79 protein-coding genes and 1 riboswitch (1 of these 80 only partly in view) are annotated in these 83796 nt (G+C 72.4%); of the genes, 53 read left to right on the top strand and 26 right to left on the bottom strand.

Annotated features, from left to right (window positions below):
- Positions 1-202: 202 nt before the first annotated feature.
- The 10 genes from ACFUJY_RS29085 to ACFUJY_RS29040 all read left to right on the top strand — a co-directional run bounded on the left by ACFUJY_RS29085 (position 203) and on the right by ACFUJY_RS29040 (position 10156).
- Positions 203-811: a CDP-alcohol phosphatidyltransferase family protein gene (locus ACFUJY_RS29085; protein ID WP_018105069.1), complete on the top strand. Its 609-nt coding sequence runs from the start codon at positions 203-205 to the stop codon at positions 809-811.
- 112 nt (positions 812-923) lie between these two features.
- Positions 924-3419, top strand: a complete 2496-nt coding sequence (locus ACFUJY_RS29080; protein WP_164403794.1) for a mannose-1-phosphate guanyltransferase — start codon at positions 924-926, stop codon at positions 3417-3419.
- A gap of 105 nt (positions 3420-3524) precedes the next feature.
- Positions 3525-4427 carry a DUF881 domain-containing protein gene (locus tag ACFUJY_RS29075; RefSeq protein ID WP_383305131.1) on the top strand — a complete coding sequence of 301 codons (903 nt, stop codon included), beginning with the start codon at positions 3525-3527 and terminating at the stop codon, positions 4425-4427.
- Positions 4424-4756, top strand: a complete 333-nt coding sequence (locus ACFUJY_RS29070) for a small basic family protein (protein WP_003970459.1) — start codon at positions 4424-4426, stop codon at positions 4754-4756. Before ACFUJY_RS29075 ends, ACFUJY_RS29070 begins: the two co-directional genes overlap by 4 nt.
- A gap of 5 nt (positions 4757-4761) precedes the next feature.
- On the top strand, positions 4762-5550 hold the full coding sequence (locus ACFUJY_RS29065; RefSeq protein ID WP_383305129.1) for a DUF881 domain-containing protein: 789 nt from the start codon (positions 4762-4764) through the stop codon (positions 5548-5550).
- A gap of 190 nt (positions 5551-5740) precedes the next feature.
- On the top strand, positions 5741-6496 hold the full coding sequence (locus ACFUJY_RS29060; RefSeq protein WP_383305127.1) for an FHA domain-containing protein: 756 nt from the start codon (positions 5741-5743) through the stop codon (positions 6494-6496).
- 42 nt (positions 6497-6538) lie between these two features.
- Positions 6539-7279 carry a MerR family transcriptional regulator gene (locus ACFUJY_RS29055; protein WP_383305125.1) on the top strand — a complete coding sequence of 247 codons (741 nt, stop codon included), beginning with the start codon at positions 6539-6541 and terminating at the stop codon, positions 7277-7279.
- 53 nt (positions 7280-7332) lie between these two features.
- Complete coding sequence (locus tag ACFUJY_RS29050) at positions 7333-7809, top strand: bifunctional nuclease family protein (protein ID WP_026171779.1); 477 nt, start codon at positions 7333-7335, stop codon at positions 7807-7809.
- Positions 7810-8075: 266 nt separating this feature from the next.
- Positions 8076-8594, top strand: coding sequence for a MerR family transcriptional regulator (locus ACFUJY_RS29045; RefSeq protein WP_239223793.1), 519 nt, complete (start codon positions 8076-8078; stop codon positions 8592-8594).
- Between the two features lie 92 nt (positions 8595-8686).
- Positions 8687-10156 carry a DNA polymerase IV gene (locus ACFUJY_RS29040; RefSeq protein ID WP_383305123.1) on the top strand — a complete coding sequence of 490 codons (1470 nt, stop codon included), beginning with the start codon at positions 8687-8689 and terminating at the stop codon, positions 10154-10156.
- Here the strand turns inward: ACFUJY_RS29040 and ACFUJY_RS29035 are convergent.
- Positions 10081-10449 (bottom strand): PRC-barrel domain-containing protein, encoded by a 369-nt coding sequence (locus ACFUJY_RS29035; RefSeq protein WP_164401929.1) that lies wholly within the window; start codon positions 10447-10449, stop codon positions 10081-10083. The genes ACFUJY_RS29040 and ACFUJY_RS29035 overlap by 76 nt on opposite strands.
- A 116-nt stretch (positions 10450-10565) precedes the next feature.
- A riboswitch (glycine riboswitch) is annotated at positions 10566-10663 on the top strand.
- A gap of 193 nt (positions 10664-10856) precedes the next feature.
- On the opposite strand from ACFUJY_RS29035, the gene gcvP reads away from it, so the two are divergent.
- Positions 10857-13742, top strand: a complete 2886-nt coding sequence (gene gcvP / locus ACFUJY_RS29030) for an aminomethyl-transferring glycine dehydrogenase (RefSeq protein WP_383305121.1) — start codon at positions 10857-10859, stop codon at positions 13740-13742.
- An 86-nt stretch (positions 13743-13828) separates the two neighbouring features.
- On the opposite strand, the gene ACFUJY_RS29025 is transcribed toward gcvP, so the two are convergent.
- A complete protein-coding gene (locus ACFUJY_RS29025; RefSeq protein WP_383305119.1) occupies positions 13829-14035 on the bottom strand; it encodes a DUF5999 family protein in 207 nt (68 codons plus the stop codon).
- Positions 14036-14359: 324 nt separating this feature from the next.
- Positions 14360-14956 carry a hypothetical protein gene (locus tag ACFUJY_RS29020; RefSeq protein ID WP_383305117.1) on the bottom strand — a complete coding sequence of 199 codons (597 nt, stop codon included), beginning with the start codon at positions 14954-14956 and terminating at the stop codon, positions 14360-14362.
- A gap of 480 nt (positions 14957-15436) precedes the next feature.
- On the opposite strand from ACFUJY_RS29020, the gene ACFUJY_RS29015 reads away from it, so the two are divergent.
- Positions 15437-16942: a glutamate-cysteine ligase family protein gene (locus ACFUJY_RS29015; protein ID WP_383305115.1), complete on the top strand. Its 1506-nt coding sequence runs from the start codon at positions 15437-15439 to the stop codon at positions 16940-16942.
- A gap of 37 nt (positions 16943-16979) precedes the next feature.
- Here the strand turns inward: ACFUJY_RS29015 and ACFUJY_RS29010 are convergent, their stop codons facing one another.
- A complete protein-coding gene (locus tag ACFUJY_RS29010) occupies positions 16980-18764 on the bottom strand; it encodes a substrate-binding domain-containing protein (protein WP_383305113.1) in 1785 nt (594 codons plus the stop codon).
- Positions 18765-18948: 184 nt separating this feature from the next.
- On the opposite strand from ACFUJY_RS29010, the gene ACFUJY_RS29005 reads away from it, so the two are divergent.
- Positions 18949-19728 (top strand): CPBP family intramembrane glutamic endopeptidase, encoded by a 780-nt coding sequence (locus tag ACFUJY_RS29005; RefSeq protein WP_383305111.1) that lies wholly within the window; start codon positions 18949-18951, stop codon positions 19726-19728.
- 9 nt (positions 19729-19737) lie between these two features.
- Here ACFUJY_RS29005 and ACFUJY_RS29000 read toward each other — a convergent pair whose 3' ends face one another.
- Positions 19738-20556 (bottom strand): PhzF family phenazine biosynthesis protein, encoded by an 819-nt coding sequence (locus ACFUJY_RS29000; RefSeq protein WP_383305109.1) that lies wholly within the window; start codon positions 20554-20556, stop codon positions 19738-19740.
- Positions 20557-20685: 129 nt separating this feature from the next.
- Between ACFUJY_RS29000 and ACFUJY_RS28995 the strand changes: the two genes are divergently transcribed.
- The 3 genes from ACFUJY_RS28995 (at position 20686) to ACFUJY_RS28985 (ending at position 23199) form a co-directional block, all read left to right on the top strand.
- Positions 20686-21354 carry a HEAT repeat domain-containing protein gene (locus ACFUJY_RS28995; RefSeq protein ID WP_383305153.1) on the top strand — a complete coding sequence of 223 codons (669 nt, stop codon included), beginning with the start codon at positions 20686-20688 and terminating at the stop codon, positions 21352-21354.
- 12 nt (positions 21355-21366) lie between these two features.
- Complete coding sequence (locus ACFUJY_RS28990) at positions 21367-22362, top strand: HEAT repeat domain-containing protein (RefSeq protein ID WP_383305107.1); 996 nt, start codon at positions 21367-21369, stop codon at positions 22360-22362.
- Between the two features lie 216 nt (positions 22363-22578).
- Positions 22579-23199: a PadR family transcriptional regulator gene (locus ACFUJY_RS28985; protein WP_383305105.1), complete on the top strand. Its 621-nt coding sequence runs from the start codon at positions 22579-22581 to the stop codon at positions 23197-23199.
- Positions 23200-23259: 60 nt separating this feature from the next.
- On the opposite strand, the gene ACFUJY_RS28980 is transcribed toward ACFUJY_RS28985, so the two are convergent.
- The gene (locus tag ACFUJY_RS28980; RefSeq protein ID WP_383305102.1) at positions 23260-23448 is read right to left on the bottom strand and encodes a hypothetical protein; all 189 of its coding nucleotides are present in this window, start codon (positions 23446-23448) and stop codon (positions 23260-23262) included.
- 147 nt (positions 23449-23595) lie between these two features.
- Here ACFUJY_RS28980 and ACFUJY_RS28975 point away from each other — a divergent pair, with 147 nt between their 5' ends.
- Entirely contained in the window at positions 23596-24600 is a 1005-nt protein-coding gene (locus ACFUJY_RS28975) for a DMT family transporter (protein ID WP_383305100.1), read from the top strand.
- On the opposite strand, the gene ACFUJY_RS28970 is transcribed toward ACFUJY_RS28975, so the two are convergent.
- Positions 24582-25277, bottom strand: coding sequence for a pyridoxamine 5'-phosphate oxidase family protein (locus tag ACFUJY_RS28970; protein WP_383305098.1), 696 nt, complete (start codon positions 25275-25277; stop codon positions 24582-24584). The two genes, ACFUJY_RS28975 and ACFUJY_RS28970, sit on opposite strands and share 19 nt — an antisense overlap.
- A gap of 35 nt (positions 25278-25312) precedes the next feature.
- On the opposite strand from ACFUJY_RS28970, the gene ACFUJY_RS28965 reads away from it, so the two are divergent.
- On the top strand, positions 25313-26644 hold the full coding sequence (locus tag ACFUJY_RS28965) for an aminotransferase class I/II-fold pyridoxal phosphate-dependent enzyme (protein WP_383305097.1): 1332 nt from the start codon (positions 25313-25315) through the stop codon (positions 26642-26644).
- A gap of 50 nt (positions 26645-26694) precedes the next feature.
- Here ACFUJY_RS28965 and ACFUJY_RS28960 read toward each other — a convergent pair whose 3' ends face one another.
- Entirely contained in the window at positions 26695-27654 is a 960-nt protein-coding gene (locus ACFUJY_RS28960; RefSeq protein ID WP_383305095.1) for a DMT family transporter, read from the bottom strand.
- 74 nt (positions 27655-27728) lie between these two features.
- Here ACFUJY_RS28960 and ACFUJY_RS28955 point away from each other — a divergent pair, with 74 nt between their 5' ends.
- Positions 27729-28643, top strand: a complete 915-nt coding sequence (locus ACFUJY_RS28955) for a LysR family transcriptional regulator (RefSeq protein WP_383305093.1) — start codon at positions 27729-27731, stop codon at positions 28641-28643.
- A 13-nt stretch (positions 28644-28656) separates the two neighbouring features.
- Here the strand turns inward: ACFUJY_RS28955 and ACFUJY_RS28950 are convergent, their stop codons facing one another.
- From ACFUJY_RS28950 to ACFUJY_RS28940, 3 genes are all read right to left on the bottom strand, one after another.
- Positions 28657-30795 carry a prolyl oligopeptidase family serine peptidase gene (locus ACFUJY_RS28950; RefSeq protein ID WP_383305091.1) on the bottom strand — a complete coding sequence of 713 codons (2139 nt, stop codon included), beginning with the start codon at positions 30793-30795 and terminating at the stop codon, positions 28657-28659.
- A 68-nt stretch (positions 30796-30863) separates the two neighbouring features.
- Entirely contained in the window at positions 30864-32462 is a 1599-nt protein-coding gene (locus ACFUJY_RS28945) for an MDR family MFS transporter (RefSeq protein WP_383305089.1), read from the bottom strand.
- A 106-nt stretch (positions 32463-32568) separates the two neighbouring features.
- A complete protein-coding gene (locus ACFUJY_RS28940; protein WP_383305087.1) occupies positions 32569-33171 on the bottom strand; it encodes a TetR family transcriptional regulator in 603 nt (200 codons plus the stop codon).
- A gap of 132 nt (positions 33172-33303) precedes the next feature.
- On the opposite strand from ACFUJY_RS28940, the gene ACFUJY_RS28935 reads away from it, so the two are divergent.
- The gene (locus ACFUJY_RS28935) at positions 33304-34092 is read left to right on the top strand and encodes a maleylpyruvate isomerase family mycothiol-dependent enzyme (RefSeq protein WP_383305085.1); all 789 of its coding nucleotides are present in this window, start codon (positions 33304-33306) and stop codon (positions 34090-34092) included.
- A 49-nt stretch (positions 34093-34141) separates the two neighbouring features.
- Here ACFUJY_RS28935 and ACFUJY_RS28930 read toward each other — a convergent pair whose 3' ends face one another.
- The 4 genes from ACFUJY_RS28930 to chvE form a co-directional block, all read right to left on the bottom strand.
- Positions 34142-35125: a DUF6215 domain-containing protein gene (locus tag ACFUJY_RS28930; protein WP_383305083.1), complete on the bottom strand. Its 984-nt coding sequence runs from the start codon at positions 35123-35125 to the stop codon at positions 34142-34144.
- 93 nt (positions 35126-35218) lie between these two features.
- Entirely contained in the window at positions 35219-36466 is a 1248-nt protein-coding gene (gene mmsB / locus ACFUJY_RS28925; protein ID WP_383305081.1) for a multiple monosaccharide ABC transporter permease, read from the bottom strand.
- A complete protein-coding gene (mmsA, locus tag ACFUJY_RS28920) occupies positions 36463-38034 on the bottom strand; it encodes a multiple monosaccharide ABC transporter ATP-binding protein (protein WP_383305151.1) in 1572 nt (523 codons plus the stop codon). Before mmsA ends, mmsB begins: the two co-directional genes overlap by 4 nt.
- 47 nt (positions 38035-38081) lie before the next feature.
- Positions 38082-39191, bottom strand: coding sequence for a multiple monosaccharide ABC transporter substrate-binding protein (gene chvE, locus ACFUJY_RS28915; RefSeq protein WP_383305079.1), 1110 nt, complete (start codon positions 39189-39191; stop codon positions 38082-38084).
- Between the two features lie 317 nt (positions 39192-39508).
- On the opposite strand from chvE, the gene araB reads away from it, so the two are divergent.
- The 3 genes from araB to araD all read left to right on the top strand — a co-directional run bounded on the left by araB (position 39509) and on the right by araD (position 43544).
- Positions 39509-41215: a ribulokinase gene (araB, locus tag ACFUJY_RS28910; RefSeq protein WP_383305077.1), complete on the top strand. Its 1707-nt coding sequence runs from the start codon at positions 39509-39511 to the stop codon at positions 41213-41215.
- Between the two features lie 71 nt (positions 41216-41286).
- Complete coding sequence (gene araA / locus ACFUJY_RS28905; RefSeq protein WP_383305075.1) at positions 41287-42795, top strand: L-arabinose isomerase; 1509 nt, start codon at positions 41287-41289, stop codon at positions 42793-42795.
- A 35-nt stretch (positions 42796-42830) separates the two neighbouring features.
- The gene (gene araD, locus ACFUJY_RS28900) at positions 42831-43544 is read left to right on the top strand and encodes an L-ribulose-5-phosphate 4-epimerase AraD (RefSeq protein WP_383305073.1); all 714 of its coding nucleotides are present in this window, start codon (positions 42831-42833) and stop codon (positions 43542-43544) included.
- 60 nt (positions 43545-43604) lie between these two features.
- On the opposite strand, the gene ACFUJY_RS28895 is transcribed toward araD, so the two are convergent.
- Complete coding sequence (locus ACFUJY_RS28895; RefSeq protein WP_383305071.1) at positions 43605-44645, bottom strand: LacI family DNA-binding transcriptional regulator; 1041 nt, start codon at positions 44643-44645, stop codon at positions 43605-43607.
- A gap of 335 nt (positions 44646-44980) precedes the next feature.
- On the opposite strand from ACFUJY_RS28895, the gene ACFUJY_RS28890 reads away from it, so the two are divergent.
- From ACFUJY_RS28890 to ACFUJY_RS28810, 17 genes are all read left to right on the top strand, one after another.
- On the top strand, positions 44981-45931 hold the full coding sequence (locus tag ACFUJY_RS28890; RefSeq protein WP_383305149.1) for an ABC transporter substrate-binding protein: 951 nt from the start codon (positions 44981-44983) through the stop codon (positions 45929-45931).
- A gap of 67 nt (positions 45932-45998) precedes the next feature.
- Positions 45999-47546, top strand: a complete 1548-nt coding sequence (locus ACFUJY_RS28885) for a sugar ABC transporter ATP-binding protein (protein ID WP_383305069.1) — start codon at positions 45999-46001, stop codon at positions 47544-47546.
- Positions 47543-48550, top strand: coding sequence for an ABC transporter permease (locus tag ACFUJY_RS28880; protein ID WP_383305066.1), 1008 nt, complete (start codon positions 47543-47545; stop codon positions 48548-48550). The genes ACFUJY_RS28885 and ACFUJY_RS28880 overlap by 4 nt, the downstream gene beginning before the upstream one ends.
- Positions 48547-49530: a galactofuranose ABC transporter, permease protein YjfF gene (yjfF, locus tag ACFUJY_RS28875; protein ID WP_383305064.1), complete on the top strand. Its 984-nt coding sequence runs from the start codon at positions 48547-48549 to the stop codon at positions 49528-49530. Before ACFUJY_RS28880 ends, yjfF begins: the two co-directional genes overlap by 4 nt.
- A 224-nt stretch (positions 49531-49754) precedes the next feature.
- The gene (locus ACFUJY_RS28870; protein ID WP_383305062.1) at positions 49755-50180 is read left to right on the top strand and encodes an ATP-binding protein; all 426 of its coding nucleotides are present in this window, start codon (positions 49755-49757) and stop codon (positions 50178-50180) included.
- Positions 50181-50337: 157 nt separating this feature from the next.
- The gene (locus ACFUJY_RS28865) at positions 50338-50718 is read left to right on the top strand and encodes an ArsR/SmtB family transcription factor (protein ID WP_383305147.1); all 381 of its coding nucleotides are present in this window, start codon (positions 50338-50340) and stop codon (positions 50716-50718) included.
- 283 nt (positions 50719-51001) lie between these two features.
- Positions 51002-51091, top strand: coding sequence for a K(+)-transporting ATPase subunit F (gene kdpF / locus ACFUJY_RS28860; RefSeq protein ID WP_383305060.1), 90 nt, complete (start codon positions 51002-51004; stop codon positions 51089-51091).
- Positions 51092-51099: 8 nt separating this feature from the next.
- Entirely contained in the window at positions 51100-52764 is a 1665-nt protein-coding gene (gene kdpA / locus ACFUJY_RS28855; RefSeq protein ID WP_383305058.1) for a potassium-transporting ATPase subunit KdpA, read from the top strand.
- Positions 52761-54869: a potassium-transporting ATPase subunit KdpB gene (gene kdpB, locus ACFUJY_RS28850; RefSeq protein ID WP_383305056.1), complete on the top strand. Its 2109-nt coding sequence runs from the start codon at positions 52761-52763 to the stop codon at positions 54867-54869. The genes kdpA and kdpB overlap by 4 nt, the downstream gene beginning before the upstream one ends.
- Positions 54870-54875: 6 nt before the next feature.
- Complete coding sequence (locus tag ACFUJY_RS28845) at positions 54876-55547, top strand: potassium-transporting ATPase subunit C (RefSeq protein ID WP_383305054.1); 672 nt, start codon at positions 54876-54878, stop codon at positions 55545-55547.
- 162 nt (positions 55548-55709) lie between these two features.
- Positions 55710-56561, top strand: coding sequence for a HipA family kinase (locus tag ACFUJY_RS28840; RefSeq protein WP_383305052.1), 852 nt, complete (start codon positions 55710-55712; stop codon positions 56559-56561).
- Positions 56558-56941 carry a DUF3037 domain-containing protein gene (locus ACFUJY_RS28835; RefSeq protein ID WP_383305050.1) on the top strand — a complete coding sequence of 128 codons (384 nt, stop codon included), beginning with the start codon at positions 56558-56560 and terminating at the stop codon, positions 56939-56941. The genes ACFUJY_RS28840 and ACFUJY_RS28835 overlap by 4 nt, the downstream gene beginning before the upstream one ends.
- Positions 56942-57153: 212 nt before the next feature.
- Positions 57154-57915, top strand: a complete 762-nt coding sequence (fabG, locus tag ACFUJY_RS28830) for a 3-oxoacyl-ACP reductase FabG (protein WP_383305048.1) — start codon at positions 57154-57156, stop codon at positions 57913-57915.
- Between the two features lie 20 nt (positions 57916-57935).
- On the top strand, positions 57936-58691 hold the full coding sequence (locus ACFUJY_RS28825) for an SDR family oxidoreductase (RefSeq protein ID WP_383305046.1): 756 nt from the start codon (positions 57936-57938) through the stop codon (positions 58689-58691).
- Between the two features lie 117 nt (positions 58692-58808).
- Complete coding sequence (locus ACFUJY_RS28820; protein WP_383305145.1) at positions 58809-60395, top strand: ABC transporter substrate-binding protein; 1587 nt, start codon at positions 58809-58811, stop codon at positions 60393-60395.
- Between the two features lie 103 nt (positions 60396-60498).
- Positions 60499-61182 (top strand): uracil-DNA glycosylase, encoded by a 684-nt coding sequence (locus ACFUJY_RS28815; protein WP_018105164.1) that lies wholly within the window; start codon positions 60499-60501, stop codon positions 61180-61182.
- A gap of 96 nt (positions 61183-61278) precedes the next feature.
- The gene (locus ACFUJY_RS28810; protein ID WP_383305044.1) at positions 61279-61764 is read left to right on the top strand and encodes a hypothetical protein; all 486 of its coding nucleotides are present in this window, start codon (positions 61279-61281) and stop codon (positions 61762-61764) included.
- Positions 61765-61789: 25 nt separating this feature from the next.
- On the opposite strand, the gene ACFUJY_RS28805 is transcribed toward ACFUJY_RS28810, so the two are convergent.
- Positions 61790-62230 carry a hypothetical protein gene (locus ACFUJY_RS28805; RefSeq protein ID WP_383305143.1) on the bottom strand — a complete coding sequence of 147 codons (441 nt, stop codon included), beginning with the start codon at positions 62228-62230 and terminating at the stop codon, positions 61790-61792.
- A gap of 303 nt (positions 62231-62533) precedes the next feature.
- Here ACFUJY_RS28805 and ACFUJY_RS28800 point away from each other — a divergent pair, with 303 nt between their 5' ends.
- Positions 62534-63433 (top strand): Gfo/Idh/MocA family protein, encoded by a 900-nt coding sequence (locus ACFUJY_RS28800; RefSeq protein WP_383305042.1) that lies wholly within the window; start codon positions 62534-62536, stop codon positions 63431-63433.
- Here the strand turns inward: ACFUJY_RS28800 and lnt are convergent.
- Together lnt and ACFUJY_RS28790 are read right to left on the bottom strand one after the other, a co-directional pair.
- Positions 63430-64983 carry an apolipoprotein N-acyltransferase gene (lnt, locus tag ACFUJY_RS28795; protein ID WP_383305141.1) on the bottom strand — a complete coding sequence of 518 codons (1554 nt, stop codon included), beginning with the start codon at positions 64981-64983 and terminating at the stop codon, positions 63430-63432. The genes ACFUJY_RS28800 and lnt overlap by 4 nt on opposite strands.
- 131 nt (positions 64984-65114) lie before the next feature.
- Positions 65115-65978: a universal stress protein gene (locus tag ACFUJY_RS28790; protein WP_383305040.1), complete on the bottom strand. Its 864-nt coding sequence runs from the start codon at positions 65976-65978 to the stop codon at positions 65115-65117.
- A gap of 152 nt (positions 65979-66130) precedes the next feature.
- On the opposite strand from ACFUJY_RS28790, the gene ACFUJY_RS28785 reads away from it, so the two are divergent.
- Complete coding sequence (locus ACFUJY_RS28785) at positions 66131-66508, top strand: hypothetical protein (protein ID WP_203601496.1); 378 nt, start codon at positions 66131-66133, stop codon at positions 66506-66508.
- 50 nt (positions 66509-66558) lie between these two features.
- Here ACFUJY_RS28785 and ACFUJY_RS28780 read toward each other — a convergent pair whose 3' ends face one another.
- On the bottom strand, positions 66559-67431 hold the full coding sequence (locus ACFUJY_RS28780; RefSeq protein WP_383305037.1) for an undecaprenyl-diphosphate phosphatase: 873 nt from the start codon (positions 67429-67431) through the stop codon (positions 66559-66561).
- Positions 67432-67611: 180 nt separating this feature from the next.
- A complete protein-coding gene (locus ACFUJY_RS28775; RefSeq protein ID WP_383305036.1) occupies positions 67612-68322 on the bottom strand; it encodes a TVP38/TMEM64 family protein in 711 nt (236 codons plus the stop codon).
- A gap of 364 nt (positions 68323-68686) precedes the next feature.
- On the opposite strand from ACFUJY_RS28775, the gene tuf reads away from it, so the two are divergent.
- Positions 68687-69856 carry an elongation factor Tu gene (gene tuf, locus ACFUJY_RS28770; protein ID WP_383305034.1) on the top strand — a complete coding sequence of 390 codons (1170 nt, stop codon included), beginning with the start codon at positions 68687-68689 and terminating at the stop codon, positions 69854-69856.
- Positions 69857-70021: 165 nt separating this feature from the next.
- Positions 70022-70867 (top strand): spermidine synthase, encoded by an 846-nt coding sequence (locus ACFUJY_RS28765; RefSeq protein WP_383305032.1) that lies wholly within the window; start codon positions 70022-70024, stop codon positions 70865-70867.
- Here the strand turns inward: ACFUJY_RS28765 and ACFUJY_RS28760 are convergent.
- Both ACFUJY_RS28760 and ACFUJY_RS28755 read right to left on the bottom strand, forming a co-directional pair.
- The gene (locus tag ACFUJY_RS28760; RefSeq protein WP_383305031.1) at positions 70829-72142 is read right to left on the bottom strand and encodes an MFS transporter; all 1314 of its coding nucleotides are present in this window, start codon (positions 72140-72142) and stop codon (positions 70829-70831) included. The two genes, ACFUJY_RS28765 and ACFUJY_RS28760, sit on opposite strands and share 39 nt — an antisense overlap.
- Before the next feature lie 54 nt (positions 72143-72196).
- Complete coding sequence (locus tag ACFUJY_RS28755) at positions 72197-73282, bottom strand: hypothetical protein (protein WP_383305029.1); 1086 nt, start codon at positions 73280-73282, stop codon at positions 72197-72199.
- 156 nt (positions 73283-73438) lie between these two features.
- On the opposite strand from ACFUJY_RS28755, the gene ACFUJY_RS28750 reads away from it, so the two are divergent.
- A complete protein-coding gene (locus tag ACFUJY_RS28750; protein WP_383305139.1) occupies positions 73439-73876 on the top strand; it encodes a DUF4442 domain-containing protein in 438 nt (145 codons plus the stop codon).
- A gap of 146 nt (positions 73877-74022) precedes the next feature.
- A complete protein-coding gene (locus tag ACFUJY_RS28745) occupies positions 74023-74685 on the top strand; it encodes a DedA family protein (protein WP_383305027.1) in 663 nt (220 codons plus the stop codon).
- Between the two features lie 21 nt (positions 74686-74706).
- Here ACFUJY_RS28745 and ACFUJY_RS28740 read toward each other — a convergent pair whose 3' ends face one another.
- Entirely contained in the window at positions 74707-75237 is a 531-nt protein-coding gene (locus tag ACFUJY_RS28740; RefSeq protein ID WP_383305025.1) for a gamma carbonic anhydrase family protein, read from the bottom strand.
- A 136-nt stretch (positions 75238-75373) separates the two neighbouring features.
- On the opposite strand from ACFUJY_RS28740, the gene ACFUJY_RS28735 reads away from it, so the two are divergent.
- The 3 genes from ACFUJY_RS28735 (at position 75374) to ACFUJY_RS28725 (ending at position 77404) form a co-directional block, all read left to right on the top strand.
- Positions 75374-76111, top strand: coding sequence for an acyltransferase (locus ACFUJY_RS28735; protein ID WP_383305023.1), 738 nt, complete (start codon positions 75374-75376; stop codon positions 76109-76111).
- Positions 76112-76215: 104 nt separating this feature from the next.
- Positions 76216-76788, top strand: a complete 573-nt coding sequence (locus ACFUJY_RS28730) for a helix-turn-helix domain-containing protein (RefSeq protein WP_383305022.1) — start codon at positions 76216-76218, stop codon at positions 76786-76788.
- A gap of 43 nt (positions 76789-76831) precedes the next feature.
- Positions 76832-77404: a YbaK/EbsC family protein gene (locus tag ACFUJY_RS28725; protein WP_383305020.1), complete on the top strand. Its 573-nt coding sequence runs from the start codon at positions 76832-76834 to the stop codon at positions 77402-77404.
- Here ACFUJY_RS28725 and ACFUJY_RS28720 read toward each other — a convergent pair.
- On the bottom strand, positions 77401-77811 hold the full coding sequence (locus ACFUJY_RS28720; RefSeq protein ID WP_383305018.1) for a CoA-binding protein: 411 nt from the start codon (positions 77809-77811) through the stop codon (positions 77401-77403). The genes ACFUJY_RS28725 and ACFUJY_RS28720 overlap by 4 nt on opposite strands.
- Positions 77812-77870: 59 nt before the next feature.
- Here ACFUJY_RS28720 and ACFUJY_RS28715 point away from each other — a divergent pair, with 59 nt between their 5' ends.
- The 3 genes from ACFUJY_RS28715 to ACFUJY_RS28705 all read left to right on the top strand — a co-directional run bounded on the left by ACFUJY_RS28715 (position 77871) and on the right by ACFUJY_RS28705 (position 82984).
- Entirely contained in the window at positions 77871-78497 is a 627-nt protein-coding gene (locus tag ACFUJY_RS28715; protein ID WP_383305016.1) for a YigZ family protein, read from the top strand.
- Between the two features lie 102 nt (positions 78498-78599).
- The gene (locus tag ACFUJY_RS28710; protein WP_383305014.1) at positions 78600-79766 is read left to right on the top strand and encodes an exonuclease SbcCD subunit D; all 1167 of its coding nucleotides are present in this window, start codon (positions 78600-78602) and stop codon (positions 79764-79766) included.
- Complete coding sequence (locus tag ACFUJY_RS28705; protein ID WP_383305013.1) at positions 79763-82984, top strand: AAA family ATPase; 3222 nt, start codon at positions 79763-79765, stop codon at positions 82982-82984. The genes ACFUJY_RS28710 and ACFUJY_RS28705 overlap by 4 nt, the downstream gene beginning before the upstream one ends.
- On the opposite strand, the gene ACFUJY_RS28700 is transcribed toward ACFUJY_RS28705, so the two are convergent.
- Positions 82974-83420 (bottom strand): Lrp/AsnC family transcriptional regulator, encoded by a 447-nt coding sequence (locus ACFUJY_RS28700; RefSeq protein WP_018105190.1) that lies wholly within the window; start codon positions 83418-83420, stop codon positions 82974-82976. The genes ACFUJY_RS28705 and ACFUJY_RS28700 overlap by 11 nt on opposite strands.
- Positions 83421-83513: 93 nt before the next feature.
- Between ACFUJY_RS28700 and ACFUJY_RS28695 the strand changes: the two genes are divergently transcribed.
- A protein-coding gene (locus ACFUJY_RS28695) for a rhodanese-like domain-containing protein (protein ID WP_383305010.1) crosses the window boundary here: on the top strand, positions 83514-83796 show its 5' portion. The gene runs 209 nt beyond the window's last position; the window shows 283 of its 492 coding nt (coding positions 1-283); it begins with the start codon at positions 83514-83516; its stop codon lies beyond the right edge, outside the window.

Raw genomic sequence — 83796 nt, 5'->3', positions numbered from 1 at the left:
TCAGCGCCGATGGTACTGCAGGGGGGACCCTGTGGGAGAGTAGGACGCCGCCGAACTCCTTTTGGAAGAGCCCCGTGCCCTTGTGGCACGGGGCTCTTTCGCGTTTCCAGGGGTGCTGGGCACCCCTGTGCGCCCGCCGACCGGGGCTGAGGGTAGGGTCAGGGGGCATCATTGGCACGTTCTTGACACAGGAGGCCCCCGGGTGGAGGTCCAGGAGACCCGCGTTCAGACGGACCGGGTACTCACCATCCCCAACATCCTCAGCATGTTGCGCCTGGTCGGCGTACCTGTCTTCCTGTGGCTGATTCTCCGCCCGGAGTTCGGCGGGCCCCAGAGCGATGGCTGGGCCTTGCTGGTGCTGATGTTCAGCGGCGTCAGCGACTACCTCGACGGCAAGCTCGCACGCCGCTGGAACCAGATCAGCAGCCTCGGCCGGCTGCTCGACCCGGCCGCCGACCGGCTCTACATTCTTTCCACTCTCGTCGGACTCACCTGGCGCGAGATCCTGCCTCTCTGGCTCACCATCGCCCTGCTCGCCCGCGAGCTGATGCTCCTTGTGATGGTCGGAATCCTGCGCCGGCACGGCTATCCGCCGCCCCAGGTGAACTTCCTCGGCAAGGCGGCCACGTTCAACCTCATGTACGCATTCCCCTTGTTGCTGCTCAGCGACGGGCATGGTTGGCTGGCAGAGGTGGCCACCGTTTTCGGATGGGCGTTCGCAGGGTGGGGTACAACCCTCTATTGGTGGGCAGGAATCTTGTACGTGGTTCAGGTCCGCCGCCTGGTCAAGGCGGATGCAGTAGCCGATTGAGCTCGCTGATGTGGCGCCGTGCAACGATGCCGGCCCGCGGCTGATGACACAGAAGCTGCCCTGACGGGCGAAGTCGGCTCGACCGTCGTCTCGCAAGGAGGACGTTTCCGACATGAAGGCCGTCGTGATGGCTGGCGGCGAAGGCACTCGTCTTCGCCCGATGACCTCGAGCATGCCCAAACCGCTCCTGCCCGTGGCCAATCGGCCGATCATGGAGCATGTGCTCCGGCTGCTGAAACGGCACGGGCTCAATGAGACGGTCGTGACCGTCCAGTTCCTCGCCTCCCTGGTGAAGAATTATTTCGGAGACGGCGAAGAGCTCGGCATGGAGCTGAGCTATGCCAATGAGGAGAAGCCGCTCGGCACCGCCGGCAGCGTCAAGAACGCCGAAGAGGCGTTGAAGGACGACACCTTCCTCGTCATTTCCGGCGATGCCCTCACCGACTTCGACCTCACGGACCTCATCGCTTTCCACAAGGAGAAGGGCGGTCTGGTCACCGTCTGCCTCACGCGTGTTCCCAATCCCCTGGAATTCGGGATCACGATCGTGGACGAGCAGGGCCAGGTCGAACGCTTCCTGGAGAAGCCGACCTGGGGCCAGGTCTTCTCCGACACCGTGAACACGGGCATCTACGTCATGGAGCCCGAGGTCTTCAACTACGTCGAGGCCGACGCCTCCGTGGACTGGTCCGGGGACGTCTTCCCGCAACTCATGAAGGAAGGCAAGCCCATCTACGGCTACGTCGCCGAGGGCTACTGGGAGGACGTGGGCACCCACGAGAGCTATGTGAAGGCCCAGGCCGACGTCCTGGAACGCAAGGTCGACGTCGAGATCGACGGCTTCGAGATCTCTCCCGGGGTCTGGGTGGCCGAAGGCGCGGACGTACACCCCGACGCCGTGCTGCGCGGCCCGCTCTACATCGGCGACTACGCCAAGGTCGAAGCCGGCGTGGAGATCCGCGAGCACACGGTCATCGGGTCGAACGTCGTCGTCAAGAGCGGCGCCTTCCTGCACAAGGCCGTGGTCCACGACAACGTGTACATCGGCGACCACAGCAACCTGCGCGGCTGTGTGGTCGGGAAGAACACCGACATCATGCGCGCCTCCCGGATCGAGGACGGCGCCGTCATCGGCGACGAGTGCCTCGTCGGTGAGGAATCGATCATCCAGGGGAACGTCCGCGTCTACCCCTTCAAGACCATCGAGGCCGGGGCCTTCGTCAACACCTCGGTGATCTGGGAATCCCGTGGTCAGGCGCACCTCTTCGGGGCGCGCGGCGTCTCCGGCATCCTGAACGTCGAGATCACCCCCGAGCTGGCCGTCCGGCTGGCCGGCGCGTACGCGACGACGCTCAAGAAGGGCTCCACCGTCACCACGGCCCGGGACCACTCCCGAGGCGCCCGGGCGCTCAAACGCGCCGTGATCTCCGCGCTCCAGGCCAGCGCCATCGACGTACGGGACCTGGAGAACGTACCGCTGCCCGTCGCGCGTCAGCAGACCGCGCGAGGCAGTGCGGGCGGGATCATGATCCGCACCTCGCAGGGTGTGCCCGACTCCGTCGACATCATGTTCTTCGACGAGCGCGGGGCGGACCTCTCGCAGGCGCGACAGCGGAAGCTGGACCGCGTCTACGCCAGGCAGGAGTACCGCCGGGCCTTCCCCGGTGAGATCGGTGACATCTACTTCCCGTCCAGCGTCTTCGACTCGTACACCGGCTCGCTGCTGCGCAACGTGGACACGACCGGGATCGCCGACGCCCAGCTGAAGGTCGTGGTCGACGCCTCCAACGGCAGCGCGGGACTCGTGCTGCCGAGCCTCCTCGGGAGGCTCGGCGTCGACGCGCTCACCATCAACCCCGGACTGGACGAATCCAGGCCGACCGAGACGGCCGAAGCCCGGCGCAAGGGCCTCGTGCGGCTGGGCGAGATCGTCTCCTCGGCGCGGGCGGCCTTCGGCGTCCGCTTCGACCCTGTGGGCGAGCGGCTGTCCCTGGTGGACGAACGCGGCCGGATCGTCGAGGACGACCGGGCGCTGCTCGTCATGCTCGACCTCGTCGCCGCCGAGCGGCGCAGCGGCCGGGTGGCGCTCCCGGTCACCACGACCAGGGTCGCCGAGCAGGTCGCCGCGTACCACGGCACGCAGGTCGAGTGGACGACCACGTCGCCGGACGACCTGACCCGGGTGGGGCGTGAGGAAGGCACCATCTTCGGAGGAGACGGGCGCGGCGGCTTCATCGTTCCCGAATTCGCCAGTGTCTTCGACGGAACGGCCGCATTCGTGCGGCTCATCGGGCTCGTCGCACGCACCCAGCTCACCCTGAGCCAGATCGACGCCCGCATCCCGCGGGCCCACGTCCTGCGCCGCGACCTGGCGACACCGTGGGCCGTGAAGGGCCTCGTCATGCGACGGGTCGTGGAGGCGGCCGGCGACCGGGACGTCGACACCACGGACGGCGTACGGGTCGTGGAGGCCGACGGGCGCTGGGTCATGGTGCTGCCGGACCCGGCGGAAGCCGTCACCCACCTGTGGGCCGAGGGGCCCGACGACGCCTCCGCCGAGGCACTTCTCGACGAGTGGGCGGCGGTCGTGGACAGCGCGGGCGACTGAGGCCGGGCCGCGGGGACGGGAGGACGCACCGCCCGTCCCCGCGGCCGAACGGTCATCGGTGGGGCCATTCGGCGTAAGCCGCCGCGACATGCGACGATGTGCGGCATGTCGCAGCAGCCCCCCGGTCGGAGCACGGCCCCGCCGCCCAAGCGCCCCGACGCGTCCATGTTGCTGCTGACGAATGTGATGGAGCACAGCCTGGACGACGGCTACGCCGAAGCCGCGGCGCGGCGGGCGGCGGAGGGGCGCGCCGGCATGCCCCGTACGCTCAAGGCCAAACTCGGCCTCGCCGCCTGCCTGGTCCTCGCCGCACTGGTCGTCACGCTCGGCGCCGCCCAGGCGCGGGTCACCGCGCCGGTTCTGGCCAAGGAGAAGCAGGAGCTGATCGACCGCATCGACGCCGAGACGGCGGCGGCCGACACCTTGGAATCCCAGGTCGAGCAGGTCCGCGACGACGTCAGCAGTCGGCAGCGCAAAGCCCTCCAGGAACACGGGGGAGACCAGGGCGAACTGGTGGCGCTGCTCTCCGGGGCCACGCCCGTGCACGGGCCGGGCATCAAGGTCGTCGTGGACGACGCCGAGGACACCGACCAGGGCGGTGGCGGCCCTCGTGAGACCAGCGGCTTCTCGGACACCGGGCGGGTCCGGGACCGGGACATGCAGCGCGTCGTGAACGGGCTGTGGGAGTCCGGTGCGGAGGCCATCGCCATCAACGGACAGCGGCTGACGGCCCTGTCGGCGATCCGGGCCGCGGGCGACGCCATACTGGTCGACAACAAGCCGCTCGTGCCCCCGTACTCGGTGCTCGCGGTGGGGGACGGCAAGAAGCTGGGTGCGGCCTTCCGGGACAGTACCGACGGCCAGTACCTGCAAGCGCTGAAGGACACCTTCGACATCCGGACCAGCATCTCCGTCCAGGAGGAGCTGAGCCTTCCGGCCGCCCCGAGCCTGATCGTACGGACAGCAGAGCCTTACAAGGCCGCAGACACAGGGAAGGGCACATCGTGATCGCCGTACTGGGCCTCGTCGTGGGAGTCGTGGTCGGATTGTTGGTCCGGCCCGAAGTTCCGGCGGTGGTCGAGCCCTATCTCCCCATCGCCGTCGTCGCCGCGCTCGACGCGGTGTTCGGCGGGCTGCGGGCCATGCTCGACGGCATCTTCGTCGACAAGGTCTTCGTGGTCTCGTTCCTCTCGAACGTGGTCGTGGCGGCCCTCATCGTCTTCCTGGGCGACAAGCTGGGCGTCGGCGCCCAGCTCTCCACGGGTGTGGTGGTCGTCCTGGGCATCCGCATCTTCTCCAACGCCGCGGCGATCCGCCGGCACGTCTTCCGGGCCTGATGCCGATGAGCAACGACGACTTCGACGAGGGCTTCACCGACGCCGGGAAGCCCCGGGCGGACGCCCCTCAGGAGCTCACCGGGCGTCAGCGGCTGATCGCCGGTCTCTGGCCGCCCCGGGTGACCCGCGCCCAACTGATCGTCGCCCTCCTGCTGTTCGGCCTCGGGCTGGGGCTCGCCATCCAGGTGCGGTCCAACAGCGACGGCAACGCCCTTCGCGGCGCCCGCCAGGAGGACCTGGTGCGCATCCTGGACGAGGTGGACGACCGCACGCAGCGGCTGGAGGACGAGAAGCAGCGCCTCGACGCCCAGCGCACGGAGCTGGAGAACAGCTCCGACCAGGCCGAGGAGGCCCGGAAGCAGACGGTCGAGAAGGAGCGGCAACTCGGCGTGCTCGCCGGGACGGTCGCGGCCCACGGGCCCGGGATCACCATGACGGTCAACGACCCCGGCCGCGCGGTGCGGCCCGACATGCTGCTCGACGCCCTGCAGGAGCTGAGGGCGGCCGGCGCCGAGGCCGTCGAGGTCAACGGGGTCCGTGTGGTGGCCCGTACGTACTTCTCCGGTGACGCGGGCTCCGTCAAGGTGGACGGGCACAAGATCACCGCCCCGTACGTCTTCAAGGTCATCGGCAAGCCGCAGGATCTGGAACCGGCGCTCAACATCCCCGGGGGTGTGGTGCAGACGCTGGAGAAGGAGCAGGCCACCGTGCATGTGCTGCGCGCCGACGACATTGTCGTGGACGCCTTGCGACCGGCGGAGCGGCCTGACTACGCTCGGTCGTCGGGCCAGTGATCCCCGGGCGCCCGGGGATCGGGGAACACGAGCGGACGGTTGCGGGGGGTCGCCGCATCGTAATCGTGGCACGTGGTGGAAACTGTCGAGTGGATACGGACGTTGTGAAGATGTCCGGGTCGGCAGGTGTGTTCATTCAGGGTTCGTCCTGCCCCACGGGCGGGTCTGTTTCGGTCAAGGGGAATCGCCCGTGAAGTTGTTTGGGAAGTTGTTCGGCAAGAGCGCCCGCGACGAGGCCGCGCGTCATCGCGCGCCGCGCCATGGTCAGCCCGACGAGCAGGGCGCGGAGCGTCCGCTCTTCCGCGACCAGGTGGCGGGCCAGGGGGGTGACTACCCGGGCGGTCCCGGCGCGTCGTCCGTTGACCCTGCCGGTCCCGGCCGCATAGGTTTCGGAGCCCCGAGCCAGGAGGCTTCGTCCATGCCGGTGTGTACGAGGTGCGGCCACCGCAACGCCGAGGCCAGCCGTTTCTGCTCCAACTGCGGCGCGCCGCTGCGGGGCGGGATCCCGGAGCGCGCCTCGGAGACGACGTCGACCATCTCGATCTCGGGCCTCGAGGCGTACGAGGCGGAGGCCACCGGCCAGACCGCCGGGCCGTCGCTGTCGCCCGAGGCGCAGGCCGCCGTCGACGCCCTGCCGCTCGGCTCGGCGCTCCTGGTGGTGCGGCGCGGCCCGAACAGCGGCAGCCGCTTCCTGCTGGACGGCGAGCTGACCACGGCCGGCCGCCACCCGCAGAGCGACATCTTCCTGGACGACGTGACGGTCTCCCGCCGGCATGTGGAGTTCCGCCGGGGCGCCGACGGCAGCTTCACGGTCGGGGACGTCGGCAGCCTCAACGGCACCTATGTCAACCGTGAGCGGATCGACTCCGTCGCCCTGTCCAACGGCGACGAAGTGCAGATCGGCAAGTACCGCCTGGTCTTCTACGCGAGCCAGCGGGGCATCTGACCCGCCCCCGGACACCGTCCGGGGGGAACCCCAGGAAGGTCCATGCTGAGAACACCGAGCGGCGGTGCCCGACACGGCACCGCCGCCGACGGCCGGCCGATGAGCATCGGCACGGTGCTCCTGCAGTTGCAGGAGGAGTTCCCCGAGGTCACCATCTCCAAGATCCGCTTCCTGGAGGCCGAAGGGCTCGTCGAACCGCAGCGGACCCCTTCCGGCTACCGGAAGTTCGTCGCGGCCGACGTCGAGCGGCTCGCCCAGGTGCTCCGGATGCAGCGGGACCACTACCTGCCGCTGAAGGTCATCCGCGAGCACCTGGACGCCCTCGCCCGGGGCGAGCAGGTGGCCCTGCCGTCGACCGACGGGGAGCCGCGGCAGGCGGACGGCGAGCCGGCCGGAGTGCCGGGCCGTGCCACGGCCGCCCGCATCGGCCGTGCCGAGCTCCTGGTCGCCGCCGAGGTCACCGAGAGCGACCTGGACGACTGGGAGTCGTACGGTCTGGTCGTGCCCTCGGCGGACGGGGGGTACGACGCCGAGATGGTCACCGTCGCCAGGCTTGTGGCGGAACTGGGGCGATTCGGTCTGGAACCTCGTCACCTGCGGGCCGTACGGGCCGCCGCCGACCGGGAGGCCGGGCTCATCGAGCAGATGGTCGCGCCCCTGCGCCGGCACCGGAATCCGCAGACCAGAGCGCATGCGGAGGCGACCGCGAAGGAGCTGGCGGAGCTGTCCGTACGGCTGCACTCCGCGCTCGTACAGACCGCCCTGCGGGTACGGCTGCACTGAAGGCGGACCAGCCCGACTACCCAAACCTGCCGGGCACGTCCTAGGGTTGCTGTGTGAACGAGCTCGACGTTGTGGGTGTCCGGGTGGAAATGCCCTCCAACCAACCGATCGTGCTCCTGCGTGAAGTGGGAGGCGACCGGTACCTCCCCATTTGGATCGGTCCTGGTGAGGCGACCGCGATCGCCTTCGCCCAGCAGGGCATGGCTCCGGCCAGGCCGCTGACCCATGATCTCTTCAAGGATGTGCTCGAGGCCGTCGGCCAGGAGCTCACCGAGGTCCGGATCACGGACCTGCGCGAAGGGGTTTTCTACGCGGAGCTGGTCTTCGCCGGCGGTGTCGAGGTGAGCGCGCGGCCTTCCGACGCCATAGCCCTCGCCCTGCGCACCGGTACGCCGATCTACGGAAGCGACGGGGTGCTGGACGACGCGGGGATCGCGATCCCCGACGAGCAGGAGGACGAGGTGGAGAAGTTCCGCGAGTTCCTCGATCAGATCTCTCCGGAGGACTTCGGGACGAACAACAGCCAGTGACGTCTACAGGGGTGGCCGCCGGTACATCCGGTGAGCCTTTCCCCGTCAACGGTCACGCGAAACCACCCTCAGGGTGATTATCACTCGGCGTGCCGAGTGTGGCGATCGTTGACGCACCCCGGGTGACTGCCTACCTTCGAGTGGGCAGGTCAAGGACGGAGGTCGGCGTGAGAAGCAGCGGCGACGGTACGGCAGCGGGTGCGCCGTATCCGCAGCAGGGGAGTACGGCCGGCCGGACCATCAGGCAGTCGGCCGCGCCGGCTGCGATGGCGGGGGGCGGCGTGGCATCGGCCGACGACATCGGCTACCGCGGGCCCACGGCATGCGCGGCGGCGGGGATCACATACCGGCAGCTGGACTACTGGGCGCGTACGGGCCTCGTGGAGCCGAGCGTCCGTCCGGCGTACGGATCGGGCACCCAGCGGCTCTACAGCTTCCGGGACGTCGTCCTGCTGAAGATCGTGAAGCGCTTCCTCGACACCGGGGTGGCACTCCAGAACATCCGGACCACGGTCCAGCACCTGCGGGCCCGGGGCTTCCAGGACCTGGAGCGGATGACGCTGATGAGCGACGGGGCCACGGTCTACGAGTGCTCTTCGCCCGCCGAGGTGGTCGACCTGCTCCAGGGCGGCCAGGGCGTCTTCGGGATCGCCGTCGGAGTGGTCTGGCGGGACGTGGACGCCGCCCTGTCGCAGCTGCACGGGGAGCGCGTGGACACCGGCGAGACGCTGATCGGGCACAACCCGGCCGACGAGCTCGCCCGGCGCCGCAACCGGGCCGTCTGAGCCCCTGAGGGTGCGCCCCGGGGCCGGAAACGCGGGCGCCCGGGCCGGGCCGACACGGCGATTGTCAGTGCGGTAGGGCAGCATCGGCTGGTGTGAGAGCAGCTCCCACCATCCTGCACCTGGACATGGATGCCTTCTACGCCTCCGCCGAGCAGGCGGCGAAGCCCAGCCTGCGCGGCAAACCGGTCGTGGTGGGGGGCCTGGGACCGCGCGGGGTCGTCGCGACCGCCTCGTACGAGGCACGGCGCTTCGGGGTGCACTCGGCGATGCCAATGGCGCAGGCCAGACGGCTCGCTCCGAACGCCGCCTATCTGGTCCCGCGCTTCACGCTGTACCGGTCGGTGAGCGACCAGGTCATGGAGCTGCTGGGGCGGCTCTCGCCGCTGGTGGAGCCGCTCAGCCTGGACGAGGCGTTCGTGGACCTCGAAGCGGGCGGTACGGCCGACGACACGGCGTCCGCGCTGGAGATCGGCCGGGAACTGCGCGAGGCCATCCAGGCGGTCACGGGACTGAGCGGTTCGGTCGGGCTCGCCGGTTCCAAGATGCTCGCCAAGATCGCCTCCGAGGAGGCCAAGCCCGACGGGATACGCCTGATCGAGCCCGGCACCGAGCGGGCGCACCTCGCCCCCATGCCGGTGCGCACCCTGCCCGGAGTCGGCCCCGCCACGGCGGACCATCTGCGCCGCGCCGGCATGACGACGGTCGACGACCTCGCCGAGGCGGGCGAGGCGGAGCTGGTCCGGCTCCTGGGCAAGGCGCACGGTGCCGCACTGCACCGGATGGCCTCCGGCTTCGACGACCGCCCCGTGGTCGCGGAGCGCGACGCGAAATCCGTCTCCGTCGAGGACACCTTCGACATGGACCTGCACGACCGCATCCGGGTACGCACCGAGGTGGAGCGGCTGGCCGACCGGTGCGTCCAGCGGCTGCGGGGCGCGGGGCGCTCGGGGCGCACGGTGGTGCTCAAGGTGCGCCGCTACGACTTCTCCACGCTGACCCGCTCCGAGACGCTGCGCGGGCCCACGGACGACCCCGCGGTCGTCCGGGAGGCCGCCGCCCGCCTCCTGGAGTCCGTGGACACCACCGGCGGGGTGCGGCTGCTGGGCGTCGGCGTCACGGGGCTCGCCGACTACACCCAGGAGGACCTGTTCGCCCAGGCCGCCGGTGCGCGGGCGGCGGCGGCTCTTCCGGAGGACGACGGGGCGCCGCCGCCGGAGGACCCCGACGGCCGCGAGGGGACGGCGGACGACGGGCCCGGGCCGGAGGAGACCGCCGAGCAGCTCGCCGCGCGCCGCTGGCCGGCCGGACACGACGTGCGGCACGACGTCCACGGACACGGCTGGGTGCAGGGGAGCGGGGTCGGCCGGGTGACCGTGCGCTTCGAGGAACCGGGCGCGGCGGCACCCGGCCGGGTGCGTACGTTCCGCGTGGACGATCCCGCGCTGCGGGCCGCCGACCCGCTGCCGCTCGTCCCGGACCCGCCGGACTACTCCTCCTGGCCCGCCAGGCGGCCGAAGTCGCGGTCCGGGGCCGGTGCGCCGGGGGCCGCGTCCAGTCCGTAGTGACGGTAGAGCTGGAGCTCCTGCTCGGGCGAGAGGTGGCGGCCCACGCCGAAGTCGGGGGCGTCCTTGATCAGCGCCCGGTCGAAGGGGACGCGCAGGGTGTCGTCCACGAATTCGCTGGGCTCCAGCGGGACGAAGGCGTCACGGCTGAAGAGCCCGGTGCGCACGGCCGCCCATTCGGGGACGCCGGTCGCGTCGTCGAGGTACACCTCGTCCACGGTCCCGATCTTGGTGCCCTTGCGGTCGAAGGCCTTGCGGCCGATCAGGCTGCGCGGGTCGATGTCGGTCTGCACGGTCCCTCCCACACGGGTTGCGGCTGGTCCACAGGGACTACGGAAATGCAGTTCCGTGGTCTTGGCCACTCGAGAATTCCCGTCGTGTACCCCGCTGGTAGGCTGGTCATGGCTGCTGACCCCGTGCGGGAGAGTCGTCCGGAGCCGATCCGGAGGACGCCGAAGGAGCAAATCCTCCCCGGAAACTCTCAGGCCCCCGTACCGCACGGACGAGGTCACTCTGGAAAGCAGGGCGGGTTGCGCGCGGCCGATGGGCCGTACGGAGCCTCGCCCTCACCGACGGTGAAAGCCGGCGCCCGCGTGGCGCCGGTGAAGCTCTCAGGTTGAGATGACAGAGGGGGAGGCCGTCAGGGCACCCGGCGCCGCGGTGCCCCTCGCAGGTCGTGACAGACCAGGAGGCCTCCACCATGACCCCCCGTCGCACCCCGCTCTCGCAGCTGGAACAGGGCATCCCCTTCGAACAGCGCCACATCGGCCCGGACGCCGAGGCGCAGGCGAAGATGCTCGCCCAGGTCGGCTACGGCTCGCTGGACGAGCTGACCGCGGCCGCCGTGCCCGACGTGATCAAGAGCGCCGAGGCGCTGGCCCTCCCGGAGGCCCGGACCGAGGCCGAGGTGCTGGCCGAACTCCGCCGGCTCGCCGACCGCAACCAGGTCCTCGCCCCGATGATCGGGCTCGGCTACTACGGCACGTTCACCCCGCCGGTGATCCTGCGCAACGTCATGGAGAACCCCGCCTGGTACACGGCCTACACGCCGTACCAGCCCGAGATCTCCCAGGGCCGCCTCGAAGCCCTCCTGAACTTCCAGACGATGGTCGCCGAGCTGACCGGCCTGCCCACCTCCGGCGCCTCGCTGCTCGACGAGGGCACCGCCGCCGCGGAGGCCATGGCGCTCGCCCGGCGCGTCGGCAAGGTCAAGAACGGCGTCTTCCTGGTCGACGCCGACACCCTGCCGCAGTCCGTCGCGGTCATCGAGACCCGCGCGGAGCCGACCGGTGTCGAGGTCGTCGTCGCCGACCTCACCGACGGCATCCCGGCCGAGGTCGCCGAGCGCGGCGTCTTCGGCGTGCTCCTCCAGTACCCCGGCGCCTCCGGGGCCGTCCGGGACCTCAAGCCCGTGATCGACCAGGCGCACGAGCTGGGCGCGATCGTCACCGTCGCCGCCGACCTGCTGGCCCTCACGCTGCTCACCTCGCCCGGCGAGCTGGGTGCCGACATCGCCGTCGGCACCACGCAGCGCTTCGGCGTCCCGATGGGCTTCGGCGGCCCGCACGCCGGCTACATGGCGGTCCGCGACAAGTTCGCCCGCAGCCTGCCCGGGCGCCTGGTCGGCGTCTCCGTGGACGCCGACGGGAACAAGGCGTACCGCCTGGCCCTCCAGACCCGCGAGCAGCACATCCGCCGCGAGAAGGCCACCAGCAACATCTGCACCGCCCAGGTGCTGCTCGCCGTCATGGCCGGCATGTACGCCGTCTACCACGGCCCCGAGGGCCTGCGCACGATCGCCCGGCGCACCCACCGCTACGCCGCGATCCTCGCCGAGGGCCTGCGCGCCGCCGGCGTCGACGTGGTGACCGGCTCCTACTTCGACACGCTCACCGTCCGCGTCCCGGGCAGGGCGGGCGAGGTCGTCGCCGACGCCCGCGAGCGCGGGGTGAACCTGCGCCTGGTCGACGCCGACACCGTCTCGCTGGCCTGCGACGAGACGACGACCCGCACCCAGGTCGCCGCCGTCTGGGCCGCCTTCGGTGCCGACGGGGACGTCGAGGCGCTGGACGCCGCGACCGAGGACGCGCTGCCCGGGACGCTGCTGCGCACCGACGCGATCCTCACCCACCCGGTCTTCCACCAGCACCGCTCCGAGACCGCGATGCTGCGCTACCTGCGCAAGCTCGCCGACCGCGACTACGCGCTGGACCGCGGCATGATCCCGCTCGGCTCCTGCACGATGAAGCTGAACGCGACCGCCGAGATGGAGTCGATCACCTGGCCCGAGTTCGGCGCGCTGCACCCGTTCGCGCCCGCCGAGCAGGCGCAGGGCTTCCTGACGCTCATCCGCGAGCTGGAGGAGCGGCTGGCCGAGGTCACCGGTTACGACGCGGTGTCCATCCAGCCGAACGCCGGCTCGCAGGGCGAGTTCGCCGGTCTGCTGGCCGTCCGCGCGTACCACCGTGCCAACGGCGACGAGAACCGGACCGTCTGCCTGATCCCGTCCTCCGCGCACGGCACCAACGCCGCGAGCGCCGTGATGGCCGGCATGAAGGTGGTCGTCGTCAAGACCGCCGACGACGGCGAGGTCGACATCGAGGACCTGCGCGCCAAGATCGCGCAGTACCGCGACGAGCTGGCCGTGCTCATGATCACCTACCCGTCGACGCACGGCGTCTTCGAGGAGCACGTCGCCGACATCTGCGCCGAGGTGCACGACGCCGGCGGTCAGGTCTACGTCGACGGCGCCAACCTCAACGCCCTGGTCGGCCTGGCCAAGCCCGGCCGGTTCGGCGGCGACGTCTCGCACCTCAACCTGCACAAGACCTTCTGCATCCCGCACGGCGGCGGCGGCCCGGGCGTCGGCCCGGTCGGCGTGCGCGCGCACCTGGCGCCGTACCTGCCCAACCACCCGCTCCAGCCCGCGGCGGGCCCGGAGACCGGCGTCGGACCGATCTCGGCGGCCCCCTGGGGCTCCGCCGGCATCCTCCCGATCTCGTGGGCGTACGTACGCCTGATGGGCGGCGAGGGCCTGAAGCGCGCGACGCAGGTGGCCGTACTGGCGGCCAATTACATCGCCAAGCGTCTCGAACCGCACTACCCGATCCTGTACAACGGCCCGGCGGGTCTGGTGGCGCACGAGTGCATCGTGGACCTTCGGCCGATCTCCAAGGCGACCGGCGTCAGCATCGACGACGTCGCCAAGCGGCTCATCGACTACGGCTTCCACTCGCCGACCATGTCGTTCCCGGTCGCCGGCACGCTGATGATCGAGCCGACCGAGAGCGAGGACCTCGCGGAGCTGGACCGCTTCTGCGACACGATGATCGCGATCCGCGCCGAGATCGAGAAGGTGGCGTCGGGGGAGTGGAGCGCGGACGACAACCCGCTCGCCAATGCCCCGCACACCGCCGCCGCGCTCGGCGGGGAGTGGGCGCACGCGTACAGCCGCGAGGTGGCGGTCTTCCCGGCCGGTGTCCCGGCCGCCGACAAGTACTGGCCGCCGGTGCGCCGGATCGACGGGGCGTTCGGCGACCGCAACCTCGTCTGCTCGTGCCCGCCCCTGGACGCGTACGACAACTGACCGGGTGATCGAAGCGGTGTGACGCGGACATGCGTCGGGGCCGGCGCGGAGAGTCTCCGGGCCGGCCCCTTTCCGTACCTCGCCGCTCAGGCGGCCCTGACCACCCGGCTCGCCGCCAGGGGCCTGTGCGGAGCGATGATCTTCCCGTCCGGAAGCAGCTCACCGGTGTCCTCGAAGAGCAGGACACCGTTGCACAGCAGGCTCCACCCCTGCTCCGGGTGGTGGGCCACCTGACGGGCGGCCTCCCGGTCGGCTGAGTCGGCTGTCGGGCAGGGTGGCTGATGCTGGCACATGGGTGGGTTCTTTCGCTGCGTCGAGTTGAGTGGCCTGCGGTGTGAAGAGGTGTTCATGACCGCCCCCGTGTCGATCGGTCGAATCCCAGTGTTGCCCCACGGGCGACAATCCGCAGGGATTTCGCCGCAGCGCTTCCACTCCTCCCATGACGCGTCACCCGCCCGGACGGTTCAACTCAACTGCACTGTCACTTCGGGTGGTTCGGGGTGGCCGGATGGGGCTAGTCCGGACGGGCGGGGTCTCGTACGCGCGTCCGCGTGCGGTGCCCCGCCGCCGGAAGGGGCGACGGGGCACCGCACGCGGAGGGGGGCGGCCGCCGGACGTCAGGCCGGGGCCGGCGAGCCCAGCAGCGGACCGGGGCCGGGCGTGATGCGGGTGGTGATCACCGGCAGCAGGTCGGCGGCCCGGTGCGGCCGGTGGGCGGCGAAGCCGGGAGGCGCCGGGGACAGCGGCACGAGCACGTCGTCCGGGGCGGGTGCGCCGCAGGAGGCGTCCGCCGTGGGGTCGCCGTGCAGCCACAGGGCCAGCATGTACAGGTCGGGGATGGACAGCAGCCTCGGCTGGTAGGGGCCGCTCATCCCCTCGGCCTGGCGCAGCGCCAGCTCCGTCGAGGCGATGTACGGGCCCTCGAAGAAGTGCGAGAAGGCCCAGCCGTCCGCGGTGAGCATGGTGTCCGCGGCCGCCACCGCCCGCTCCGTGCTGCGGATCTGGAAGCGCCAGGCGGCGAGCCGGGTGGCGGGTGCGACGTCGCCCGGGGCGACGCCCAGCACATGGACGGGCAGCGGGTGTTCGGGGCTCAGAGGTCCCGGTGCGGACCGCAGGGCGGGCGTGCGGGCCTCGCGGACGGCGGTCGGTGAACCGAGCGCCGCGAGAACGCTGCGCAGCGCTGGCGCGGGGGCCGGGGGAACATGCAGCGGCATATTGGGTCGCCTCTCACTTCGGAGACACGGTGGTGCGCGGGCGGGTGCGGACGGCGTTGTCGGCGTGCGGGGCCAGAGGAGGCCGGTGACTGAGCCGGTGCGTCAACTCTCTGCCTCGTCCGCGGAGTTTATACGACACGTGTTCACGCGGTGTTTCCACTAGCCGCCACGGCTATTGCCGGCAAGGCGGTATCCGGACTTTATTATGCGGAGATCATGCTGATTCGGCGCGAGCGGCGCAGCCGCCGCCTCGGGTTTTTCCCGCGCCGCGGTCGGCCGAAACCCATCGGGGCTTTACGGGCCCGCCGTACGGGGAAACGGCCCGCTGCGTCATGCCGAGTGAATGTGCCCGGGGCCCCGGCGCTCAGATTAGCGTGTGTGCGCCGTCCGCGGGGCGTTACGGATCACGTCCTGCGGGCATTATCGATCGTGATGCGGGCGGCCCGGGCCGCGTGCCGGCCACTTGAGGAGGACACTTCGATGGGGGAGAAGGTCGTCGCGGGCGCCTTTGACCTGTCCGACCGGCAGAGGTACCGGAAGAAACTGCACCAGTGCCTGGAGGCGCTGTCCGGGCTCCTGGCCGAGCGGCGGTTCGACCGGCCGCGCAACCTCATGGGCATGGAGATCGAACTCAATCTCACGGGCGCCGACGCCATGCCGAAGATGTTGAATGGGCAGGTACTGGAGCGCATCGCGAGTCACGATTTCCAGACGGAACTGGGGATGTTCAATCTCGAAGTGAACATAGTCCCCCACCATCTCTCGGGACGTGTTCTGGATCAGTTGGCCGAAGAGCTGCGGACGGGGCTCGGATATGCCGACCGGAAGGCCGGTGAAGTGGATGCCGGGATCATGATGATCGGAATCCTGCCGACGCTCGGCCGCGACGACATGGTCCGGTCCAATCTCTCCGACGTCGACCGCTACGCCCTCCTGAACGATCAAATGCTGGCGGCGCGCGGCGAGAGTTTCTCGCTCGATATCGAGGGCGTCGAGCGGCTGGTCGCCACCGCCGGATCGATCACCCCGGAGGCGGCCTGCACCTCGCTGCAACTGCATCTCCAGGTCACCCCGGAACGCTTCGCCGACGTGTGGAACGCGGCGCAGACCGTCGCCGCCGTCCAGGTGGCCCTGGGCGCCAACTCGCCGTTCCTCTTCGGCCGCGAGGTGTGGCGCGAGTCGCGTCCGCCGCTGTTCGAGCAGGCCACGGACACCCGGCCGCCGGAACTGCGCAACCAGGGCGTGCGGCCCAGGACCTGGTTCGGGGAGAAGTGGATCGGCTCGGTCGAGGAACTCTTCGAGGAGAACCTGCGGTACTTCCCGCCGCTCCTGCCCATCTGCGACGAGGAGGAGCCCCTGCGCGTCCTCGCCGACGGCGGGGTGCCCCAGCTGAAGGAGCTGGTCCTCCACAACGGCACGGTCTACCGGTGGAACCGCCCGGTGTACGGGATCGCCGACGGCGTACCGCACCTGCGGGTGGAGAACCGGGTACTGCCCGCGGGCCCCACGGTCGCCGACGTCATCGCCAACACCGCGCTCTACTACGGCCTGGTGCGGGCGCTGGCGGGGGAGTCGCGCCCGGTGTGGACCCGGATGCCGTTCTCCGCCGCCGCCGAGAACTTCGAGACCGCGTGCCGCCACGGCATCGAGGCCGAGCTGCTGTGGCCCCGGCCCGGCCGCTCCGGCGGGCTCACCCGGGTGCCCGTGACGAAGCTGGTGCGCGACGAGCTGCTGCCGCTCGCCGCCGCCGGGCTCGACGGCTGGAACATCGAGCCGGCGGACCGGGACCACTACCTCGGCATCATCGAGGAGCGGTGCAAGCGGCGGACGAACGGCGCGTCCTGGCAGGCGGACACCTACCACCGGGGACGCGAGGCGGGCCTGGACCGGGCCGCCGCGCTCGCCGCGATGACCCGGCGCTACGGCGAGCTGATGCAGGGCGGCGACCCGGTGCACTCCTGGCCGGCGGGCGTTCCGGCGCCGTGACGGGTGGCCGGTCCGCCGGCGGACCGGCCGCCTGCCGTCACTCCCCGGCGGCGCGGGCGGCCTGGCCCGCCGTCATCACCGCCTGGAGGATCACCGCCTGGATCTCGGCCGGGTCGTTCACCTGGTAGCCGCCGCCCCCGGTGACCTCGGCGATCTCGTCCAGCTCCTCGCGGTCCGCCTCGGGCCCGACGGCGATGGCCAGCAGCGGGACCGGGCGCGTCGGGTCGGCGATGGACTTCAGCTCGTCCACGAGGGCGGCGCGCGAGATCGACCGCTCGTCCTGGTTGGACCCGTCCGTGAGGATCACCACCGCGTTGAACTTGCCCTTCACATACGTGCGCTGCGCCTCCTTGTACGCGGCCAGGGCGGTGTCGTACAGGCCGGTGGCGCCGTCCGGCACCGGGCGCAGCGCGGCGAACGCGGCGGCGAGCTTCTGCCGGTGGGTGCCACCGCCCTTCACGGGGTCGCCGAGCCTGGCGGTCGTCACCAGCCGGCGGTAGTCCTTGTCACCGTCGAGCGTGGTCGCGAACTCCCAGAGCCCGATCTCGTCGTTCGGCGTGAACTGGTCGAGTGCCCGGATCAGCGAAGCCTTGGTGACGTCCATCCGGGACTGGCTGCGTCCCGGCACCGTGGCGGCCATGGAGCCGGAGGCGTCGACGACGGTGGTGAGCCGCGCGCTCTGCACGGTGATCGTCCACATGCCGAGCGTTTCCTGGAGCGCATCGTCCTTGGGGGCCGGCGGCTGGGGCGCGTCGTACGGCTGGGGCGACCGGCCGCCCGCCGCCGCGACCAGCTTCTCGTCCGCCGTGCCGTACGTGGTCCGGAAGCCGTGCTCCCGGAGGGTCCGTACGGAGCTCTCCTCGGAGAGCAGGATCATGAACCGCAGCGCGGCCCGGCTCTCGTCCGCGGACTGGTGCCGCTCGTCCACCATCGCGAGCGGGTAGTTGAGCAGGGGGGTGCCGTCCTCGGGATAGAACAGGTCCAGCGTGCCGTCGGCCGCCGACTCGGCGTTGTGGGCGAAGGCGGCCTGTTCGGAGAGGAGCACCGCCTGGTTGCGCGCCGGGTTGCCCGCCTCGGCGCCCGAGCCGTCCTGCGGCAGGGTCGCCACGACCTGGGTGTCCCCGTCGGACATCCGCTGGGCGAGCAGTTTCGCGGTGGCCGCGACCCGGGTGTCGCTGTCGCCGCCCTGTTTTCCGGCGGAGACGCCGATGCTGTTGAGGGCCAGCAGGCCGGTCGCCGAGCGCGCGGGGTCGGCGGAGCCGAGACGTACCCGGTCGGACTCCATGGCCGCGCCCGTCAACTCGGCCCAGGTGTACGTCTTCTTCGGCCAGCCGAGGCTCTTGGCGGCCCGGGGGACGGCGGCGAGCGTGACCGGTGAGGTGGCGACGGAGCCGCCCGGGGTGATGGGGGTGCCGTCCCCGGCGCCCTTCGCCCTGGTCAGCCACAGGTCCGAGTCCGGGAGCCACATCTGGTACTCGGGGCGGGCTCCGCTCGCGAGCGCGTCCGCGACCTTGTACGAGTCACGGGCGACCACGTCCACGTCGACGCAGCGTCCGTCCGAGCGCACCTCGTCCGTCCGTGCCCGGTCGGCGATGGCACGTACGGCGGGAGCGATGTCCGGCGAGACCGCCATCGACAGGTGGACGGCGCTCTCCTCGCACGACTCGGAGAACGAGAGCAGGCCGCCCTGCACCGCGACCGCCGCTCCCCCCGCCACGGCGAGGACGAGCACGGTGGCTATGGCCACGTTCCGGCGGCGGCGCGGTGGACGGTCCCCGCCTCCGGCCGCCGGGCGGTCATCGGGCAAGCTGTGACGTCCCATGTCGGTGGTGCCCCTCCTTGAGGATGTACAAGGAAAAGGGGGACCACACCATCGGCAATGGCGCTCGTCCCCCGGCCAGTCGCGCATGATCTTCGTACCTGCATTCGAGACCCTAGCGGGGCGGCCAGGGGCGTGGGACGCGAATGCACAACTGAGGGCAGGTGTACAGGTGGAGGCGGGGCACGTGGCTGATTCTTTTCCCCAGGAGGCCGTGTCGCAACGGATTCTCCGGTCCGAGACGGCGCTGGTGCTGGCGCTCTCGCTGGGGGCGAGCGGCGTGTCCGCCCTCATCAGCTTTGTCGGATCGCTGACGAAACCAGGGGGTTTGAAGGACCAGGCGGCGACCCTCAACAGCTCGGCCGCCCCGGGCCGCCCTTGGCTGGATCTCGCCTGGCAGCTCTTCGGAATCACGACCGCGCTGGTGCCCGTCGCCCTCGTCGCGCATCTGCTCATCCGGGAAGGCACCGGGCTGCGGGTCCTCGGCTTCGACCGCACCCGGCCCGGGCAGGACGTGGCCCGGGGGACGGTCGTCGCGGCCGGCATCGGCAGCGCCGGGCTGGCCTTCTATCTGGTGGCCCGGGCGGCCGGCTTCAACCTCACCGTCGTGCCCGAGTCGCTGCCCGACGTGTGGTGGAAGTTCCCCGTGCTCATCCTGTCGGCCCTCCAGAACGCCGTACTGGAGGAGGTGATCGTCGTCGGATACCTGCTGCGCCGGCTGGGGCAGCTGGGCTGGACGCCGATCGCGGCGCTGCTGGCGAGCTCGGTGCTGCGCGGCTCGTACCACCTCTACCAGGGCATCGGCGGGTTCATCGGGAACATGGTGATGGGCGTCGTCTTCGTGCTCCTGTACCGGCGCTGGCAGCGGGTGGGTCCGCTCGTCGCGGCGCACGCGCTGCTGGACATCGGCGCGTTCGTCGGTTACGCCCTGCTCGCCGGGAAGGTGGGCTGGCTGCCCACGCCGTGAGCCCCGGCGTCACGGGCCGGTGAGCAGTTCGCCGTCCAGCACCGTGACCGCGCGGCCCGTCAGCAGGGTGCGGGCGCCGCGCAGCGCGGTGTGGACGAGGCCGGAGCGGGCGGAGACCGGAAGCCCGGTCAGCCGGTCGCGGCCGAGCCGGGCCGACCAGAACGGGGCGAGGGCGGTGTGCGCGCTGCCGGTCACCGGGTCCTCGTCGATGCCCACGGCCGGGAAGAAGCCCCGTGAGACGTAGTCGTACGCACGCATCGGCGCGGCGGCGGCCGTGGCGATGACACCGCGCCGCGACAGGGCGGCCAGCGCCGCGAAGTCCGGGGCCAGGCCCCGTACGGCCGCCTCGTCCGCCAGCTCCACCAGCAGGTCCCCGACCTGCGCACCGGTGTCGTGCACCGAAAGCGGCTCCGCGCCCAGGGCCTCCGCGAGGCCGTCCGGGGCGGGCTCGGGCGTCAGCGGGGCGGTCGGGAAGTCGAGTGTGAGCGAACCGTCCGGGTGGGCGGTCGACGTCAGCGCGCCGCACCGGGCGGCGAAGCGGACCGTGCCGGTCGCGGCGCCCGTGGTGTGCAGGACGTGGGCCGTGGCGAGGGTGGCGTGGCCGCACATGTCCACCTCGGTGACCGGCGTGAACCACCGCAGCGCCCAGTCCGCTTCGCCGCCCGGCGGCAGCGGATGGGCGAACGCGGTCTCGGAGAGGTTCAGCTCGGCGGCGACCTGCTGGAGGAAGGCGTCCTCGGGGAAGCCCTCGGGGCCGAACAGCAGGACACCCGCGGGGTTGCCGGTGAAGGGGCGGTCGGTGAACGCGTCCACGGTGCGAATCCTCATGCGCCGACCGTAGGGCTTCGTCCGCGCCGGGAACCAAGGCCAATCGCGGACCGGTGGCCCCGAAACCGCGCCGGGCTTGACCTTGTCACGGTGACAACCGCTTCACTCGGCCACGAGGAGGTGGTCCCGATGGCCACGGCGAACGAGGACACGGCGGTCACGCGCGCGCTGCGCGGGCTGGAGCACGGTGACGCGTCGGTGCGGTTGCGCACCGCGCTGGCGGTCGGATCGGCGCCGGACGCCCGGCTGGTGGACCGGCTCGTGCAGCGGTGCGCGACCGAACCGGATTTCTCGGTACGGGAGATGCTGACCTGGGCGCTCACCCGGTACCCGCCGGACCTGACGGTCCCCGGGCTCGTCGGCGAGCTCCGCTCGGAGCGCCCGCAGGCGCGGGCCCAGGCCCTGCACACCCTGTCCAAGACCGGGGACCGGCGGGCCTGGCCGGCGATCACCCGGGCCCTGCTCACCGACACCGACGACGAGGTGGCGCGCGCCGCCTGGCGCACCGCGGTCGTTCTCGTGCCCGAGGACGAGGCGCCCGTGCTCGCCGTGGTGCTGGCCGGGCAGCTCGGGCGCGGCGGACGCGAGATGCGGCTGAGCCTCAGCCGGGCGTTGATCGCGCTCGGTGCGGCTGCCGGACCGGCGCTGGACGCCGCCGCCGCGCGCCCCGAGCCCCGCGTCCGGGAGCACGCGCTCGCCACCGAGGAGCTGCGGCGCGACCCGGACGCCGGGTTCGACCTCGCGGTCGAGGAGGCGAAGCGGAGGGTGGCCCTCGGGGCGTACGGTCAGGAGGGATGAGGGTGATGCACGGTGCTGATCGGTGAGGTGGCGCGGCGGTCCGGGGTCAGCGCGCGCATGCTCCGGCACTACGAGTCGCTGGGGCTGGTGCGGCCCACGGGGCGCAACGACGTCGGATACCGCGAGTACTCCGGTGAGGACGTCCGGCGCATCTTCCACATCGAGAGCCTGCGGTCCCTCGGCCTCTCGCTGCGCGAGGTCGGGCGGGCCCTGGACGATCCCGGGTTCAGCCCGGCCGGTCTGGTGGACGACCTCGTCCGGCGGACCCGGGAACGGATCGCGAGCGAGACGGAGCTGCTGACCCGGCTGAGCCGGATCGGCGCCGCCGGGCCCGGGGACTGGGAGGGCGTCCTGCGTACCGTCGCCCTCCAGGCGCTGGGCTCCGCCAGCCCGGGGACCCGGCAGCGGGCGGCGCTGTCCTCGGCGGGCGAGGCGCCCGTGCCGGTGGAGGCGCTGGTCGAGGCGGTGCTGAGCGAGCGGGACCCCGGCGTGGCCGGTGCGCTGCGATGGGCGCTGGCGCGGACGGGCGACGGGGTCCCCCTGCTGGCGGAGGGCCTGGCCTCGCCGGTCGCGGCGGTGCGCGCCCGCGCGGTGCGGGCGGTCGCCGGGATGCCGGGCGAGGCGGCGAGCGCCCTGCTGCGCGACGCCCTCGGTCATCCCGATGTCGCGGTACGCCAGTACGCGGCGCCGGCGCTCGGCGCGCGCGGGGTGGCCGAGGCGCTCCCGACGCTCATCGACATGGTCGCCGACGCGGTACGGGACGTGGACGCGGCCGACGCCCTGGGTGCGCTGGCCACCGGTCCGGGGACGGCCGAGCGGATCGCCTCCGTGCTCGTCGACCGCCTCGCCGATCCCGCCCTCGACGCGCCCGCCCGCCGCCGCCTCACCCAGGCACTGGCGGACATCCCGGGCCCGACGGCGACCCGGGCGCTCGGGGAGCTGGCGGAGGACGGGGACAGGGGAGTGGCGGTGACGGCGGTGTACCTGCTGGGGCTGCGGGGGCGGTAGGGCGCGGACGGCACCGGGTTCGTGCAGGTTGAGGGAGGCGCCTCGGACGTACTCCACGTCTCCGGAGCCCAGGGAGCCACGCCCGGGCCGAGGGTATGGCGGCCGACCGGGGCCGGGCCGGTCCGGGGTTGTCATGCGACCTGTCCCGATATATCGTTGAAGCATCGCGACAGTACAGCGATAGGTAACAGTTCAACGTAGACAGAGGAGTACGTCATGCGTGCACACGGATTCGAGCATGGACACGAACATGGGCACGGCCGCGGACGCGGCCCGTACGGCCCCGAGGGGCGTCATGGTGGGTTCGAGGGGCAGCGGGCCGCGTTCGGGCCGTTCGGGCCGCCGTTCGGCGGGGGGCCGTTCGGGGGCGGACGGGGCCGCGGCGGTGGCCGGGGGAGGGCGCGGCGCGGGGATGTGCGCGCCTCGATCCTGGCGCTGCTCAAGGACCGGCCGATGCACGGGTACGAGATGATCCAGGAGATCGGTGAGCGCAGCGGAGGGGCCTGGCGGCCCAGCCCCGGCTCGGTGTACCCGACCCTTCAGCTGCTGGAGGACGAGGGGCTGATCACCAGCGCGAGCGAGGGCGGCAAGAAGCTGTTCACGCTCACCGACACCGGCCGCACCGAGGCCGAGACCGGGCCCGAGGCGCCCTGGGAAGAGGCCGGGCGCGGTGTCGACTGGGAGAGCATGAACGAGGTCAGGCAGGCCGGGTTCGGTCTGATGGAGGCGTTCGGCCAGGTCTGGAAGACCGGCTCGGCCGACCAGCGCGACAAGGCGGTCGCCGTCATCAACGAGGCCCGCAAGAAGCTGTACCTCATCCTCGCCGACGAGCACTGAGCCCCGCCGTGGGCCGGTGCGACGGAGCCCGGCGGCCCGGGCCGCCGGGCTCTTCGCCGTCTACCGGTCCGTCGTGACGGGCCAGATCCGCGCGGCGTCGAAACGGTCGGACGCGCGGGGGTGCGGTCCGTCGTCGTGGCAGTGGAACGCGCACCAGAACAGATCCGCCGGCAGGGCGTCCAGCGGCGCGTGGACCCGGTAGACGTACTCGCGCCCGTCGAGCGCCGGCAGGGACACGAGCCAGCTCACCCGGCCCCCTCCCGCCGCATCGCGAACAACCGCTCCGCCCTGTGGGACGTGTGCGAGCGGGGCGTCGGTTGCCCCGTCCCGCGGAGTGCCGCTCGCGTCAGGTGTCACCGGGGTGACGCTCCTGACCGCAGCTGTCATGATGTGCCGATGCACGCGTCTCAGGGGAGAAGCGCCGGCCTGGGACTCGCCCTCGCCTCGGCCTTCGCATTCGGCGGTTCCGGAGTGGCGGCCAAGCCGCTGATCGAGGCGGGACTCGACCCGCTCCACGTGGTCTGGCTGCGGGTGGCGGGCGCCGCGCTCGTCATGCTGCCGGTGGCCTGGCGCCACCGGGCGCTGGTGCGCGACCGGCCGGTGCTCCTGCTCGGCTTCGGTCTGCTGGCCGTCGCGGGCGTGCAGGCCTGCTACTTCGCCGCCATCTCCCGTATCCCGGTGGGCGTCGCGCTGCTGGTGGAGTACCTGGCCCCGGCGCTCGTCCTCGGCTGGGTGCGCTTCGTGCAGCGGCGGCCGGTCACGCGGGCGGCGGCCCTCGGGGTCGTTCTCGCGGTCGGCGGCCTCGCCTGCGTGGTCGAGGTGTGGGCCGGACTCGGTTTCGACGTGGTCGGGCTGCTCCTCGCGCTCGGCGCGGCCTGCTGCCAGGTCGGCTACTTCGTCCTTTCCGACCAGGGCGGCGGGGAGGCGTCCCCGGACGGGGCCGAACCCCCGCACCCGGTCGGCGTCATCGCGTACGGGCTGCTCATCGGCGCCCTCGTGCTCACCGTGATCGCCCGCCCCTGGGGCATGGACCGGTCGGTCCTCGCCGGCGACACGCTCATGGACGGCGCCCGGGTGCCGGCCTGGCTGCTGCTCGTCTGGATCGTGCTGCTGGCCACCGTCATCGCCTACGTCACCGGGGTGATCTCCGTACGCCTGCTCTCACCGGCCGTCGCGGGCGTCGTCGCCTGTCTGGAAGCGGTCATCGCGACCGTGCTCGCCTGGGTCCTCCTCGGTGAGCACCTGGCCGCCCCGCAGCTGATCGGCGGCGCGCTCGTCCTGGCCGGCGCCCTCATCGCGCAGTCGGCGACGCCCCGGCCGCCCTCCGGCCCCGTCGCCTCGGGAAGCGGCCCGGAGGAGGCGGCCGGGGGGCGGGCCGCCGCTCAGGACGCCGTGAGGTAGGCCGGGAGCTCGATCGACGGGTCGAGGTCGTCCGCCGGGACCGGGGTGGCGCGCGCCGGGGCGACGGGGACGACACCGGCCCAGTGCGGCAGGCCGACGTCCCGGGGGTCGTCGTTCGGACCGCCCGTGCGGATCTTGGCGGAGACCTCCCGCAGGTCCAGCCGGATGACCGCGGTGGCGGCCAGCTCCTTGCCATCGGCCGGCCGCGAGTCCTTCGAGCGCCCCGGCACCACCTGGTCCACGATCGCGTCCAGGGCGACGCGCCGCTCCTCCGGGTCGGTCACCGCGTACGCCGTGCCGTGGACGACCACCGAGCGGTAGTTGAGCGAGTGGTGGAAGGCCGACCGGGCCAGCACCAGCCCGTCGACATGGGTGACCGTCAGGCACACGGCCAGCCCCTCGTCGGTGCTCCCGGCCGTCCGCAGCGGTCGCGAGCCGGTCGAGCCGTGCACGTACAGCCGCTCACCCACCCGGCCGAAGAGCGTCGGCAGCACGACCGGCGCGCCGTCCCGCACGAAGCCGAGGTGGCAGAGGTAGGCGCCGTCGAGTATCGAGTGCACCGTCTCCCGGTCGTACGCGGCGCGGTCCCGCGACCGGGTGGGGACGGTGCGGTCCGTCGGCTCGTAGCCGGCCGGGGTGCCCGGGGACATGGTCTGCTGGGAGGCGGTCTCCGGCATTGCGGACTCCATTGCACTAGTGCATACTGTTGTTTGTGCTAGGAGAGTATCGGATCAGTGGGCGGCGCGCACAGGAAATCGCCGCCAGTGTCGAACGCGGGGTCGCTTCGGGCGAGCTGCCGCCGGGCCATGTGCTGCCTCCCATGCGGGAGCTGGCGGCCCGTCTGGAGGTGAATCCCAACACCGTCGCGGCGGCCTACCGCACCCTGCGCGAGCGCGGGGTGATCGAGACCGCCGGGCGCCGGGGCAGTCGGATCAGGCCGCGCCCCGCGAGCACCGCGCGCGGTTCGATGCGGGTCGAGGCGCCGCCCGGCGTACAGGACCTGGGCGACGGCAGCCCCGATCCGGCGCTGCTGCCGCGCCTCGGCGAGGCGTTCGCGTCGGTCGCCGCGGCGTACGCGCGCGAACCCGGGCTGTACGGACAGGCCGCCGTCGACCCGGAGTTCGCCGCGCTCGCGCGCGCCGCGATGGACGCCGACGGGGTGCCCGCCGGGCCGGTGGCCGCCGCCTCCGGCTCGCTGGACGCCATCGAGCGGGTGCTCTCCGCCCACCTCAGGCCCGGCGACCACGTCGCCGTCGAGGACCCCGGCTGGGGCGGCCTCCTGGACCTGGTGCCCGCGCTCGGCATGCGGCCCGTGGGGATGGCGCTGGACGACGACGGACCGTTGCCGGACGCGCTCGACGCGGCGCTCCGGGCGGGCGCGCGGGCCGTCGTGATCACGGACCGGGCGCAGAACCCGACCGGGGCCACGGTCTCGGCGGACCGGGCGGCGCGGCTGCGCGCCGTCCTCGCCCGGCACCCGGACGTCCTGCTCATCGAGGACGACCACGGCCACGCCATCGTGGACCAGCCGCTGCACCCGCTGGCCGGTTCCACGGACCGGTGGGCGCTCGTCCGGTCGGTGGCCAAGGCGTACGGGCCGGACCTGCGGGTCGCGGTGCTGACCGGGGACGCGGTCACGGTCGACCGGGTGGCCGGCCGCCAGCGGCTCGGGCCCGGCTGGGTCAGCAGGCTGCTGCAACGGACCGTGGTGCACCTGTGGAGCACCGGCGCCGTGGACGCGCGCGAGGTGGCCCGGTCCTACGCCCACCGCCGGGGCGCCCTCGTCCGGGCGCTGGCGGAGCGGGGCGTGGTGGCGCACGGCCGCAGCGGGATGAACGTGTGGGTGCCGGTGAGCGACGAGACGGGGGCGGTGGCCCGGCTGTTGCAGGCGGGCTGGGCGGTGGCGCCCGGGGCCCGGTTCCGTATCGCCGCACCCCAGGCGGTCCGGATCACCGTCTCCCCGCTCACCGACGCCGACATCGGACCGCTGGCGGACGCGGTGGCCCGGGCGGCGGGACCGGCGAGGCCGCTGAGCTACGGATGAGGCACCGGCGTCACGGAGGGGGCGCCGGCGTTACGGGTGGGCCCCGGTCCTCAGGCGCGCCGTCTGCTCTGGGTGAGCGCGGCCCCGGCCAGGACGACGAGCGCGCCGACGGGGGTGTTCCAGCTCAGCCGCTCGCCGAGCACGGCCACGCCGGCCGCCGTGGCGATGACCGGGATGAAGTAGGTGACCATCTGCGCGGTGGTCGGCCCCACCTCGTTCACCAGGCCGTACTGGAGCAGCACCGCAAGACCCGTGCCCAGCGCCCCGAGCGCCACCACGGCCAGCGTGGGCAGGACGGGGAAGCCGCCCGGGGCGGTGGTGAACAGCGGGGTGACGACCGCGAGTTGCACGGTGCCCAGGAAGAGCTGGCTGCCGGTGAGCGCGAGGGTGGACGCGCCGCTGCCGGCCAGCGTCCGGCGGACGTAGATCCAGCCGACCGGGTAGCTCAGCGAGGCCAGGAGCGCCATCGCCGTGCCGCTGAAGTCCAGCCCGGAGAAGCCCTGCCAGGCGCCGAGCACCGTCAGGACGCCGAGGAAGCCGAGACCGAGACCGGCGACGCGGCGGCGGGTCGGCCGGTCCTCCGAGAGGGCGACGAGCGACAGCGCCATGCCCCACAGCGGCGAGGTCGCGTTGCAGATGCCCGCCAGCGTCGACGGGATGGACAGCTCGGCATAGGCGAACAGGGAGAACGGCAGGGCGTTGAGGAAGAAGGCCGCCACCGCCAGATGGCCCCAGGTCCGCGCGGAACGCGGCAGCCGCTCCCGCTTCACCGCCATGACCACCGCCAGGACCGCCGTGCCCGAGAGGAGCCGCCCCAGGGTCACCTGGAACGGGGCGTACGCGTCGGTCCCCACCTTGATCAGGAGGAAGCTGAAGCCCCAGATCAGCGAGAGCGCCGCGAACCGCAGCCGCCAGTCCAGGGCCGGCCGCCGGGCGGGCGCCGCGGGTGGCTCGGGGAGTACGGCGGGGCACGGCTCGGGGGTCGCTCTCGGGGCGGTCGGGGCGCTCATGGTGACAACGATCGCCGCCCCCACCTCGTAGCACAAGTGAGATTTTGTGTGCTGCTTCACGTAGCATCGCTTACATGTTGAACCTGGAGCGCCTGCGCACCCTGGACGCCCTGGCCAGGCTCGGTTCGGTCAGCGGCGCCGCCGAAGGGCTGCACGTCACGACGTCGGCCGTCTCGCAGCAGATGGCGAAGCTGGAGCGCGAGGTCGGCCAGCAGCTCCTCGCCAGGAACGGGCGCGGGGTGCGGCTCACCGACGCCGGCCGGCTGCTCGCCGACCACGCGGCCCGCATCCTCTCGCAGGTCGAGCTGGCCCAGTCCGACATCGAGGCCCAGCGCGGCGAGGTCGTGGGGGAGATCCGGCTCGGCGCCTTCCCCACGGCCGCGCGCGGCCTCTTCCCGGCGACGCTGCTCGCCCTGCGCGCCGGCCATCCCGAACTGCGGGTGCGCACCCTGGAACTGGAGCCGGAGGACGGCATCCGGGCGGTGCTCAGGGGCGACATCGATCTCGCGGTGGTCCTGGACTGGAGCAACAAGCGGCTCCCGGTGCCCGGCGGACTGACCCGCGCGGAACTGCTGGACGACGCCCCGGACATCGCGATGCCGGCGAGCCACCCGCTCGCCGCCCGGCCCGAGGTGGACCTGGAGGACTTCGCGGACGACGACTGGGTGTCCTGGCCCGAGGGCGAATTCTGCTACGACTGGCTGATGTTCACGCTCCGCTCCAAGGGCATCGAACCGCGCATCGCCCACCTCGCGGGCGAGCACCACACCCAGCTCGCCCTGATCGCCGCCGGGATGGGCGTGTGCGTGGCGCCCCGGCTGGGCCGGGGGCCCGTGCCCGACGGCGTACGGCTGGTGCCGGTGCGCCAGCGGATGCGCCGCCATGTCCACGCGGTGTGGCGGACGGACGCGGACCGGCGGCCCTCGGTCCGGGCAGCGGTCGCGGCGCTGCGCGAGGCGGGGCGGGAGCTGGACGACCCCCTGGGGTGAAGGGGGCCCGCCGTCAGACCCCCAGTGCCTTCCGCAGGAAGTCCCGCTCCAGCCGCAGCAGCCCGCTCGCCGTGCGGTCCCGGCCCACCAGGTGTCCCGCCCCGGACAACGGCAGCACCGTGTGCGGGCGGCCCGCGGCGAGCAGGGCCGAGGACAGCCGCAGGGTGTGCGCCACGCTGACGTTGTCGTCGCCGAGCCCGTGCACCAGCATCAGCGGCCGGGACAGCGACGCGGCCTCCGCCAGCAGCGAATTGCGGTCGTAGTTCTCCGGCAGCACGTCCGGGTGGCCCAGGAAGCGCTCCTCCCAGTGGGTGTCGTAGAGCCGCCGGTCCGCCGGGGCCGCGCCCGCCACCGCCGCGTGGAAGACCTCCGGGTGCCGGAGCACCGCCGCCGCCGCGAGGTACCCGCTGAACGACCAGCCGCGCATCGCCACCCGCGTCAGGTCCAGCTCGGGGCGGTCGGCGGCCACCGCGTGCAGGGCGTCGATCTGGTCCTCCAGCACGGCCGTCAGCCGGTCGCCGTGCACCGCCTTCTCCCACGCCTCGCCGCGCCCCGGGGTGCCCCGCCCGTCCGTCACGAGGACCGCGAACCCCTGCTCCGCGAACCACTGGGCCACCGCCGTCCACCACGCCCGCACCTTCAGCACGACCTGCATCCCGTGACCGGCGTACGGGCTCAGCAGCACCGGCAGCGGCCCGTCGCCCGGACCGTGCCAGGACGGCAGATAGAGGCGGCTGCGCAGTTCGCGCGCGCCGAGGCTGAGGGCCAGCGGGCGCGGGGTGACGAGCGGTTCCTCGGCCAGGACGGCGATCCGGCCCGCCTCCGCGCCGTCGCGCAGCACGGTCACGGTATGGCCGTCCGGCGTCCGGCTGTCGAGGACCACCACCGGGCCCCCGACGGCGGCGGTGTGCACACCGGGTGCGCCCGACACCCGGACCAGGCCCCCGGGCGTGCCGTACGACCAGACGTGGACCTCGGTGGGCTCGTCGCCGGCCGTGAAATACACCCGTCCGTCCGCCGCGCCGAGCACCTCGCGCACCTCAAGGCCCGGCGGTGTCGGGGTTCCGCCGATGTCCAGGCCCTGGGTGTCACCGCCGGGGTGCGCGGGTACGACGAGCCCGCCGGACGGCAGGCGCAGCGGAGTGCCCGGGCGCATCGCGACCCAGGCGGGGTCGTGGGCCCGGTGCAGGGTCCTGGTGGCACCGGTCGCCTCGTCCACCGCCAGGACGTGCACGGAGCGCTGGTCCCGGCTCTGCACGGAGACCAGGGGGCCCCGCTCGTCCCAGCCCGCCGCCACCACGTACTCGAACGCCCGGTCCGTCCAGGCGGCTTCGGGATGCCCGTCGCCCGCCGCGTCGGGGAGCCGGACGGCGGTGCGCCCGCCGGACAGCCGCACGAGGTGCAGCGACACCTTCGCGTTGGCGGTGCCGGCGGCCGGGTACGCCAGCTCGCGGGGCGGGCGCTCGGGGTGCGCGGGGTCGGTGAGGTAGCGGCGCCGGACGCCGGCGGTGTCGGTGCGGGCCACCAGGAGGGCGTCGCCGCGCGGGGACCACCAGTAGCCGCGCGTACGGCCGATGGACTCCTGCGACACGTGGTCGGACAGGCCGTACGTGAGGTGCGCCCCGTCCGGCCCGGCGAGCGCGCGGTCACCGGTGCCGTCCGCCCGGACCGTACGCAGTGCGCCGCCGGAGACGTATGCGATCAGCGAGCCGTCCGGGGAGGGGCGGGGGTCGACGGCGGGCCCGGCCGTCGGCAGGCGGCGGGGCGCGGAGCCGTCGGTGGAAACGGTCCACAGCGTGCCCGCGAGGGCGAAGGCCGCCAGGCGCACCGCCGCGTCGGTGGCGTACGAGACCACTCCGGACGACGTCTCGTGGGCGCGTTCCCGCCGGGCCCGCTCCTCCGGCGGGACCTCCCCGGAGGCGTCCTGCGCGAAGTCCGGCGCGAGCGGGTCGGCGAGCAGCCGCTCCGTGCCGTTCTCGTACAGCCAGAGCCGGCTCACCGGGTCGGTGCCCGACGTGCCCCGGACGAACAGGACCCGCTCACCGTCCGGGGAGACGGTGAACTGCCGGGGCACGCCCAGCGAGAAGCGCCGGGTACGGGCGAACTGGTCGGGGAAGGGGTCGGCCGCGCGGCTGTCGGAGGAGTGCGTCATCTCGACACCATGACAGGTGGTGCGGCGCCCGGGCCGTCCGGGGCCGCTCGGGCCCCGGACGGCCGCGATCAGTGCGCGGCGGGCGTGGCGGGCTGGGCCGCAGCCGTCTCCTCCGCCAGGCGCTCCATGCCGCTCTGGGTGCGCAGCGGCTTCTCCTTGATGAAGAGCACCGCGACGAGCGCCAGGAACGCGAAGGGGGCGCCGATCAGGAAGACGTCGGCGGTGGCGACGCCGTACGCGTTCTCCACGATGACGCGCGCCGGCTCCGGCAGCTTGCTGAGCTCGGGGACACCGCCGCCGGTGCCGTCGGCCGCGTCGCCGAAGCCCTTCTTCAGCTCCTCGGCCACCCGGTGGCCGAGGACCGCGCCCAGGGCGCTCGTACCGATGGCGCCGCCGAGGCTGCGGAAGAACGACAGGACCGAGGTGGCCGCGCCGAGTTCGGAGGCGGGCACGTCGTTCTGGGCGGCCAGCACGAGGTTCTGCATCAGCATGCCGACGCCGACGCCGAGGACCACCATGTAGACGCTGAGCAGGCCGAACGAGGAGTCGGCGCCGATCGTGGAGAGCAGCCCCATGCCCGCGGTCATGATGATCCCGCCCGCGATGAGGAACCCCTTCCACTTGCCCCGGGCGGAGATGATCTGCCCGGCCACGGTGGTCGAGATCATCAGGCCGAGGATCATCGGCAGGCTCATCAGGCCCGCGGTCGTCGGGGACTTGCCCAGGGAGATCTGGAAGTACTGCGAGAGGAACACCGTGCCGCCGAACATGGCGACACCGACCAGCAGGCTCGCCACGGTCGTCAGCGCGACGGTCCGGTTGCGGAAGATGTCCAGCGGGATGATCGGCTCGGTCACCCGGGACTCGACCCACACGGCGGCGGCCAGCAGGACCACACCGGCGGAGACGAGCGCGGCGGTCTGCCAGGACGCCCAGTCGAAGTTGTTGCCCGCGAGGGTCACCCACAGCAGCAGCGAGCTGACACCGCTCATGATGAGCACGGCACCGACGTAGTCGATCTTCACCTCGCGGCGGATCGTGGGCAGCTTCAGCGTGAGCTGGAGCAGCACGATCGCGAGCAGCGCGAACGGCACGCCGATGAAGAAGCACCAGCGCCAGCCCAGCCACGAGGTGTCCACGAGGACCCCGCCGATCAGCGGACCCGCGACCGTGCCGACGGCGAAGACGGCACCGAAGATGCCGGAGTAGCGGCCGAGTTCACGCGGCGGGATGATCGCCGCCATCACGACCTGGGCGAGCGCGGTGAGACCGCCCGCGCCGATGCCCTGGACGACACGGCTGACGATGAGCAGCCCGACGCTGTGCGAGAAGCCGGCGACGAGCGAGCCGACGACGAACATCGACAGCGAGAGCTGGATGAGCAGCTTCTTGTCGTACAGGTCGGAGAGCTTTCCCCAGATCGGCACGGTCGCCGTCATCGCGAGGAGTTCGGCCGTGACCACCCAGGTGTACGAGGACTGGGTGCCGTGCAGGTCGGCGATGATCCGGGGCAGGGCGTTGGAGACGACCGTGGAGGCCAGGATGGCGACGAACATGCCGGCCATCAGGCCGGACATGGCCTGGAGTATCTGGCGGCGCGTCATGCCTGACGCGGCCCCCTCGGTCGGACCGGCGGCGCCGGTTTCGGGTGTGACGGCAGCGGTCATCGGCTGACGTTCCTCATTCTCTGGTGACTGGCTCCGCGCCCAGTGGTGCGGCGCGGAGGGTGGTGCGGTGGGTGACGAGCGGGCCGGCGGGGCGCGCCGGGGCGGCTCAGCCCTTCAGACCGGCGGCCAGGGAGGCGAACGCCTCGCGGTACAGGCTCTGGAAGGAACGTGTACGGCCCGTGGCCACCCAGACCTCGACCGCGGCGCGCACCGCGGCCAGGGCCACGTGCGCGAGGAGCCGGGGGTGGAGGTCGGTCTCGGGGTCCTGGCCGAGGCGTTCGGCGACGACGGCGACCATGGCGGTCTCGTCGGCGCCCCGGGCGGCCAGGAAGTTGGGGAGGAGCGCCGGGCTCTTCTTCAGCACCTCCAGCTGGAGTTCCCAGCGCTCGTGGTCCTCCTCGATGGAGGCCAGCTCCTGGGCGATGGCCTCGCTGAGGGCTTCCAGCGCGGTCAGGTGCTCGGGGGCGTTGAGCACGGCCCGGCGGGTGCGCTCGGCGTTCTCCTGGGCGGGGCGCGTGATCGCGTCCTCCAGGCACGGGAAGTAGTTGAAGAACGTGCGCACGGAGACCCCGACGGCGTCCGTGACGGCTTCCACGGTCACGTGCTCGAAGCCGCGGTCGGCGGCCATGCGCAGGGCCACACCCGCCAGGGCGTCACGCGTGGCGCGCTTCTTGCGTTCACGCAGCCCGATGGGCGGGTCGTCGCTCATGAAGATGCATGCTATGCAATTTTGCAGGCTGGGCAAAATTTTGTCGTGAGTGCCAGGGTGCCCGAGCGCTCCGGTCGGGGTGCACGCGAAAACCGGTGGGCGGTGGACCGATCCCGGTGATAGGCAGTGCCGGTGACTCCACCTCATGACTTCACCGGTCTGCTGCGGCTCATCGACGAGCGGTCCGCGGCCTTCCGTGCCGCGATGGCCTCCGCGCCCGGCTTCGACGCGCCCGTGCCGGGCTGCCCCGGCTGGAACCTCTACGACCTCGCCCAGCACCTGGGCGGTGGTGACCGCTACTGGGCCGACGTGATCAAGACCGGGCCGGCCGCCGCCCCGCCCGCCGATGCCCTGGTCGTACGCGCCGCCCTCGTCGCGCCCCGCGACCCGGAAGCGCTGGTGGCCTGGCTCGCCGAGTCCACGCGGGTCCTGCTCGACGCGCTCCGGGACGCGGGTCCGGAGCGTGGCTGCTGGACCTGGTGGGCGGGGTCCCGGACGCCGCAGAACGCCTGGGGAGTCGCCCGCCACCGGGTCCAGGAGAGCGCGGTGCACACGTACGACGCCCAGCGCGCTCTGGGCGTGCCGGAGCCGCTGCCGGAGGAGGTGGGGCTCGACGGTGTGGAGGAGTTCCTGTTCACCTGCGTCGCGACGCCGAGCGCCTGGCCGCACGCGCCGACCGCGTTCGACTTCCACGCCTCCGAGGGCCGCTCCTGGCGCGTGGTGGTCGACGCCGACGGCGCCCGCCCCGCCCGCGTCCCCGCACCCACCGCCGAGGGCGCCGGCACCGCCGGGGTGGCCGCCCGGGGGCCGGCCGGTGACCTGGTCCTCTATCTGTACAACCGCATTCCGGCGGAGGCCCTGCGGATCGACGGGGACAGGAGGCTGCTCGACCTGCTCCGGGACTGGGAGCCGGAGGAGTGAGAAGCCCGGCCCGATCCGGACGAGGGGTTCCGCCCGGACGGCGCTCCGCTCAGCCGGGCCGGCCGGGGAGCGCCGGCAGCACCTTCTCCGCGAGGGCGAGAAGGACGCTGTCGTCGGGGAGGACGGCCCCGGACTCGCTCCACACCGTGAGGTCGAAGGAGCCGCCCGGGTCCTTACGGTCCAGGGCCACGGTCAGCGTCCTGGCCAGGGGGCCCTCCATGACGGGTCCGCCGGACGCCGAGCCCCCGATGCTGATCCGGCCGAGGTGGTCCGAGGTGAAGACGGCGGGCCGGCCGAGGACCTTGTCCGCCCTGTGGTCCAGTGTCCGCGGCGCCAGCACCTTCGTGTACTGGGCGACGGTCAGACGGTTGTACGTCGCCGAGAAGCTCACGGTGTACGTGGTGAACTCGACCCGGGCCTCCGGCGCGACGGCCTCCCACGCGTCCCGCCCGGCCGTGCCGTTGGAGCCGTACGCCAGGTTCGGGGTTTCGCCGGGCGTACCGAGGAGCCGCGCCAGGTCGGACCGGTTGAGCGCCTTGCACAACTCGTCCCCGGTGACCGCCTCCGGCTTCCGGGCGTACGCCTTCGGCAGCTTCTCCCTCGGTTCGGGCTCGTCGCAGGCGGCGGGCTTCCGGGCGGCGGCGGCGCTGCCCTCCTCCGTGATGCGAGGAGCCAGCCACACCGCGCCCACGAGGGCCCCGACCAGGGCCAGGGCGACGAAGACCTGGGCCGCGGCGTTGGGCTCCTTCTTCTTCGGCGCCGCCGGAGCGGGGGCCGGGCCGGGGCCGGCCGGCGGTCCGGTCTGCGGCGCGGGGGCGGACGCCCTCGTGCTCCGGCGGGCGCGCCAGGCGAGGCGTACCGTCCGGACGCGGAACGCGGTGACGGCGAGGAGGAGTACGCCGAGACCCGCCATGAGCCAGTGCGACTCGTACGCGGCGCGGATCGTGATGCCCACGCCGAAGAGGGAGCCCCCCACGATGAGCAGGGGTTCGCGTACCCAGAAGGGCAGAACGCGGAGTAGGAGACCGAGCATCCGGTGATCTCAGCAGAGCGTGATCATCCGCGCAATGGAGTTCCGGGAACGGCCGGCGCCACCGCACCGGCGGCACCGGCCGTTCCCGGCGGGTCAGGCGCCCGCCCGCCGCTTGTTCCACACGTCGAAGCCGACCGCCGCCAGCAGCACCAGGCCCTTGATGACCTGCTGCCAGTCGGTGCCGACGCCCACCAGGTTCATGCCGTTGTTGAGCACACCGAGGACCAGGCCCCCGATGATGGCCCCCAGCACGGTGCCCACACCGCCGCTCATCGACGCCCCGCCGATGAACGCGGCGGCGATCGCCTCCAGTTCGAAGTTCACCCCGGCCTTCGGCGAAGCCGCGTTGAAGCGCGCCGCGAAGACCAGACCGGCCAGCGCCGCGAGCATCCCCATGTTGAGGAAGACCGCGAAGGTCACCTTCCGGTCCTTGACCCCGGACAGCTTCGCGGCGGGCAGATTGCCGCCGATCGCGTACACGTGGCGCCCGATGACGGCGTTGCGCATCACGTAACCGAAGCCGACCAGCAGCACCGCCAGGATCAGCAGCACCACCGGCGCGCCCTTGTAGCTCGCCAGCAGCAGGGTGGTGACCAGTACGGCGGCCACCAGCGCCGTCACCTTCAGCGCGAACAGGCCCGTCGGCAGGGTCTCCAGGGTGAATTCGCGCTGCCGCCGCCGGTCCCGCAGCTCCTGGAACACCACGTACGCCGCCAGCCCCAGGCCCAGCAGCAACGTGATGTTGTGGTAGTTCGTCTCCGGTCCCACCTCGGGCAGGAAACCGTTGGCGACGCGCTGCATGCCCTCCGGGAACGGGCCGAGCGTCTGGCCCTTGAGGAAGATCTCCGTCAGCCCCCGGAACAGCAGCATGCCCGCGAGCGTCACGATGAACGACGGAATGCCGACGTACGCGATGAAGAAGCCCTGGAGCGCCCCCGCGAGGGCCCCGAGCAGCAGGGTGAGGACCACGGCGACCGGCCAGGCCAGATGGTGCTCGACCATGAGCACCGCCCCGACGCCTCCGACGAGCGCCATCAGGGAGCCCACCGACAGGTCGATGTGCCCGGCGATGATGACGATCATCATGCCGATGGCCAGGATCAGAATGTAGCTGTTCTGGAGCACCAGGTTGGAGACGTTGCGCGGCAGCAGCAGGTCGCCCCCCGTCCAGACCTGGAACAGGAGCACGATCAGGCCGAGCGCGAAGAGCATGCCGTACTGGCGCATGTTCCGCCGTACGCCGTCCAGAAGAACCCGGAGGACCGGGACCGCCGTCGGCGGCGGCCCGCCCTGGCCCGGGGGCGGGGTGGCCTTCGTGTGCGTACTGACGTCGGTGCTCATGCCTGCTGTCCTTCGGTGGGGGTGGTGCCCGCGGTGGCCACCGGTCGTACGGGGGTGTCCTGGGTCATGTGCCGCATCAGCACTTCCTGCGTGGCGTCCTCGCGGGCGACCTCACCGGTCAGCCGGCCGGCGGCCATGGTGTACACGCGGTCGCACATGCCGAGCAGTTCGGGCAGCTCGGAGGAGATGAAGAGGATCGCCTTGCCCTCGGCGGCGAGCCGGTCGATCACGGTGTAGATCTCGAACTTGGCGCCCACGTCCACGCCGCGCGTGGGCTCGTCCAGGATGAGGACGTCCGGGCCGGTGAGTATCCACTTGCTGAGGACGACCTTCTGCTGGTTGCCGCCGGAGAGCCGGCCGACCGGTTCCAGGACGTTCGGCGTCTTGATGTTCATGGTCCGCCGGTACCGCTCGGCCACCTTGCGTTCCTCGTGGCCGTCCACGACACCCCGCCGGGCGAGGCTGCCGAGCGAGGCGAGCGAGATGTTGCGGCCCACCGAGTCCCCGAGGTCGAGGCCGTAGTGCTTGCGGTCCTCGGTGACGTACGCGATGCCGTGGGCGACCGCCTCGGGCACCGTACGGGTCCGCACCTCGCGGCCGTCCCTGAGGACGGAGCCCTGCTCGTAGTGCCCGTACGAGCGCCCGAAGACGCTCATCGCGAGCTCGGTCCGGCCGGCGCCCATGAGCCCGGCGATACCCACGATCTCGCCGCGCCGGACCTGGAGCGAGACCCCGTCGACCACCTTGCGGGCCCGGTCCAGCGGGTGGCGCACCGTCCAGTCCCTGACCTCCAGGGCGGGCCGGGCGTCGGTCTCGCCGGTGTACGGGGTGCGGTCGGGGAAGCGGCTGTCGAGGTCCCGGCCCACCATGCCGCGGATGATGCGTTCCTCGGTGGTGGCCGGGTCGTTGACGTCCAGGGTCTCGATGGACCGCCCGTCGCGCAGGATGGTGACGGAGTCGGCGATCCGGGCGATCTCGTTCAGCTTGTGCGAGATGATGATCGAGGTGATGCCCTGGTCCTTCAGCTCCCGCATCAGCCGCAGCAGCTTGGCGCTGTCCTCGTCGTTCAGCGCGGCGGTGGGCTCGTCCAGGATCAGCAGCCGGACGTCCTTCGCCAGCGCCTTCGCGATCTCCACCAACTGCTGCTTGCCCACGCCGATGTCGGCGACCCGGGTCTCCGGATGGTCGTCCAGACCGACCCGCTTGAGCAGCGCGGACGCCCGGCGCAGCGACTCGCGCCAGTCGATGATCCCGCGCCGGGCCGGTTCGTTTCCCAGGAAGACGTTCTCGGCGATCGACAGATGGGGGACGAGCGCGAGTTCCTGGTGGATGATGACGATCCCGCGCTGCTCGCTGGCCCGGATGTCCCTGAACCGGCACGGCTCGCCGTCGAGGAGGATCTCGCCCTCGTACGAGCCGTGCGGGTGGACGCCGGAGAGCACCTTCATGAGCGTCGACTTGCCGGCCCCGTTCTCCCCGCACAGGGCGTGCACCTCGCCGCGGCGCACGGACAGGGTCACCTCGGAGAGCGCCCTGACACCGGGGAACGTCTTGACGATGGACCGCATTTCGAGGACGGGGCCGGGTGTTTCGGGTGCCTCGGGTGCGGCGGGGCTCACCCGAGCTCCTTGGCGTCGATGTAGCCGGAGTCGACCAGGACCTTCCGGTAGTTCGTCTTGTCGACGCTGACCGGGTCGAGCAGGAAGGCGGGCACCACCTTCTTGCCGTTGTCGTACGTGGTCTCGTCGTTGACCTCGGGCTTCTTGCCGTCGAGGACCGCGGTCACCATGTCCGCCGCGACCTGGGCCAGCGCGCGGGTGTCCTTGTAGACGGTCTGCGTCTGCTGGCCCGCGATGATCGACTTCACGGATGCGACCTCCGCGTCCTGACCGGTGACGACCGGGAGCGGCTTGGACTTGCTCCCGTAGTCGTCGGACTTCAGGGCGGACAGGATGCCGATGGAGATGCCGTCGTACGGGGAGAGCACCGCGTCGACGTGCGCGGAGGAGTACGAGGAGGTCAGCAGGTCGTCCATGCGCTTCTGCGCGGTCCCGCCGTCCCAGCGCAGCGTGGTGACCTGGTTGAGCCGGGTCTGCCCGGAGCGCACGACCAGCTGCTTCTTGTCGAAGTACGGCTTCAGCACCTTCATGGCGCCGTTGAAGAAGTACTTGGTGTTGTTGTCGTCGTTGGACCCGGCGAACAGCTCGATGTTGAACGGGCCCTTCTTCGCACCGCCCTTCAGCCCGAGCTTGTCGACGATGTACGTGGCCTGGAGCTCGCCGACCTTCTCGTTGTCGAAGGAGGCGTAGTAATCGACGTACGGAGAGCCCAGGATGAGCCGGTCGTACGAGATCACGGGGATGTCGGCGTCCGCGGCCTGCTGGAGGACGTTGGACAGGGCCTCGCCGTTGATGGCGGCCACGACGAGCGCGTCGACGCCCTGCGTGATCATGTTCTCGATCTGGGCGACCTGCTGGTCGGGGTCGTCCTCCCCGTACTGGAGCGTGGTGGCGAACCCGGCCTTCTTCAGGCTCGCGGTCATGTTCTTGCCGTCGGCGATCCACCGCTCGGAGGACTTGGTCGGCATGGCGATGCCGATGGTGACGTCCTTCTTGTCCTTCTTCTCCTGGCTTCCCCCCGCGCTGTCCTGCCCGCAGGCGGTGAGGAGCAGGGCGCAGCCGGTGGTCACCGCCACGAGGGCGGACGCGGCTCGGAAGTTTTTCATGGGCATGACCTGACAATCCCGTCGTCGCGGCGGCCTGGTGAAGCTCGATTGTTAGCGCTCGCATCAATGGGGTGCAAGGGGCCCTCGTGTCTTTTCTTGCGCCGAGGTGCGGCCGTAACCGGAGGAAAGGGAGGTAATCGTGGCGCATCCCGCAGGTTCGGCGCGTAGGTTGCACTACGCGCAGAGCTGGGTGTGGCCGTCGGGCCGGAGGGGAACGACAAAAGTGCACGCAGCCCTTGCCCCCACTGGTTGTGAGCGCTAACAATCAACGGGGTTCCACTGCCACCCCCTCCACCCCGGACGAGAGAGACCGCATCGTGACGCCACACGCCAGTTCCGACCCCGTCGAACGTCACCATCCCGACGCCTGCACGGTCGGGGTGGACTTCGGCACCCTTTCCGGGCGCGCCGTGGTGGTCAGGGTCCGCGACGGCGCCGAACTCGGCTCGGCGGTCCACGACTACCGCCACGCCGTCATCGAGGACCGCCTCCCGCTCACCGGCGCACCGCTGCCCCCCGACTGGGCGCTGCAGCACCCCGAGGACTGGCGCGACGTGCTCCGCACCGCCGTCCCGGCGGCGGTCGAGGCGGCCGGCGTCGATCCGGCCCGCGTCATCGGCATCGCCACCGACTTCACCGCCTGCACGGTCCTGCCGGCCACCGCGGAGGGCGTCCCGCTCGCCCTGCTGCCCGAGTGGGCCGACCGGCCGCACGCCTGGCCGAAGCTGTGGAAGCACCACGCCGCCCAGGAGCAGGCCGACCGCATCAACGCCCTCGCGCACGACCGGGGCGAGAAGTGGATCAGCCGGTACGGGGGCAGGATCTCCTCCGAGTGGCAGTTCGCCAAGGCGCTCCAGGTGCTGGAGGAGGACCCCGGGGTCTACGCCGCCTGTGCCCGCTGGATCGAGGCGGCCGACTGGATCGTCTGGCAGCTCACCGGCGCCGAATCGCGCAACACCTGCACCGCCGGCTACAAGGGCATCCACCAGGACGGCGCCTACCCCTCGCCCGACTTCCTGGCCCGGCTCCACCCGGATTTCGCGGACTTCCCCGCCACCCGCCTGGAGCACCCGCTGTCGGCGCTGGGCTCACGCGCCGGCGGCCTGAGCAGCCGCGCCGCGGTCTGGACCGGCCTGCCCGAGGGCATCGCCGTGGCCGTGGGCAACGTCGACGCGCATGTCGCGGCACCCGCCGCCGGGGCCGTCGAGAACGGCCGGCTGCTCGCCATCATGGGCACCTCCACCTGCCACGTACTCAACGGCGCCGCCCTCGCCGACGTCCCCGGCATCTGCGGGGTGGTCGAGGGCGGCATCGTGGCAGGCGCCTACGGCTACGAGGCCGGGCAGAGCGCGGTGGGCGACATCTTCGCCTGGTGGCTCCGGCAGGGCGTACCGGACGACTACCGCACCGAGGCGAGGGACGCGGGGGAGGACCTGCACCAGCTCCTGACCCGCAAGGCCGCGGGACAGCCGGTCGGCGCGCACGGACTGGTCGCCCTGGACTGGATGAACGGCAACCGCTCCACCCTGGTCGACCACCACCTCTCCGGCGTCGTCGCGGGGCTCACCCTCGACACCCGCCCCGAGGACGTCTACCTCGCCCTGCTCGAATCCACCGCCTACGGCACCCGCGTCATCGTGGAGGCGTTCGAGGCCGGCGGGATTCCGGTCGAGGAGTTCATCGTCACCGGCGGGCTCAAGAGGAACGCCCTCCTCATGCAGATCTACGCCGACGTGCTGCGCCGCCCCGTCTCCCTCGGCACCTCCGAGCAGGGGCCCGCCCTCGGCTCCGCCATCCACGCCGCCGTCGCCGCGGGCGCCCACCCGGACGTCCGGACCGCCGCCGCCGCCATGGGGAGCGTGCAGCGGCACGCGTACACCCCCGACGCCGGCCGGGCCGACGCCTACGACGCGCTGTTCCGCGAGTACCGCGCCCTGCACGACCACTTCGGCACCGGCGCCGACCTCCTGCTGCACCGCCTGCGCAGAATCCGCAACGCCGCGCGCACCGCCACCGCCGGCTGACCGGCACGCAGTCCACCGGGACCGCCAGGCCCGGACCTCTCTTCCCAGCACAACCGAGGAGCACACCCGACATGACGCTCGCCCAGCCCGACCGCGAGATCTGGTTTCTCACCGGCAGCCAGTCCCTCTACGGCGACGAGACCCTGGCCCAGGTCGCCGACCAGTCACGGGTCATCCGCGACACCCTCGCGGACCAGCCGCAGATGACGGTGCGCGTGGTCTGGAAGCCCGTCCTCACCGACGCGGCCGCCATCCGCAGGGTCTGTCTCGACGCGAACGCCGACGACCGGTGCATCGGCCTCATCGCCTGGATGCACACCTTCTCCCCGGCCAAGATGTGGATCGCCGGCCTCGACGCGCTGCGCAAACCGCTGCTGCACCTGCACACCCAGGCCAACCGCCAGTTGCCCTGGTCCACCATCGACATGGACTTCATGAACCTGAACCAGGCCGCCCACGGCGACCGCGAGTTCGGTTTCGTGCAGACCCGCCTCGGCGTCCCCCGCAAGACCGTCGCCGGCCACGTCACCACCCCGGAGGTCGTCGACCGCATCGCCGGCTGGGCGCGCGCCGCCGTGGGCCGGGCCGAACTCGCCGACCTCAAACTCGCCCGGTTCGGCGACAACATGCGCGACGTCGCGGTCACCGAGGGCGACAAGGTCGAGGCCCAGCTGCGGTTCGGGGTCTCGGTCAACACCTACGGCGTCAACGACCTCGTCACCGCCGTCGACGCCGCCGACGAGGACACCGTCACCGCGCTCGTCAAGGAGTACCAGGACCTCTACGCGCTCGCCCCCGAGCTGCGGCCGGGCGGCGAGCGCCACGAGTCCCTGCGCTACGCCGCCCGCATCGAGGCCGGTCTGCGCGCCTTCCTCACCGAGGGCGGCTTCCGCGCCTTCACCACGAACTTCGAGGACCTCGGCGGCCTGCGCCAGCTGCCCGGACTCGCCGTCCAGCGCCTGATGGCCGACGGCTACGGCTTCGGCGGCGAGGGGGACTGGAAGACCTCCGTCCTGCTGCGCACCCTCAAGGCCATGGCGCACGGGCTGCCCGGCGGCACGTCCTTCATGGAGGACTACACCTACGACCTCACGCCCGGCCAGGAACTCATCCTGGGCGCCCACATGCTGGAGGTCTGCCCCTCGCTCACCACGGCGACCCCCAGCTGCGAGATCCACCCGCTCTCCATCGGCGGCCGGGAGGACCCGGTCCGGCTCGTCTTCGACGCGGCCCCCGGCCCCGCCGTGGTCGTCGGGCTCGCTGACATGGGCGACCGCTTCCGGCTCGTCGCCAACCACATCGACGTCGTCGCCCCGCCGGAGCCGCTGCCCGCGCTGCCGGTGGCCCGCGCCGTGTGGCGGCCCAGCCCCGACCTGCGCACCTCCACCGAGGCGTGGCTGACGGCCGGAGCACCGCACCACACCGTCCTCACCACCGCACTCGGCGGCGAGGAGCTGGAAGACCTCGCCGAGATGCTGCGCACCGAACTCGCCGTCATCGACCGGCACACCACCATCCGGGGCTTCGCCCGCGAACTGCGCTGGAACCAGGCGTACCACCGGCTGGCGCAGAGCCTGTGACCGCCGCCGACACCTCCACCAGGACGGAGCCCTCCGTGACCGGGACCGTATCGAAAGAGCTGCGCCGGGAAGTGCTCGAAGCCAACCTCCGCATCCCCCGGGCCGGGCTCGCCACCCTCACCTGGGGCAATGTGAGCGGGGTCGACCGGGAGGCCGGCGTCTTCGTCATCAAGCCGTCCGGGGTCTCCTACGACGCGCTGGGCGCCGACGACCTCGTCGTCGTCTCGCTGGCGGACGGGAGCGTCGTGGAGGGCCGGCTGCGCCCGTCCACCGACACCGAGACGCACCGCAGCCTCTATCTGGCCTTCCCCTCGATCGGCGGGGTGACCCACACCCACTCCACCCACGCCGTCGCCTTCGCCCAGGCCCGGCGCCCGATCCCGGTGCTCGGCACCACCCACGCCGACACCTTCAACGGGCCGGTCCCGGTCACCGCCGCGCTGACGCCCGAGCAGTGCGCCGAGGACTACGAGTACAACACCGGGCAGGTCATCGTGGACCTCCTGGAGCGCGACGACACCCGGGCCGGCGAGGTGCCCGGAGCCCTGGTCGCCCACCACGGCCCCTTCACCTGGGGGGCCGACGCGACCAAGTCCCTGGAGCACGCCGTCATCTGCGAGGCGGTCGCCGAGATGGCCCTGCACACCATCGCCCTGGGCGCGGTGGAACCCCCGAAGCACCTGCTGGACCGCCACTTCACCCGTAAGCACGGCCCGGGCGCCTACTACGGCAACCCCGGAGCCGCGTGACACCACCACACGGCACACCCGCCCGGGCCCCGCACACCATGTGCGGGGCCCGCGCCCCGGTCAGCGGCCGGCGGGCGGCCGCACGCTCTCGCGCCGGACGAGCCCCGGAGTGATGACGGGCTGCGCGTCCTTCGTCTCGGCACCGTTGATCAGGCCGAGCAGGAGGTCCAGCGTGGTGGTGGCGACCGCGCCGAAGTCCTGGCGCACGGTGGTCAGCGGCGGCGAGTAGAACGCCGACTCGGGCACGTCGTCGAACCCGATGATGCTCACCTGGTCCGGGACCGCACGGCCCCGCTCGGTCATGGCGCGCAGGGCGCCGAGGGCCTGGTGGTCGTTGGCCGCGAAGACCGCGGTGACCTCGGGCATCCGGGCCAGCATCTGCCCCGCCCGGTACCCGGAGGCGGCGGACCAGTCGCCCGTGCTGACCGGGGGCACCTCCGCCCCGGCCTCCTGGAGCGCCCGGCGCCAGCCCCGGATGCGGCCCGCGGCGTCGAACCAGTCCGGCGGGCCCGAGATGTGCCACACCGTCTCGTGTCCCGCCTCCAGCAGGTGCTTCGTGGCCTCGTAGGCGCCCTGCTCCTGGTCCACGGACACCATCGGCGCCCCGCGCTCCGGGTCGCCGTCGATGGTGACCAGGGGCACCTCGGCGGGCACCCCGGCCAGCGCGGCGTCGGCCGAGGCGGTGGGCGCGATGACCACGATCCCGGCCACGCGCTCGTCGCGGTGGCGCTCCACGGCGGCGGTGATCGAGGACTGCCCCAGCTCGGGCACCCGGTGCACACTGACCGCGAAGCCCTGGCGGGCGGCGGCGATCTCGAACGCGGCCAGGAGCGAGGAGGGGCCGTACAGCGTGGAGTTCTGCGCGATCACGCCGATCAGCTGCGAGCGACCCGTCACCAGGGCGCGCGCCGCCCGATTGGGCCGGTAGCCCAGCTCCTTCACCGCCGCGAGCACCCTCAGCCGGGTCTGCTCGCGCACGTTGGGATGGCTGTTGAGCACCCGGGACACCGTCTGATGCGACACGCCCGCGAGCCGCGCGACATCGGTCATCGCGGGTTCCCGCCCCACCGGACTCGTCGCCGTGGCGTCCTCCACACCCATCTCCTTCTGACGGTGACCGCCCCGTCCCGGCTTGTCCGCCGGGGCCGCGGGTGATCCGCAATGAACGTTCAATCTACGCCCGGCCGAGGTACGGCCCCGGTGCGGGCTCCGACGCCCTCGCCGAGGCCGCTCCCCGGTGGCCGACACTCTCATAGTGAGCGCTAACAGTCTCGCTCACAACAACTGCGCTCCGATGCCGAATTGTGGTTCCCCCAGGGGTTGACGCGGTAAATGTTAGCGCTCACTGTTGACGCCCGTGGCCCCCGATCGCAGAGGTCGGCGGCAGGGACGCACGGTTCACGATGGAGGACGACGCTGTGTTCAAGAAAATTGCCATGGTCGGCTGCGCGCTGGCGCTGGCCACACTGACGGCCTGCGGGAGCGGTGACGGCGGCGGGGCCAAGGCGTCCGGCGGCGACAAGCTGGTCATGGGCTTCGCCCAGGTGGGCGCGGAGAGCGGCTGGCGCACCGCCAACACCAAGTCGGTCCGGGAGTCGGCCGAGAGCGCCGGCATCGAGTTGAAGTTCTCCGACGCGCAGCAGAAGCAGGAGAACCAGATCAAGGCCATCCGCTCCTACATCCAGCAGAAGGTCGACGTGATCGCCTTCAGCCCGGTCGTGGAGACGGGCTGGGACGCGGTCCTGCTGGAGGCCAAGCGCGCGAAGATCCCGGTGATCCTCACCGACCGTGCCGTCGACTCCGAGGACACCTCCCTGTACAAGACGTTCCTCGGCTCCGACTTCGTCGAGGAGGGCCGCAAGGCCGGGAAGTGGCTGACCGAGAACGCGAACGGCCCGGCCAAGGTCGCGGAGATCCAGGGCACCACGGGCGCCGCACCGGCCATCGACCGGCAGAAGGGCTTCAAGGAGGCCATCGCCGGGAAGTCCGACATCAAGATCGTGGCCTCGCAGAGCGGCGACTTCACCCGGGCGGGCGGCAAGCAGGTCATGGAGGCGCTGCTGAAGTCCCACCCCGACATCAACGTCGTGTACGCCCACAACGACGACATGGGCCTCGGCGCCATCGAGGCGATCAAGGCGGCCGGCAAGAAGCCCGGCACCGACATCAAGATCATCACCGTGGACGCGGTCAAGGCCGGTATGCAGGCCCTCGCGGACGGCGAGATCAACTACATCGTGGAGTGCAACCCGCTCCTCGGCGACCAGTTGATGGACCTGGCGAAGAAGGTCGTCAAGGGCGAGAAGGTCCCGGAGCGCGTGGTCACCGAGGAGACCGCCTTCACCTCGGAGCAGGCGGCGAAGGTCCTGAAGGACCGGAAGTACTGACAGGCGCCGCGGCCCCGCCACCGGGACGGGTGGCGGGGCCGCTCCCTCCCTGACGAAAGCACGGGTCATGACCGATTCCCCAGCGGCCGGCGCCAGCCCGGTCGTCGACATGCGCGGTATCACCGTCGAGTTCGCCGGCGTCAAGGCGCTCGACGGCGTCGACTTCCGCCTGTTCCCCGGTGAGGTGCACGCACTCATGGGTGAGAACGGCGCGGGCAAGTCCACCCTGATCAAGGCCCTCACCGGGGTCCACCGGCCGGCGGCCGGCACCATCCGGCTGAACGACGAGCCGGTCGAGTTCACCACCCCCGGCCAGGCCCAGGACGCCGGGATCAGCACCGTCTACCAGGAGGTCAACCTCTGCCCGAACCTGTCGGTGGCCGAGAACATCCTGCTCGGCCACGAACCGCGCAGACTGGGCGCCATCGACGGCCGGGCCATGCGGGTCCGCGCCGCCGGACTCCTGGCCCGGATCGGTCTGACCATCGACCCCGGCTCCGTACTGAGCAGCCATTCCATCGCCGTGCAGCAACTGGTGGCGATCGCGCGGGCGCTGGTGGTGGACGCGCGGGTGCTCGTCCTGGACGAGCCGACCTCCAGTCTCGACAGCGACGAGGTCGAGGAACTGTTCCGCATCGTGCGCGTGCTGCGGGACGAGGGCGTGGCGATCCTCTTCGTCTCGCACTTCCTGGACCAGGTCTACGAGCTGTCGGACCGGATGACGGTGCTGCGCAACGGGACGCTGGTGGGGGAGTACCTGCCGCAGGACCTCGACCGCATGGCGCTGGTGTCCGCGATGCTGGGCCGCGAACTCGGCGTGCTGTCCGAGGTCGAGCGCCGCTCGGAGGAACGGGCACCGGGCAGCGCCCCCGTCCTGGTCGCCCGCGGCCTCGGCCGGGCCGGCGCGATCGAGCCGTTCGACCTGGACATCCACGAGGGCGAGGTCGTCGGCCTCGCCGGGCTGCTGGGGTCCGGCCGGACCGAACTCGCGCGGCTGCTGTGCGGCGCCGACCGCGCCGACAAGGGCACCCTCTCCGTCGGCGGCGAGACGGTACGGGCCCGGGGGCCGCGCTCCCTCATCGCCAAGGGGATCGGCTTCTGCTCCGAGGACCGCAAGGCCGAGGGCGTCGTCGCCGATCTGAGCGTCCGCGACAACCTGATCCTCGCCACCCAGGCGTCCCGGGGCTGGGCGCGGCCGGTGCCCCGGCGCACCGCCGAGGCGATGGTGGCCGAGTACATCGAGCGGCTGGACATCCGTCCGGCCGACCCCGACGCCGTGATGGGCAACCTCTCCGGAGGCAACCAGCAGAAGGTGCTGCTCGCCCGGTGGCTGGTGACCCGGCCCCGGCTCCTCATCCTGGACGAGCCCACCCGGGGCATCGACGTCGGCGCCAAGGCACAGATTCAGAAGGTGGTCGCCGAACTGGCGGCCGAGGGCATGGCGGTGCTGTTCATCTCCGCCGAACTGGAGGAGGTGGTACGGGTGTCCGACCGGGTCGTGGTCCTGCGGGACCGGCACAAGGTGGCCGAACTGTCCGGCGGTGACGTCTCCGTGGACGCCGTCATGTCGGCCATCGCGGCCGACGCCCACACGGATGCGGCGGTGGCCTCGTGATCCGCGGACGTCTGCTCTGGCCGCTCGTCGCACTGGCCGGCCTGCTCCTGCTCAACGTCTTCTTCACGCATTCCTTCTTCGAACTGCGCATCCAGGACGGCCACTTGTACGGCAGCCTGGTGGACATCCTGCGCAACGGCGCCCCGACCATGCTCATCGCCGTGGGCATGACCCTGGTCATCGCCACCCGGGGCATCGACCTGTCCGTGGGCGCGGTCGCCGCGATCGCCGGAGCCATCGGCTGCACCTGGATCGCCGACGGCGGAGACGTGCCGACCGCGATCCTCCTGGCCCTGGCCGTGTGCGTGCTGCTCGGGCTGTGGAACGGCTTCCTGGTCTCCGTCCTCGGCATCCAGCCCATCATCGCGACCCTCGTCCTGATGACGGCCGGACGCGGTGGCGCGATGCTGCTCACGGAAGGCCAGATCGTCACCGTCGACAGCTCCGCGTACCGGCAGATCGGCGCGGGCTTCCTCGTCCTGCCGATCGCCATCCTGATCAGCCTCGCGGTCCTCGGCGGCGTCGCCCTGCTGACCCGCCGCACCGCCCTCGGCATGCTGATCGAGGCGGTCGGCGCCAACCCCGAGGCCAGCAAGCTCGCCGGGGTCCGCTCCCGCACGATCACCTGGACCGTGTACGTCTTCGCCGCGTTCTGCGCCGGTGTGGCCGGACTGATGATCAGTTCCAACGTCAGCGCCGCCGACGCCAACAACGCCGGTCTGTGGATCGAGATGGACGCCATCCTCGCGGTCGTCATCGGCGGCACCTCGCTCGCCGGCGGCCGCTACTCCCTGGGCGGCACTCTCGTCGGAGCGCTCGTCATCCAGACGCTGACGACGACCGTCTACTCCATCGGCGTGCCCACCAACGTCACCCTGCTGTTCAAGGCGGTCGTGGTGATCGCCGTATGCCTGCTGCAGTCCCCGCGCACGGCGCGGTTCATCGGCGGCCGGCGCAAGCCTCCCGTCACCGCACCCCAGACCCAGAAGGTGGCCGCCGGATGAGCACATCGGCCCTCGCGTCCGTACGACCGCGCCTTCCCCAGCGGTTCCTGCCCGTCGTCGCCACCGTCGTGGTCTTCGCGGTGACCTTCGGCATCGGCTCGGTCCGCTACCAGGACTTCGCCTCCGGCCAGGTCGTCGCCAACCTCTTCATCGACAACGCCTTCCTCATCGTGCTCGCCGTCGGCATGACCTTCGTCATCCTCACCGGCGGCATCGACCTCTCCGTGGGCGCCGTCGCCGCGCTGTCCACCATGATCGCCGCGTCCACCCTCCGGGCGGGCTGGCCGGTCCTGCTGTCCGTCCTCGCCGTGCTCGTCTCCGGGACCGTCCTCGGCCTGCTGATGGGCCTGGTCATCCACTACTTCGACGTACAGCCGTTCATCGTCACCCTGGCCGGGATGTTCCTGGCCAGGGGGCTGTGCTTCCTCATCAGCGTCGAATCGGTGTCCATCACCGACACGTCCTTCCGCGACTTCGCCACCGGCACCGTCGTCCTGCCCGGCGACGTCACGGTCACCTACAGCGTGTTCGTCGCGCTGGCGGTGGTGGCGGCGGCGGTGTACGTCCTCCACCTCACCCGCTTCGGCCGCACGGTGTACGCGGTCGGCGGCAGCGAGACCTCGGCGCGGCTGATGGGCCTGCCCACCACGCGCGCCAAGGTCGGCGTCTACGCGGTGAGCGGCCTCTGCTCCGCCCTGGGCGGCCTGCTGTTCGCGCTGTACATGCTCTCCGGCTACGGGCTGCACGCGGTCGGCATGGAGCTGGACGTCATCGCCGCCGTGGTCATCGGCGGCACCCTGCTGGCCGGCGGGGTGGGCTATGTGGCCGGTTCGACGGCGGGTGTCCTGGTCCTCGGCACCGTACAGGCGCTGATCTCGTTCGAGGGCACCCTCAGCTCCTGGTGGACCAAGATCGTCATCGGCGCCCTCCTGCTGGCCTTCATCGTCCTCCAGCGAGTCATCGTGCGGCAGCCCCGGTAGACGAGCGGCATTCAATGAATTGCAATAATCTGCAATTACATACATCCTTGGATGCTGTGCGGGCGGGCGACCGTCCGCACAGCCCTGGTCGCGCGGGCCACCGGGGGACCAGGCCGAGGAGGGGACGTGCTCGTTCCGCTGCACCCCGCTCACCTCGGCGCGGCGACCCCGGTCCCGGTGCCGGCCGAGTCGGCGACCCCGGCGCTCGACCTCGTGTCCCCGCGATGACGGGCGGACCGCCGCGGATGCTGCCCTTCCGCCACGTCCTCACCCTGCCCGCGATGGGTGCGGCGGTACGGGTGGCCCGCGAGACGGCCGAAGAGGTGCTGGTCGAGTGCGGTGTCGGCCTGCGCCACCCGAGCGCCGGGCCGGCCCTGCTGATCCTCTCGGAACTCGTCACCAACGCGGTCCGGCACGCCGCCGCGCTGACCCCGGCGATCACGGTCACCTACGCCCACGGACCCGGCGTCTTCGCGTTCGGCGTCCACGACCGTCACCCCTACCGGCCACCCCTCGTCGGCGCGGCCGTCGCCCCCGGCAGCGGACTCGCCACGGTGGTCGAGACGACGGCGGAACTGGGCGGCACCGCTGTCGCCCGCGGCGACGCCGACGAGGGCGGCAAGTGCATCTGGATCACCCTTCCGCTGTGAAGAGGCCGCGGGCCCGGCCAGGCCGGAGTCCCGGTCCGGCGTCCCGGCACCCGGTCACGGTCTCCGGAGGTTGCGGGAATCTGCAATCGTGGAGATCGAACACTGTGCAGACCGGGGCGGAAACGCGGCCCGGCACGAGGAGCGTGGGGTGGACGAGGTGCGCGGGACAGGCGCGACGGGCAACGCGGGCGAACCCGGCGGTACGCAGGCGCCCCTCTACCAGCTCAAGGCGGAGTTCTTCAAAACCCTCGGCCACCCGACCCGCATCCGCGTCCTGGAGCTGCTGAGCGAGCGTGAGCACGCGGTCTCCGAGATGCTCGCGGAGGTCGGCATCGAGGCGGCCAGCCTCTCCCAGCAACTCGCCGTGCTCCGCAAGGCCAATCTCGTCCTCACCCGCCGCGAGGGCTCCAACGTGTACTACCGGCTGGCCAGCCCCGACCTCGCCGAACTCCTGCGCGTCGCCCGGGGCATCCTCTCCGGCGTCCTCCAGGGCCAGGCCCAGCTGCTGGCCGACCTGCACGCCACCCGCCCCCGGTAGCCACCGCCGCGAGGACCGCCCCTCCCGGGCGTGCGGCACGAAGCGATGCGTGACGTGAACCACCGCCCGCGTCAGGCCGGCGTCAAGGATTCCCCGCATTCGTATGGACGGCATCAAGGCTCCTTGTCGCGGGATCGAAGCCGGGGTTCGCTCTTCTTGGCCAGAAGGCCGAATTCAGTCCTCACGTCAATCAGGAGCTCGCGATGGCCGATCTGGCCTTCGTCGTCGCCACGGTCGCACTTTTCGCACTGGTGGCACTCGTCGCCCGGGGGGTGACCAAGCTGTGACCGTCGAGAATAGCGTCGGCCTCGTCGTGGCCGTGTCCCTGCTCGGATACCTCATCCTGGCCCTCCTCGACCCGGAGAGGTTCTGAGAACGGATATGAGTCCTCAGATCTCCGGCCTGCTCCAGCTCACAGCGATGATCGTTGCCCTCGGCCTCGCGTACCGCCCTCTGGGCGACTACATGGCCAAGGTGTACTCCTCCGACAAGCACTACAAGCGGGAGAAGTGGATATACCGGGCCATCGGCGCCGACCCGGTCACCGAAATGAGATGGCCTGCCTATCTGCGCGGCGTACTCGCCTTTTCGGTGGTGAGTGTTCTCTTCCTGTATCTGATGCAACGCCTGCAGGGATCGCTGCCCGGCTCGCTGGGCTTTTCCGCCATCGATCCGGACCAGGCGTTCAACACCGCCGCTTCGTTCGTCGCGAACACCAACTGGCAGTCGTACGCCGGCGAACAGGCCATGGGGCACGTCGTGCAGACCGGCGGCCTCGCCGTGCAGAACTTCGTCTCGGCGGCCGTCGGCATGGCCGTCGCGGTGGCCCTCGTACGGGGGTTCGCCCGGGCGCGTACGGGAGAACTCGGCAACTTCTGGTCCGACCTGGTGCGCGGCACCGTCCGCATCCTGCTCCCGATCGCGGTGACCGGCGCGCTCGCACTGGTCGCCTGCGGGGTGATCCAGAACTTCGCCGGCATTCACGAGGTCGGGCAGTTCGCGGGCGGGACGCAGCAGTGGAACGGCGGCGCGGTCGCCTCCCAGGCAGCCATCAAGGAGCTGGGCACCAACGGCGGCGGCTACTTCAACGCCAACTCCGCGCACCCCTTCGAGAACCCCGACGGGCTTTCCAACCTGTTCGAGATCTTCCTGATCCTGGTGATCCCGGTCGCGCTCACGCGGACCTTCGGACGCATGGTCGGCTCACTCCGGCAGGGATACGCGCTCCTCGGCACGATGGCCGTCATCTGGATCGGATTGTCGCTCCTCATGATGTGGACCGAATTCTCTCACCGCGGCCCGGCCTTCGAGCTGGCCGGCGGGGCCATGGAGGGCAAAGAGAACCGTTTCGGGATCGCGGGCTCGTCCCTCTTCGCCGTCACCACCACCCTCACCTCCACGGGCGCGGTGAATTCGTTCCACTCCTCGTACACCGGATTCGGCGGCGGCATCACGATGCTCGGCATGCAAATCGGTGAGATAGCACCCGGTGGTGTCGGATCAGGCCTCTACGGAATGCTGGTCATGGCGATCATCGCGGTGTTCATCGCCGGGCTGATGGTGGGCCGTACGCCGGAATACCTCGGTAAGAAGATCGGCACCCGGCAGATCAAGCTCGCCGCCTGCTACATCCTCATCACCCCCTCGCTCGTGCTCGGCTTCACCGCCGTCGCGATGGCGCTTCCCACCCCACGCCATTCGATGACGAACACGGGCGCCCACGGTTTCTCGGAAATCCTGTACGCCTACACCTCGGGGGCCAACAACAACGGCTCCGCCTTCGCCGGACTCAACGCCGACACCCAGTGGTTCAACACGACTCTCGGGCTCGCGATGCTGCTCGGCCGGTTCCTGCCGGTGGTGTTCGTTCTGGCTCTGGCCGGTTCGCTCGCCGAGCAGAAGCCGGTGCCCGAGACAGCGGGCACCCTGCGCACCGACAAGGCCCTCTTCGCCGGTCTGCTCCTGGGCGCGATCCTCATCATCACCGGACTCACCTACTTCCCGGCCCTGGCGCTGGGTCCGCTCGCCGAAGGACTCGCCTCATGAGCTCCCCCACCCCTGCCCGAGCTCCGCACGGAGAGCTGTCCCAGCCCGGGAGCCACGGAGCCGCCGAGCACGTCGGCGGCGGACTGTTCGATCCCCGGCAGCTCCGGCGGTCGTTCCCCGACGCACTGCGCAAGCTCGATCCGCGCGTCATGATCAAGTCGCCCGTGATGTTCGTCGTCCTGGTCGGCTCGGTCGCCACCACCGTGCTCGCGGTGGCGCATCCCACGCACTGGTTCGGCTGGGCGATCGCTGCCTGGCTCTGGCTGACCACCATCTTCGCCAATCTGGCAGAGGCCGTCGCCGAGGGCCGGGGCAAGGCACAGGCCGACACCCTGCGCAGGGCCAGGACCGGTACCGTCGCCCGCCGGATCATCGGCCCGGACGAGGAACGGGTCGCGGGGACGGACCTGCGCATCGGGGATCTCGTGGTCTGCGAGGCCGGAGACGTCATCCCCGGCGACGGAGACGTGGTCGAGGGCGTCGCCTCCGTCGACGAGTCCGCGATCACCGGCGAGTCCGCACCGGTCATCCGCGAGTCCGGCGGCGACCGCTCGGCCGTCACCGGCGGGACCCAGGTGCTCTCCGGCCGCGTCGTCATCAAGATCACCACCAAGCCGGGCGAGACCTTCATCGACCGCATGATCAACCTGGTCGAAGGAGCGGCCCGGCAGAAGACGCCGAACGAGATCGCCCTGAACATCCTGCTGGCGTCCCTCACGATCGTCTTCCTGCTCGCCGTGGTCACCCTGAAGCCCTTCGCGGTCTACGCGGGCGCCGACGACCAGACGTCCATGATCGTGCTGGCCGCGCTGCTGGTCTGCCTGATCCCCACCACCATCGGCGCCCTGCTGTCCGCGATCGGCATCGCGGGCATGGACCGCCTGGTGCAGCGCAACGTCCTGGCCCTGTCGGGGCGCGCGGTGGAAGCGGCCGGCGACGTCTCCACGCTGCTGCTCGACAAGACCGGCACGATCACCCTGGGCAGCCGGCGGGCAGCCGAGTTCGTCCCGGCCCGGGGGGTGACGGAGGCCGAACTCGCGGACGCCGCCCAGCTCTCCTCGCTGGCCGACGAGACCCCCGAGGGCCGCTCCGTCGTGGTGCTGGCCGAGGAGGCGTACGGGCTGCGGGAACGCACCCGGGGCGAACTGGCCGGCGCGGACTGGGTCCCCTTCACCGCGCAGACCCGGATGTCCGGCGCCGACCTGGACGGGCGCAAGGTCCGCAAGGGCGCGACCGGCTCCGTCATCGCCTGGGTGAAGGAGCGGGGCGGAACGGTCTCCGACGACGCGCCGGCGCTCAACGACCGGATCGCCCGGGCCGGCGGTACGCCGCTGCTGGTGGCCGTGGAAGACGCTCACGGCGCACGGGTCCTGGGAGTGATCCATCTCAAGGACGTGGTCAAGGAGGGCATGCGGGAACGGTTCGACGAACTGCGGCGCATGGGCATCAGAACGGTCATGATCACGGGCGACAACCCGCTGACCGCGAAGGCGATCGCCGAGGAGGCGGGCGTCGACGACTACCTGGCCGAGGCCACGCCCGAGGACAAGATGGCCCTCATCCGGCGGGAGCAGGCCGGCGGCAAGCTCGTCGCGATGACCGGCGACGGCACCAACGACGCCCCCGCCCTGGCCCAGGCGGACGTCGGCGTCGCGATGAACACCGGGACCTCGGCCGCCAAAGAGGCCGGGAACATGGTCGACCTCGACTCCAACCCCACCAAACTCATCGAGATCGTCGAGATCGGCAAACAACTCCTGATCACCCGGGGCGCACTGACGACCTTCTCCATCGCCAACGACGTGGCGAAGTACTTCGCGATCATCCCCGCCATGTTCGCCGTCGCCTACCCGTCGCTGAACAAGCTCGACGTCATGGGGCTCGCCTCGCCCGAGTCCGCGATCCTCTCGGCGGTCATCTTCAACGCGCTGATCATCGTCGCGCTCGTGCCCCTCGCCCTCAAGGGCGTCCGCTACCGCCCCGCCGGCGCGGACGCGATGCTGCGCCGCAACCTCGGCCTGTACGGACTCGGCGGCCTGGTCGCCCCGTTCATCGGCATCAAGACCATCGACCTGCTCCTCTCCCTCATCCCCGGAATCGGCTGATCCGCCATGACCCACAACACCGTCAGCAGTACCGCCCGCGTGCTCGGGGCGGGGCTCCGCGCCCTGCTCGTCCTGACCCTCGTATGCGGAGTGGTCTACCCGCTCGCCGTCACCGGCGTCGCCCAGGCCCTGTTCGCCGACAAGGCCAACGGCTCCGAGATCGAGGACGCCGGCGGGCAGGTCGTGGGCTCCTCCCTCATCGGACAGCGGTACGACCTGCCGCTGAAGAAGGGCGAGGAGTCACCCGCCCCGGACCTCAGGTGGTTCCAGCCCCGCCCCTCCAACGGCCTCGGCACCAACGGCGTCAACACCCGGTACTCCCTGATCCTCTCCGGAGCCACCAACCGCTCCGGCGACGACAAGGAGCTGGTCCAGTGGGTGAGGGACGCCAAGGCGGCCGTGGTGAAGGACAACTCCACCGCCGCCTACCAGGTCGATCCCGCAGACGTACCGGCCGACGCCGTCACCTCCTCCGGCTCCGGCCTCGACCCGGACATCTCGCCCGCGTACGCGAAGCTCCAGGCACACCGCGTCGCCGAGAAGAACGATCTGGACCTCGCGCAGGTCGAAGACCTCATCGCCGGACACACCACCGGCCGGCTGCTCGGCTTCATCGGCGAACCCCGGGTCAACGTCCTCGAACTGAACACCGCGCTCCGGGATCTGATCCGCGCCTGACGCGGCAGAGACGCGGAACCGGGCGGCGCCGGCGCCTCCACTCCTCGTCGGCGATTACCCTCGGTGGTCTGCTCGGGGAGCGGAGCACCGGCTCGCCGGCCGCGACGCCCCGGAGAAGTGGTCCATGGATGGCAAGGCCGAAGAGACGGGTGGCCCGGGAAAGTGTTGCAAGAGGTCGTAGCGACCCGCTATGTCACGCCCCTGCGTGAAGGCGGCTCGCTCCCCGGGATCGTCGAGGCCGACGATCTCGGTACGTACGTGATGAAGTTCACCGGAGCCGGCCAGGGCCGCAAGACCCTCGTCGCGGAGGTGATCTGCGGGCAGCTCGGTCGGCGGCTCGGGCTGCGGGTGCCCGAGCTCGTGCAGATCCAGCTCGACCCGGTCATCGGGCTCGCCGAGCCCGACCAGGAGGTGCAGGAGCTGCTGAAGGCCAGCGGCGGTCTGAACCTCGGGATGGACTTCCTGCCCGGCTCGCTCGGCTTCGACGCGCTCGCCTACGAGGTGGACCCGCGCGAGGCCGGGCGGGTCGTCTGGTTCGACGCGCTGATCAACAACGTCGACCGGTCCTGGCGCAACCCGAACATGCTCGTCTGGCACGGGGACCTCTGGCTCATCGACCACGGCGCCACCATGATCTGGCACCACAACTGGCCCGGCGCCCGGGCGTCCGCCGCCAAGCCCTACAACGCCTCGGACCACGCCCTCGCCCCCTTCCGGCCCGACATCGCGTCGGCGGCCGCCGAGCTCGCCCCGCTGGTCACGTCCGAGCTGCTCGCGGAGGTCGCGGCCGACGTCCCCGACGAGTGGCTGGTGGACGAGCCGGGCTTCGGTTCGACGGACGAACTGCGGCAGGCGTACGTGGACGCGCTGGCCGCCCGCGCGGCCACCATCCACGAACGGATCATCATGGACGCGCCCACCCCCGACAAGCCCTCCCAGGCCCCGGGCTGGATCACCGAACGCCTCGCCCCGCGCTCCCACGCCGCCGACGGCGAGAAGGGCGGCCGGGCATGAGCGGGCGCGACGTCTTCGAGTACGCGCTGCTGCGCGTCGTCCCCCGCGTCCAGCGCGGCGAGTGCTTCAACGCCGGTGTGGTGGTCTACTGCCGCGCCAAGGGCTTCGTGGCCGCCCGCACCGAGCTGGACGAGACCAAGCTGAAGGCTCTCGACCCGGGCGCCGACGTGACCGGGGTCCGGGCCGCGCTGCGCGCCGTCGAGGGCGTCTGCCGCGGCGGTACGGACGCGGGCCAGGCCTCCGGCGACGACGCGGGGAGGCGCTTCCGCTGGCTGATCGCGCCGCGCTCCACCGTCGTACAGCCCGGGCCCGTGCACAGCGGCCTCACCGCCGATCCCGGGGCCGAGGTGGAGCGGCTGCTCGACCTGCTGGTGCGCTGACCGCCGCCCCGGACCGCCGTCCGCGCACCGTGTGACGGCGGCCCGGCGGAGTGTGACATGCGCCGCTGCGCCCGTGGCCCGTTGACACCGGGTGCCAGGGCTTCTAGCGTCTCGTCTGCTGAAGGTACTAAGCGGTTGCTCAGTCATCGGGCGGGTCTCTCCGAGCCCCCGACGTCCGCTGAGCCGCTATCCAAGGGCGAGGAGAGCCAAGCATGTCGACCAGCGAACAGCGCGTAGCCATCGTGACGGGAGCGGCCCGGGGCATCGGTGCCGCCACCGCGGTACGTCTGGCGGCCGAGGGCCGCGCCGTCGCCGTACTCGACCTCGACGAGGCGGCCTGCAAGGACACCGTCGAGAAGATCACCGCCGCCGGGGGCAAGGCCCTCGCCGTCGGCTGCGACGTGTCGGACAGCGCCCAGGTGGAGGCCGCCGTGGCGCGCGTCGCCGCCGAGCTGGGGGCCCCGACGATCCTCGTCAACAACGCGGGCGTGCTCCGCGACAACCTGCTCTTCAAGATGAGCGAGTCCGACTGGGACACCGTGATGAACGTGCACCTCAAGGGCGCGTTCCTGATGGCCAAGGCCGTCCAGAAGCACATGGTGGACGCCAAGTTCGGCCGTATCGTGTCGCTGTCCTCCTCCTCGGCGCTCGGCAACCGCGGCCAGGCCAACTACTCGGCGGTCAAGGCGGGTCTCCAGGGCTTCACCAAGACCCTCGCCAAGGAGCTCGGCAAGTTCGGCATCACCGCCAACGCCGTCGCGCCCGGCTTCATCGTCACCGAGATGACCGCGCAGACCGCGGCCCGCGTCGGCATGGGCTTCGAGGAGTTCCAGGCGGCCGCCGCCACGCAGATCCCGGTGCAGCGCGTCGGCGTCCCCGACGACATCGCCAACGCCATCGCCTTCTTCACGGGCGACGCCGCCGGCTTCGTCTCCGGCCAGGTCATGTACGTGGCCGGCGGACCGCTCAACTGACCCGAAGGGCTGCGGACATCATGACTGTGCAGGACAGCGGCAAGGTCGCGCTGATCACCGGCGCGAGCCGGGGCATCGGCTACGGCATCGCGCAGGCACTCGTCGAGCGCGGCGACCGGGTGTGCATCACCGGGCGCAACGAGGACGCGCTGAAGGAGGCCGTCGAGACGCTCGGCGCCGACCGGGTCATCGGCGTCGCCGGCAAGGCGCACGACGAGGCGCACCAGGCGGCGGCCGTGGCCCGCACCATGGAGGCGTTCGGCCGGGTCGACTTCCTGGTCAACAACGCGGGCACCAACCCGGTCTTCGGGCCGATCGCGGAGCTCGACCTGAACGTCGCCCGCAAGGTCTTCGAGACCAACGTGGTCTCGGCGCTCGGCTTCGCCCAGCAGACCTGGAAGGCGTGGCAGAAGGAGCACGGCGGGGCGATCGTCAACATCGCCTCGGTCGCCGGCGTCTCCGCCTCGCCCTTCATCGGCGCGTACGGGATGAGCAAGGCGGCCATGGTCAACCTGACCCTCCAGCTGGCGCACGAGTTCGCGCCGGTGGTCCGGGTCAACTCGATCGCGCCGGCGGTCGTCAAGACCCGGTTCGCCCAGGCGCTGTACGAGGGCCGCGAGGAGGAGGCGGCGGCCGCCTACCCGCTCGGCAGGCTCGGGGTACCGGAGGACATCGGCGGCGCGGCGGCCTTCCTCACCTCCGACCAGTCCGGCTGGATCACGGGCCAGACCCTGGTCGTCGACGGTGGCATTTTCCTGAATGCCGGAGTCGGCTGATCCGGCCTGGGCCGATATGGCCCCGATTGCCTCAAGTGCCCCGCCGGGCCTGCGGATTGACCCGGCGGGGCGCTGCGGTATGGTCTGCCGACCCAAGGCTGATCGAGGAGCGTGCACGTGTTCTACCGGGCCAGTCTGCAGGCTGCTGCAGCCCTTGCGTCCCTGTCCTTGCTGGCCGGTTGCGGGCTGCTGCCCGGCGGCGGATCGGACGTGGAGCAGAAGCTCTCCGTCGGGACGACCAGTGAGCCTTCGACCCTGGACCCGGCGGCGGCGTGGGACGGCTCCTGGGAGCTGATGCGGAACGTGTTCCAGACCCTGGTGAGCTTCCCCACCGGCAGTACGACGCCGGAGCCGGACGCGGCCGAGGAGTGCCGGTTCACCGACCGGACCAGCACGGCCTACCGCTGCCGGCTCCGCGAGGGGCTGAAGTTCTCCAACGGCGACAAGCTGGACGCGGCGGCCGTGAAGTACTCCATCGACCGGATCTCGGAGATCGGGCTCAAGGGCGGACCCGTCGGCATGCTCGGCTCGCTCGACCGGGTCGAGACCAAGGGCGACGACGTCGTCATCTTCAACCTGAAGAAGCCCGACGCCACCTTCCCGTTCGTCCTGGCCACCCCGGCCATGTCCCTGGTCGCGCCGAGCGCGTACTCGAAGCACAAGATCCGCGACGACGGCAAGGTCACCGGGTCCGGTCCCTACCTGCTGGACGCCTACGAGCAGGGCGACCGCTCCGAGCTGGTGAAGAACCCCGACTACAAGGGGTTCGCCGACCGCAAGAACGACGCCGTGACCATCCGGTACTTCAAGGACTCCGGGGCCATGGTGAAGGCGCTCCGGAAGAACGAGATCGACGCCACCTACCGCGGCCTGTCCGCCGAGGACGTCGTCAGCATCGAGGACAGCAACACCAACGGGGAGGGCGGCGACCTCCAGATCGTGGAGTCCACCGGCGCCGACATCCGCTTCCTGGTCTTCAACCCGGACGACCCCGCCGCGGGCCAGCCGGCCGTCCGCCGGGCGATAGCCCAGCTGGTCGACCGGGACGCGCTCGTCGCCAAGGTCTACCGGGGCACGGCCGAACCGCTGTACTCGATGGTCCCCAAGGGCATCGCGACGCACACCACCAGCTTCTTCGACACCTTTGGCAACCCCAGCAAGGACAAGGCCCGCCAGATCCTGGCCGACGCCCACATCACCACGCCCGTCCCGATGACCTTCTGGTACACCACCGACCGCTACGGCTCCTCGACCGCGCCCGAGTTCGACGAGCTGAAGCGCCAGCTCGAGGCGTCCGGACTCTTCCGCATCACCCTCAAGAGCCGCCCGTGGAAGACCTTCCAGGAGGGCTTCACCAAGGGGGAGTACCCGGTCTTCGGCCGGGGCTGGTTCCCGGACTTCCCGGACCCGGACAACTTCATCGCCCCGTTCGTGGGCAAGAACAGCGTCACGGGCATGCCGTACGTGCAGGACGAGATCACCAAGCAGCTGCTGCCCCGGTCCCGCAAGCAGAGCGACCGGGGCGCGGTCGCCAAGGAGTTCGAGCGGGCCCAGAAGATCCTGGTGGACGACGTGCGGCTGCTGCCGCTCTGGCAGGGCAAGCTGTACGTGGCGGCGGGCGACGACATCGGCGGCGGCGAGCGCGCCCTGGACCCGCAGACCGTCATGCAGATGTGGGAGCTGTACCGCAAGGCGAGTTGGTAGCACCGCGGCGGGCGGGCCCCCGGTGGCCCGCCCGGACCGCGTTGTCAGTGGCGCCCGGTAGGTTCTGTGAGCAAGAACGGATTGCTTACCGGAGGTTGTTCACGTGACCGACACCGACCTGCTGCCCGAGTCCTGGCGCGGCGTCCTCGGCGAAGAGCTGCAGAAGCCGTACTTCAAGGAGCTCACCGAGTTCGTCGAGGAGGAGCGCTCCGCCGGACCGGTCTACCCGCCCCGGGAGCAGGTGTTCGCGGCCCTGGAAGCGACCCCCTACGACAAGGTGAAGGTCCTGGTCCTCGGCCAGGACCCCTACCACGGCGAGGGCCAGGGCCACGGTCTGTGCTTCTCCGTGCGGCCCGGCGTGAAGACCCCGCCCTCGCTGCGCAACATCTACAAGGAGATGAAGGAGGAGCTGGGTCTGCCCGTCCCGGACAACGGCTATCTGATGCCGTGGGCCGAGCAGGGCGTCCTGCTGCTCAACGCCGTGCTCACCGTCCGCGCGGGCGAGGCCAACTCGCACAAGGGCAAGGGCTGGGAGAAGGTCACCGACGCGGTGATCCGCGCCGTCGCCGCCCGCCCCGACCCGGCGGTCTTCGTCCTCTGGGGGAACTACGCGCAGAAGAAGCTCCCCCTGATCGACACCGAGCGCCATGTGGTGGTGAAGGGCGCGCACCCCTCGCCGCTGTCGGCGAAGAAGTTCTTCGGCTCCCGCCCCTTCACCCAGATAAACGAGGCCATCGCCCAGCAGGGCCACCAGCCCATCGACTGGCGCATCCCCGACCTGGGCTGAGCCGCGCCCGAGCCTCCACGTGTCCGCCCGCCCCGGCGGCTAGCGTCGGGGCGGGCGGGCCGCCGGGTCCGGGCGGACGGGTGCGAGGAGGCCGTGGTGACGGAGCAGCGGGAGGCGTCGGAGGACGTCTTCATGACCAGGATCGGCCAGGCGGTCATGCTGCTGCACGGCGGCGACCGGGAGGAGGCCCGCAACCGCTTCACCGCGCTCTGGTCCGAGATCGGCGACGGGGGCGACGCCCTGCACCGGTGCACCCTCGCGCACTACATCGCCGATACGCAGGACGATCCGGCCGACGAGCTGGCCTGGGACCTGCGCGCGCTGACCGCCGCCCGGGCCCTGCCCGACGACCGCCTGGCCGGCGACCGGGACGCGCTCGCGCTGCGCGCCTTCTACCCGTCGCTGCACCTCAACCTCGCCGCGGACTACGTGAAGCTGCAGCGCCCGGCCGCCGCCCGGGACCACCTGGAGCGGGCCCGGGCGGCCTCGGCGGTCCTGGCCGACGACGGCACGGACGACGGATACGGGGGCGGCGTCCGGGCCGCGATCGGCCGGCTGGAACGGCGGCTGCGCGAGTGGTGACCGGCGCCTTCGCGGCGCCGCCGCTTCACCGCCCGTAGGTGCGGTCGCAGATCCGGGACTGCGGGCTGCCCGCCGGCCAGTGGCCGTAGCCCCTGCCGAGGGCGCACACCCCGGTCCCGCCGCCGGGCGCGGGCAGGACGGGTGCGGGGGCCGCCGGGGCGATCCGGCGCGGCAGCGGCGGGTCCGGGACGGGCACGGGCCGCCGCGCCGGCGGGAGGCGCGGTTCGACGGGGCGCGCGGCCGGGCGCCCCGGCGGCGGCTCCGGCGCGGCGGACCGCGGGGCCGCGCGGGACGGCTTCGTCTTCGGTACGGCCTCCAGCGTGTCGTGCACCGGCGGCCCGGCGGTCTGCGGGGCCAGGTCGTGGGCCGGCCGACTGGCCCCGGGGCGCGGCGGCGCGGCCGGCTGCGGCTGGACGGACACGCACCCCGACAGGGCCGCGACCGCGAGGCAGGCCAGGAGTTTCACGGCGGTTCTCGTTCGTTGCACCTGATCAACTCTGCGGGGCCGGTGACCGGTCCACGCCTCCGTCGCCCCCCGATCCGCCCGCACGAGTGACGCCGGTCAGCACGGCGCCGCCCGAACGCCGCGTCGGCGTCCCGGCGGCCCGCACCGAAGCCCGCCCGAGCCGGTGCGTCCCGGCAGGCCCCGGCCCGGTCCCGCGCGCCTGCGACGGGAGCGCCGGCCGGCGGTCCGCAGACGCCGCGTATGCTGCCGGGACGACGAAGGAGGCGCCCGGAACACGGCGCTGACCAGCGAGAGGAACACCCTGTGAAGGTCGGCTGCATCGGACTCGGGGACATCGCGCGGAAGGCGTACCTGCCGGTGCTCGGCGCCCTGCCGGGCATCGAACTCCACCTCCAGACCCGCACCCCGGCCACCCTGGACACGGTCGCCGCGGCCCACCGCATCCCGGCCGACCGGTGCCACCGGGACCTGGACGCGCTGCTCGACCAGGGGCTCGACGCCGCGTTCGTGCACGCCTCGACCGCCGCCCACCCCGAGATCGTGGGCCGGCTGCTCGACGCGGGCGTCCCCACGTACGTCGACAAGCCGCTCGCGTACACGCTGGCGGAGTCCACCCGCCTGGTGGAGCTCGCCGAGGCGCGCTCCACCGGCCTCGCCGTCGGCTTCAACCGCCGGCTGGCCCCGGGCTACGCCCAGTGCGCGGAGCACCCGCGGGAACTGATCCTCCTGCAGAAGAACCGGGTCGGGCTCCCCGAGGAGCCCCGGACCATGGTGTTCGACGACTTCATCCACGTCGTGGACACCCTGCGCTTCCTGGTGCCCGGCCCCGTCGAGCGCACCGTGGTGAGCGGCCGGCTCGTGGACGGTCTGCTGCACCACGTCGTGCTCCAGCTCTCCGGCGACGGCTTCACCGCGATCGGCGCGATGAACCGGCTCAGCGGCTCGACCGAAGAACGCCTCGAGGTCTCCGGCCAGGACTCCAAGCGTGAGGTGCTCAACCTCGCGGAGGTCGTCGACCACAAGGGCCAGCCGAGCCTGCGCCGTCGCGGCGACTGGGTGCCGGTGGCCCGTCAGCGCGGCATCGAGCAGGCCGTGCTGACCTTCCTGGACGCCGTACGAGAAGGCCGTCGGCCGAGCGCCCGGGACGCCCTGGAGACCCACGAACTCTGCGAGCGCGTCCTGCGGGAGCTCGACGCCGCCTAAAGGGTGTTGCAGGAAGCCTGCGTCACCGTCTCCACGGGCCGCGTCCGCCTCCGGGCGCGCGCGGCCCGTACGCCCTCCGCGGCACAGAAGACGGCCAGCACCCCCAGCGCCCCGTACGGCGCCCAGTCGCCGAACCGGACGTACAGCGTCGTGCCCCGGGCCAGCGGCACCCCGTAGACGGCGGTCCCGCTGGTCTCCGTGCCGAGGCGGGGCCCGACGGGCTCGCCCGCCGGGCCGTACACCGCGCTCACGCCCGTGAGGGTGGCGTGCACCATCGGACGGCCGCTCTCCGCCGCCCGTAGCGCGCCGAGCGAGGCGTGCTGGGCCGGGGCCCAGCCGTGCTGGAAGGACGAGGTGGAGGACTGGGCGACCAGGACTCCGGCCCCGTCCCGGACCAGACGCCGGCTCATGTCCGGGAACGCGGACTCGAAGCAGACCAGCGGGCCGATGCGCAGTCCGTCCGCCCCGGGCACCCGCATCGTGACCGGCTCCGTGCCGCGCAGCCGGTCCTCGCCCGCCGCCCGGCCCATCGAGGTGGCCCAGCCGAGCGCCGACCGGGCCGGGACGTACTCGCCGAACGGCACGAGGCGCATCTTGTCGTACCGGTCCCCGGTGAGCCCCCGGGGCCCGACCAGCACCGCGCTCTTGAAGATCCCGGTGCGCCCCGCCGCGTCGGTCTGCCGGGCGTCCACGTTCACCAGGAGGCCGGCGTCCACCGACCGCGACAGCGCCGCGAGCCGGGCCGCGAGGTCCGGCCGCCGGACCGGGTCCACGCCGACGCTGCTCTCGCCCCACACCACCAGGTCGACGCCGCGCCCCGCGAGCGACCGGGTCAGCGCCTCGCCGCGGGCGAACCTGCGCTGGATGCTGTCCGGCCCCGCCACGATCCCGGGCTGCACGACGGCCACCCTGGCCGTGCCCGCCCGTTCGGGGTGCGGCGCCCACACCCAGGCCGCCCCGACCACCAGCGCGCCCACCAGGAGCGTCACGACGGCCACGACGCGGGCGGCGGAGTGCACCAGCAGCACCGTGAGCGCCGTGTTCACCGCCACCACCAGCAGGCTCACCAGCCACACGCCGCCCACCGAGGCCAGCCGGAGCGCCGGTTCCACCTGCCACTGGCTCGCCCCCAGCAGCCCCCACGGGCCGCCCAGCGCCTCCCAGGACCGCACCAGCTCGATCATCAGCCAGCCGGACGGCACCAGGACGACCGCGGCGACCGCCGCCCGCCCGCTCACCGGGCCCCGCAGCAGCCGGTGCGCCAGCAGCCCCCACGGCGCCCACAACAGGCCCAGCAGCGCCGCGAGGACCACGATGAACACGTGCAGGCTCGGCATCAGCCAGTGGTGCACGGCGATCATGTACCCGGTGCCGCCCAGCCACGCGTCGCGCGCCGCCCCGCGCCCCGTTCCGGCGGACCGCACCAGCAACAGCAACGGAACCAGGCAGACGTAGGCGAACCACCACAGCGAGGGCGCGGGAAAGGCGAGCGCCGGCAGCGCACCGGCCACCAGTGCGGCGGCCACGCGTCCCGGGCGCCGGCCGAGCATGCGCGCACCCCGCTCGTGCCACCGGGTCCACAGGTCCACGCCGCACCTCCTTGCCCCGCCCGCCGGCAGGTCCGTCCGCCATCCGGTCCCGGTCTTCTGCCCAGTGTGCGGCAGCGGACGCGGCCCGGCCCTCAGCAGGGGACGACGGCCACCGGGCCCATCGCGTGGGTGAGCGTCGTGTGCGCCACCGGCGACAGCCCGAGGCCCAGCGACTCACCGCCGCGCCGCCGCCCGACCACGGTCAGCGACGCCGTCGCGGACGCGGTGACCAGCGTGCGTGTCGCGGAGCCGTTGACCGGCTCCTTCATGACCTCGACCTGCGGGTACGCGGCCCGCCAACCGGCCGTCAGTTCGGCCAGCGACCGCTCGGCCGCGTCCGCCGCCGCGTCCCGGTCGAAGACCGGCCCCCCGGACAGCATGGACGAGAACATCGTCCAGCCGTGCACGATCCGCAGCCGCGCCCCCAGGTGCGCCGCCGCCGTCTCGAAGGCGAAGTCCAGCACTCCTTCGCTGCTCTCGTCGGCGGCCACCCCGGCGACGATGTCCGGGAAGACCTCGCCCGCGCCGGCCGGCTCCTCGTCGTCCCGGCCGCCGTGCACGATCACCACGGGGCACTTCGCCATGGACGCCGTCGCCAGGCTGTTGGAGCCCAGCATCAGGGACCGGAACCCGCCGAGGCCGCGCGAGCCGAGCACCAGCAGCGAGGCGTCCCGGCTCAGCGAGACCAGCGCCGCCGACGGGAAGTCGAGCGGGGCGAGCGTCGTGGGCCGCAGCCCCGGGGCGATCCGGGCCACCCGGTGCACGGCCGAGGCCAGCAGGTCGCCCGCCTCCCGCTCCTGCGCCTCCTGGTCGGTGCGCCGGGCCAGTTGCCGCACGTGCACGATGAGCAGCGGCAGACCCCGTACGACCGCCTCACGGGCCGCCCAGTCCAGCGCGTCCATGCTGTGCGAGGAGCCGTCGACCGCCGCGATCACGGGAAGCTCGGTGCCGCTCATGGGTTCCTCTCCGCCGTCCGGACCTGTCTCGTACGCTACGGCGGCGCGGGCACCGGTGCCGAGGCGGAGGCGGCCGTCCGGGCCCCGGCACGGCGTGACCCCGCACACCGTTTGTCCTCATGGGCCGGTCCGGCTGCGCCTATGCTCGCGGTATGGAGCAGAGCGAAGTGGTGAAGCGTGTGGTCGGCATCCTCACCGAGGCGGGGGAGATGCGCCGGCTGCTGGAGGAGAACCCTGACCGCGACGACGCCGACACCGACTCGACCGTGGTGACCGCCCTACTCAACGAGACCATGCCCCGGATCGCCATCCCGGAGGACGCCACCGTCGAGGACGTGGTGGTGGTCGTCGGCCGTGAGGTCGGCGGCGCGGTGGAACAGCTCGTCGGGGCGTTCACCCTGGCGTTCGCCATGCTGGCCCAGGTCCACGACTCCGGGCAGACGGACGTCACCTCGGCGGACGTGCTTCAGGACCTCGCCCTGCGCGCCGAGCAGTTCGGCGCCGAGGGCCCCGGCGACACGGAGATCTGACACGGTGCCGCCCCCGGCACGGCCGGGGGCGGCACCGTGTACGGCGGACGTCAGCCCGCGGACTCACCCGCGTGCGGGCTCAGCGCGTCGGTGCCGACGAGGAAGAAGATCACCGCGCCCAGGACGATCCGGTAGATCACGAACGGCATGAAGCTCTTCGTCGTGATGAACTTCATGAACCAGGCGATGACCGCGTACCCCACCCCGAACGCGATCACCGTCGCGAAGATCGTCGGGCCCCAGGAGACGTGGCCCTCGCCCGCGTCCTTCAGCTCGAAGACACCCGAGGCGAGCACCGCCGGGACCGCCAGCAGGAACGAGTAACGCGCAGCCGCCTCCCGGGTGTAGCCCATCAGGAGACCACCGCTGATCGTGGCGCCGGACCGCGAGACGCCGGGGACGAGGGCCATCGCCTGGCAGCACCCGTAGATGAGGCCGTCCTTGACCCCCAGTTCGCGGAGGGTCTTGCGCTGCTTGCCGGCCCGGTGCCTGCCGCCCTTCTCGTCGCGGGCGGCCATCCGGTCCGCGAAGCCGAGCACGACGCCCATCACGATCAGCGTGGTCGCGATCAGCCGCAGATCACGGAACGGGCCCTCGATCTGGTCCTGGAACGTCAGGCCCAGCACGCCGATCGGGATGGAGCCGACGATGACCAGCCAGCCCATCTTGGCGTCGTGGTCGCCCCGCATCGAACGGTCCGTCAGCGACCTGAACCACGCCGAGACGATCCGGGCGATGTCCTTGCGGAAGTAGATGAGGACCGCGGCCTCCGTGCCGATCTGGGTGATCGCGGTGAAGGCCGCGCCCGGGTCCTGCCAGTCGGCGAACGCCGCGGTGAGCCGCAGATGCGCGCTGGAGGAGATCGGCAGGAACTCGGTCAGTCCCTGGACGAGGCCGAGGACGAACGATTCGAACCAGCTCATGGGGCTTGGGCCATCCCGGGATACTCGTGCACCGGCCGCCGGCATCGGGCGCCGGCGGCGTGCGGTCGTGCGAGGACAGGGCCCGGACGGGCCCTGTTTCGTCTGTCGGTCGCGGGCAGCGTATCGCCCCCGGGTGAACGCCCGGCGACAACCCCCGCGCGCCCCGGCCCGTCGCCGCCCTCAGCCGCCCAGGCGGTGGCGGCGGCGCCAGGCGACCACCGCCGCTCCGGCCCCCGTCAGCACGATGAAGCCCATCGCCGCCAGAAACGCGGGCGAGGTGGGCGACGACGCCTCGCTCCCCGCCACCACGTACGCGGCGGTGTTCGGGATCGAGCCCAGGCCCGTCGCCACCAGGAACGGCGGACAGCCCATGCGGGAGACGGCGGCGCAGTAGTTGGCGGCGGCGAAGGGCACCCCGGGGAACAGCCGCAGCGCCAGCATCGAGCGGAAGCCGTGCCGGCTCAGCTGACCGTCCGCCGCCCGCAGCCAGCGCCCCCGCACGAGGGTGCGCAACGCGTCCTGCCCCAGGACCCGGACGAGCATGAAGGAGACCCCCGCGCCCAGCACCGTGCCGCCGATCGCCGCCGCGAGACCCGCCTGCGCCCCGAACAGGGCGCCCGCCGCGAGGTTCAGCAGGGGGCGCGGCACGAAGGCCACCGTGCAGACGCCGTACGCGAGTCCGAAGAGCACCACCGCCGTGGAACCGCCGCTCAGCTCCCCGAGCCGGCCGGAGGTCAGCAGCCGCTGCGGCTCCAGGAGCAGCATGGCCGTCGCGGCGCCCACCAGCACGGCGACGAGCAGCGAGAGCCGGCACCACGGCGACAGCAGCACCCGCGTGCAGCGCACGGCGAGGCCGGGGGCGGGCCGGGTGGCGGGGACGGCGTCGAGCATTCGGGGAGAGTAACCGACAAAGGTGTGTGATCGCCGTAATGCGCCCCGGACGGTCCACGGCCGCCCGGGCCCAATCCGCGTACGGCCCGCCGTAATTCACTCGACGGCAGGGCGGCCCGTCCGAGATGATCGGCGCATGTCCCGGTACGCCTTCCCCGCAGCGCCGTCCGCAGTCGCGGACGCGCCGAAGGCTGCCGTGTGCGCACTCGCAGCAGTTGTCGCCGCAGCGGTCACCGCTGCCGCAGCGCCCCTCGGCGGCGCCCGCAGCTGACCCTCCCCCGGCCGTCCGGCGGACCCCGCGAGGGGAGGGTCGGCCGGCCTCCGGGGTCCTCACGTCACGCTTCGCATCCCAAGGAATGAACCCATGCCCAAGACGGCATACGTGCGCACCAAGCCGCACCTCAACATCGGCACCATGGGCCACGTCGACCACGGCAAGACGACCCTGACCGCCGCCATCACCAAGGTGCTCAGCGACCGCGGCACCGGCACCTTCGTCCCCTTCGACCGCATCGACCGCGCGCCCGAGGAGGCGCAGCGCGGCATCACCATCAACATCGCGCACGTCGAGTACGAGACCGGCACCCGGCACTACGCGCACATCGACATGCCCGGCCACGCCGACTACATCAAGAACATGGTCACCGGGGCCGCCCAGCTCGACGGGGCGATCCTCGTCGTCTCCGCGGTCGACGGGATCATGCCGCAGACCGCCGAGCACGTGCTGCTCGCCCGCCAGGTGGGCGTCGACCACATCGTGGTCGCGCTCAACAAGGCGGACGCCGGTGACCCCGAGCTGACCGACCTGGTCGAGCTGGAGGTCCGCGAGCTGCTGTCCGCGCACGGCTACGGCGGCGACACGGTGCCCGTCGTACGGGTGTCGGGGCTGCGGGCGCTGGAGGGCGACCCGCGCTGGACGGCGGCCGTGGAGGCGCTGCTCGACGCCGTCGACACGTACGTACCGATGCCGGTGCGCTACACCGACGCGCCGTTCCTGCTGCCGGTGGAGAACGTCCTGACCATCACCGGGCGGGGCACGGTCGTCACCGGTGCCGTGGAGCGCGGCACGGTCCGCGTCGGCGACCGGGTGGCGGTGCTCGGCCCGGACATCGAGACGGTCGTCACGGGTCTGGAGACCTTCGGGAAACCGATGGAGTCCGCCGAGGCCGGCGACAACGTCGCGCTGCTCCTGCGCGGCGTCGAGCGCGACCGGGTGCGCCGCGGCCACGTCGTCGCGGCGCCGGGCAGCGTCACTCCGAGCCGGCGCTTCACCGCGCGGGTGTACGTCCTGTCGGGGCGCGAGGGCGGCCGGACCACCCCGGTCACCACCGGGTACCGGCCGCAGTTCTACATCCGCACGGCCGACGTGGTCGGCGACGTGGACCTCGGCGAGGCGGCGGTCGCGCGGCCCGGGGACACGGTCACCATGACCGTCGAGCTGGGCCGGGACGTCCCGTTGGAGGCGGGCCTCGGCTTCGCGATCCGGGAGGGCGGCCGCACGGTCGGCGCGGGCACCGTCACGGAGCTGCTCTGAGCGGTGCGGCCACCGGGCCCGTCTTCCCCGCCCGGGGGGAGGGCGGGCCCGTCCGCCGGCGGCCGGGGAGGGCGGGCCCGTCCGCCGGCGGCCGGGGAGGGCGGGCCCGTCCGCCGGCGGCCGGGGAGGGCGGGCCCGTCCGCCGGCAGCCCGCACAATGGGGGAGTGAACGAGTCGATACCCGTCGTCCGGGACGTGGACCACGGCACCGCACGCCTCCTCCCCGACGTGGACCGGGAACGGGCCTGGCTGCTCACGGTCGACGGCGCCCCGCAGTCATACGTCGACCTCGACGCGCCCGAGCACCTGGAGTTCGAGTACGCCCGCCGGCTCGGCCACGTCGTGGACTGCGCGGCGGACCCGGGCGAAGCGCTGGACGTCCTGCACCTGGGCGGCGGCGGCCTCACCCTGCCCCGGTACGTCGCGGCCACCCGCCCCGGCTCCCGGCAGGAGGTGGCGGACGCGGACCGCGGGCTGCTCGGCCTCGTCGCGGAGCACCTGCCGCTGCCCGCGGACTGCGGCATCACCGTGCACGTGGCGGACGCCCGCGCCCGGCTGGAGGGCACCGCCCCCGGCTCGGTGGACCTGCTGATCGCGGACGTCTTCGGCGGGTCCCGGGTCCCCGCCCACCTCACCTCGGTCCCGTACGCCAGGGCGGCGGCGCGGGCGCTGCGCCCGGACGGGATCTACGCCGCGAACCTGGCCGACGGGCCGCCGTTCGGCTTCCTGCGCTCGCAGCTGGCCACCTTCGCGGCGGTCTTCGGTGAGCTGGCGCTGATCGCGGAGCCGGGCGTGCTGCGCGGCCGCCGCTTCGGCAACGTGGTCCTCGTCGCCTCCCGTGCCCCGTTCGACACGGCGGCCCTGGCCCGGCGGTGCGCGGCGGACGCGTTCGCGGCGCGGGTGGAGCACGGTGCGGCGCTGGCCGCGTTCACCGGCGGGGCCCGGCCGGTCGGGGACGAGGACGCGGTGGCGTCACCCGAGCCGCCCGACGGCGCCTTCCGCGTCGGCTGAGGCGGGCGGCACGAGCGGGGCGGCGGCGATCTCGACCGACTCGGTCCGGCGGGTCAGGTTGCGTACGTCCGGCACGAACAGCACCAGCCCCGTGACGAGCACGATCAGGCCCGCGCACCCCCACAGCGCCTGACTGCGTCCGACCAGGGACTCGACCGGTCCGGCGAGGGCGGTGGCGACCGGCACCATGGCCACCGAACCGAACCAGTCGTACGCCGAGACGCGCGACAGCTTCTCCTCCGGGATCTCCTGGTGCATGGCCGTCATCCACGACACGCCGAACACCTCGATCGCCGTACCGCTGACGAACATCACCAGGCAGAGCCAGGTCGCCGACAGCGGGACCGCGAGCCCGGCCGACGGCAGGGCCAGCGGGAAGACGCAGAGCGTCCCGGCCAGCAGCAGCCGACGCGGCTTCCACCGCATCATCAGCAGCGCCCCGGCCAGGTTGCCGACGCCGAACGCGGCGAGCGCGAACCCCCAGGGCCGGGCGCCGCCCAGTTCGTCGCGGGCGACCAGCGGCCCGTAGACCGCCTCGGCCGCGCCGACGGCGGCGACCACCACGGAGAACTGGGCGACGATGGACCAGAGCCACGGGCGGCCCGTGAACTCCTTCCAGCCGTCCCGCAGGTCCGCGAGCAGCCCGCCCCCGGGCTCACGCGCCGGGATGTGGCTGACGTCGAGGAAGGCGCGCAGGGCTCCCGCGACCGCGAAGGCCGCCGCGTCCACGGCGAGCACCCAGCCGGGGTCCATGGCCGCGATCATGGCGCCGCCGAGGGCCGCACCACCGATCGCGGCGCCCTGGGTGGACATCCGGAAGAGTGCGAAGGCCCGGCTCGCCTGCTCGCCGCTGACGCTCGACATCAGCATGCCCTCGGCCGCCGGGCTGAAGAACGCCTGCCCGGTACCGCAGAGCGCGGTGAGCAGCATCATCTGCCACAGCTTCGGATCGCCGGCCAGGACGAGGAGGGCGAAGAGGCCCTGGGAGACGCAGTTGAGGGTGTTGGCCGCGACCATCACCCGGTGGCGCGGTATCCGGTCGGCGATCGCCCCGCCGATGAGCAGGAACAGCACCAGCGGCACGGTCCTGGCGGCGGCCACGAGCCCGACGTCGCCGCCGTCGCCGCCCGTCTGGAGAACCGCGAACGCCGCCGCGATCAGCGCGCCGTGGGTGCCCAGGCCGGTGATGATCGAGGCGGCGGTCAGCAGCCGGTAGTTGCGGCCCGCCGGGACGGGGCGGGCGGAGCGGGGGGCGGGGGCGGCTGCTTCGGTCACCCAGGGACTATCGCGGCAGCCGCCCCGTTGCGCAAATGAGTTCCCGTACCGGGGTCAGGATTCGCCGTCGGGGTCGACCACCGGCACCAGGCGCACGGTGCTGAGGATCTTCTCGATCGTCGCGTTCGGCAGCTCGTCGTCCACGTCCGCTGCGGCGTACAGCACCCACGACGAGAACGCGCCCTTGCTGTTCTTGAACGTGAAGGCGTACGTCTTGCCGTCGCTGGTGCACTTCGAGCGCTTGGTGACGTTGGGCGCGGTCGCGGTGACCAGGCTCCCGCTCAGCCCCGACTTGGTGGTGTACGGCTTGGCCTTGCTGATCTTGATGCTCTTCTTCGGCATGTGCTGCGCGAACGCGGCCCAGGCCCAGGTGCCCGCCTCGTTACGGGCGTTCACATCGGCGTCCGTGGCACCCTCGGCGCCGCGGGTGCCGGCGCCGGCCAGGCTGTACTTGTCCTCCGTGCCGTCCTTGTCGGCGTCGTCGGTGCACCACTTCTTCTTGAGGTCCGCGGGCCCGGTGAAGCCGATGAGCGGCAGGCCGTCGTTCTTCTTCTCGTCCTCGAAGTAGGACAGCACGCCGGGCGGGGACACCTCCCAGTCGCCCGGAACGTCGAACTGGGTGCCCCACTTGGGGTTCGTCACGACCTTCCAGCCCGCGATCTGCGGCTTGGCGTCCTCGCCGCCGCGCGGGTTGGCCGCGGGCGAGGACGCGGAGCCGGACGGCTTGGCGGGCGCGGACGACTTCTTGCCGTCGGCGACGTTCTTGCCGTCCTTGTCGTCGTCCTTGTTCAGCACGACGACGCCGGTGACCGCGGCGGCCACCACGACCGCGGTCGCCGCGACGATGGCGACGACCGTCGTCTTCTTCTTGTCGTTGCCCGGCTGCGGGTCACCGGGAGGGCCGGGCACCGCGTACTGCGGAACCGTCGGCTGCTGGTACGGGTTGGGCTGTCCGTACCCCCCCTGCGCGCCCTGCTGCGGGTAGCCGTAGCCGGGCTGCTGGCCCGACTGCTGGCCCTGCTGCTGATATCCCGGCTGCTGATAGGGATTCGGCTGCTGGTACCCCGGCTGCTGGTACGGGTTCTGGTTCTGGTCCTGCGGGTTCTGCTCGCCCCCGGGCGGCTGCTGTCCTGGCCACATGGCGAGTAACGATAGAGGGGCCCCGCCCGGCGTGCTACGTCCGCCCCCGTGTGCGAACGGTGAAGGAGCGGCGGCGGCCGGGCCGGTGAGTGTCGGCAGAAGCATGGCCAAAGGTGTCTACCCGTGAGTAACATCGCGTCCATGAGCGCTGAACAGATGACCGCGGGCGAGATGCTCGCCGCGACGGTTCCCATGGTCCGGACCCTCGACCTCGAATTCCTGGAGTCCACCGCCGACCGCGCGGTGGTCCGCATGCCGGACCAAGCCGACTACCACAACCACGTCGGCGGACCGCATGCCGGAGCGATGTTCACGCTGGCCGAGTCGGCGAGCGGCGCCATCGTCATCGCCGCCTTCGGCGACCAGCTCTCCCGGGCCGTGCCGCTCGCGGTCAGCGCCGAGATCGCCTACAAGAAGCTGGCCATGGGCGAGGTCACGGCGACCGCCGTCCTCGGCCGTCCGGCCGCCGAGGTCGTCGCCGAACTCGACGCGGGCGAGCGTCCCGAATTCCCGGTGACCGTGGAGATCCGGCGCGGGGACGGCGCCGTGACCGGTGAGATGACCGTGGTCTGGACGCTGCGTCCGAACTCCTGACCCCTGGCACGCGTGCGTACGGAAGGGCCGCCCGGTACCGGGCGGCCCTTCTCGCTGTCCGCCTCCGTGAAGCTGAGGGTAGGCTTCCCGCGGTGCGCCGATGAGTGTCCGGCGGGCGACACGACATCACTACGGAGGAACCGGCGTTGCACATCCAGGAGTGGCTGGAGACCGTCCCCGCGATCAGCGTCTACATCCTGGTGGGCGCCGTCATCGGACTGGAGAGCCTGGGCATTCCGCTGCCCGGTGAGATCGTCCTGGTCAGCGCCGCGCTGCTGGCCGCGAGCCATGACGGCATCAACCCCTGGATTCTGGGTGCCTGCGCCACGGCCGGCGCCGTGATCGGGGACTCGATCGGCTACGCCATCGGCCGCAAGGGCGGACGGCCGCTGCTGGCCTGGCTCGGCGGGAAGTTCCCCAAGCACTTCGGCGAGAGCCAGATCGGCATGGCCGAGCGCTCCTTCCAGAAGTGGGGCATGTGGGCCGTGTTCTTCGGCCGTTTCGTCGCCCTGCTGCGCATCTTCGCCGGTCCGCTCGCCGGTGTGCTGCACATGCCGTACTGGAAGTTCCTCATCGCCAACGTGCTCGGCGGGATCGCCTGGGCGGGCGGCACCACGGCCGTCATCTACTCGGTGGGCGTCGTCGCCGAGGCATGGCTCAAGCGGTTCTCCTACCTGGGCCTGGTCATCGCGGTCCTGATCGGCCTCGCCTCCATGCTGATCCTCAAGAACCGCGCCAAGAAGGCCGCCGCCGCGCACTCCGCCGCGGCTGCCGAGGCGGAACCCGGGGCCGTGCCGGTCGCCGACTGAACCGGCGGACCCGCGGGGCCCTCAGTCCGCGCAGGCCTCGCGGTGGGCCTTGGCCAGCTCCACGTAACCCACCGCGTTGAAGCGGACGCCTTCCAGCTCCTCCTCGGTCAGCGGCCGCTTCACCTTCGCCGGGACGCCCGCCACCAGCGACCCCGGCGGCACGCGCATCCCCTGCGGTACGAGCGCCTGCGCCGCGACCAGTGAGCCCGCGCCGATGTGCGCGCCGTTGAGGACGGTGGCCCCCATCCCGATGAGGACGTCGTCCTCGACGGTGCAGCCGTGCAGGACCGCGTTGTGCCCGACCGAGACCCGCTCGCCGACCGTCACCGCGAAGCCGGGGTCGACGTGGACGCTGCAGTTGTCCTGGATGTTGGAGTCGGCGCCGATCACGATGGGTCCGCAGTCCGCGCGCAGCACCGCCTGGTACCAGAGGCTGGAGCCCGCCGCCATGGTGATGTCGCCGATCGCCACCGACGTCGGCGCGGTGAACGCCTCCGCGTCGATCACCGGCTCCTTGCCGCCGATGCCCATGATCATCGCCTGCTCCGCCATCGCCCGTTCCTCCGTGCTCCGGTGCCGTCGGTCGCCGGGGAAACCGTATGCGACGGGGGGCCGCGCGCCCCTGTTGGGGTGAAGATCACAGGCCGGTCCCGCCGCCCGTCCGGTGGGCTCGGCTTACGGTGAGCGCGTGCCGAAGAACCGGAATCCGCTCGACCCCCTGACCGCCTGGCGGCGGCGCGTCCTGTCCGGGGCCGTCCACCGCTGCTGGCGCTGGGCGCGCGAGGCGGGCGCGGTGACCGCCGAGCACCCCGGAAAGCTGCGGTTCGCCCGGATCGGCGAGGGCACCCGGCTGGCCTTCCCGCAGGGCACGGTCTTCGGGGAGCCGTGGATCGAACTGGGCGACCACTGCATCATCGGCGAGCAGGTCACGCTGACCGCGGGCCTCATGCCCGACCTGGACCTCGGCCCCGACCCGATCCTCACCCTCGGCGACGGTGTCGTACTCGGCCGGGGCAGCCATGTCGTCGCGGACACCACGGTGACCATCGGCGCGGACACGTACTGCGGTCCGTACGTCTACATCACCTCGACCAACCACAGCTACGACGACCCGCACCAGCCGGTCGGCAAGCAGTGGCCCCGGATGGAGCCCGTCTCCATCGGCCCCGGCTGCTGGATCGGCACCGGCGCCGTGATCCTGCCCGGCGCCCGCCTCGGCCGCAACGTCGTCGTGGCCGCCGGGGCGGTGGTCCGCGGCGAGGTGCCCGACCGGGCGGTGGTGGCCGGAGCGCCCGCCCGGGTCGTACGCAGCTGGGACCGGGAGAAGGGCTGGCAGCCGCCCCTGCGGACCCCGCCCCCGGTCCCCATCCCCGAGGGCGTCACCCCCGAACAACTGCTCGCCGTTGCCCAGCTCGACGAGGGCTGACCCCCCGGCCGCGGGGGCCTCGCAGTACAGTGCGGCGGACGGTCGGGTACACCGCACCGTAGTGCAGGACGCTGGACCATGCGATGAAGAATATTGGACGGAATGTGACTGACCTCGATCAGCTGACCCAGTCCCTCGCCCGCAATCTCAAGCGCTGGCGCGGTGAACGCGGCTTCACCCTGGACCAGTTGGCGGCCCGCGCCGGAGTCAGCCGCGGCATGATCATCCAGATCGAGCAGGCCCGTACCAACCCGAGCGTCGGCACCACGGTCAAGCTGGCCGACGCGCTCGGCGTGAGCATCACCACGCTCCTCGACTACGAACAGGGCTCCCCGGTCCGGCTGGTCCCCGCCGACCAGGCCGTGCGCCTCTGGTCGACCGAGCAGGGCAGCGCCACCACGCTCCTGGTGGGGACGGAGGCCCGGGGCCCCCTCGAACTCTGGTCCTGGCGGCTGATGCCCGGCGACGGCAGCCGGTCCGACCCGCATCCCGAGGGCACGGTCGAACTGCTCCACGTCACGGCCGGCACCCTCACGCTCGTCGTCGCGGACACCTCGTACGCGGTGGACGCCGGCACCTCCGCCACCTTCGAGGCGCACCACCCGCACGCCTACCGCAACGAGGGCACCGAACCGGTCGAACTCACCATGGCCGTGAGCATCCCGCCCGCCAGATGAGACGCCGCACACCCCCGTGAGCGGCGCTGTTAGCGTGACGCGCATGCGCGCACCCATCGGCTCCTTCGCACATGCCGGCCCCGCCGCCGACCGTCTGGACCTCCTCACCGCCCCGGTGGCCGAGGCGGTGCGCACGGGCTGGGGCGGCATCACCCCCGACCAGGTCCTGCACGTGGACACCGACCCGGAGATCGCCGACACCGCGGCCTTCGTCGCCCACCACGGGGCGGATCTGCTGGACCACTCGGCGAACTGCGTCGTCCTCTCCGGCAAGCGCGGCGCCGACGTCACCCTCGCCGCCTGCCTCGTCCTGTCGCACTCGCGCGTCGACGTGAACGGCGTGGCCCGCAAGCACCTCGGCCTGCGCAAGGCGCGCTTCGCCTCGATGGACACGGCGGTCGGCGAGACCGGCATGGAGTACGGCGGCATCACGCCCATCGGGCTCCCCGCCGCCTGGCCGCTGCTGATCGACTCCGCCGTCGTGGCCGAGGAGTGGGTCCTGATCGGCAGCGGCTCGCGCCGGGGCAAGCTCATCGTGACCGGCAAGGCGCTGGGCTCCCTGCCGGGCGCGGTGGTCCTCGACGGCCTGGGCGTCCGCGTGCCGGACAGCCTTTAGACCCCGAGCCTCGGGATCTCGATGGCGGGGCAGCGGTCCATGACCATGTCCAGGCCGGCCGCCCGGGTGCGCGCGTACGCCTGCTCGTCCACCACGCCGAGCTGGAACCAGACGGCCCGGGCGCCCGCGGCGACCGCCTCGTCGGCCACCGCGCCCGCCAGCTCGCTGTTCACGAAGACGTCGACCACGTCCACCGGGAACGGGATGTCCGCCAGCGAGGCGTAGCCCTGCTCGCCGTGCACCGGCACGGCCTTCGGGTGCACCGGGACCACGCGCTTGCCGAACCGCCGAAGCACCTCGGCGACCCCGTAGGCCGCGCGCGAACGGTTGTCGGACAGCCCCACCACCGCCCAGGTGTCGCCGGTGTCTTCCAGAATCCTGCGGATCGTCTCCGTGTCTGCGTACATGCACCCGACAACCGGCGGCCCGTCCCGGCCATTCCCGCAGGTGCGCATAGGGTGGCGGGATGCAGGAGGAGTACCGGACCGTCGCCCGCGCGGGCGTGCACGAGAGCGAGATCAACCGGTCCCGCTTCATCTGCGCGCTCGCCCCCGCGGCCACCGAGGAGGAGGCGCAGGGGTTCATCGCCCGCGTCCGCAGGGAGCACCCGACCGCCACGCACAACTGCTACGCGTACGTGATCGGCGCCGACGCCTCCGTACAGAAGGCGAGCGACGACGGCGAGCCCGGCGGCACCGCGGGCGTCCCGATGCTCCAGATGCTCACCCGGCGCGAGGTGTGTTACGCCGTCGCCGTCGTCACCCGCTACTACGGCGGGGTGAAGCTGGGCGCCGGCGGGCTGATCAGGGCGTACGGGGGAGTGGTCGGCGAAGCCCTCGACGCGCTGGGCACCCGCACCCGGCGCCGTTTCCGGCTCGCCACCGTCACCGTCGGCCACCAGCGGGCGGGCCGGCTGGAGAACGAACTGCGCGCCACCGGTCGCACGGTGCGCGACGTCCGGTACGCGGCCGACGTCACCCTCGAGATCGCGCTGCCGGACGCCGACGTCGAAGCGTTCCGCCGCTGGCTGGCCGACGCGACCGCGGGCGAGGCGCGGCTGGAGCTGGGCGGCGAGGCGTACGACGACGCGTGAGGCGCCTCTCTTGGACGCGAGCCAGGGCCTCCGACGGGATGGGACACTGTGGGGCGTGAGGGCACAGGGGCGGAGGAAGCGCATGCGGACCGGAGCCGGGTCGTGAGGATTCTGCACACATCGGACTGGCACCTCGGCCGGTCGTTCCACCGGGTCCCCCTGCTCGAAGCCCAGGCCGCCTACCTCGACCACCTGGTCGCCACCGTCGCGGAGCACGCGGTCGACGTCGTCGTCGTGGCGGGTGACGTCTACGACAGGGCGGTGCCCGCGCTCAGCGCGGTGGAGCTCTTCGACTCCGCCCTGCACCGGCTCGCCGCCGCGGGGGTGCCCACGGTGATGATCTCCGGCAACCACGACTCGGCACGCCGACTGGGCGTCGGCGCCGGGCTCATCGACCGGGCCGGCATCCACCTGCGCACCGACCCCGCGCACTGCGCGACGCCCGTCGTCATCCCCGACGCGCACGGCGACGTCGCGTTCTACGGGCTGCCGTACCTCGAACCCGCCCTGGTCAAGGACGTCCTCAAGGCCGAGCGCGCCGGGCACGAGGCCGTGCTGACCGCCGCCATGGACCGCGTCCGCGCCGACCTCGCCGCCCGCCCGGACACCACCCGGTCCGTCGTCCTCGCCCACGCCTTCGTCGCCGGCGGCGAACCCAGCGACAGCGAGCGCGACATCACCGTCGGCGGCGTCGCCGCGGTCCCGGCCGGGGTGTTCGACGGCGTCGACTACGTGGCACTGGGCCATCTCCACGGCTGCCAGGCCGTCACCGACCGCGTCCGGTACTCCGGCTCCCCGCTCGCCTACTCGTTCTCCGAGGCCACCCACCGCAAGACCATGTGGCTCATCGACCTCGACGCCTCGGGGGCGGTCACCGGCGAACGCATCGACTGCCCGGTGCCCCGCCGCCTCGCCCGGCTGCACGGCAGGCTGGACGACCTCCTCGACGACCCGGCGCTCGACCGCCACGAGGACGCCTGGGTGGAAGCCACCCTCACCGACCCGGTCCGCCCCGCCGACCCGATGGCCCGGCTCACCGAGCGCTTCCCGCACACCCTCGCCCTCGTCTTCGCGCCGGAACGGGCACCCGACGACCCGGACCTCTCGTACGCCCGCCGGCTCCGGGGCCGCGACGACCAGACCATTGCGGAGGACTTCGTGGCCCACGTGCGAGGCGGCTGGGGGACCGACGAACAGGAGCGGGCGGTGCTGCGGGGCGCCTTCGACCACGTCCGCGTGGACGACGGCGTACGCGAGGTGAACCGGTGAGGCTCCACACCCTCCGCGTCACCGCGTTCGGCCCCTTCGGCGCGACCCAGGAGATCGACTTCGACGCGCTCTCCGCCGCCGGGCTGTTCCTGCTCCACGGGCCGACCGGAGCCGGCAAGACCTCCGTCCTGGACGCCGTCTGCTACGCCCTGTACGGGGCGGTCCCCGGTGCCCGGCAGAGCCCCGGCACCTCGCTGCGCAGCGACCACGCACCCGCGGACCTGCCCACCGAGGTCCTGCTCGACCTCACCGTCGGCGGGCGCCGCCTGGAGATCACCCGGCGTCCGGCGCAGCCCCGCCCCAAGAAGCGCGGCGGCGGCCACACCACGGAGAAGGCGCAGAGCCGGCTGCGCGAGTACGACCCCGAGGACGGCTGGCGCGCGCTCAGCAAGTCGCACCAGGAGATCGGGGAGGAGATCGCCCAGCTCGTCGGCATGAGCCGCGAGCAGTTCTGCCAGGTGGTCCTGCTGCCCCAGGGCGACTTCGCCCGCTTCCTGCGCGCCGACGCCGAGGCGCGGGGCCGGCTCCTCGGCCGGCTCTTCGACACGCGGCGCTTCGCGGCCGTCGAGGAGCGCCTCGCCGAGCTGCGCCGGGTGGCCGAGGCCCAGGTCAAGACCGGTGACGACCGTATCCTCGCGCTCGCCCAGCGCATCGCCCAGGCCGCCGGGCCCGCCGCGCACGAGTGGCCGCTGCCGGACCTCCGGCCCGGTGACCCCGGGCTCGCGGACGCGGTCCTCGGCTGGGCCGCGACCGCCCGCGTCGGCGCGGGCGAACGCTGCGACATCGCCGCGTCGGTCCTGGCCGCGGCGGAGCGCCGGCACGCCGCCGCCCGCATCGCCCTGGACGCCGAACGCGACCTCGCCGCGCTCCAGCAGAGGTACGCCGAGACCCAGCACCGCGCCGACGCCGTGGAGGCCGGCCGCGCCGCCTGCGAGGAGGCGCGGGAGCGCCTGGCCCGGGCCCGCAAGGCGGACCTCGTCGCCCCCGCGCTGGAGCTGCGCGAGGCGGCGGAGCGGGCGTACCGGCGGGCGCGCGAGGAGCGGGACGGGGCCAGGGCCCGGCTGCCCGAGACCCTGGCCGACGCCGGCGCCGAGCAGCTGGCGGCCCTCGAACACCGGCTCCGCGAGGACCTGGGCGGCCTCGAATCGGCCCGGCGCGCCGAACAGCGGTCCGCCGCGATCGCCGACGAGCGCGCCGCCCTGGACCGGCAGGCCCGGGCCGACGAGGAACTGGTCCGCGACACCGAGGGCTGGCTCGCCGGCTGGGAGACCATGCGGCAGGACCTCCAGGCCCGCCTGGACGCCGCCCTCGAAGCCGCCACCCGCACGGAACTCCTGGCCCGCCGCCTCGACCCGGCCCGCCGCCGCCTGGACGCGGCGCGCCGCCGCGACGCGCTGGCCGCCGAAGCGGCCACGGCCGGCCACGTGCTGGCCGATGCGCGGGAACACGCCGCCGCCGCCCACGAGCACCGGCTCGACCTGCGCGAGCGCCGCCTGCGCGACATCGCGGCCGAACTCGCCGCCCAGCTGGCCGACGGCGCCCCCTGCGCGGTCTGCGGCGCGACCGCCCACCCGGCCCCGGCCCGCCCCGGCGACGGGCACGTGGACCGCGCGGCGGAGGAGGCCGCCGAACGCGCCCACCGCGACGCGGAACAGGCCCGCGCCGCGGCGGAACAGTCCCTCGCGCTGGTACGCGAACGCCACGCGACGGCTCGCGCCGAGGCGGCCGGTGACGGGGGGACTGCCGGTGACGGAGGGACGGCCGCCGCCACCGACCCCGCCGCTCCGGCCGGTGGCTCGGCCGCCACCGGCACCGCAACCTCCGGCACCGCCGCCTCCGTACGGCCCTCCGGCGCGGCCTCGGTCTCCGGCAGGGGCACCGGCGCCGGCGCGGGACCGGGCGAGTCCGCGTCGCCCGTAGTCGCAGCGGCCCACGACGACCCCACCGTCGCCGAGCTCGCCGGCCTCGTGGACGGCCTCGCCGCCGAGCACGCGGAGGCGTACCGGCTGGCCGCCGGGGCGCACTCCGCGCGGGAGGCGCTGGCCGGGGCCGAGCGGGAGCAGCGGCGCCGGGCGGAGGAGCGGCAGCGGGTCGGGCAGCGGGGCGCCGCCCGGACCTCCCGGCGGGAGTCGCTGGACCGGGAGCAGGCGGACATCGACGCGGTGCTGGACCGGGCGCGCGGGGGGCACCCGAGCGTCGCCGAGCACGCCGCCGTGCTTCAGCGGCGGATCGCCCTGCTCGCCGGGGCGGGCGGGGCGGTGCGCGAGGAGGAGAGCGCGGCGGCACGGCTGAAGGAGGCCGACGACCGGCTCGCGGACGCCGCGTTCCGGGCCGGGTTCGACACGCCGGAGGCCGCCGCCGCGACCCTGCTGGACGACGGGGCGCAACGTGCGCTCCAGCACCGCGTCGACGCCTGGCAGGCCGAGGCCGCGGCGGTCGCCGACCGGCTCGCCGAGACCGCCGCCCGGGACGCCGCGAACCGTCCGCCCGCCGCCCCGGAAGCGGCCCGCGAGCGCTTCGACCGGGCCGAGCGCGCGCTGCGCGAAGCCGCGGCCGGCCTCGACACCGCGCGGGAACGCCGCGCCGAACTCGCCAGGCTCTCCCGCCGCGTGGCGGACGAGGTGCGCGCGCTGGGCCCCGTGCGCGAGGAGCACGAACGCGTCGCCCGGCTCGCCGGTCTCACCGCCGGCACCTCGGCGGACAACGCACGCAAGATGCGGCTGGAGTCGTACGTGCTCGCGGCCCGGCTGGAACAGGTCGCGGCGGCGGCCACCGCCCGGTTGCAGCGGATGTCCTCGGGCCGCTACCAACTCGTCCACTCCGACGCCCGCACGGGTGGCCGCAGGGCCGGGCTCGGGCTGCACGTCATCGACGCGTGGACCGGCCGGGAGCGCGACACCGCCACGCTCTCCGGCGGCGAGACCTTCTTCGCCTCGCTCGCCCTGGCGCTCGGCCTCGCCGACGTCGTGACCGACGAGGCCGGAGGCGTACGGCTGGACACCCTGTTCATCGACGAGGGGTTCGGCAGCCTCGACGACCAGACGCTGGACGAAGTGCTGGACGTGCTCGACTCGCTGCGCGAACGGGACCGCAGCGTCGGCATCGTCAGCCACGTCGGGGACCTGCGCCGCCGCATCCCCGCACAGCTGGAGGTGGTGAAGGAGCGGCACGGGTCGGCCGTGCGGCTGCGGGCGGTGGCGGACGGGCTCAGCGGCTGATCGGCCGTCCCGGCAGCGGCGAGGAGTAGACGACGCTCGTGGTGACGGAGCCGAGCGCGCCGATCTTCCCGGAGACGGTCTCCAGATGGCTCATCGAGCGAGCCGTCACCTTGAGCACGAAGCAGTCGTCGCCGGTGACGTGATGGGCCTCCACGATCTCCGGCGTGGTCTCCAACAGGTCGTGGAACGGCTTGTAGTTGCCGTTCGGATACCGCAGCCGTACGAAGGCGAGGATCGGCAGCCCGAGCCGTTCCGGATCGACCACGGCCGCGTACCCGCTGATGACCCCGGCCTCCTCAAGACGGCGGACCCGCTCGGTCACGGCGCTCGGCGACATGGCCACCGCCCGCGCCAGCTCCGCGAACGAGGCACGGCCCTCGCGTTGCAGCACATCGAGGATGCGCCAGTCGGTGGCATCCGGGGAATAGTCGCTCATACGGACAGCGAACCGTGGAATCCCCGGCGGATCAAGGCCACTGCCCGGGATCTCGCCTTCCGGACCGGCGGCACCGATCATAGATTCTCAGTCATGACTTCCCAGCCCGGCGCCCTCGCCGACCACCCCGTCCTGAGCGTCCCGCCCGCCGAACCGGCCGACGCCGTCGCCTACTTCGGCGCCTCGCTCGCCTTCCACGCCGACGTCTCGGACGTCGCGGCCGCCCTGGCCGCCGGAGGGGAGACCCCCGGCTTCGTGCTGCTCGACTCCCGGTCCACCGAGTCCTGGGACCAGGGGCACATCCCCGGCGCCGTGCACCTGCCGACGGCGCTCATCGCCGAACAGGCGCCCCGGCTCCTCGACCCGGCCGTACCGG

Origin of the sequence: Streptomyces sp. NPDC057249 (assembly GCF_042669245.1) — a bacterium.
Lineage (GTDB): Bacteria > Actinomycetota > Actinomycetes > Streptomycetales > Streptomycetaceae > Streptomyces.
The sequence above is the reverse complement of the archived record's forward strand: the minus strand, read 5'-3'. Positions and strand labels throughout refer to the sequence as shown.

What these genes read in the sequence shown, in the direction of transcription:
- ACFUJY_RS29080 (WP_164403794.1), top strand. Translation starts at nt 924, where the DNA reads ATGAAGGCCGTCGTGATGGCTGGCGGCGAAGGCACTCGTCTTCGCCCG.
- ACFUJY_RS29075 (WP_383305131.1), top strand. Translation starts at nt 3,525, where the DNA reads ATGTCGCAGCAGCCCCCCGGTCGGAGCACGGCCCCGCCGCCCAAGCGC.
- ACFUJY_RS29065 (WP_383305129.1), top strand. Translation starts at nt 4,762, where the DNA reads ATGAGCAACGACGACTTCGACGAGGGCTTCACCGACGCCGGGAAGCCC.
- ACFUJY_RS29055 (WP_383305125.1), top strand. Translation starts at nt 6,539, where the DNA reads ATGCTGAGAACACCGAGCGGCGGTGCCCGACACGGCACCGCCGCCGAC.
- ACFUJY_RS29045 (WP_239223793.1), top strand. Translation starts at nt 8,076, where the DNA reads ATGGCGGGGGGCGGCGTGGCATCGGCCGACGACATCGGCTACCGCGGG.
- gcvP (WP_383305121.1), top strand. Translation starts at nt 10,857, where the DNA reads ATGACCCCCCGTCGCACCCCGCTCTCGCAGCTGGAACAGGGCATCCCC.
- ACFUJY_RS29025 (WP_383305119.1), bottom strand. Translation starts at nt 14,035, where the DNA reads ATGTGCCAGCATCAGCCACCCTGCCCGACAGCCGACTCAGCCGACCGG.
- ACFUJY_RS29020 (WP_383305117.1), bottom strand. Translation starts at nt 14,956, where the DNA reads ATGCCGCTGCATGTTCCCCCGGCCCCCGCGCCAGCGCTGCGCAGCGTT.
- ACFUJY_RS29015 (WP_383305115.1), top strand. Translation starts at nt 15,437, where the DNA reads ATGGGGGAGAAGGTCGTCGCGGGCGCCTTTGACCTGTCCGACCGGCAG.
- ACFUJY_RS29010 (WP_383305113.1), bottom strand. Translation starts at nt 18,764, where the DNA reads ATGGGACGTCACAGCTTGCCCGATGACCGCCCGGCGGCCGGAGGCGGG.
- ACFUJY_RS29000 (WP_383305109.1), bottom strand. Translation starts at nt 20,556, where the DNA reads ATGAGGATTCGCACCGTGGACGCGTTCACCGACCGCCCCTTCACCGGC.
- ACFUJY_RS28995 (WP_383305153.1), top strand. Translation starts at nt 20,686, where the DNA reads ATGGCCACGGCGAACGAGGACACGGCGGTCACGCGCGCGCTGCGCGGG.
- ACFUJY_RS28985 (WP_383305105.1), top strand. Translation starts at nt 22,579, where the DNA reads ATGCGTGCACACGGATTCGAGCATGGACACGAACATGGGCACGGCCGC.
- ACFUJY_RS28975 (WP_383305100.1), top strand. Translation starts at nt 23,596, where the DNA reads ATGCACGCGTCTCAGGGGAGAAGCGCCGGCCTGGGACTCGCCCTCGCC.
- ACFUJY_RS28970 (WP_383305098.1), bottom strand. Translation starts at nt 25,277, where the DNA reads ATGCCGGAGACCGCCTCCCAGCAGACCATGTCCCCGGGCACCCCGGCC.
- ACFUJY_RS28960 (WP_383305095.1), bottom strand. Translation starts at nt 27,654, where the DNA reads ATGAGCGCCCCGACCGCCCCGAGAGCGACCCCCGAGCCGTGCCCCGCC.
- ACFUJY_RS28955 (WP_383305093.1), top strand. Translation starts at nt 27,729, where the DNA reads ATGTTGAACCTGGAGCGCCTGCGCACCCTGGACGCCCTGGCCAGGCTC.
- ACFUJY_RS28950 (WP_383305091.1), bottom strand. Translation starts at nt 30,795, where the DNA reads ATGACGCACTCCTCCGACAGCCGCGCGGCCGACCCCTTCCCCGACCAG.
- ACFUJY_RS28945 (WP_383305089.1), bottom strand. Translation starts at nt 32,462, where the DNA reads ATGACCGCTGCCGTCACACCCGAAACCGGCGCCGCCGGTCCGACCGAG.
- ACFUJY_RS28940 (WP_383305087.1), bottom strand. Translation starts at nt 33,171, where the DNA reads ATGAGCGACGACCCGCCCATCGGGCTGCGTGAACGCAAGAAGCGCGCC.
- ACFUJY_RS28930 (WP_383305083.1), bottom strand. Translation starts at nt 35,125, where the DNA reads ATGCTCGGTCTCCTACTCCGCGTTCTGCCCTTCTGGGTACGCGAACCC.
- mmsB (WP_383305081.1), bottom strand. Translation starts at nt 36,466, where the DNA reads ATGAGCACCGACGTCAGTACGCACACGAAGGCCACCCCGCCCCCGGGC.
- mmsA (WP_383305151.1), bottom strand. Translation starts at nt 38,034, where the DNA reads ATGCGGTCCATCGTCAAGACGTTCCCCGGTGTCAGGGCGCTCTCCGAG.
- chvE (WP_383305079.1), bottom strand. Translation starts at nt 39,191, where the DNA reads ATGAAAAACTTCCGAGCCGCGTCCGCCCTCGTGGCGGTGACCACCGGC.
- araA (WP_383305075.1), top strand. Translation starts at nt 41,287, where the DNA reads ATGACGCTCGCCCAGCCCGACCGCGAGATCTGGTTTCTCACCGGCAGC.
- ACFUJY_RS28895 (WP_383305071.1), bottom strand. Translation starts at nt 44,645, where the DNA reads ATGGGTGTGGAGGACGCCACGGCGACGAGTCCGGTGGGGCGGGAACCC.
- ACFUJY_RS28890 (WP_383305149.1), top strand. Translation starts at nt 44,981, where the DNA reads ATGGTCGGCTGCGCGCTGGCGCTGGCCACACTGACGGCCTGCGGGAGC.
- ACFUJY_RS28885 (WP_383305069.1), top strand. Translation starts at nt 45,999, where the DNA reads ATGACCGATTCCCCAGCGGCCGGCGCCAGCCCGGTCGTCGACATGCGC.
- yjfF (WP_383305064.1), top strand. Translation starts at nt 48,547, where the DNA reads ATGAGCACATCGGCCCTCGCGTCCGTACGACCGCGCCTTCCCCAGCGG.
- ACFUJY_RS28870 (WP_383305062.1), top strand. Translation starts at nt 49,755, where the DNA reads ATGACGGGCGGACCGCCGCGGATGCTGCCCTTCCGCCACGTCCTCACC.
- kdpA (WP_383305058.1), top strand. Translation starts at nt 51,100, where the DNA reads ATGAGTCCTCAGATCTCCGGCCTGCTCCAGCTCACAGCGATGATCGTT.
- kdpB (WP_383305056.1), top strand. Translation starts at nt 52,761, where the DNA reads ATGAGCTCCCCCACCCCTGCCCGAGCTCCGCACGGAGAGCTGTCCCAG.
- ACFUJY_RS28845 (WP_383305054.1), top strand. Translation starts at nt 54,876, where the DNA reads ATGACCCACAACACCGTCAGCAGTACCGCCCGCGTGCTCGGGGCGGGG.
- ACFUJY_RS28835 (WP_383305050.1), top strand. Translation starts at nt 56,558, where the DNA reads ATGAGCGGGCGCGACGTCTTCGAGTACGCGCTGCTGCGCGTCGTCCCC.
- fabG (WP_383305048.1), top strand. Translation starts at nt 57,154, where the DNA reads ATGTCGACCAGCGAACAGCGCGTAGCCATCGTGACGGGAGCGGCCCGG.
- ACFUJY_RS28825 (WP_383305046.1), top strand. Translation starts at nt 57,936, where the DNA reads ATGACTGTGCAGGACAGCGGCAAGGTCGCGCTGATCACCGGCGCGAGC.
- lnt (WP_383305141.1), bottom strand. Translation starts at nt 64,983, where the DNA reads ATGCTCGGCCGGCGCCCGGGACGCGTGGCCGCCGCACTGGTGGCCGGT.
- ACFUJY_RS28790 (WP_383305040.1), bottom strand. Translation starts at nt 65,978, where the DNA reads ATGAGCGGCACCGAGCTTCCCGTGATCGCGGCGGTCGACGGCTCCTCG.
- ACFUJY_RS28785 (WP_203601496.1), top strand. Translation starts at nt 66,131, where the DNA reads ATGGAGCAGAGCGAAGTGGTGAAGCGTGTGGTCGGCATCCTCACCGAG.
- ACFUJY_RS28780 (WP_383305037.1), bottom strand. Translation starts at nt 67,431, where the DNA reads ATGAGCTGGTTCGAATCGTTCGTCCTCGGCCTCGTCCAGGGACTGACC.
- ACFUJY_RS28775 (WP_383305036.1), bottom strand. Translation starts at nt 68,322, where the DNA reads ATGCTCGACGCCGTCCCCGCCACCCGGCCCGCCCCCGGCCTCGCCGTG.
- tuf (WP_383305034.1), top strand. Translation starts at nt 68,687, where the DNA reads ATGCCCAAGACGGCATACGTGCGCACCAAGCCGCACCTCAACATCGGC.
- ACFUJY_RS28755 (WP_383305029.1), bottom strand. Translation starts at nt 73,282, where the DNA reads ATGTGGCCAGGACAGCAGCCGCCCGGGGGCGAGCAGAACCCGCAGGAC.
- ACFUJY_RS28750 (WP_383305139.1), top strand. Translation starts at nt 73,439, where the DNA reads ATGACCGCGGGCGAGATGCTCGCCGCGACGGTTCCCATGGTCCGGACC.
- ACFUJY_RS28740 (WP_383305025.1), bottom strand. Translation starts at nt 75,237, where the DNA reads ATGGCGGAGCAGGCGATGATCATGGGCATCGGCGGCAAGGAGCCGGTG.
- ACFUJY_RS28725 (WP_383305020.1), top strand. Translation starts at nt 76,832, where the DNA reads ATGCGCGCACCCATCGGCTCCTTCGCACATGCCGGCCCCGCCGCCGAC.
- ACFUJY_RS28720 (WP_383305018.1), bottom strand. Translation starts at nt 77,811, where the DNA reads ATGTACGCAGACACGGAGACGATCCGCAGGATTCTGGAAGACACCGGC.
- ACFUJY_RS28715 (WP_383305016.1), top strand. Translation starts at nt 77,871, where the DNA reads ATGCAGGAGGAGTACCGGACCGTCGCCCGCGCGGGCGTGCACGAGAGC.
- ACFUJY_RS28700 (WP_018105190.1), bottom strand. Translation starts at nt 83,420, where the DNA reads ATGAGCGACTATTCCCCGGATGCCACCGACTGGCGCATCCTCGATGTG.